Annotated in this window: 78 protein-coding genes and 2 pseudogenes (1 of these 80 running past the window's edge); 36 read left to right on the forward strand and 44 right to left on the reverse strand. The window is 61.9% G+C overall.

The genetic code is table 11. The features are described 5' to 3' along the window. The 8 genes and pseudogenes from araG to J1G33_RS20520 all read left to right on the forward strand — a co-directional run. Positions 1–322 (forward strand): annotated as a pseudogene (araG, locus tag J1G33_RS20485) (L-arabinose ABC transporter ATP-binding protein AraG); the annotation flags it as partial. 9 nt (positions 323–331) lie between these two features. Further along, entirely contained in the window at positions 332–1,300 is a 969-nt protein-coding gene (gene araH / locus J1G33_RS20490; protein ID WP_005787495.1) for an L-arabinose ABC transporter permease AraH, read from the forward strand. Positions 1,301–1,975: 675 nt separating this feature from the next. Beyond that, positions 1,976–2,896, forward strand: coding sequence for a substrate-binding domain-containing protein (locus J1G33_RS20495; protein WP_194440501.1), 921 nt, complete (start codon positions 1,976–1,978; stop codon positions 2,894–2,896). 62 nt (positions 2,897–2,958) lie between these two features. Further along, entirely contained in the window at positions 2,959–4,467 is a 1,509-nt protein-coding gene (locus J1G33_RS20500) for a sugar ABC transporter ATP-binding protein (RefSeq protein ID WP_032876453.1), read from the forward strand. Then, entirely contained in the window at positions 4,433–5,425 is a 993-nt protein-coding gene (locus tag J1G33_RS20505; protein WP_078821149.1) for a ribose ABC transporter permease, read from the forward strand. Before J1G33_RS20500 ends, J1G33_RS20505 begins: the two co-directional genes overlap by 35 nt. A 27-nt stretch (positions 5,426–5,452) precedes the next feature. Continuing rightward, positions 5,453–6,544, forward strand: coding sequence for an alcohol dehydrogenase catalytic domain-containing protein (locus J1G33_RS20510; RefSeq protein WP_122733367.1), 1,092 nt, complete (start codon positions 5,453–5,455; stop codon positions 6,542–6,544). Positions 6,545–6,548: 4 nt separating this feature from the next. Next, positions 6,549–8,081, forward strand: coding sequence for an FGGY-family carbohydrate kinase (locus tag J1G33_RS20515; RefSeq protein WP_148854169.1), 1,533 nt, complete (start codon positions 6,549–6,551; stop codon positions 8,079–8,081). Between the two features lie 138 nt (positions 8,082–8,219). Continuing rightward, complete coding sequence (locus tag J1G33_RS20520) at positions 8,220–8,945, forward strand: SDR family oxidoreductase (RefSeq protein WP_223018646.1); 726 nt, start codon at positions 8,220–8,222, stop codon at positions 8,943–8,945. Here J1G33_RS20520 and J1G33_RS20525 read toward each other — a convergent pair. The 14 genes from J1G33_RS20525 to J1G33_RS20590 all read right to left on the reverse strand — a co-directional run bounded on the left by J1G33_RS20525 (position 8,942) and on the right by J1G33_RS20590 (position 24,726). Continuing rightward, positions 8,942–9,946 carry a LacI family DNA-binding transcriptional regulator gene (locus tag J1G33_RS20525; RefSeq protein ID WP_223018647.1) on the reverse strand — a complete coding sequence of 335 codons (1,005 nt, stop codon included), beginning with the start codon at positions 9,944–9,946 and terminating at the stop codon, positions 8,942–8,944. The genes J1G33_RS20520 and J1G33_RS20525 overlap by 4 nt on opposite strands. Positions 9,947–10,004: 58 nt before the next feature. Next, positions 10,005–10,868, reverse strand: a complete 864-nt coding sequence (locus J1G33_RS20530) for a LysR family transcriptional regulator (RefSeq protein ID WP_005787511.1) — start codon at positions 10,866–10,868, stop codon at positions 10,005–10,007. Positions 10,869–10,959: 91 nt separating this feature from the next. Beyond that, entirely contained in the window at positions 10,960–12,363 is a 1,404-nt protein-coding gene (locus J1G33_RS20535; protein ID WP_148854171.1) for an amidase, read from the reverse strand. Continuing rightward, positions 12,360–13,628, reverse strand: a complete 1,269-nt coding sequence (locus J1G33_RS20540; protein ID WP_223018648.1) for a Zn-dependent hydrolase — start codon at positions 13,626–13,628, stop codon at positions 12,360–12,362. The genes J1G33_RS20535 and J1G33_RS20540 overlap by 4 nt, the downstream gene beginning before the upstream one ends. Positions 13,629–13,641: 13 nt before the next feature. Beyond that, positions 13,642–14,337 carry an ABC transporter ATP-binding protein gene (locus J1G33_RS20545; RefSeq protein ID WP_005787517.1) on the reverse strand — a complete coding sequence of 232 codons (696 nt, stop codon included), beginning with the start codon at positions 14,335–14,337 and terminating at the stop codon, positions 13,642–13,644. Further along, positions 14,337–15,086, reverse strand: a complete 750-nt coding sequence (locus J1G33_RS20550; RefSeq protein ID WP_223018649.1) for an ABC transporter ATP-binding protein — start codon at positions 15,084–15,086, stop codon at positions 14,337–14,339. Before J1G33_RS20550 ends, J1G33_RS20545 begins: the two co-directional genes overlap by 1 nt. Further along, entirely contained in the window at positions 15,083–16,093 is a 1,011-nt protein-coding gene (locus J1G33_RS20555) for a branched-chain amino acid ABC transporter permease (RefSeq protein WP_148854174.1), read from the reverse strand. The genes J1G33_RS20550 and J1G33_RS20555 overlap by 4 nt, the downstream gene beginning before the upstream one ends. A 1-nt stretch (position 16,094) precedes the next feature. Continuing rightward, on the reverse strand, positions 16,095–16,955 hold the full coding sequence (locus J1G33_RS20560; protein WP_032876425.1) for a branched-chain amino acid ABC transporter permease: 861 nt from the start codon (positions 16,953–16,955) through the stop codon (positions 16,095–16,097). A 57-nt stretch (positions 16,956–17,012) separates the two neighbouring features. Then, complete coding sequence (locus J1G33_RS20565; RefSeq protein ID WP_103735363.1) at positions 17,013–18,215, reverse strand: ABC transporter substrate-binding protein; 1,203 nt, start codon at positions 18,213–18,215, stop codon at positions 17,013–17,015. Positions 18,216–18,435: 220 nt separating this feature from the next. Beyond that, a complete protein-coding gene (locus J1G33_RS20570) occupies positions 18,436–19,203 on the reverse strand; it encodes an FCD domain-containing protein (protein WP_005787529.1) in 768 nt (255 codons plus the stop codon). A 108-nt stretch (positions 19,204–19,311) separates the two neighbouring features. Continuing rightward, a complete protein-coding gene (locus tag J1G33_RS20575) occupies positions 19,312–20,067 on the reverse strand; it encodes an alpha/beta hydrolase (protein WP_148854176.1) in 756 nt (251 codons plus the stop codon). 106 nt (positions 20,068–20,173) lie between these two features. Next, the gene (locus J1G33_RS20580) at positions 20,174–21,586 is read right to left on the reverse strand and encodes an efflux transporter outer membrane subunit (protein WP_223018650.1); all 1,413 of its coding nucleotides are present in this window, start codon (positions 21,584–21,586) and stop codon (positions 20,174–20,176) included. Continuing rightward, the gene (locus tag J1G33_RS20585; RefSeq protein WP_148854178.1) at positions 21,579–23,552 is read right to left on the reverse strand and encodes a MacB family efflux pump subunit; all 1,974 of its coding nucleotides are present in this window, start codon (positions 23,550–23,552) and stop codon (positions 21,579–21,581) included. The genes J1G33_RS20580 and J1G33_RS20585 overlap by 8 nt, the downstream gene beginning before the upstream one ends. Before the next feature lies 1 nt (position 23,553). After that, positions 23,554–24,726 (reverse strand): efflux RND transporter periplasmic adaptor subunit, encoded by a 1,173-nt coding sequence (locus J1G33_RS20590; RefSeq protein WP_032876409.1) that lies wholly within the window; start codon positions 24,724–24,726, stop codon positions 23,554–23,556. Between the two features lie 256 nt (positions 24,727–24,982). Here J1G33_RS20590 and J1G33_RS20595 point away from each other — a divergent pair, with 256 nt between their 5' ends. The 4 genes from J1G33_RS20595 (at position 24,983) to J1G33_RS20610 (ending at position 29,100) form a co-directional block, all read left to right on the forward strand. Continuing rightward, positions 24,983–25,465: a sigma-70 family RNA polymerase sigma factor gene (locus J1G33_RS20595; protein WP_005787538.1), complete on the forward strand. Its 483-nt coding sequence runs from the start codon at positions 24,983–24,985 to the stop codon at positions 25,463–25,465. Positions 25,466–25,584: 119 nt separating this feature from the next. Then, positions 25,585–26,922, forward strand: coding sequence for a SidA/IucD/PvdA family monooxygenase (locus tag J1G33_RS20600; RefSeq protein WP_223018651.1), 1,338 nt, complete (start codon positions 25,585–25,587; stop codon positions 26,920–26,922). Positions 26,923–27,001: 79 nt separating this feature from the next. Then, on the forward strand, positions 27,002–28,222 hold the full coding sequence (locus tag J1G33_RS20605; RefSeq protein ID WP_005787541.1) for a putative DNA modification/repair radical SAM protein: 1,221 nt from the start codon (positions 27,002–27,004) through the stop codon (positions 28,220–28,222). Beyond that, positions 28,219–29,100 carry a TIGR03915 family putative DNA repair protein gene (locus J1G33_RS20610; RefSeq protein ID WP_103735368.1) on the forward strand — a complete coding sequence of 294 codons (882 nt, stop codon included), beginning with the start codon at positions 28,219–28,221 and terminating at the stop codon, positions 29,098–29,100. The genes J1G33_RS20605 and J1G33_RS20610 overlap by 4 nt, the downstream gene beginning before the upstream one ends. Before the next feature lie 67 nt (positions 29,101–29,167). On the opposite strand, the gene J1G33_RS20615 is transcribed toward J1G33_RS20610, so the two are convergent. The 8 genes from J1G33_RS20615 to J1G33_RS20650 all read right to left on the reverse strand — a co-directional run bounded on the left by J1G33_RS20615 (position 29,168) and on the right by J1G33_RS20650 (position 35,838). Then, positions 29,168–29,665 (reverse strand): Lrp/AsnC family transcriptional regulator, encoded by a 498-nt coding sequence (locus tag J1G33_RS20615; RefSeq protein ID WP_005787545.1) that lies wholly within the window; start codon positions 29,663–29,665, stop codon positions 29,168–29,170. 4 nt (positions 29,666–29,669) lie between these two features. Next, a complete protein-coding gene (locus J1G33_RS20620) occupies positions 29,670–30,500 on the reverse strand; it encodes an ATP-binding cassette domain-containing protein (protein WP_032876400.1) in 831 nt (276 codons plus the stop codon). Positions 30,501–30,503: 3 nt separating this feature from the next. After that, positions 30,504–31,217: an ABC transporter permease gene (locus tag J1G33_RS20625; protein WP_078821072.1), complete on the reverse strand. Its 714-nt coding sequence runs from the start codon at positions 31,215–31,217 to the stop codon at positions 30,504–30,506. Then, positions 31,214–31,915 carry an ABC transporter permease gene (locus J1G33_RS20630; protein ID WP_032876394.1) on the reverse strand — a complete coding sequence of 234 codons (702 nt, stop codon included), beginning with the start codon at positions 31,913–31,915 and terminating at the stop codon, positions 31,214–31,216. The genes J1G33_RS20625 and J1G33_RS20630 overlap by 4 nt, the downstream gene beginning before the upstream one ends. 175 nt (positions 31,916–32,090) lie before the next feature. Next, the gene (locus J1G33_RS20635) at positions 32,091–32,870 is read right to left on the reverse strand and encodes an ABC transporter substrate-binding protein (protein ID WP_005787553.1); all 780 of its coding nucleotides are present in this window, start codon (positions 32,868–32,870) and stop codon (positions 32,091–32,093) included. A 226-nt stretch (positions 32,871–33,096) separates the two neighbouring features. Then, positions 33,097–34,143, reverse strand: a complete 1,047-nt coding sequence (locus J1G33_RS20640) for an ornithine cyclodeaminase (RefSeq protein WP_078821073.1) — start codon at positions 34,141–34,143, stop codon at positions 33,097–33,099. Positions 34,144–34,154: 11 nt separating this feature from the next. Then, a complete protein-coding gene (locus J1G33_RS20645; protein WP_078821074.1) occupies positions 34,155–35,081 on the reverse strand; it encodes an arginine deiminase-related protein in 927 nt (308 codons plus the stop codon). Between the two features lie 184 nt (positions 35,082–35,265). Then, entirely contained in the window at positions 35,266–35,838 is a 573-nt protein-coding gene (locus J1G33_RS20650) for a LuxR C-terminal-related transcriptional regulator (protein ID WP_005787559.1), read from the reverse strand. 130 nt (positions 35,839–35,968) lie between these two features. Between J1G33_RS20650 and J1G33_RS20655 the strand changes: the two genes are divergently transcribed. The 7 genes from J1G33_RS20655 (at position 35,969) to J1G33_RS20685 (ending at position 42,874) form a co-directional block, all read left to right on the forward strand. Continuing rightward, the gene (locus tag J1G33_RS20655; protein ID WP_078821075.1) at positions 35,969–37,147 is read left to right on the forward strand and encodes an acetyl-CoA acetyltransferase; all 1,179 of its coding nucleotides are present in this window, start codon (positions 35,969–35,971) and stop codon (positions 37,145–37,147) included. Positions 37,148–37,150: 3 nt separating this feature from the next. Continuing rightward, positions 37,151–38,680 carry an AMP-binding protein gene (locus J1G33_RS20660; RefSeq protein ID WP_223018652.1) on the forward strand — a complete coding sequence of 510 codons (1,530 nt, stop codon included), beginning with the start codon at positions 37,151–37,153 and terminating at the stop codon, positions 38,678–38,680. A 33-nt stretch (positions 38,681–38,713) separates the two neighbouring features. Beyond that, entirely contained in the window at positions 38,714–40,054 is a 1,341-nt protein-coding gene (locus J1G33_RS20665) for an MFS transporter (protein ID WP_223018653.1), read from the forward strand. 173 nt (positions 40,055–40,227) lie between these two features. After that, complete coding sequence (locus J1G33_RS20670) at positions 40,228–40,704, forward strand: YbjN domain-containing protein (protein ID WP_032876374.1); 477 nt, start codon at positions 40,228–40,230, stop codon at positions 40,702–40,704. 87 nt (positions 40,705–40,791) lie between these two features. Then, positions 40,792–41,346: a histidine phosphatase family protein gene (locus J1G33_RS20675; protein ID WP_223018654.1), complete on the forward strand. Its 555-nt coding sequence runs from the start codon at positions 40,792–40,794 to the stop codon at positions 41,344–41,346. A gap of 45 nt (positions 41,347–41,391) precedes the next feature. Then, complete coding sequence (cobF, locus tag J1G33_RS20680; protein ID WP_148854185.1) at positions 41,392–42,147, forward strand: precorrin-6A synthase (deacetylating); 756 nt, start codon at positions 41,392–41,394, stop codon at positions 42,145–42,147. A 10-nt stretch (positions 42,148–42,157) separates the two neighbouring features. After that, the gene (locus J1G33_RS20685) at positions 42,158–42,874 is read left to right on the forward strand and encodes an alpha/beta fold hydrolase (protein ID WP_005787572.1); all 717 of its coding nucleotides are present in this window, start codon (positions 42,158–42,160) and stop codon (positions 42,872–42,874) included. 28 nt (positions 42,875–42,902) lie between these two features. Here the strand turns inward: J1G33_RS20685 and J1G33_RS20690 are convergent, their stop codons facing one another. Together J1G33_RS20690 and J1G33_RS20695 are read right to left on the reverse strand one after the other, a co-directional pair. Further along, positions 42,903–43,457 carry a hypothetical protein gene (locus J1G33_RS20690; RefSeq protein ID WP_216091206.1) on the reverse strand — a complete coding sequence of 185 codons (555 nt, stop codon included), beginning with the start codon at positions 43,455–43,457 and terminating at the stop codon, positions 42,903–42,905. Positions 43,458–43,529: 72 nt separating this feature from the next. Next, positions 43,530–45,338 (reverse strand): monovalent cation:proton antiporter-2 (CPA2) family protein, encoded by a 1,809-nt coding sequence (locus J1G33_RS20695; RefSeq protein WP_078821080.1) that lies wholly within the window; start codon positions 45,336–45,338, stop codon positions 43,530–43,532. A gap of 329 nt (positions 45,339–45,667) precedes the next feature. On the opposite strand from J1G33_RS20695, the gene J1G33_RS20700 reads away from it, so the two are divergent. The 3 genes from J1G33_RS20700 to J1G33_RS20710 all read left to right on the forward strand — a co-directional run bounded on the left by J1G33_RS20700 (position 45,668) and on the right by J1G33_RS20710 (position 60,236). Continuing rightward, positions 45,668–57,058, forward strand: a complete 11,391-nt coding sequence (locus J1G33_RS20700; protein WP_223018655.1) for an autotransporter-associated beta strand repeat-containing protein — start codon at positions 45,668–45,670, stop codon at positions 57,056–57,058. Between the two features lie 260 nt (positions 57,059–57,318). Continuing rightward, positions 57,319–58,872: a DUF726 domain-containing protein gene (locus J1G33_RS20705; RefSeq protein ID WP_223018656.1), complete on the forward strand. Its 1,554-nt coding sequence runs from the start codon at positions 57,319–57,321 to the stop codon at positions 58,870–58,872. A gap of 41 nt (positions 58,873–58,913) precedes the next feature. Then, positions 58,914–60,236 carry an Nramp family divalent metal transporter gene (locus J1G33_RS20710; protein ID WP_078821083.1) on the forward strand — a complete coding sequence of 441 codons (1,323 nt, stop codon included), beginning with the start codon at positions 58,914–58,916 and terminating at the stop codon, positions 60,234–60,236. Positions 60,237–60,283: 47 nt separating this feature from the next. Here J1G33_RS20710 and J1G33_RS27960 read toward each other — a convergent pair. From J1G33_RS27960 to J1G33_RS20720, 3 genes and pseudogenes are all read right to left on the reverse strand, one after another. Continuing rightward, positions 60,284–60,382: pseudogene (locus J1G33_RS27960) on the reverse strand (PIN domain nuclease); the annotation flags it as partial. Further along, entirely contained in the window at positions 60,379–60,738 is a 360-nt protein-coding gene (locus tag J1G33_RS20715; RefSeq protein ID WP_248090394.1) for a type II toxin-antitoxin system prevent-host-death family antitoxin, read from the reverse strand. The gene J1G33_RS20715 and the pseudogene J1G33_RS27960, both read right to left, overlap by 4 nt. A gap of 140 nt (positions 60,739–60,878) precedes the next feature. Beyond that, the gene (locus tag J1G33_RS20720; protein ID WP_103735378.1) at positions 60,879–61,811 is read right to left on the reverse strand and encodes a LysR family transcriptional regulator; all 933 of its coding nucleotides are present in this window, start codon (positions 61,809–61,811) and stop codon (positions 60,879–60,881) included. 117 nt (positions 61,812–61,928) lie between these two features. On the opposite strand from J1G33_RS20720, the gene J1G33_RS20725 reads away from it, so the two are divergent. The 6 genes from J1G33_RS20725 (at position 61,929) to J1G33_RS20750 (ending at position 65,261) form a co-directional block, all read left to right on the forward strand. Beyond that, positions 61,929–62,417: a DMT family transporter gene (locus tag J1G33_RS20725; protein WP_078821085.1), complete on the forward strand. Its 489-nt coding sequence runs from the start codon at positions 61,929–61,931 to the stop codon at positions 62,415–62,417. A gap of 4 nt (positions 62,418–62,421) precedes the next feature. Beyond that, the gene (locus tag J1G33_RS20730) at positions 62,422–62,877 is read left to right on the forward strand and encodes a DMT family transporter (protein WP_032876352.1); all 456 of its coding nucleotides are present in this window, start codon (positions 62,422–62,424) and stop codon (positions 62,875–62,877) included. Positions 62,878–62,966: 89 nt separating this feature from the next. Next, positions 62,967–63,137 carry a metallothionein gene (locus J1G33_RS20735; RefSeq protein WP_032803483.1) on the forward strand — a complete coding sequence of 57 codons (171 nt, stop codon included), beginning with the start codon at positions 62,967–62,969 and terminating at the stop codon, positions 63,135–63,137. 116 nt (positions 63,138–63,253) lie between these two features. Then, positions 63,254–64,030: a helix-turn-helix transcriptional regulator gene (locus J1G33_RS20740; RefSeq protein WP_223018657.1), complete on the forward strand. Its 777-nt coding sequence runs from the start codon at positions 63,254–63,256 to the stop codon at positions 64,028–64,030. Positions 64,031–64,099: 69 nt separating this feature from the next. Continuing rightward, entirely contained in the window at positions 64,100–64,273 is a 174-nt protein-coding gene (locus J1G33_RS20745) for a DUF1427 family protein (protein ID WP_005787598.1), read from the forward strand. A gap of 28 nt (positions 64,274–64,301) precedes the next feature. Next, positions 64,302–65,261, forward strand: a complete 960-nt coding sequence (locus J1G33_RS20750) for a zinc-binding alcohol dehydrogenase family protein (protein WP_223018658.1) — start codon at positions 64,302–64,304, stop codon at positions 65,259–65,261. Positions 65,262–65,308: 47 nt separating this feature from the next. On the opposite strand, the gene J1G33_RS20755 is transcribed toward J1G33_RS20750, so the two are convergent. The 3 genes from J1G33_RS20755 to J1G33_RS20765 form a co-directional block, all read right to left on the reverse strand. Further along, on the reverse strand, positions 65,309–66,340 hold the full coding sequence (locus J1G33_RS20755) for a purine nucleoside permease (RefSeq protein ID WP_032876345.1): 1,032 nt from the start codon (positions 66,338–66,340) through the stop codon (positions 65,309–65,311). Between the two features lie 14 nt (positions 66,341–66,354). After that, positions 66,355–67,305 (reverse strand): nucleoside-specific channel-forming protein Tsx, encoded by a 951-nt coding sequence (locus J1G33_RS20760; RefSeq protein ID WP_005787604.1) that lies wholly within the window; start codon positions 67,303–67,305, stop codon positions 66,355–66,357. A 161-nt stretch (positions 67,306–67,466) separates the two neighbouring features. Beyond that, positions 67,467–68,396 carry an AraC family transcriptional regulator gene (locus tag J1G33_RS20765; RefSeq protein WP_103735381.1) on the reverse strand — a complete coding sequence of 310 codons (930 nt, stop codon included), beginning with the start codon at positions 68,394–68,396 and terminating at the stop codon, positions 67,467–67,469. A gap of 242 nt (positions 68,397–68,638) precedes the next feature. Here J1G33_RS20765 and J1G33_RS20770 point away from each other — a divergent pair, with 242 nt between their 5' ends. Continuing rightward, a complete protein-coding gene (locus J1G33_RS20770; protein WP_032876342.1) occupies positions 68,639–69,412 on the forward strand; it encodes an L-iditol 2-dehydrogenase in 774 nt (257 codons plus the stop codon). A gap of 127 nt (positions 69,413–69,539) precedes the next feature. Continuing rightward, complete coding sequence (locus J1G33_RS20775; protein ID WP_262416896.1) at positions 69,540–70,247, forward strand: nicotinamidase; 708 nt, start codon at positions 69,540–69,542, stop codon at positions 70,245–70,247. On the opposite strand, the gene J1G33_RS20780 is transcribed toward J1G33_RS20775, so the two are convergent. Genes J1G33_RS20780 through J1G33_RS20810 form a run of 7 tightly spaced genes read right to left on the reverse strand, consistent with a single transcriptional unit; the run spans position 70,192 to position 76,631 of the window. Beyond that, positions 70,192–71,223 carry an ABC transporter substrate-binding protein gene (locus tag J1G33_RS20780; RefSeq protein WP_032876340.1) on the reverse strand — a complete coding sequence of 344 codons (1,032 nt, stop codon included), beginning with the start codon at positions 71,221–71,223 and terminating at the stop codon, positions 70,192–70,194. The genes J1G33_RS20775 and J1G33_RS20780 overlap by 56 nt on opposite strands. 14 nt (positions 71,224–71,237) lie before the next feature. Next, positions 71,238–72,335, reverse strand: a complete 1,098-nt coding sequence (locus J1G33_RS20785; RefSeq protein WP_223018659.1) for an FAD-dependent oxidoreductase — start codon at positions 72,333–72,335, stop codon at positions 71,238–71,240. Beyond that, the gene (locus J1G33_RS20790) at positions 72,332–73,675 is read right to left on the reverse strand and encodes an NAD(P)/FAD-dependent oxidoreductase (RefSeq protein WP_223018660.1); all 1,344 of its coding nucleotides are present in this window, start codon (positions 73,673–73,675) and stop codon (positions 72,332–72,334) included. Before J1G33_RS20790 ends, J1G33_RS20785 begins: the two co-directional genes overlap by 4 nt. Next, positions 73,672–73,962 carry a (2Fe-2S)-binding protein gene (locus tag J1G33_RS20795; RefSeq protein ID WP_005787618.1) on the reverse strand — a complete coding sequence of 97 codons (291 nt, stop codon included), beginning with the start codon at positions 73,960–73,962 and terminating at the stop codon, positions 73,672–73,674. The genes J1G33_RS20790 and J1G33_RS20795 overlap by 4 nt, the downstream gene beginning before the upstream one ends. Beyond that, positions 73,962–74,756 (reverse strand): ABC transporter permease, encoded by a 795-nt coding sequence (locus J1G33_RS20800; protein ID WP_005787620.1) that lies wholly within the window; start codon positions 74,754–74,756, stop codon positions 73,962–73,964. The genes J1G33_RS20795 and J1G33_RS20800 overlap by 1 nt, the downstream gene beginning before the upstream one ends. A gap of 4 nt (positions 74,757–74,760) precedes the next feature. Further along, positions 74,761–75,606, reverse strand: a complete 846-nt coding sequence (locus tag J1G33_RS20805) for an ABC transporter permease (protein WP_032876335.1) — start codon at positions 75,604–75,606, stop codon at positions 74,761–74,763. Continuing rightward, on the reverse strand, positions 75,603–76,631 hold the full coding sequence (locus tag J1G33_RS20810) for an ABC transporter ATP-binding protein (RefSeq protein ID WP_078821097.1): 1,029 nt from the start codon (positions 76,629–76,631) through the stop codon (positions 75,603–75,605). The genes J1G33_RS20805 and J1G33_RS20810 overlap by 4 nt, the downstream gene beginning before the upstream one ends. Before the next feature lie 225 nt (positions 76,632–76,856). Between J1G33_RS20810 and J1G33_RS20815 the strand changes: the two genes are divergently transcribed. Both J1G33_RS20815 and J1G33_RS20820 read left to right on the forward strand, forming a co-directional pair. Continuing rightward, a complete protein-coding gene (locus J1G33_RS20815) occupies positions 76,857–77,705 on the forward strand; it encodes an IclR family transcriptional regulator (RefSeq protein WP_223018661.1) in 849 nt (282 codons plus the stop codon). An 84-nt stretch (positions 77,706–77,789) separates the two neighbouring features. Further along, entirely contained in the window at positions 77,790–79,145 is a 1,356-nt protein-coding gene (locus tag J1G33_RS20820; RefSeq protein ID WP_078821098.1) for an MATE family efflux transporter, read from the forward strand. Here J1G33_RS20820 and J1G33_RS20825 read toward each other — a convergent pair. After that, a complete protein-coding gene (locus J1G33_RS20825; protein ID WP_032876325.1) occupies positions 79,129–79,716 on the reverse strand; it encodes a TetR/AcrR family transcriptional regulator in 588 nt (195 codons plus the stop codon). The two genes, J1G33_RS20820 and J1G33_RS20825, sit on opposite strands and share 17 nt — an antisense overlap. Positions 79,717–79,847: 131 nt before the next feature. Between J1G33_RS20825 and J1G33_RS20830 the strand changes: the two genes are divergently transcribed. Then, positions 79,848–81,020, forward strand: coding sequence for an MFS transporter (locus J1G33_RS20830; RefSeq protein WP_032876322.1), 1,173 nt, complete (start codon positions 79,848–79,850; stop codon positions 81,018–81,020). A gap of 12 nt (positions 81,021–81,032) precedes the next feature. Here J1G33_RS20830 and J1G33_RS20835 read toward each other — a convergent pair whose 3' ends face one another. From J1G33_RS20835 to J1G33_RS20845, 3 genes are all read right to left on the reverse strand, one after another. Beyond that, positions 81,033–82,037 carry a family 2 encapsulin nanocompartment cargo protein terpene cyclase gene (locus tag J1G33_RS20835; RefSeq protein ID WP_103735388.1) on the reverse strand — a complete coding sequence of 335 codons (1,005 nt, stop codon included), beginning with the start codon at positions 82,035–82,037 and terminating at the stop codon, positions 81,033–81,035. A 227-nt stretch (positions 82,038–82,264) separates the two neighbouring features. Beyond that, entirely contained in the window at positions 82,265–82,624 is a 360-nt protein-coding gene (locus J1G33_RS20840; RefSeq protein WP_103735389.1) for a type II toxin-antitoxin system HicB family antitoxin, read from the reverse strand. Beyond that, positions 82,621–82,872 carry a type II toxin-antitoxin system HicA family toxin gene (locus J1G33_RS20845; RefSeq protein ID WP_032876316.1) on the reverse strand — a complete coding sequence of 84 codons (252 nt, stop codon included), beginning with the start codon at positions 82,870–82,872 and terminating at the stop codon, positions 82,621–82,623. The genes J1G33_RS20840 and J1G33_RS20845 overlap by 4 nt, the downstream gene beginning before the upstream one ends. Positions 82,873–83,082: 210 nt before the next feature. Between J1G33_RS20845 and J1G33_RS20850 the strand changes: the two genes are divergently transcribed. Beyond that, positions 83,083–97,128: a non-ribosomal peptide synthase/polyketide synthase gene (locus J1G33_RS20850; protein WP_223018662.1), complete on the forward strand. Its 14,046-nt coding sequence runs from the start codon at positions 83,083–83,085 to the stop codon at positions 97,126–97,128. Positions 97,129–97,131: 3 nt separating this feature from the next. Beyond that, positions 97,132–108,981 carry a non-ribosomal peptide synthetase gene (locus J1G33_RS20855; protein WP_223018663.1) on the forward strand — a complete coding sequence of 3,950 codons (11,850 nt, stop codon included), beginning with the start codon at positions 97,132–97,134 and terminating at the stop codon, positions 108,979–108,981. Between the two features lie 173 nt (positions 108,982–109,154). Here J1G33_RS20855 and J1G33_RS20860 read toward each other — a convergent pair whose 3' ends face one another. After that, a complete protein-coding gene (locus tag J1G33_RS20860) occupies positions 109,155–111,602 on the reverse strand; it encodes a TonB-dependent siderophore receptor (RefSeq protein WP_148854202.1) in 2,448 nt (815 codons plus the stop codon). A 118-nt stretch (positions 111,603–111,720) separates the two neighbouring features. Next, complete coding sequence (locus J1G33_RS20865) at positions 111,721–113,373, reverse strand: cyclic peptide export ABC transporter (RefSeq protein WP_223018664.1); 1,653 nt, start codon at positions 113,371–113,373, stop codon at positions 111,721–111,723. 202 nt (positions 113,374–113,575) lie between these two features. On the opposite strand from J1G33_RS20865, the gene J1G33_RS20870 reads away from it, so the two are divergent. Continuing rightward, positions 113,576–114,403 carry a N(5)-hydroxyornithine transformylase PvdF gene (locus J1G33_RS20870; protein ID WP_223018665.1) on the forward strand — a complete coding sequence of 276 codons (828 nt, stop codon included), beginning with the start codon at positions 113,576–113,578 and terminating at the stop codon, positions 114,401–114,403. A gap of 121 nt (positions 114,404–114,524) precedes the next feature. On the opposite strand, the gene J1G33_RS20875 is transcribed toward J1G33_RS20870, so the two are convergent. Beyond that, positions 114,525–115,343: the 3' portion of a formylglycine-generating enzyme family protein gene (locus J1G33_RS20875; protein WP_223018666.1), read on the reverse strand. Its footprint extends 54 nt past the window's final position; only the last 819 of its 873 coding nucleotides appear in the window; its start codon lies off the right edge, out of view; its stop codon occupies positions 114,525–114,527.

Genomic DNA, 115,343 nt, shown 5'->3' on the forward strand with positions numbered 1-115,343 from the left:
GATCCTGTACCTCTCCGGCGGCAACCAGCAGAAAGCCATTCTTGGCCGCTGGCTGTCGATGCCGATGAAGGTCCTGCTGCTGGACGAGCCCACCCGCGGTATCGACATCGGCGCCAAGTCGGAGATTTACCAGATCATCCATAACCTGGCGGCCAGCGGCATTGCGGTGATCGTGGTGTCCAGCGACCTGATGGAGGTGATGGGTATTTCCGACCGCATCCTGGTGCTGTGCGAAGGCGCCATGCGCGGCGAACAACTGCGCGAGCACGCGACTGAATCCAACCTGCTGCAGCTGGCCTTGCCGCGCGGCCTGGCGAACTGAGAGAAGACCATGACTATTCAAAACAACGCGCTGCCTTCGGCACGCAAACCCCTCGATATGCGCGCATTGCTCGACAACTGGGCGATGCTGTTGGCGGCGGTGGGCATCTTCGTGCTGTGCGCGCTGCTGATCGATAACTTCCTCTCGCCGCTGAATATGCGTGGGCTGGGCTTGGCGATATCCACGGTGGGCATTGCTGCGTGCACCATGCTGTTCTGCCTGGCGTCGGGGCACTTCGACTTGTCGGTGGGCTCGGTGATCGCTTGTGCCGGTGTGGTGGCGGCGATTGTGATGCGCGATACCGACAGCGTGATGCTGGGCATCGGCGCTGCATTGTTGATGGGCCTGATGGTGGGGCTGATCAACGGCATCGTGATCGCCAAGCTGCGCGTCAATGCCTTGATCACCACCCTGGCGACCATGCAGATCGTGCGCGGCCTGGCGTACATCTTCGCCGACGGCAAAGCGGTGGGTGTGTCTCAGGAACAGTTCTTTGTGTTCGGCAACGGCCAGTTGTTCGGTGTGCCGGTGCCGATCCTGATCACCATCGTGTGCTTTCTGTTTTTTGGTTGGCTGCTCAACTACACCACTTACGGGCGCAACACCATGGCTATCGGCGGCAACCCGGAAGCTGCGTTGTTGGCGGGGGTGAACGTTGATCGCACCAAGATATTGATCTTCGCCGTGCACGGCCTGATCGGTGCCCTGGCCGGGGTGATCCTGGCGTCACGCATGACCTCCGGCCAGCCGATGATCGGCCAGGGTTTCGAGCTGACAGTGATCTCTGCGTGCGTGCTGGGCGGCGTATCGCTGAGCGGCGGCATCGGCATGATCCGCCATGTAATTGCCGGGGTGCTGATCCTGGCGATCATCGAGAACGCGATGAACCTGAAGAACATCGACACGTTTTACCAGTACGTGATTCGCGGTTCGATCCTGCTTTTGGCCGTTGTTATCGACCGTATGAAACAACGTTGATTCAAGCCTTCGGGAGATCAAATTTGGAAGGGGCGGTGCGACGATTCGACTTGCTCGCGAAGGCGGCCTCAGGGCCGACCGGGGTGTTGGATCAGACTGAGTACATATCCGTTATTTGGGTAACGGCCGCTATGGGTTCCGCCCTTACGGCGGCTCACTTTTGAACAGCGCAAAAGTAAGCAAAACGCTCTTGCCCCACCACTCGGCACCTCGCTTAGGCTCGGTGTGCCCGTAATTCGCCAGTGATTTGGGGGGCCGCCGCCACGCGCCATCCATGGCGCGGGGCGGCTAAACCGGCATCCCTGCCGGTTTACCCCCCAAATCCCTGTCGAATTCCGGCCAGCGTGGTTTAACGGGGCGCCTGAGATCAAGATCAAAAGCAGATCAAGATCAAGATCGGCTCGCTTCGCATCGTAGTTACCTTCGGCTGCTACAACCTACAAAATTGTGTAGATACCTGTGCTCCCACATGTTCACCGAGCACGGCCCATCCAGACGGGTGGGTGGGTGCCAAGGCCGTTACGAAATCAAGCTTGCCCTTGCCTGAACAAATCCACTGCCACGCTTCAAGCGACCAACGGGGGCTTGCGTCACCTCTGTTTAATTGTTAGCTTCTGGCAAAATGTTAACGATAACATTTGCTCTAACAATAAAAACAAAACAGAGACTCACGCCATGAAAATGCTCCCAAAAACCCTGTGTTTACTGGCTGTCGGCATCACCTTCGGTACTCAAGCCTTTGCCGCCACACCGCCCGCGCCCATTCGTATCGGCGCCTCCTTCCAGGAAATCAACAACCCCTATTTCGTCACCATGAAAAACGCTCTGGAAGAAGCCGGCGCGACCATCGGTGCCAAGCTGATCATCACCGACGCCCGCCACGACGTGTCCAAGCAGGTCAGTGACGTCGAAGACATGCTGCAAAAAGGCATCGATATCCTGCTGATCAACCCTACCGATTCGGTCGGCGTGCAGTCCGCCGTCAAGTCGGCCCACGCCGCAGGTGTCGTGGTGGTGGCAGTGGATGCCCAGGCGGACGGCCCGCTGGATTCGTTCGTGGGCTCGAAGAACTTCGACGCGGGCTTCCAGGCGTGTGAATACCTGGCGAAGACCATCGGTGGCAAAGGCAATATCGCCATCCTCGACGGCATCGCCGTGGTGCCGATTCTCGAACGTGTGCGCGGTTGCAAAGAGGCGGTGGCCAAGCACCCGGACATCAAGATCGTCAGCATCCAGAACGGCAAGCAGGAGCGTGATCAGGCGCTGACCGTGACCGAAAACATGCTGCAGGCCCAGCCGACCCTCAAGGGTATTTTCAGCGTGAATGACAACGGCTCCCTCGGTGCGCTCTCGGCCATCGAAGCCAGCGGCATGGACGTGAAACTGGTGAGCGTCGACGGTGCGCCGGAAGCGATCAAGGCGATCCAGAAACCCGGCAGCCATTTCATCGCCACCTCGGCCCAGTACCCCCGCGACCAGATCCGCCTCGCCCTGGGCATTGCCCTGGCCAAAAAGTGGGGCTCTCAAGTCCCGGCCAGCGTGCCGGTGGACATCACCTTGATCGACCAGGCCAAGGCCAGGGACTTCAGCTGGTAAATCCCCAGGCCCCACGCAAACCGTGGGGCCCAGGTCTTCCTTCTGAGCGCGAGGTCGGCGGTATGAGCAGTCTTCTGAAGCTGGAAAACATCTGTAAGCGTTACCCGGGGGTACAGGCCCTCAAGTCCATCAACCTGCAAGTGGAGCGTGGCGAAATCCATGCCTTGCTGGGGGAAAATGGCGCGGGCAAATCCACCCTGATGAAGATCCTCGGCGGCGTCGAGCATCAGGACGAAGGGCAGATCCTCATCGACGGCCAGGCGCAGCAGTTCGCTACTTACCGCGATGCCATCGCCGCCGGTATCGGCATCGTGTTCCAGGAGTTCAGCCTGATTCCCTACCTCACGGCGGTGGAAAATATCTTCCTCGGCCATGAGTTGAGCAACCGCTTCGGCCTGTTGCGCAAACGTGAAATGACCGAGGCGGCGCAGGCGTTGTTTCAGCGTTTGGGGGTGAGTATCGACCTGTATTGCGCGGTCAAGCACCTGAGTGTGGCCGAGCAGCAGTTCGTCGAGATCGCCAAGGCCCTGGCCCTGGACGCACGCCTGCTGGTACTCGATGAACCCACCGCGACGCTGACGCCCAGCGAAGCCGAGCTGCTGTTCGAGATCATGCGTGAACTCAAGCGCCAGGGCGTGGCGGTGATTTTTATCTCGCATCACCTGGAAGAGATTTTCCAGGTCTGTGACCGCATCAGCGTGCTGCGCGACGGCGGCAATGTGGGCGTCACCGACGTGGCCGACAGCGATATCGACCGCCTGGTGGAGATGATGGTGGGGCGCCGCCTGGAGTGCAGTTTCCCGCCCAAGCCCACTTGCGAGCGCGGCCCGCTGTTGCTGGAGGTCAAAGACATCCAGCTGGTGCGCAATGGCCCACACAACAGCTTCCAACTGCACAAGGGCGAAATCCTGGGCTTTGCCGGGCTGGTGGGGTCGGGCCGTACCGAATTGGCCCTGGGCATGATGGGGGCGCTGCCGTCGGTGAGCAAAGAGGTGTGGCTGCGCGGCGAAAAAATCAGCCTTGACGACCCAGCCCAAGCCTTGGCGCACGGCATCGGCCTGCTGCCGGAAAGTCGCAAGAGCGAAGGGCTGATCACCGATTTCAGCATTCGCGAAAACATCTCCCTGAACAACCTGCCCAAATATCAGAACGCCTCGGGTTTGATCGACAAGGCCAAGGAGTGCGCCAGCGTCGAAGCTCTGATGCGCCAGCTGTCGATCAAGGCGCCCAGCGGCGAAAGTCGCGTGCTTAACCTCAGCGGCGGCAATCAGCAAAAAGTCGTGATCGCGCGCTGGATCAACCACCACTGCGAGGTGCTGGTGTTCGACGAGCCCACCCGCGGCATCGACGTCGGCGCCAAGGCGCAGATCTACGCGCTGATGCGCAGCCTCACCGAACAAGGCTACGCAATCATCATGATTTCCTCCGAATTGCCCGAAGTCATCGGCATGTGCGACCGCGTCGCCGTGTTCCACAAGGGCGCGATCGTCAAGGTCCTGGAAGCGTCCGCCGTCAATCCTCAAGAGGTCATGCGCCATGCAACAGGGGGCTCAAGTGAATACGTCCATTAACACCGCAAACACCGGCCGCTTGCGCCTGAATGTGGCACGGCTGCTGCGCTCACCGGCGTTCTATCCCTTCGTCGGGCTGGTGGTGGTGACCCTGGTGATGATCCTTGCCAGCGACACCTTCCTCACCGCCAGCAACCTTTCCAATATTGCTCGCCAGGTATCGATCAACGCGATCATCGCGGTGGGCATGACCTGCGTGATTCTTACCGGTGGCATCGACTTGTCGGTGGGGCCGGTGATGGCGTTATCCGGCACGCTCACGGCCGGTTTGATGGTGGCCGGCGTGCCGCCCGGCCTGGCGATTGGCGCCGGGTTGCTGGTAGGCGTGGCGTTCGGCATCGGCAACGGGCTGTTCGTGGCTTACCTGCACATGCCACCGATCATCGTCACGCTGGCGACCATGGGCATCGCCCGTGGGTTCGGGCTGATGTACACCGACGGCTACCCGATTTCCGGGCTGCCGGAGTGGTTCGCCTTTTTCGGGCGCGGCAGCGTGTTCGGTATGCAGGTGCCGATCCTGATCATGTTGCTCACTTACCTGGCCGCCTATGTGTTGCTGCAACACACGCGTATAGGCCGCTACATCTACGCCATCGGCGGCAATGAAGAAGCGGTGCGTTTGTCCGGGGTGCGTGCGGCGCGCTTCAAGCTGCTGGTGTACGGCATCAGTGGCCTGACCGCGGCGATAGCCGGGCTGGTGCTCACCTCGCGGCTGATGAGCGGCCAGCCCAATGCCGGTGTGTCGTTCGAGCTTGATGCGATTGCCGCCGTGGTACTCGGCGGTGCATCGATCGCCGGCGGGCGCGGGGTGATCGTCGGCACCTTGCTCGGCGCCATGCTGCTGGGCGTGTTGAACAACGGCTTGAACATGCTTGGCGTATCGCCTTACGTACAGAGCGTGATCAAGGGCGGGATCATTTTGCTGGCGATCTTTATCAGCCGTCAGCGCCATCGATAAATACCTCATCACACAGGACCCAACACCATGGACAAGCACACCCACATGCAAGCCGTCGTCTGCCACGGCCCGAAAGACTACCGCCTGGAACGCATCGGCAAACCCCAGGCCCGCGCCAATGAGTTAGTGATTCGCATCGCTGCCTGTGGTATCTGCGCCAGTGACTGCAAGTGCCACTCCGGCGCTGCGATGTTCTGGGGCGGTGACAACCCCTGGGTCAAGGCGCCGGTGGTGCCGGGGCATGAATTTTTCGGCTACGTGGTGGAGGCGGGCGAGGGCGCCGAGGAACACTTCGAGGTCAAGGTCGGTGACAAGGTCATCGCCGAACAGATCGTGCCGTGCGGCAAGTGCCGTTTCTGCAAGTCGGGCAAATACTGGATGTGCGAAGTGCACAACATTTTCGGCTTCCAGCGTGAAGTGGCCGAAGGCGGTATGGCCCAGTACATGCGTATTCCCAAGACTGCCATCGTGCACAAGATCCCTGAGGCGGTGTCCCTGGAAGACTCGGCCCTGGTGGAGCCCATGGCCTGCTCGATCCACACCGTGAACCGCGGCGACATCCAGCTCGATGACGTGGTGGTGATTGCCGGTGCGGGCACCCTTGGCCTGTGTATGGTCCAGGTCGCCGCGTTGAAAACCCCGAAAAAGCTGGTGGTGATCGACATGGTCGACGCGCGCCTGGAACTGGCCAAGCAATTCGGCGCCGATGTGGTGATCAATCCCGCCCGTGACAACGCCCGCGAGATCATCAATGGCCTCACCGACAACTATGGTTGCGATGTCTACATCGAGACCACGGGGGTACCGGCCGGCGTCACCCAGGGCCTGGACCTGATCCGCAAGCTTGGGCGGTTTGTGGAGTTCAGCGTGTTTGGCGCCGAGACCAGCGTGGACTGGTCGATCATCGGCGACCGCAAGGAACTCGACGTACGCGGCGCGCACCTGGGGCCGTATTGCTACCCGATTGCCATCGACCTGTTCGAGCGCGGCCTGGTCACCTCCAAAGGCATCGTCACTCATGATTTCCCACTGGACGACTTCGCCGAAGCCTTCGAACTGGCCAACTCGACCAAGTCGATCAAGGTGCTGTTGAAACCGGTGCTGCCCGCCCATGAGTAACAACATGAACTACGTCATGGGTGTCGACATCGGCACCCAGAGCACCAAGGCGCTGCTGGTGGATGCCCAAGGCACGATCATTGCCCAGCACAGCCAGGGCTATCGCGTGGATACCCCCAAAGTGCGCTGGGCCGAGCAATGGCCGCAGGTGTGGCTGGACGCTGTGCAAGCCTGCGTTGCCCAGTGCATGGCCAAGGCTGGCGTGCCGGCGGGGCAGGTCAAGGCGCTGTGCATCAGCAGCCTGTACGGCGGCTCGGGGATTGCCGTGGATGCGCAGATGACACCGTTGCACCCGTGCCTGATCTGGATGGACCGCCGCGCTGGCGAGCAGGTCGAGTGGGTGCGTGAGCATGTGGATCTGGAGCGGCTGTTCGCGGTCACCGGTAACTCGGTGGACAGCTACTACGGGTTCACCAAAATGCTCTGGCTCAAGCAGCATCAACCGCAAGTGTGGGCGAACACTCGCTACTTGCTGCCGCCCAACAGCTACATCAACTGGTGCCTGACCGGTGAGTTGGCGGTGGACCACAGCAGCGCCGGCAATATCGGCGGTATCTACGATGTGGCGGCGCGCAACTGGTCAGGCGAGATGCTGGATGCGCTGGGTATCGCGCGGTCGATGATGCCCGAGCGCTTGGTGTATTCCGGTGAGGTGGTGGGTGGTTTGCTCGCAGACTGGGCCACTCGCCTGGGCTTGCAGGCGGGCACGCCCATCCTGGCCGGTGGCGTTGACGCGGCCATGGCGACCCTGGCCGCAGGTGTCACCCAGCCGGGCAACCATGTGGCGATGATCGGCACCAGCATGTGCTGGGGCTACCTCAACCAGCAGGTGGATGCGCACCACGGCCTGGTCAGCATGCCGCATGTCTATAACGGCCACCGCGACCTGTACATCTTCGGCGGTGCGATCACCGCCGGAGCGTCGGTCAGCTGGTTTCGCGAGCAGTTCTGCCAGGCCGAAGAGCAGCAGGCCCAGACAACCGGGCAAGACAGCCTGGTGCTGCTGGAGCAGAGTGCCAGGAAGATCCCGGCGGGCAGTGAAGGTGTGGTGTTCCTGCCGTACCTGATGGGCGAGCGCAGCCCGGTATGGGACGACCGCGCCAGCGGCAGTTTTGTCGGGCTGAACCTGTATCACAGTCGCATTCACCTGTACCGCGCGGTGCTGGAGGGCGTGAGTTTTGCCCTGCGCCACAATATCGAAGCGGGCACCCAGGGCGCCCACTCCCTGGACCCGCGCCTGATCGTGGTGGGTGGGGCGAGCCATTCGGATTTGTGGATGCAGATTATCGCGGACGTCACCCGCTACCCCGTCTACACCATTGTCCAGGAAGTTGAAGCGGCCCTGGGCGCGGCGTTGCTGGCGGCGCATACGGTGGGGTTGGTCAGTGATGAGGCGATGGACACAGGCTGGGTGCAACTGGAGCAACGGGCGCAGCCCAAGCGCGAGAATGTCATGGCCTATGACCGGGCGTTTACCGAGTACCTGAAGCTGTATCCGGCCCTGAAACCGATCATGCACAACCTGCAAGCTACCTGACTCAACACGGTTAAAAATGTGGGAGGGGGCTTGCTCCCGATGGCGGTGTATCAGTCAGCTTATCTGTAGCTGACACACCGCCATCGGGAGCAAGCCCCCTCCCACAGTCAATCTTCATTGTTCTTGAGATTTTTATCTATGAACGCAGTCTTCAACTTCACCCACCAGCGCATCCTCGTCACCGGCGCCAGCAGTGGTATCGGTCGCGAAATCGCGCTCCAGCTGATCAACAGCGGCGCCGAAGTCTTTGCCCTTGGCCGCGACGCCCAAGCCTTGGCCGCACTGGGCTGCCACTCCCTGTGTGTGGACATGGCCGACAGCACTGCCCTCGATAAAGCGCTGCAAGACCTGCCGCCCCTGCACTGCCTGGTCAACTGCGCCGGCATCTCGCGCCTGGAGCCCGCCGCCGCGATCAGCGCCGAGGCTTTCGACCAGGTAATGAACGTTAACGCCCGTGCCGCCGCCCAGGTGGCCAGCCGTGTCGCGGCCAAGATGATCGCGGCAAACATTACCGGCAGTATCGTCAACGTCTCCAGCCAGGCGTCGTTGGTGGCGCTGGACGATCATCTCGGTTACTGCGCCTCCAAGGCCGCCATGGATGCGATCACCCGCGTGCAATGCGCCGAATGGGGCCGCTTTGGTATTCGGGTAAACAGCGTCAACCCCACGGTGACCTTGACGCCGATGGCAAGCATGGCCTGGTCCGACCCGGCCAAGCGCGACCCGGCGCTGGCGGCGATCCCCTTGGGGCGTTTTGCGCAACCGGCGGAAGTGGCGTTGCCGGTGCTGTTCCTGCTGAGCGACGCAGCCAGCATGATCAGTGGTGTGAGCTTGCCTATCGACGGCGGCTATACCAGCCGTTAGCCGTTTTCCAATTGCCCGGCGATGACGACCTTGTCCCGTGGCTTGTAAGGGTCTTCAAGCCGATCGAGCAGCAGGCGTACCGCGCTGCTGCCAGCCAGTGACGCGTCGTGGGCCACGCAGGCGATCGGCACGCCAAAGATATCGGCGAAGGGCAGGCGGTCGATGCCGCAGATGGTCAGGCTGTCATGGGAGATGTTGTGCATGCGCAGTGCGCGCAGGGCGCCGAGGGTGATCAACTGGTTAAAACCCATGATCGCGTCCGGCGCCGAATGTTCGGCGAGGTAGTCGAGGGTGTGCAGGTAGGATGGCATCAGCGTGTAGTCACCGGCCCGCACTTCAACGTGCACCTTGGGATGCTCGGCCAGCACTTCGCGCAAGCCTTTGAGGCGCTCCACGGTGATGCGCGAGTGCTCGGGGCCGGTCAGCACCAGCAGGCGCTTGAGGTGCGGCGTCTGGCGCAACAAGTAGTGCGCGGCCTGGATGCCGCTGTGGTAGTTGTCGAGCACCACGCGGCTGAACGGGCTGTCGTGGATCGTGCGATCCAGCAGCACCACAGGGGTCTTGCCGTTACCCAGGCGTTCCAGGTAGTCGGGCTGGTAGCTGGGCTCATCGGAGACCGGCGACAGGATGATCCCCGCCACGCGGTAACCCAGCAGCGTATCGACCGCCTTGCTTTCCAGTTCTTCCAGTTCGTCGGTGTCCACCAGCATGATGGTGTAGCCGTGTTGTTTCGCCTCGCGGGAAATGGCCTTGATCATCTCGCTGTAGAACGGGTTGTCCACCGAGGCGGTGATCACGCCGATGATCAGGCTTTCACTGCGCTTGAGCCCGCGCGCGAAGGCGTTGGGCACGTAGTCGAGTTCGCGTGCCACTTCGAGGATGCGCGCCAGGGTGGCGGGTTTTACCAGGTCAGGTTTGCTCAGCGCCCGGGACACGGTGATGGTGGTCATGCCGACCCGTTTGGCAATGTCGCTGATGGTGACGGACTTTTTCTTGTTCATCGGTAAGGCTGCGAGAGGACACATCAGCAGGCTAGCATGTGTGCAGGCCCAGTGTGATTCAAATCAGCGGGTCCCAGCGTTGCGACCAGTCACCTTCAGCCTTGACCACCTCGCGCAGCAACGCCAGCGCCTGCTGCAACACCGCCGAATCCCGCGCCCGCGAATACACCAGGTAAGTCGGGAAACTGAACTCCGGCGCCTTGGGCACGCGCTGCATCACGCCACTGTCCAGATAGCTTTGCACCACCCGCGTGCGGAAATACCCGGCGCCGCCGTTTTCCAGGATGTACTGCAGCGCCAATGGGCCCAGGTTGAAACTCACGGCGGCACGTGCGCGGTCGGGCAGGGCGGCGTCATGCTGCTGGCGGAAACCCTGGCCCCAGTCGATATACACATAGGGCTCGGGTTTGCTCGCCAATTGCACCAGGATCAGTTTTTCTTCCAGCACTTGCTCTACCTGCAAACCTGGCCAGTACTGCGGCTGGAACACCAGCGCGGCATCGAGCACGCCCAACTCCAGTTGACGCAACAGGTACTCGCCCTCGCGAATTTCGGTACGCAGTGCATGTCCGGGAATATGCTCGCGCAGCGCCTTGGCCCAACCGAGCATCAGCGGGTTGCACAGGCTGACCTCACCGCCGATATGCAGCACATTGCGATAGCCATCGGGTAACGGCAGGTCACGGCGCGCCGCTTCCCAGGTTTGCAGCAGCTGGTTGGCGTACACCACAAAGGCCTCGCCATCGGCGGTCAGGCGTGCACCGGCACGGTTGCGGATAAACAGCGTGCTGCCCAACTGGCTCTCCAGGTTCTTGACCCGGGCGGTGATGGCGGTCTGGGTGACGTGCAGTTTCTCCGCCGCTGCGGCGAGGCTGCCGCAGCGGGTGATTTCGAGGAAGGTGCGTGCCAGTTCGATGTCCATGAAGCCCCCCGGAAGAAGAATGGAGGGCATTGTAGTGGAATGCGGTAAAAACTGTGGGAGGGGGCATGCCTCCCACAGTTTCGATTGAATCTCAGCTCAGGGTTTCAGGTGCTTGCAAATGCTCGGTAGGGAAGGCTTTTGCATAGGCATGACACACCCTCAACACCTGCTCATCGGCAAACCGAGCAGCCACCACATGCAACCCCACCGGCAAACCATTGGCGGCCAACCCGCACGGCACCGACGCAGCCGGTTGCTGGGTGAGGTTGAAGGGGTAGCTGAACGGCGTCCATTCCATCCACTCGTTCATCCCCGAGCCGGGCGGTACGTTGTGCCCGGCTTCGAACGCGGTAATCGGCATCATCGGCGATACCAGCACGTCGTAGTGCTCATGGAACGCCGCCATGCGCGCAACCAGTGCGGCGCGCGCTTCCAGGGCGGCGTTGAAGTCGTCCAGGCTCAGACGCTCGCCCCGTTGCGCAATACGCAGCAGCCCCGGGTCCAGCAGTTGCTTTTGCGCGTCGCTCATGGAGCCAGTCAGGCGTGCAGCGCCGGCGGCCCACAGGGTGCTGAACACCTCAAGCGGGTCGCTGAAACCCGGGTCGATCTGCTCTACATGAGCGCCCAATTGCACCAGGCCTTCCACGGCCTGGGCGACGACCTTGGCGACTTGCGGGTCGACATCCACATAGCCGAACGTGGGGCTATAAGCCACGCGCAAGCCCTTCAGATCCGCCCCTGGGGTGAGCCAGGGCGTGGTCCTTGGCGCCCCGATCAGGCCATCGCGCACATCCATTTGTGCCACGGTCTGTAGCATCAGCACGCTGTCTTCCACGGTGCGGGTCATGGGCCCCAGGTGCGACAGGATGGTCATGGAGCTGGCCGGCCACTGCGGCACATAACCGAAGGTCGGCTTGATCCCGAACGTGCCGGTGAACGCACACGGGATGCGAATCGAACCGCCCGCATCGCTGCCCTGATGCAACACGCCGAGGTTCAACGCCGCCGCCGCCCCCGCGCCACCCGACGAGCCGCCCGCGGTGGTGCGTGTATCCCACGGGTTGCGGGTGATGCCGTACAGCGGGTTGTCGGTGACGCCTTTCCAGCCGAACTCCGGGGTGCTGGTCTTGCCCAGCAGCACAGCACCGGCCTTGCGCATGAAGTGCGAGAAGGGCGCGTCCACATTCCAGGGCCCCTCGGCGGATGAGGTGCGCGAGCCCTTGCGCGTGGGCATGCCGAGGGTCAGCGTGAGGTCTTTTATCGACGCTGGTACGCCATCCAGTGCGCCGCAAGGGGCACCTTTTAACCAACGTTGTTCCGAGGCCCGCGCCGCGCTCAATGCACCCTCAGGATCGACATGGCAGTAGGCGTTCACCACCGGGTTGTAGCGTTCGATGCGCAGCAACGCATCTTCGGTGACCTCTACCGGTGACAAGCTCTTGTCGCGATAATGCTTGAGCAGTTGCACCGCCGTCAGTTGGCCGATCTCACTCATGCTTGAACTCCCTGAGCCGCGTTGACCATGGCCCGCAGCAACACCGCGCAGCCAGCCGCCAGATCATCCGGCGCGGCGTTTTCGATTTCGTTATGGCTGATGCCGCCTTCGCACGGCACGAAGATCATCCCGGCGGGGCCCAGTTCGGCGACGAAGATCGCGTCATGCCCGGCGCCGCTGACGATGTCCATATGGCTCAAGCCCAAGGCTCTCGCGCCATCGCGCACGGCATTGACGCAGTCCGGGTGGAAGTCCAGCGGCGGGAAGTCGGCGGTGGGCGTCAGTTCAAAGGTCAAGCCGTGTCGGGCGGCCGTGGTTTCGATCACTGCGCGTACTTCATCGACCATGGCTTGCAGTTTGTCCCCATGCAGGTGACGCAAGTCGATGGTCATCTGCACCTGGCCGGGAATCACATTGCGCGAACCCGGGTGCAGGTTCAGGCAACCAACGGTGCCGCAGGCATGGGGCTGTTGTTGATGGGCGATACGGTTGACCGCGCTGACCACCTCGGCGGCGCCGACCAGGGCGTCCTTGCGCAGGTGCATCGGTGTGGGGCCGGCGTGGGCTTCGACGCCGGTGAGGGTCAGGTCGAACCATTTCTGGCCCAGGCAGCCCATGACCACGCCGATAGTGGTGGCCTGGTCTTCCAGTACCGGGCCTTGCTCTATATGGGCTTCGAAGTAGGCGCCGACCGGATGGCCCAGAACCGCACGGGAACCGGCATAGCCAATGCGCTGTAATTCGGCACCTACCGACAGGCCCTGGTCGTCGCGTTTGTCGAGGGTGTCCTGCAAGTCGAACTTCCCGGCAAACACCCCGGAACCCATCATGCACGGCGGGAAGCGCGAGCCTTCTTCGTTGGTCCACACCACCACTTCAATCGGCGCCTGGGTCTGGATCTGCAAGTCATTCAAGGTACGGATCACTTCCAGCCCGGCCATCACCCCGTAGCAGCCGTCGAACTTGCCGCCGGTGGGTTGGGTGTCGATGTGGCTGCCGGTCATCACCGGGGGCAGGGCGGGGTTGCGTCCGGCACGACGCGCAAAGATATTGCCGATGGCGTCGACAGTGACGCTGCACCCAGCCGCTTCGCACCACTGCACAAACAGGTCGCGGGCCTGGCGGTCCAGATCGGTGAGGGCCAGGCGACACACGCCACCCTTGGCCGTGGCGCCGAGTCGGGCCAGGTCCATCAGCGATTGCCACAGGCGGTCACGGTTGATCAGCGGGGCGTTGCTCGGGAGCGGTTGCGCAACACTATTCATCAGAGATCTCCAGTCAGGCACTCAAGGCCAGATAACGGTTCTTGATCGACGGGTCGGCACGGAAGTCAGCGGCGCTGCCTTCGTACACCACGCGGCCCTGTTCGAGTACGTAATGGCGGTCGGCGAGTTTGTCGCAGACCATCAGGTTCTGCTCCACCAGCAGCACCGGCAGGCCGTCGTCCTTGACCTTGCGCAGGATCTTCACCAGCTCGTCGACAATCACCGGGGCCAAGCCCTCGGTGGGTTCGTCGAGGATCAGCAGCTTGGGGTCGTTGAGCAGGGCGCGGGCGATGGCAAGCATTTGCTGTTCGCCGCCGGATAGCGCATGGCCGGCGTTTTTGCGCCGTTCCTTGAGGCGCGGGAACATGGCGTATACGTCGTCCAGTTGCCATCGGCTGCTTTTGCGCACGGCGATGCGCAGGTTTTCCTCGACGCTGAGCAGGCGGAAAATCCCGCGGTTCTCCGGCACCAGCGCTAAGCCCTGGCGTGCAATTTCAAAGATTTTCTGCCCCACCAGCGCCTGGCCATTGAAGTGAATCTGGCCCTGACGCGGGCAAATGATGCCGAGGATGCTGCGCAGGGTGGTGGTCTTGCCGGCGCCATTGCGACCCAGCAGGGTCACCAGTTCGCCAGGGTTGACGGTCAATGACACGCCCTCCAGCACATGGCTCTTGTCGTAGTAGGAATGGATATTCTCGACGATCAGCATCAGGCGGCCTCCCCAAGGTATGCAGTGCGCACACGTTCATCGGCACGCACGAACTCTGGCGTGCCTTCCACCAGGATCTGGCCGTGGCTCATCACCGTGATGCGTTGGCTGATGGACATGACGATGCTCATGTTGTGTTCGATCAACAGCACCGTGTGGTCGCGGCCCAGGTCGCTGATCAGTTGGGTCATGATCGGGATGTCGTCGATGCCCATGCCCGAGGTCGGCTCGTCGAGCATCAACAGTTTCGGTTTGGAGCAGATCGACATGCCCACTTCCAGCACCCGCTGCTGGCCGTGGGACAACTCGCCGGCGAGGGTGTCGGCGCGGGCGGTGAGTTGCAGGCGTTCCAGCACCTGGTCGGCCATCTCCAGGTGCTCGCGCTTGCTGTCCACTCGGCGCCAGAAGTTCAAGGCACGGGCGCCATCGCGGCCCTGGGCGGCCAGGCGCAGGTTTTCGCGCACGCTGAGGTTCTGGAACAGGCTGGTGAGCTGGAACGAACGCGCCATGCCCAGGCCGACGCGGGCATGGGCGGGCTTGCGCATCAGGTTGTTGCCGTCGAAATGGATCGCTCCGGCAGTGGCCTGGCGCTCACCTGTCAGGCAATGAAACAGGCTGGTCTTGCCAGCGCCATTGGGGCCGATAATGGTGTGGATAGTGCCGGCCTCGACCTTGAGGTTGACGCCATTGACCGCATGGAACGCGCCATAGGCCAGTTCCAGGTGTTGGGTTTCCAGCAGGATGCTCATAGCCCTTGCTCCTTGGCGACGACCGCGCTTTTGCGCGTGCCGCGCACCTTCTCGAACAGCGAGGCGAGGCCGCCCCACAAACCGCCGCGCATGAAGATCACCACCAGGATCAGGATCACCCCCAGCAGCATCAGCCAGCGCGGCCACAGGTCGGAGAGGAAATCCCCCAGCAGCACAATGGAGCCGGCGCCCAGCAATGAGCCGAACAACGAGCCAGTGCCGCCGACGATGGTCATGATCAGAATGTTCTCGGACATCGCCAGGTCAATATTGGACAGTGGCACAAAGTGCAGCAGCATGGCGTAGAGCGCCCCGGCAATCCCGGTGACCGCCCCGGACAGCACGAACACCAGGATCTTGAAGTGCCGCGTGTCGTAGCCGATGGCCGAGGCCCGGGTTTCGTTTTCACGGATCGCCATCAGCGTGCTGCCGAACGGCGAAGCGATCACCCGGCGAGCGCCGATAAAGATCAGCAGGAACAGCACCGCGACAAATCCATAGAAGGCACGGGCATCGGCCAAGGACAACAGCACGGTTTCACCCACACGGATTTCCGGGCGCGGCACGCTGAGCAGGCCGTTGTCGCCGCCGGTCCAGTCGCTCAGGGTGTAGGCGACGAAATAGGCCATCTGGCTGAACGCCAGCGTGAGCATCACGAAGTAAATGCCGGTGCGCCGAATCGCCAGGGCGCCCACCAGCAATGCCAGGAAACCGCCGGCGATGGCGGCACCCAGCAGTGCGGTGAACAACCCCAGTTGCAGGTGGATCATCAGCAACGCCGCGCAGTAGGCGCCGGCCCCGAAGAAGATGCCTTGGCCGAATGACAGCAAGCCGGTGTAGCCCAGCAACAGGTTGCAAGCCAGGGCGGCCATGGCAAAGATCAGGATCTCGGTGGCCAGGGTTGCCGAGGGCAGTATCAACGGCAGGCCGATCAGCACCGCCAATACCCACAGCAGCATCGCTTTGGATTGGGTTTTGGCAAACGGCAGGGGGTTTTTCTCGCTCATGTCAGGCTCTCCCGAACAGGCCGTAGGGGCGCACCAGAATCACCACGGCCATCGCGCCGTAGATCATCAGGCTCGCACCCTGGGGCCAGAGTGTGGTCATCAGGCTTTGCACGACGCCTACCAGCAAACCGCCGACCAGCGCGCCGCTGAACGAGCCCATGCCGCCGATCACCACCACCACGAACGCCACCCCGAGAATCTCCGGGCCGACAAAGGGCTGGGCGCCGCGCAACGGCGCGAACAACACCCCGGCGACACCGGCCAGGGCCACGCCGAGGGCGAAGGTCATGGAGAACAGGCGGAAAATATTGGTGCCCAGCAATGACACGGTTTCAGTGCTCTCACTGCCGGCGCGCACTAGGGCGCCGAAGCGCGTGCGTTCCAGCAGCAGCCACAGGCCCAGGCCGACGAGCCCGGAAAACACGATGAGAAACAGGCGGTAGTAGGGATAGACAAAATCCCCCACCACCAGCACGCCGCGCAGCAACTCCGGTACGGCGACACTTTTGCCCACCGGGCCCCAGATCATCACGCTGGCTTCCTGGATAATCAGCGCGATCCCCAGGGTTACCAGAATCTGGAACATGTGCGGCAAGTGGTAGATCCGCTGGATCAGCACACGCTCGATCACCCAGGCCAGCGCAGCCACCACCAGCGGCGCGACGAGCAGCGCCAGCCAGAAGCTGCCGGTGAGGCTCACGGCGGTGTAGCAGATGTAGGCGCCCAGCAGGAAAAACGCGCCGTGGGCGAAGTTGACGAAGTTGAGCAGGCCGAAAATGATCGTCAGCCCGACCGCGATCAGGAAGTAGATCATCCCCAGCCCAAGGCCGTTGAGAATCTGGAACAGGTACAAATTGAGCATGCAGGAACCCTCTGCAGGCGGCCGCTTGCGCGGCCCTGCGCGACAAAAAGTAAGCAGTCAGCCGAGCGTGCAGCCCGTCGCCTCGACCGGTGGGAACGATTGGCCGGCGCTGAGCACCTTGGCCAGGTCGTCCTTGTCGGCCATGTCGCCGCTGGCCTTGCCGACCAGCAAGTAGTAATCCTTGATCACCTGATGGTCGCCGGCGCGGATCGACTCCTTGCCGGTCGGGCCTTCATAGCTCAAGCCTTGCATGGCCTTGGCCACGGTTGCGCCGTCGAAGCTGGCGGTGGCGATGATGGTGTCGAGCATGACCTTGGTGCTGATGTAGTCGGCGGCCAGCGGGTAGGTGGGGTTGATGCCGTATTTGGCCTGGGTCAGCTTGACCAGTTCGCGGTTGAGTGGCGTATCGACCTGATGCCAGTACTGCGCGCCGAGGTACACACCTTCGAGCACATCGCTGCCCAGTTCCTGGAATTGATCAAGGCCGGCCGACCATACCAGCAGCACCTTCATGCGTTCCTTGATGCCGAAGTTCACCGCCTGGCGCAGGGTGTTGGACGACTGGCTGCCGAAGTTGAGCAGTACCAGCACGTCGGGCCGGGTGGAAATGGCGTTGGTCAGGTAGCCGGAGAATTCCTGCTCCTGCAGCGAGTGGTAGCTGTTGCCGACGTGTTCCAGGCCGTGCTCCTTCAGCACGTTCTTTGCGCCTTCGAGCAAGGCTTCGCCGAACACGTATTGCGGCGTGATGGTGTACCAGCGTTTGGCGTCCGGCAGCAGTTTGATCAGCGGCACCATGGTTTCGCGGATCGCGCCGTAGGTGGGCACTGACCAGCGGAAGGTCGCCTTGTTGCAATCCTTGCCGGTGACTTCATCGGCACCCACCGGGGTCATGAACACGCCGCCGACTTTATCGACTTCCTTGGCCACCGCCAGGGCGGAAGACGACAGTGTGCAGCCCTGGAAGAACCGTGCGCCGTCCTGCGCGATTGCCTCCTGCACCTTGCGCACCGCTTTGCCGGCGTTGCCTTCGGTGTCTATAACCTTGTAGGTGAGCGGGCGGCCGAGGATCTCGGCATGCTGTTGCACGGCCAGGCGCGAACCCATGTCGGCAAATTTGCCATAGCTGGCAAACGCGCCAGACATGGACTTGAGGCCGTAAAAGGTAAAGGGCTCGGCGGCGAAGGCCGAACGCACGCTCAGCGGCAAGCTGAGGGCGGCGGCTGCGGTGAGGCTGGCTTTCAATAACGTACGACGCTGCATGGGGTGACTCCCTGGTTTAGTTATTGGCAGGAGCGGCAAGGGCGATACGGTGGTGCAAGGGCCTGTGGGCAGGCTTGTTATTGGGTAACTCGGTTCAACAGATGGACACGGTCAAATGTGGGAGCTGGCTTGCCTGCGATGCGGGCGCCTCGGTGTTACAGGGCGACCGAGTCGATGCCATCGCAGGCAAGCCAGCTCCCACATGGATCGGGTTTTGTTCCTAACGGTGATCAAACTCCAGAAGGAAGTGCGGGCTGACCTGGCCTTCCAGCGCAGTCATATGGTGTTCGGCATCGCACATATGCTCATGCATCAAACTGCGCACGGCGCTTTCATCCCCGGCACGAAAGGCGATCAGCAGTTGCTTGTGATAGTCGAGGTTGGCCGCGTCGAACTGCTTGCGCTTGGGCTTGTAGGCTTTCTTCAGCACCACCAGGTCGCGCAGCAGGTCGTTGAGAAACTGCGCCATAAAACTCAGCAGCGGGTTGGGGCACGCCCGGGCCAGCAGGTTGTGGAACTCCAGTTCCGCCAGGCGCTGTTCGCGCTGGCCGGCTTCGCTGTCTTCGGGGGCGCTGCAAAAATCCACATTGGCTTGCAGGGCCTGATAGTCGTCTTCGCTCAAGCGCCCGAGCACCGATAGCGCCAGTTCCACTTCGATGACCTTGCGCAACTGATACACCTGCTCGCCATCCAGATGCTGGAAGTGCAGGTAGTTGCGCAAGGCGCGGCTGGCAGGTTCAGTGCCGGCCTGGTTCAGATAAGCCCCGCCACTGGGGCCGGTGCGCGTATTGACCAACCCTTCGACTTCCAATGCCTTGAGCGCTTCGCGTGCCGAGCCCTTGGAGCACTGGAAGCTTTCCATCAGCTCGCGTTCGGTGGGCAAGCGGTCGCCGGGCTTCAAGGCATCGGTGACGATGGAGCGCTTGACCGACTCGACAATCACATCGGACAGCTTCTGGCGTTTGCGGCGTAGCGGGCGAGTCAGCATGGGTTCGATTTATCGTATTAATGCGGATAAATAGCACTTAATAACGATTGCATCGGAGCGTCAACGCAGCGTGTCGTTTTCGATGGCAACAGGTCGCAAATGCGCCGGTTACTCCCAGGCACCAAGGTCAAGGCAGCGCGCGGAGGCTGGCGGCTGTTTGCCATAGGCGAGGAAATCCCCCAGCCAGCGGGTGACACAGCCGTCGGCGCCCGACTGCTTGGACTCCTTGAGCAATAACTGCTCGACGCCCACAGCGATAGGATCGCCCGGCGCCGCATTAATCAGCACCATGCGTGCGATGCGCTCGGGAAACAGCGTGCCGTAGCGGCTGCCAAGACGGGTCGCGGCGGCGCTGCCCAGGTAGTGCAGGCGCGCTTCGCCGAGCTGCCCGCGCACATATTCCATGTCCAGCGCCGCCTGCTCGACCGCGTTTGACTGGCGCAGGTCGCGGGTGCTCAGTTCGATCACGTCATAACGGTCCACCAGCGTGCGATAAGCGCGGGTGGCGAGCGACTCCCAGTGGCTGGCCAGGTGCAGCACGAAAGGCGCGTTGGCGGGCTGGGGCGGTTCGCCGGCCTGGATGAACACCACGCCCTCGCGGTTGAGCGGTTGCCTTGCGCCCACACGCGTCACGCTCAGGCGTATACGACCGCGCCCGGGAGCAGCGTGGTCCCGTGGCACACTGACCAGGCCGCATTGGGTGCGCCCGACCACCTCAGGGTCCAGGCGCGCAGTGGTAGTGAGGGGGCAATCCAACAGCCAGTCGATTGCAGTGGGCACGATCAAGGGCTCAGCGCGCACTGCGTTTGCTATAAGCCAGCAGCTTATGCAGACCAGGCTTTTTACAAGAACGCTGGGTGTCATCACGAGGTCCCGGGCAGCCGTATGTAACAGCTTTTTTACCAAGGACCTGGGGGTGGAGAATGTAAGGCTAAGAAACAGTTTGTGTAAGAAATGCCGATTTTGCTTATCAGCTATCGGTCTTCCATCCACCCCCTAATGCCTTGTACAGCGCGATACTGGCTTGCAGCCGCGACAGGCGCAGTTGCACGTTCAGGTCCTGGGCGGCATAGAGGGTGCGTTGGGTTTCCAGCACCGTAAGCAGGTCTTCGGCGCCGGCCTCGTAGCGGCTTTGCGCAATCTCAAAGGCCGTTTGCGCCTGCTGCAGTTCTTCGGTTTGCCATTGGCGTTGTTGATCCAGGCGAGTCAGGCTGCTGAGGGCTTTTTCCACATCGGCAAAGCCGTTGATGATCGCCCCGCGGTAGGTCTGCAGCAGTTCATCCTGGCGCGCACGGGCTTTATCGCGCTCGGCACTCAGCCGACCGTTGTTGAAGATCGGTGCGATCAGGCCCGAGGTCAGGGTGTAGAACGGGCTGCGCAGAACATCTTCAGCCTTGTACGCACCCGAGCCGAGGGTTGCGCCCAATGTCACCGTGGGCAGCATGGCCGCACGGGCCACTGTGACGTCGGCATTGGCCGCCGCCAGCTGTGCCTCGGCCTGGGCGATGTCAGGGCGGCGACGCAACAACTGGCTAGGCACACCGGGGCCGATATTCGGCCAGGTCAGTGCCTGGAACGGCTCGCTGCCCAGCGCCAGGGCCTGTACCGGCTGGCCGAGCAAGGCGGCGAGGGTGATGCGCGATTCTTCGGCCGATTGCTGGATCAGCGGCAGTTGCCGTTGCTGGCCGGCCACCAGGCTCTTCTGTTGTGCCAACTCCAGGGCCGTGGCGGAACCGGCGTCGTAGCGGGTTTGCACCAGGTCCAGCACATTGCGCGCATTGGCCAGGTTCAGCTCGGCGATCTGCAAGCGCTGGTGCGCGGCCAGGGTTTGCGCATAGCGGTCGGCGACATTGCTGAGCAAGGTCAACTCCACGTTGGCCTGATCGAACTCACTGGCGTGCAGGCTATGCACAGCGCTGTCTCGCGCAGCGGCGCGGCCACCCCAGAAGTCGATTTCGTAGCTGGCCGTGAGGTTGGCGTCATAGTTATTGACCGTCTTGTTGCTCTCGGTGGCATCCAGATCCGAGTTGCCGCTGCCGCGCAACAGTCTTTGACGGCTGGCGCTGAGGTTGAACTTCACCTCGGGCAGTAACGGTGCGCCGGCAATCACCGCTGTCGCCTGGGCCTGCCGCACCCGCGCCATGGCCGCAGCCACATCAAAGCTGTCACGGCGGGCCTGATCGATCAGGCGGTTAAGCACAGGGCTGCCAAACTGCGTCCACCAACGCTGGTTGGTGGCCTGGTCGGCGTCGCGCTCGGCATATTGCCAGACGGAGGGCGCGGCAATGCCGCTGTCGAGGGCAGGCGAGGTGCCGGCACAGGCATTGAGCAACAGGCACAGGCTGAGCGTCGACAGGTGCGGTGCGATGGATCGTTTATTCACTGGTCAATGCCTTAACCGGATCGAGCCGGGCAGCTTTACGGGCCGGCATAAAGCCGAATACGACGCCGGTGACCAGCGCACAGCCAAACGCGCCGAACACCGCCACCAGGGAAAACTGCACCGCTACTTCGGCCAGCACCAGCACGCCGCCCACCAGCAATGCCAGGGCGATTCCGAACAGACCGCCGACCACCGAGAGCATCACCGCCTCGGTGAGGAACTGGCGCAGGATGTCGCGCTGGCGCGCCCCGGTGGCCATGCGGATGCCGATTTCGCGGGTGCGTTCGCGCACGGTCATCAACATGATATTCATCACGCCGATACCGCCCACCAGCAGGGAAATCGCGGCAATCGAGCCGAGCATCAGCGACAGGGTGTTCTGGGTCCGCGCTTCGGCCTGGATCATCGCGGCGTCGTTCGTCAGGTGGAAGTCGCGTTTGCCGCCGTGCAGCGTTTGCATAAGCTGACTGATGGCTTGCTCGGCCTCTTGCACCTTGCGCGCATCGGCGGCGGCAATGGCAACATATTCGGGGTTATAGGTGCCGAACAGGCGCACGCTGGCGGCGGTATAGGGAATGGCGACACGGTCATCGCTGTCTTGCATGCCGGAGCTGGAGCCTTTTTCCGCCAACACGCCAATCACCTGGAAGGGCACGTTTTCGATCAGGATGTATTGGCCGATGGGGTCCAGCTGGCCTTTGAACAGCTTTTCGCGCACGCGATGACCGATCACCGCCACCGTGGCCCCGGCGCGCTCGTCGGCTTCGGTAAAGTAGCTACCTTCGGCCACAGGCCAGTTGAAGATGTCCGGGAAGTTGGTGTCGTTACCGCCCACATAGGCCATGTAGTCGACGTTGCCGAAGCGCACACCGGCGTAGGTGCCGTTCACCGGCATGATGCGTTTGACCTGGGGCAATGTAGCCAATGCGGCCACATCATTGAGGGTCACGATACCGGGTGGCGTGCGCGGGTTAGGCGAAAAGCCGCTCAGGTAGATGATGTTGGAGCCGAAGGCCGCCATCTGCGCCATGACCTGGCGCTTGCTGCCTTCGCCCACCGCCAACATCACCACCACCGACGCCACGCCGATGATGATCCCCAGCAGCGTCAGCGCGGTGCGGAAGCGGTTGATCCACATCACCCGCCACGCCGCCTGCACCGCGTCCAGCAGCTCGGCTTTCCAGGCACCATTGTGTTCGGCGCCGTCGGCCAGGCGCTGGCGCAGGTCCACGGCTTGCAATGCGTCGCTGCCGGCCGTGACGGGCACGTGGGGGGGGCTCAACGCCGAATCGCTGATGATCAGGCCGTCGCTGATCTCGATGATGCGGTTGGCGTGCGCCGCGACTTCGCGGTCGTGGGTAATCAGGATAACCACGTGGCCCTGGCTCGCTAATTCATCCAGCAGCACCATCACCTCGGCACCGCTGTGGCTGTCGAGGGCACCGGTGGGTTCGTCGGCAAGGATGATATGCCCGCCGTTCATCAACGCACGGGCAATCGAGACGCGCTGCTGCTGACCACCGGAGAGCTGGTGCGGGCGGTTGTTGGTGCGATCGGCCAGGCCCAGGCGGGTCAGCAGAGCCTTGGCGCGGGCATGGCGTTCGGCAGCGCCGATGCCGGCATAGATCGCCGGCATCTCGACGTTTTCCTGGGCCGAGCCGGACGGGATCAGGTGGTAGCCCTGGAACACGAAACCAAAGGCTTCGCGGCGCAGCCAGGCCAGTGCGTCGCTGTCCAGGTGCGCGACGTTTTCCCCGGCGAACAGGTAGTCGCCCACGGTGGGGCGGTCGAGGCAGCCGAGGATGTTCATCAGGGTGGATTTTCCGGAGCCCGAGGCGCCGACGATGGCAACGAATTCTCCTGCATGGATCGACAGGTCGATCCCGCGCAATACGTCGACCTGCGGGCTGTCGCCGCCGCCGTAGGATTTGCGGATGTTCTTGAGTTCGATCAGTGGCGTGGTCACATCAACCCCCGCTGCTGCTGGCGGGGCCGATCAACAGGTGATCGCCTTCGTCCAGGCCATCCAACACTTCAACTCGCAGGCGGTCACTGATACCCAGCTGTACTTCTCGCTTCTGGATGGCACCGTTTTTGGTCACGACCCGCGCGATCTGCTTGTCGGTGCCTTGGCTGCCGAGCAGCGCTGCGACCGGGATGGTGAGAGCGTCCTTGACCTGGCTGGCTACGAAAAACACCTGGGTGGTCATTTCGGCCATCAGTGCATTGTCAGTGTTGTCCACATCCAGCAGTACGGTGTACAGCACTACGCGGCCACTACCGGTTTTGCTCGTGCTACTGGGGCTGCCACTGCCCTGGCTGGTTTCATTCAGCGGCTTGGGCGGTATCGGCAGGATCTGGCGCACGGTGCTGCTCCAGCGCCGGTTGCCGCCGGCGAGGGTAGTGAAATAGGCGCTCATGCCCGGTTTGACGTGGCCGATATCGGCTTCGGACACTTCGGCCCATACGGTCATTGGTGACAATTTGGCGATGCGCAGGATCAACGGCGTTTGTTGTTGGGCGTTGAGGGTTTGGCCGACTCGCGCATCTACCGCCACCACGGTGCCGCTCATGGGCGCGTAAATCCGCGTATAGCCCAGTTCGGCCTCGTCACTGCGCAGGCTGGCCTGGGCTTGGCGGATCTGTGCCTGGAACATATCGACACGGGCTTGGGTGGCACTCAGTTCGGCTTTGGCGGTTTGCACATCTTCTTCGCGGGTGGCGTTGCCTGCAACCAAGCGTTGCTGGCGCTGGTATTTCTGGCGTGCGAGTTCGTGCTGGGCTTTCTGTTCCTGCAACTGCGCCTTGAGGTTTTCAATGGAATAGCGGCTGGCGTCGAGCTTGGCCTGTTGCGTGGCGGGATCGATTTCCACCAGCAGATCGCCTTCCTTGACTTGATCACCAGCCTCCACATGGATCTTGCGAATCTGTCCGGACGCCTGGGCACCCACGTCCACATAACGGCGCGGTTGCAGGGTGCCCAGTGACGTAACGCTATTTTCAATGTCGCCGCGGGTTACGGTGACCGTGGGTAGGCTGTCGCGGCCCGACGGCAGCACTTGCCAGGCAGCCACCACAAGGATGGGGAGCAGGCACGCCAGCACAAGCAGGGCGCGTCGGGCAGGTCGAGGGCGTTTCATGTCTTGGTTCCAGCCAGGAGGTGTTGACCGCAGGAGCGGGGAGTTGACAGTTATACGAGAAAAATGCTCGGGAATTTAGGTTGTTACACATGTGGTAACAGCTCGTGCGACGAAAAAAAATGCACCGTTGGTGCAAGACTCCTTTAAAAGTAGATGAGAATTACTATAAATTGCACGCACTCAAACTGCCATCATCGATGGGCTCGCTCCTACACGGGCTGGCATCGTTAGCACCACGGCCATGGGGCCAGGAGTCATGTTGGAAAACTACTATCGCGAGCTGGTGTGTTTCCTGAACGCCAAGCTGGGCAACCGTCAGGTGGCCGAAGATGTGGTGCATGACGCTTATGTACGGGTGCTGGAGCGTTCCAGCGACATCCCGATCGAACAGCCCCGCGCCTTCCTGTACCGCACGGCCTTGAACCTGGTGATCGACGGCCACCGGCGCAACGCCTTGCGTCAGTCCGAGCCTCTTGAGGTGCTGGACAGCGAAGAACGCTTCGCCCCCTGTTCACCCCACGCCAGTCATGACCACAACCAGCGCCTGGAGATGCTTGAGCGCGCCCTGGCCGAGTTGCCGGCGGCGTGTCGCGACAGTTTCCTGCTGCGCAAGCTCGAGGGCCTGTCCCATGTGCAAATCGCCGAGCGCCTGGGGATTTCCCGCAGCCTGGTGGAAAAACACATCGTCAACGCCATGAAGCATTGCCGGGTGCGTATGCGTGAGTGGGAAGCGCACTGATCGCCAGTTGGTTAAATTTTATTTCACTGTCCTCGTTTCCTATCAACACACGGCCTGTTGTTCAGGCCATGAAGGTATTCCCGCCCCACCGCCAAGGGGCTTATCCAGAGGACACTGGAATGACACAGGCAATTGCTTCGCCCGCGGTTCACGACCTGATCGGTATCGGCTTCGGCCCTTCGAACCTGGCGCTGGCCATCGCCCTGCAGGAGCGTGAAAAGGCCCAGGGCAAGCTGGACGTGCTGTTTCTCGACAAACAGGCCGACTACCGCTGGCACGGCAATACGCTGGTGACCCAAAGTGAGCTGCAGATCTCTTTCCTCAAGGACCTGGTGACCCTGCGCAACCCCACGAGCCCGTACTCCTTCGTCAATTACCTCAAGGCTCACGATCGCCTGGTGGACTTCATCAACCTGGGCACCTTCTACCCCTGCCGTATGGAGTACAACGACTACCTGCGCTGGGTGGCCGGGCAGTTCCAGGCCCAGGCCAACTACGGTGAGGAAGTGCTGGCCATCGAACCGATCCTGCATCAGCAGCAGGTGGAGGCCTTGCGCGTCATTTCCCGCGATGCCCAGGGCGAGCAGCATGTGCGTACCACCCGCTCGGTGGTGGTCAGCGCCGGCGGCACTGCGCGCATCCCCGAAGCGTTCAAGGCGCTCAAGGGTGACAGCCGCGTGTTCCATCATTCCCAGTATCTGGAGCGCATGGCGAGCCAGCCTTGCGTGGATGGCAAGGCCATGCGCATCGCGGTGATCGGCGGTGGCCAGAGCGCGGCCGAAGCCTTTATCGACCTCAATGACAGCTTCCCGTCGGTGCAGGTCGATATGATCCTGCGCGGCTCGGCGCTCAAGCCGGCCGATGACAGCCCGTTCGTCAACGAAGTGTTCTCGCCCGCGTTTACCGACCTGGTGTTCCAGCAAGTGGGGGCCGAACGCGAGCGTTTGGTCGCCGAGTACCAGAACACCAACTATTCGGTGGTGGACCTGGACCTGATCGAGCGCATCTACGGGATTTTCTACCGTCAGAAAGTTTCCGGCATCGCCCGCCAGGCGTTCCGCACCATGACCGTGGTGGAGAAGGCCACGCCCGGGCCGCTGGGTATCGAACTGGTATTGCGCAACAGCGCCACGGGCGAAACCAGCGTCAACCACTACGATGCCGTGATCCTCGCCACCGGCTATGAGCGCCAGATGCACCGCGAACTGTTGGCGCCGCTGCAAGCCTACATGGGCGACTTCGAAGTGGCCCGCGACTACCGCATCGTCACCGACGAGCGCTGCAAGGCGGGTATCTACATCCAGGGCTTCAGCCAGGCCAGCCATGGCTTGAGCGATACCTTGCTGTCGGTGCTGCCGATTCGGGCCGATGAGATTGCGGCGTCGTTGTATGAGAACGATCGAAACCGTGACAAGGGCCGTTCGGTGCAGGACCTGCTCCTGGCAACCGCCAGCTGATCTGCCCCTCCTACAGACGGCACTTGTGACAACGTGCGGCTATTGGTACTGTACAAAAAACCAGTATCGGTAGCCCGTCATGCAGTTGATCGAAAAACTCAGCATCCTCGCCGACGCCGCCAAGTACGACGCGTCGTGCGCCAGCAGCGGCGCGCCCAAGCGCAGCTCCGAGGGCAAGGCGGGGTTGGGTTCCACCGACGGCATGGGCATCTGCCACAGCTACACGCCCGATGGCCGTTGCGTGTCGCTGCTCAAGGTGTTGCTCACCAACTTCTGCCTCTACGACTGCCAGTATTGCGTCAACCGCCGTTCCAGCGACGTGCCCCGTGCGCGTTTCAGCCCGGAAGAGGTGGTCACCCTGACCCTGGATTTCTACAAGCGCAATTGCGTCAGCGGGCTGTTTCTCAGCTCCGGCATCATCCGTTCGTCGGACTACACCATGGAGCAATTGGTGCGGGTCGCCAAACTGCTGCGCGAAGAGCATGACTTTCGCGGCTATATCCACCTCAAGACCATTCCCGATGCGGATCCTGCATTGATTGCCGAGGCTGGTCGTTATGCCGATCGCCTGAGCGTGAATATCGAACTGCCCACCGAGGCCAGCCTGCAGACCCTGGCGCCGGAGAAGCAGATTGTGTCGATCAAGCAGGCGATGCAGACCATCTACACCGGCGAGCAGACGGTGTTCAACGAGCCTCGCGCCCCGCGTTTCGCCCCGGCCGGGCAGAGCACGCAGATGATCGTCGGCGCCGACGACACGGATGACAGCACCATCCTCCACGGTGCCGAGGCGTTGTATGGCAATTTCAAGCTGCGGCGCGTGTACTACTCGGCGTTCAGTCCCATCCCCAACAGCCCGAAAAGCGTGCCCCTGGCCGCGCCGCCGTTGATGCGCGAGCACCGCTTGTACCAGGCCGACTTCCTGCTGCGCAGCTACGGTTTCAGCGCCAGGGAGCTGTTTGCCGGCCCCGGCCACCTGGCCCTGGATATCGACCCCAAGCTGGCCTGGGCCCTGGAGCATCGCGAAGTATTCCCCCTGGACCTGAACCGCGCAGAGCCCACCCTGATTGCGCGCATCCCCGGTATTGGCCTGCGTACCACCCAACGCCTGGTGGACCTGCGCCGCGAGCGCAAGATCCGCTTCGAAGACCTGGCGCGCATGCGCTGCGTACTGGCCAAGGCCAAACCGTTCTTCATCACCAGTGACTACCACCCGCAACAGGCCGACAGCACCAGCGTGTTACTGCGCGAACAATTGCGCGACCGTCCGCAACCGCAACAGATGGGGTTGTGGGGATGATCAGCCTGGAATGCGACAACCTGTTCAGCACTTGGCGCGAACAGGCGCGCTGGCTGCTCAGCCATCAGGTCGACCCCAGCCAGGTGAGCTGGGGCGAGGCGCAAGCAGCTGACCTGTTCGCTACCGATGAGTCGATCCCGTCAGGGTTGGGGCCCTTCCAGGCACGGATTCCCAAGGCGCTGTTGGAGTTGCTGGAGTCTGCCGCCTGTTATCACGGTGATCAACGCTGGAGCCTGCTGTATGAAGTGCTGTGGCGGGTCAGCCACGGTGATCGCACCGCGATGCTGGCGGGGGACAAGCTGGGCAGCGAGTTGCAGCGACGCATCAAGCAAGTCAGCCGCGAGGCCCATCACCTGCATGCGTTTGTGCGCTTTATTGCCCTGCCGGCCGAGGCGGGGCCCGAACTTCCTGAATACGTGGCCTGGCATGAACCGGCCCACGACATTCTCAAAAGTGCCAGCCAGCACTTTGTCGGGCGCATGGGCCGCCATCGCTGGATGATCGCCACGCCACTGGACGGGGTGTATTACGATGGCGAGCAGTTGATTCATCAGCGCCGCTGCCCCGAGGCGTGGCAGCAACTGGCGCAGAATGTTGACGACCCCCACAGTGCGATGTGGCTGACCTACTACAGTCACATCTTCAACCCGGCGCGGCTGAATCCCAAGGTCATGGAAGGGCATTTGCCCAGTCGGTTCTGGAAAAATTTGCCGGAGGGCAAGTTGATCCCGGGGCTGATCAGCGAGGCGCGTACGGGCAAGCAGAAGGATGGGCAGGCGAAGCTGGTGGGGGCCAAGCCAGGCAAAAGAATTGCAAACCCGGTCAATGTGGGAGCTGGCTTGCCTGCGATAGCGGTCGACCAGTCAGATGTGGGGTGACTGATGCACCGCTATCGCAGGCAAGCCAGCTCCCACATTTGGTTTTCGCAGCCTGGGGGAGTGGGTATCAGGCCAGTTCGGTCGCAGTGTTCTTGACTACTGCCAACTCTGGATGCGCCACCAACTTATCAATGTGCAACTCATCATTGTTCAACCAGATCTCCGTCAGCACCCGGTAATGCTCCATATCCCGGCAGCGCATACGCAGGCTGTAGTCGAACGGCCCGCTGATCAACTGGCATTCGAACACCTGCGGGCAGGCTTTGACGCAGGCTTCGAAGGCCTTTTGCGCCGAGCGCCCGCTCTGGTTGGACAAGGCCACCAGCACCAGCAGCGACAGCCCTGGTGAGACCATCTGCACATCGATGATCGCCCCATACCCACGGATCACCCCGCGTCGCTCCAACTTGCGCACCCGCTCCAGGCATGGCCTGGGGGTCAGGTGCACCAGCGACGAGAGTTTTTCATAGGTGATGCGCCCCTGGTGCCTGAGCACATCGATGATCGCCTCGTCGATGCGATCCAGCGCAGGGGAGGAGTGGGGTCCGTTGGCCTTGGTATCCATGAGTTCACTTCAAACGGTTGGAAAGAAATTGCTGCAAGCGTTCGCTGTTGGGGTGGTCGAGGATCTCGGCGCCGCCGTGTTCCTCGACTCGGCCCTGATGCAGGAACAGCACTTGGCTTGACACCTGGCGGGCAAAGCCCATTTCGTGGGTGACCATCAGCATGGTACGGCCTTCCTCGGCCAACGTCTGTATGACTTTGAGTACTTCGCCTACAAGTTCCGGGTCGAGGGCTGAGGTCGGTTCGTCGAACAGGATAATCTCCGGCTCCATCGCCAATGCCCGCGCAATCGCCACGCGTTGCTGCTGGCCACCCGAGAGGAACGCCGGGTATTGATCCGCCACGCGACCTGGCAAGCCGACTTTGTCCAGGTACAGGCGCGCACGTTTTTCCGCCTCGGCGGCGCTCACATTCAGCACCCGGCGCGGGGCCATGGTGATGTTTTCCAGCACCGTCATGTGACTCCACAGGTTGAAGTGCTGGAACACCATGGCCAGGCGCGTGCGCAGGTTTTGCAGTTGTGCCTGGTGCGGCGCGCGGGTGCCGGCGCGGCCTTGTTGCATTTCGATGCTGATGCCGTCCAGGGTGATGACCCCGGCGTCCGGCTGTTCAAGAAAGTTGATGCAACGCAGCATGGTGCTTTTGCCCGAGCCGCTGGCGCCGATCAGGCTGATCACATCGCCTTGACGGGCATTGAGGGACACACCTTTGAGCACTTCGTGTTCGCCGTAGCGTTTGTGAATGCCTTCGACTTGAAGCTTGATGGCGGCAGTTGCAGTTTCGACAACCGGTACATCCACCGGATAAACGGCCAGGGCCTGCGCGGACTGATTCATGGGTTAGCCTCGGGTAGGAACAAGAAAACGCATCCAGCGACGTTCGGCCAGCCGAAACAGGCCCACCAGTGCAAAGGACAGCAGCATGTAGAGCAGGGCGGCGATACCAAACGCCTGAAAGGTCAGGAAGGTTTCGGCATTCGCATCGCGGGCGACCTTGAGGATGTCGGCAACGGTGGCGGTAAACGCCAGTGACGTGGCGTGCAGCATCAGGATCATTTCATTGCTGTAGGCCGGCAATGCGCGGCGCAATGCGGCGGGTACCACCACGAACAGATTCAGCCGCCAGCCGTGCAGGCCATAGGCGCGTGCCGCTTCGATTTCGCCGTGGGGAATATTGCGGATCGCCCCGGCGAAGATCTCCACGGTGTAGGCACAGGTGTTGAGCACAAACGCCAACAAGGTGCAGTTCAGCGCATTGCGGAAAAACTGGTTGAGCAGGGCGTTGTCCTGCACCACCTCCAGGCTGTACAGCCCGGTGTAGCAAATCAGCAACTGGATATACAGCGGCGTGCCGCGGAACAGGTAGGTGTAGACCTCCACCGGCCAGCGCAGCCAAACGTGCTGCGAAACCCGCGCCAGTGCCAGGGGGATCGACAGGCAAAAACCGAGCACCACCGAGATGATGAACAGCCACACGGTCATGGCGACGCCGGACAAGCCGCTGCCATCGCTGAACAGGTAGGCCAGGCCGTATTGCTGGAACAGTTCGATCATCGCGCCATCCCCTTGATGCCCAGGTTATAGCGCCGTTCGAGGCGCTTGAAGATGCGGTTGGAGAGGGTAGTGATCAGCAGGTACACCAGGCCCGCGAGGATCAGGAAGTAAAGTGGCTCGCTGGTGGACTTGCCGGCGTTTTGCGCGGCCTTGACCAGGTCTGACAGGCCGATGATCGACACCAGCGCCGTGGACTTGAGCAGCACCAGCCAGTTATTGCCCAGGCCCGGCAGGGCAAAACGCATCAGTTGTGGGAACAGCACCAGGTGGAAGCGCTGCCAGCGGCTCAGGCCATAAGCCGTCGCGGCTTCCAACTGGCCCACCGGTACGCTGAGGATCGCGCCACGGAAGTTCTCGGTGAAATACGCGCCGTAGATAAATCCCAGGGTGACCACCCCGGCGGTGAACGGGTCGATTTCAAAGTACTCCCAGCCGAACACTTCAGTCAGGTCGTTGAGCCACAGTTGCAGGCTATAGAAGATCAGCAGGATCAACACCAGGTCCGGCACGCTGCGGATCAGCGTGGTGTAGAGCGTGGCAGGTACGCGCAGCCATCTGGCGCTGGATAGCTTGGCGCCGGCGGCGACCAGGCCCAGGGTTAGGCTCAGGGCCAGGGCGAGGAAGGCCAGCTTGAGCGTCATCCAGGCACCCTGGGCCAGCATCGGGCCGTAGCCTTGCAGGTTGAGGAGTTCGTTCATGGGAAGATCTCTAAAAGGCACACACACCATCTTTGTGGGGAACCGATTTGTGTGGGAGGGGGGGCTTGCTCCCGATAGCGGTGGTTCAGTCAATATTTTCAATGACTGACCACTGCTATCGGGAGCAAGCCCCCCTCCCACAAAAGCTGCATCCACAGGGAGGTCGATGGCTTAGTTATTCGTTGTAGATATCTTGATCGCCGAAGTATTTCTTCTGGATCTGCGCGTAAGTGCCATCGGCCTGGACGGCGGCGATGCCTTTATTGATCAGCTCACGCAGTGCCTGGTCGTTCTTGCGCAGGCCCATGGCGATGTCCAGCGGCAGGGTCGGGTCCTTGAAGGCCGGGCCGGTCTTGAAGTCGGCGCCTTCGGGCTTGGACAGGAAGTTGAGCTGGGCTTCGAGTTTGTCGGTCAGGGTGGCGTCGAGGCGCCCGTTTTGCAGGTCGGCGTAGTTCTGCTCTTGAGACTGGTACGCCTTGATCTGCGCACCCAGCCTGGCCAGGTGCGCTCGGGCGTAGGCTTCCTGCAGCGAGCCTTGCAGCACGCCGACCTGCTTGCCCTTGAGCGATTCCGGGGTATCGCCGAAGTCGGCGCCTTTGCGCGTGATCACCGAGGTGGGGCTGAGGAACAGGCGATCGGTAAAGTCGATGACTTTTTCGCGAGCCGGGGTCACGGCCATGGAGGACATGATGGCGTCGAACTTGCGCGCACGCAGGGCCGGGATCATGCCGTCGAATTCATTGTGCACCCAGGTGCATTTCACTTCGAGCTTGGCGCAGATGGCGTTGCCCAGTTCAATATCGAAGCCTTGCAGGCTGCCGTCGGCGGCCACGGATTCGAAGGGTGGGTATTCGGGGAACACGCCAAAACGGATTTCTTTCCAGTCCTGGGCGTGGGCGGCGGTGGCGCACAGAGGCAACAGCAACGCAGCGAAGAGTGATCGCAGTGGAGTCATGTGGAGGTCCCTATATTTTGTAATTGATGTCAGGGCAGTGAATAACTGGGAGCAGAGAATGCTTCATGATGGTGCGTTTTTTGTGTCGTTTACCCCCTGCACAAAGCGCAAATTGCGCTGTTAAAACCGACAATGCAGCGCAATCGGCTGTTGCACCCGCCGAATCGGCTTTTAATCCAGCAAAGTCCGGCCCGCCCTCGACGCAAAGCGGCAGGCCAGAGCGGTCTCAGGCGCGCTTTTTGTGCTGTGCGACCGGCTGCCGGGCCAGGCGGGCAAACAGGTCTTTGGGGTCAGCCAGGTCGGGTACCAGTTCCAGCTCGCTGCCCACGTCCAACGCCTTGGCGACGTCCAGTACATAGCGCAGGGCCGAGTAGTCTTCGATGGCAAAACCCACCGAGTCGAACAGAGTGATCTGGCGCGCATTCTCGCGGCCGGGCTTCTGGCCGTTGATCACTTGCCACAACTCGGTCACCGGCGAATCCTCAGGCATGTGCTGGATCTCACCTTCGATGCGGCTTTGCGGTTCGTACTCCACGATCACCCGGGCACGTTCGACGATGCGCCGGTCCAGCTCGGTCTTGCCCGGGCAATCGCCACCCACGGCATTGAGGTGCATACCCGGTTCGATCATCTCGTCGGTGAGGATGGTTGCATAAGCCTTGTCGGCAGTGACGGTGGTGACGATATCCGCGCCTTTGACCGCGTCGGCCACGCTGTCAGCCAGGATCACCTTGATCGCCGGGAACGCCTTGAGGTTGGCGGCGAGTTTGGCGGTGGCCTTGGCGTCGATATCGAACAGGCGAATTTCGTTAATGCCAAGCATGGCGTGGAAGGCCAGGGCCTGGAATTCGCTTTGGCAGCCGTTGCCGATCAACGCCATGCTGCGGCTGTTGTCGCGCGCCAGGTAGCGGGCGACCAGGGCCGAGGTGGCAGCGGTGCGGATGGCGGTAGTCAGGGTCATTTCCGCCAGCAGCACGGGTTTGCCGGTATCCACATCGCCCAAGGCGCCAAAGGCCATCACGGTCAGCATACCGGCCAGGGTGTTTTTCGGGTGGCCGTTGACGTATTTGAACGCATACAGCGAGGCGTCCGAGACGGGCATCAACTCGATCACGCCATCCGGTGAATGGTTGGCCAGGCGTGCGCATTTCTCGAAGTCCTGCCAGCGCAGGTAGTCGGCACGGATGTACTCGGCCATCTCGGTGATGCAGGTTTGCAAACCTTTTTGCGAAACCAGGTAGCTGAGGTCGTTGACGTCGATATAACGGGTCATGGCAAGACTCCTTATTGAAATGAGGGGCGGATCGGCAGATGCACTTCGGCCAACATGCAACGGGCACTGCCGCCGCCGATGCGTTCGATGTTGTCGATATTCACCACCACTGGTCGCGTATGGCGCTCCACCTGCTGGCGCTGCGCCGGTTGCAACGCGCGCCAGGCGCTGGCAGACATCACCAGCAATGGCTGGCCGTCACGGTCGTGGACTTCGAGCATGTTGCCGGCGAAGGCCTCCAACTGGTCGAAGTCGAGGGCGAGGATGTCCTTGCCGGTGTCGCGCAGTGAGCGTTCCAGGGCCAGGCGCTCGCGCTCGTCGGGCAGGGCTTGCAGGCACACCACTGCGAGGTCGCGACCGACGCTCATCATCACGTTGCTGTGGTAGATCGGTGCGTGGTGGCGGTCCAGGGCGTGGAACACGCAGAGTTGGTAGTCCAGACGTTCGGCAAACTGGTGCAGCGCCGCGTGATGGGTGCGCCCGGAGTGGCAGGCGTAGCTGATGCGGTGCTGGCGGTCGAGCACCATGCTGCCGGTGCCTTCGAGGAAGATGTCCTGTTGTTCCAGGTGGCTGAGGTCGATGGTGGTGTTGATCGCAAAGCGCTGCTCCAGAACTTGCAGCACGCCCTTGTTGCGCTCCAGTCGTCGGTTCTGGCCTTGCATGGGGTAGAGCACCAGGCTGCCGTCGGCGTGGCTGCTCCACCAATTATTGGGAAAGATCGAGTCCGGGGTGTGAGGGGCCGGAGTGTCCTGCACCACCAGCACCTCCACGCCGTGGCTGCGCAGGGTGTCGACATAGCCGTCGAATTCTTTCAGCGCTTTGTGCTGTGCACTGAGCGGGTCCGGCGGCGGGCGTTGAAAACGGTTGTTGATCGCGGTATCCGGGTTGAAGGCAAAACGCGCCGGGCGAATCATCAGGACGGTGTTGGTGGTTTGCATGGGGGCACGGGTCCATGGGGGATCTTGTGACGCTATTTTGTGCCATAGGGTGGGAGGATCCCGGCTGAAACAGCGGGGCGGCTCAGCCGGGAAAGCTGAAAAGGTGGATAAGGCAGCTGAATCGGCTGCCGGATTGAAATGTGCTCAGATGTAGGGGGGCAACCTGCTCAATAGCCGTTACCTGTCACGCCACCATAATGATCTTCGATACCAGCTCCACCACGGTCTTGGCCTGCAATTTCTTCATCAACCGCGCCCGGTGCACTTCCACCGTGCGGTGGGAAATCGCCAGGCGCAGGGCGATTTCCTTGGACTTGAAACCATTGACGATGTGCATGGCGATTTCCCGCTCCCGCGGCGTGAGGTCGCCAGTGCCCTGATGCAGACGGTCCAGGCGTTCGAAGTGCCAGATCATCAGCTTGAACGGGTCTTTGGGGGTGAGGGTGTAGCCGTGGGACTTGGCCCAGAACACTTCGCCATTGTGGTGCTGCATGAAGCGCTCATCGGAATAAAAGCCGTTGTCGCTGTCGAGCAGCCAGTCATGGCTGCGCTTGCCGATGGCATGGTAGTCGGCCTGGGACGGGTAGATCAGAAGGGTCAACTGATTGACCAGTGCCTGGCGTGTATAGCCGAACAGCTTCAGGAAGGCATCGTTGCAGTCGAGTATTACCCGGTCGCTGGTGACGATCTGCGGGGCAGGGGACAGCTTGAACGCCAGGCGTTCGAGGTCGGGAAATTGCTGTGCAAGCGCGTTCATGGGGCATCCTGCCTCGTTGTTCAATGCCCTGGTGCGCTACTTACCCATGTAAGTAGTTACACGAATTGGCGCGGGACCCGGGGTGGGTCATTGTAAGTAAAGTCCGGATCAAGAACAGAAGAAATTGATTATGCCTGCTGATTGCGTCTCCATTGTTGCCGCTGGTCACTCCCGCTTTGGTCGCCTGGAAGGCACCACGCTGGAAGACCTGATCGTCCAGGTTACCCGTGAAGCCTTGAGTGACGCTGCGATTGATGCGTCGCAAATCGACGCGCTGTTCCTGGGGCATTTCAACTCTGGGCTGGTGCCCGACGGCTTTGCCGCCTCGTTGCTGTTGCAGGCCGACCCCGGGCTGCGTTTCAAACCTGCCACCCGCTGCGAAAACGCCTGCGCTTCGGGTTCGGCGGCGATCCAGGCGGGAGTCAATGCGATTCTCTCCGGCAGCGCCGAGTTGGTGCTGGTGGTGGGCGCCGAAAAGATGACTCACACCAGCACCGCCGCGGTCACCCAAGCCCTGGCCGGCGCCGGCTATCAGAACGACCCGGCCGAAGCCGGCCTGAGTTTCCCGCAATTGTTCGGCCGCGCCGCCCGCCAATACGCCGAGCGCTACCACTGTCCGCTGGGCTCGATGGCGGCCATCGCCACCAAAAACCACTCCAATGCCATGGCCAACCCGCTGGCGCAGATGCATCGGGAGATGAATTTCGAGCACTGCAACAACGTGTCCCAGAGCAACCCGTTCGTGGCCGACTCCCTGCGTCTGACGGACTGCTCGCTGATCAGCGACGGCGCCGCCGCGATTATTCTGGCGTCACCCAAACGTGCGCGGGCGTTTCGCCGCGAGGTGCAGATCCGGGCGATGACCCAAGTCAATGACACCTTGCCCATCGCCCAGCGCGACATCCTGGCCTTTGAAGGCCCGCAACGAGCGATCCATGCAGCGCTGCGCACAGCGAATGTGACCCTGGCAGACCTGAGTTTCGCCGAGGTGCACGACTGTTTCACCATTGCCGAGCTGCTGATCTACGAAGCCATGGGCCTGGCGCCCAAAGGCGAAGGGCATCGCGTGCTCGACAGCGGCGTGGTGCGTGCCGGCGGGCGCTTGCCGGTCAACCTTTCCGGCGGGCTCAAGGCCAAGGGGCATCCGGTCGGTGCAACGGGGGTGTCCATGCATGCCTTGGCGTTCCGGCAATTGACCGGGGAACCGATTGGCCTGGCGGTGCCCAACCCGGAGTTCGGCCTGGTGTTCAACATGGGCGGCATGGCGGTGGCCAACTACGCATCGGTCCTGCAGGCACGCCGGAGCTGAGCCATGAACATTGCCAACTGGCTGCACGACACCCAGCGTCGGGCCCCCCAACGCCCGGCGCTGTTCAACGGCACCACCCAAGTGGCCGACTACGCCACCTTCGCCGCCCACGTGCGCCAACGCGCCGCGCACCTGGTGGACCAGCACGGCCTGGTGCCGGGGGACGCGGTGGCGCTGCTGATGAAAAACAGCTGCGACTATCTGGAATTGCTCTATGCCATCTGGTGGATGGGCGCCGTGGCAGTGCCGATCAATGCCAAACTGCACCCCAGCGAAGCGGCGTGGATTGCCGATAACGCCGAGGCACGCTTGATCTTTACCGATGGCGGCCGGGTGTTTTCATCACGGGATTTGCCCCCGCGCTGCAAGGAGCTGGACGGCCACCTCTTACCTCTCAACACTGGCTGGCCGACCCTGGAGCAACCGGTGCCACGCCACGACCAGGACCTCGCCTGGCTGTTCTATACCTCCGGCACGACAGGGCGCTCCAAGGGTGTGATGCTGTCCCACGGCAACCTGGTCGCCATGTCGCTGTGCTACGCCACAGATGTCGATGCGGTCAGCGCCGACGATGCCGCGGTGTATGCCGCGCCGATGTCCCACGGTGCTGGCCTGTATAACTTTATCCATGTGCGTTGCGGTGCACGCCACGTGGTGCCGGCCTCCCATGGCTTCGACGCCGCCGAGCTGTTCGGGCTGGCCGAGCAGGTGGGCAATGTGTCGCTGTTTGCCGCGCCGACCATGGTCAAGCGCATGGTCGAGCAGGCACGGCGCCAGGATTATCACGGCGCTGGCATCAAGACCATCGTGTATGGCGGCGGCCCGATGTACCTGGCCGATCTGCGTGAAGCCGCCGACACCTTCGGGCCGCGCCTGGTGCAGATCTACGGTCAGGGCGAGAGCCCGATGACTATCAGCGTGTTGCCCCGTGCAGTGATTGCCGATCGCCAACGCCCCGACTGGGCCAGCCTGGCCGCTTCGGTGGGCCACGCGCAGTCCTGTGTGGAAATCCGTATTCTCGATACTGCGCACCAGCCTTTGCCCACCGGTGAGCGCGGCGAAATCGCGGTGCGTGGCGCCACCGTGATGCAAGGCTACTGGCGCAACCCGCAAGCCACTGGCCAAACCTTGGTGGACGGCTGGCTGCTGACCGGTGATATCGGCTATCTAGACGCAGCCGGCTATCTGACCCTGACGGATCGCTCCAAGGACGTGATCATCAGCGGCGGCAGCAACGTCTACCCGCGTGAAGTCGAGGAAGTGCTGGCCCAGCATCCGCAGGTGTTTGAGGTGTGCGTGGTGGGCGAGCCGGACGCTCAGTGGGGGGAGTCGGTGGTGGCGTTTGTGGTGACGCGCAGCGGCCAGCCCCTGGATGAGGGTGAACTCACCGCCTGGTTCCTGACGCGCATGGCCTCGTTCAAGAAACCGAAAAAATATGTATGGCGCAGCGACTTGCCCAAGAACAGCTACGGCAAGATTCTCAAGACCGACTTGCGGCAGTGGTTGAAAGCAGCGAGTATCGCCGCGCTTTGACATGGATCGATAATCAGACAAGGAGTCCCCACGATGGGCAATCCCGCACAAGACACTGTCCGCAAGCGCCGCCGAGCGTTTCTGGGCGCCACCTCGGGCCACTTGATCGAGTGGTACGACTACGGCGTCTATGGGTTTCTCGCGGTCTATATCGGCCAGGCGTTCTTCGTCTCCGATGACCCCACCACCAGCCTGCTGGCCAGCTTCGCCGCGTTTGCCCTGAGCTTTTTTATCCGCCCTCTGGGTGGGCTGTTCTTCGGCCCGCTGGCAGACAAGATCGGCCGGCGCAAAACCCTGATCATGGCGCTGGTGATGATGACCGGTTCCACGGTGATGCTGGGGTCGTTGCCGACCTACGCCAGCCTGGGCATCGCCGCGCCGATCCTGCTGATCCTGGTGCGCTGCGTGCAGGGCTTCTCGGCGGGCGGCGAAATCGGCACGGTCACCAGCTTTATCTCCGAATACGCAGGGCCCGGTCGCCGCGGCTTCGCCACCTGCTGGTTGATGGTCACCGCTGTGCTCGGCCTGTTGCTGGGCGGCGCGGTGGCCAATGGCATGACCTGGGTGCTGGGCGCCGAGGTCATGCAGGAATGGGCCTGGCGCGTACCGTTCCTGATCGCTGCGCCCCTGGGCTTTATCTCCATGTACATCCGCCTCAAGCTTGAAGACAGCCCCGAGTTTTTAGCCCTGCAACGCGCCGGGCAAACCTCGCGGGCGCCGCTGCGGGAGGTCTGGCAGTGGAAGCGCGCGATTGCCCTGGTGTTCTTTATCATCACCTTGCACAGCTCGATCTTCTACCTGGTGCTGACCTTCGCCTCGACCTACATGGCCAAATTCCTCAAGTTCGACAGCGGCACCACCTTGCTCTACGTGTTCGTTGCCAGTTTCTCGGCCGCCTTCGTTATGCCGTTTGGCGGGGCATTTACCGATAAATACGGGCGCAAGCCGTTCCTGATGGTGATCGGCACGCTGGCGACCCTGGCGATGTTCTGGCTGTTCAAGTCGGCACCCACCGCGACCCCGGCGTCGTTCTTCGCACCGTTGATGGCGGTGGCGATTCTGTTCGGGCTGTATGCGTCGTCGACCTACGCGTTGATGAGTGAGCTGCTGCCGACGCGGATTCGCTCCACCGGCATTGCAGTGGCATACAACGTGCCGGTGGCGGTGTTTGGCGGCAGTGCGCCGTTGATTTCCACCTGGTTGATCAAGGTGACCGGGGACATTACTTCGCCGTGGTACTTCTACGTGGCCACCGGGGTGGTGTCGCTGGTGGCATTGGTGGTGTTGCACAAGGAGGATTTTGTCGCCAGCGGTCATTCGGCGCTTGTGCCCGCCGATGTGGGAGGGGGCTTGCTCCCGAAGACGGCCTCATAGTCGACGCTTATCCAACTGATGCAGCACGATCCAAAAAAGGTGGCCAGCCGTTGTTGTGATGAGAATGGGTCATTTCCAATGAATTGACCCAAGGTTTTGGCGATGAGCTATACCTTAATCGGTTCGATGCTCGCACACCGCCTTAATCAATGATCAACAAGGAAGAGACCACTATGAGCGATGTTCAACTGATCACCAGCGTATCCATTCAAAGCCTCACCGAGCTGTTGCAGGAAGCCGGGTATCGGGTCAACCAGTCTGAGCAGAACGGCGTTGTGCAATTGCTCAGCGCCAGTCAGGGCATCGGTTTTGCCGTGCGCTTTGGCAACCCGGCGGCCGAGCAGGGCAGTTATGTGGACTTTACCTACAGCTGCGCCCTGCGGGTGCAGGGTGAATTGCCCGAGGGCCTGGCTCAGGTGTGGAATGCCTCGCGGCGCTTTGCGCGGTTGTCGGTGCAGGGTGAGTTTCTGTTGATGGAGATGGACGTGGTGGTGGCCGGTGTCGGCGCTTCGCATCTGCGTAGCCAGTTGGAACTGTGGGACCGCCTGTTGCAGGAATTTATCGTCTACCTGCGCGAATACAGCCAGCAAGCCGCGCAGTTGCAGGCCCAGGCCGCAGCCGCGCCGCTCAGTGAGAGTGCATCCGCCTGATTAAATGTGGGAGGGGGCAAGCCCCTCCCACAGGTACATCGTTCACACTGGGGGTGCAGTAACATACCGAAAACAGAGTGAAGTGCGATGCTCGCCACCCGTTTGACCCTGATCTGCCACGCCATCACCCCCCTGCAAAAACATGGGCGTTTTCCCGACGATGAGTCCGTCTCGATGGACTGGCAAAGTGCTGCTTGCTCCCTGGCCGGACGCTACAAAAAACAGCCACGCCTGCTCTGCGGCCCCGAAGCCAGGGCCCGCCAGACAGCCGGCTTGTTCGGCGCCCACGCCGAGGTTGAAGTGGCGTTGCGCGATGTTGATCTCGGTTTATGGAAAGGCCAGGACATCAGCCAACTCGATAGCCAGGAATTAAAGGCCTGGAGCGCCGACAGCACCCGCGCACCCCATGGCGGCGAGTCGGTGGATCAGCTCTGTGCGCGTGTGGGCCAATGGCTCGCATCGCTCGAAACCCACCCCGGCCATACAGTCGCCGTGACCCACCCGTTCGTGATTCGCGCCGCGATACTCTCCGTCATGCAGTTCCCGGTCTCGATGTTCTATCGGGTCGACGTCGAGCCCCTGTCGGCCACTGAGTTGCGCTTCAATGGCGTGTGGCGCCTGCGCCTGGAAACTCACGCCTGACGTGCAGATCATGGCAAAATCAACGCCCCGCACTGAGAGCACCCCATGAAACGCATCCTGATCATCGGCATTGGCGCCGGCAACCCTGACTACATCACGATGCAGGCCGTGAAGGCGCTGAACCGTACCGACGTGTTCTTCCTGATGGACAAGGGCCAGAGCAAGGACAAGCTGATCGACCTGCGCCGTGAGATCTGCCAGACCTACATCACCGAGCCCGGCTACCGTTTTGTCGAGGCCGATTGCCCTGAGCGCGTACGCGGTGAAATCGACTACACCACCGCCGTGCAGGACCTTAACCGCGATAAGCAGCACACCTTCGAGCGCATGATCAACGAAGAAATGGCTGACGGTGAAGTGGGGGCGTTCCTGGCCTGGGGGGATCCTGCGCTGTACGACAGCACGATCCGCATCCTGCAGGCGATTCTTGCCAGTGGCCGCTGTGTGTTCGAGTTTGAAGTGATCCCCGGTATCACCAGTGTGCAAGCGCTGGCGGCGCAGCATAAGGTGCCGCTCAACCGTATCGGCAAGTCCATCGAAATCACCACTGGGCGCCGGTTGGCGGCGGGGCAGGCGAGTGATGCCGATACCCTGGTAGTAATGCTCGACGCCGAAGATTCCTACCGCAGCGTGGCGAATCAGGACCTGGATATTTACTGGGGCGCCTACCTGGGCACGCCTGACGAAATCCTGATCAGCGGTAAAGTGGCCCACGTGGCAGAAGAGATTGAACGGGTACGCAAGGCGGCGCGCCTGGAAAACGGCTGGATCATGGACACCTATTTGTTGCGCAAACCCTGAGGTAAATCCGATGCTCAAACAGCTTGCCCTTGCATTGGCCCTGGTGGCCGGCGCCGTTCATGCCGACACCGGCTTGCACACCGACTTGCCGTTGTCCTACCTGGAACAAACCCAGAGCGATGCGCGCAACCAGCCGCTGGTGATCTTCCTGCATGGTTTTGGCAGCAACGAGGACGACCTGTTTGGTATCAAGGACGCGTTGCCATCCACCTGGACCTACCTGTCGGTGCGTGCGCCGCTGCCGGTGGAACCGCACGGTTATCGTTGGTTTACCAAGACTGATGAGCCTGAGTACAACGGCGAGACCGATGAACTGTTCAGCAGCGCCCGACTGATCAAGGACTTTGTGGTCAAGGCTACCGCCAAGTACCACACCCAAAGCGATCGGGTATTCCTGGTGGGGTTCAGCCAGGGCGCGATCATGTCTTACGAGGTGGCCTTGCGTGAACCCGAGTTGGTACGCGGTATCGCCGCGCTCAGTGGCAGCGTGCTACCGGTACTCAGGTCTGCGCTGAAGCCTGATGCGTCCATGGGCAAACTGGCGATTTTTATTGGCCATGGCACTTTGGACCAGGCGCTGCCCTTCAGCTCGGCCACGCAGGCAGATAAGGTGCTGGTGGGGTTGGGGCTCAAGCCGGAGTTTCATGAATACCCGGGGATGAATCACACGATCAGCGAAGCGGAAGTGCAGGACTTGAAAGCCTGGCTAGAGAAAAGCTTGAAGTGAAATGCAGTAAAAAATGTGGGAGGGGCGGTTACTTGCCGCCCGTAATCTGCTTCACCAATGCCGCATGCCCCTTCACATCATCGGCCCGGGAAATCGCCTGGATCACCAGCAGATGGTTGCCGGAACCACCCAGGAACGTGGAGTTCAAGGTCTTGCCGCCGCCCTGGGTAGCGCTGCTGTCAACCTGGCGCAGGCCCAGGCCCTTGTAAGTGAGTTTCTTCTCGCCCAGCTTCTTGAAGTCGGGCAGGGCGGCGCTCTGGTCCTTGACGAAATCGGCCACGGCACCATCAAGGAACTGCGGGTCGTTATCCTTGATGGTTGCCCCATCGTTGCGCACGGTTTCGGCGACGATCACCACACTTTTCGTTGTCGAGTTGGCATACAGCGTGCCCTGGGTATCAGCGGTGCCGTCCTCAGCCTTGCCGGAGGGCAGGGCGTCAGCGCTGTAGGCCTTGGGCAGGTTGAAGGTGAACTTGCCACCCAGGGTGGAGATTTTTTGCGTGGTTGGCTTGGCGGCAGCGAACACGCTGCCGGCGGTAAGCGCGAGGGCCAGCAGCACTGCGGTCTTGGTGAACGTGGCCATGTGGCGCTCCAGGGATGAACGAAATTGCGGCGTATTCTGTCAGAAAATTCGCAATTTCGTTCATTCTCCATGTCACACCTTGTCGGACTCTTCCTCAAGCCTGTCCATCTCAAACAAGCGCGCCAGTTCCGTACGGGCTTCCTGAGCGGTTTGCATGACTTTGGCTGCATCGTCGTACACTGCGTGTTGCGCGGCGAGCACTTGCTGGTCGTGGGTCTTGAAGCGGTTGATGCGCGCGTCGGCCTGAGCCTGGCTCAAGCCAAGGCCGACCAGGGTGCGGCGGCTCATTTCCAGGCTGGAGTAGAAGGTTTCGCGCACCGGTGAAGCGTCCAGGTCCACCAAGCGGTGTACGTGCTGGCGGTTACGGGCACGGGCGATGATCTTCATGTGCGGGTAGAGGCTGCGCACCAGAGCGGCGGTCTTGATGTTGATCTCCGGATCGTCCATGGCAATGACGAAGAATTCCGCCTGATCGACCTTGGCCGCGTGGAGAATTTCCGGGCGCTGGGGGTCACCGTAGAACACCGGCATACCGCCAAAACTGCGGGTCAGCTCGATGGTTTCCACGGAGGTGTCGAGGGCGATAAACGAAATGTTCTGCGCCCGCAGGATCCGCGCCACAATCTGGCCCATCCGCCCCATGCCGGCAATGACCACGCGGGGCGCGTCGCTTTCGATGGCGCGGTATTCCTCCGGCACTTCCACCGACTTGACCTTGGGTTTGAACAGCTTCGGACACACCAGCAGCAACAGCGGGGTCAAGGCCATGGACAGGGTGATGGTCAGCACCAGCACATCGTAAAGGTGTGGTTCGAACAGGCCTTGGTCGCGGCCGATCTTGAACACCACGAAGGCGAATTCACCCCCGGCTGCCAGTACCACGCCGAGGCGCAAGGCGCTTTCGCGATTGAGATCGCCGACCATGCGGCCAACGGCGTATAGCAGGGGCAGTTTCAACCCGATCAACAGCAGGGTCAGGCCGATCACCACCAGCGGCGTACTGAGCAGCAGGCTGAGGTTGGCGCCCATGCCCACGCTGATAAAGAACAGCCCCAGCAGCAGGCCCTTGAAGGGTTCGATCTGGGATTCCAGTTCGTGGCGGTATTCCGAATCTGCCAGCAGCAGGCCGGCGAGGAACGCCCCCAGGGCCATGGACACGCCCACCAGCTCCATCAGCCAGGCGGTGCCGATCACCACCAGCAGCGCGGTGGCGGTGGATACTTCGCGCAGACCGGTTTTGGCGACGATGCGAAACACCGGACGCAATAGGTAGCGCCCGCCGATGATCACCACGGCGATGCTGCCCAGTACCTGCAAGCCATGGCGCAGGCCCTCGGCTTCGGTGGTTGGGTGACTGCCACCGGCCAGCAAGGGTACGAGGGCGATCAGCGGGATGGCCGCGATGTCCTGAAACAGCAGGATGGCGAAAGCCAGACGCCCGTGGGGCTGGTTAAGCTCCTTGCGCTCGGCCAGGCTTTGCAGGCCAAACGCGGTGGAGGACAGCGCCAGGCCCAGGCCCAGCACGATGGCACTGTTCCATGGCTGGCCAAACAGCCACAGCGCCACCGCGCCCATGACCAACCCAGTGAGCAGCACCTGGGCCAGGCCGACACCGAACACGGCCTTGCGCATCACCCACAGGCGTTTGGGCGACAGCTCCAGGCCGATGATGAACAACAGCAGCACCACACCCAATTCAGAGAACTGCGCCACGCTTTGCGGGTTGCCGATCAGGCCGAGTACCGACGGGCCGATGATCACACCGGCAAACAGATAGCCCAGCACCGCGCCCAATTGCAGGCGCTTGGCCAGGGGCACGGTGAGCACGGCAGCGAGCAGGAACACTACGGCCGCTTGTAACAGGTTGCCTTCATGGGGCATTGCGAACTCCATTGTTTACTTGGATCAACGGCTAACTATTGCTGTGGCGAGGGAGATAGGGCGCTATTAGAACGCTTTTTCACATTTTGAAACTTGTATTTTTGTCGCGACAGTCAATGGATGTTGGTTGTTACCCCATTCGATCACGGGTTTTACGAAAGTATTAATACCATTTAATTCAATGACTTTTCCGTGGCTCTACTAACGTTTCGACAAACTGGATTGTTAGTCAACACGGTCAGGTATTTCGAATTCGATGCGTGTGGAAGGTTAAACCCGGGCTTTTTACGCATTCATGGACGAAACGCTTGCACCACAAGGAGTAGAACGTGGATAGAAGACTTGCGACTGCCGCTGTACCTCGTATTTCTGCGCTTTCTCTTGCTATCCGCCTGGGCGTGGCCGGTTTGGTCATGGGCTTGGCGAGCCCGGATGTGTTCGCTGCCTGTACCCCGGCAAGTCCTGCAGCCGGCGCGACGGTGACCTGTACGGGCGTGCCGTCATTGCCATTGTTCCTCAACACCTTCAGCAGCGCGGTCAACGACCTGACGGTCAACGTCAGCGCCGGAGCGCAACTCAATGCGACGCTGGGCGGCAAAGCGTTGACCCTGACGGGTAACAACGCGACGTTGAATAACTCCGGCACCATTGACCCGGCACTCCTGGGATTGGTTTCAGTGCTGAGCGGTGGCGTAGTGATCGGCAACACGGCAGCCAGCGCGTTGAACATCACCAACACCGCCACCGGCATCATGCGCGGTACCGGTGCGCTGCTCGGGCTCAACCTGGCCTCGCTCGATGGCATGGCCCTGAACGCCACCAACGGTGCAGGCGGCATCACCACCATCGTCAACAACGGCACCATCGGCTCTTCGTCCTTGCTCGGCCTGACCCTGTTCACTTCCGACACCCCAGTGGTGGCGGTGCAAGGCGGCGGGCAAGTCAACATGACCAACAACGGCACCCTGACCGGGCGCGTGGCGTTCGAAAGCTCCACCGCTGGTAACACTTTCCTCAACACCGGGACTATATCCGGCGGTGTGTCGATGGGGGCCGGTAGCACCAACACCTTCACCGCTGTCACCGGTTCAAGCGTAACGAACGGCGGCGGCATCGGCGCGAGCCTGGGCGGACTGCTCGGTGTGAACCTGACATTCGCGCCCACCGGCCAAGTGGATGGTGGCGCGCTGGGCAGCAACACCTTGATCTTGCAGAACACCACGGGTGTCGGCGGCGGTATCACGGGGACTGGCACAGCGTCGAGCGCCAACTATGTCAACTTCAACAACCTGACCATCAACAGCGGCACCTGGACCCTGCAAGGGCCTTTGGTCAGCGGCAGCACGACCCTCAATGGCGGCATTTCGCAGTTCAATAACAACACCACCTTCGGCACTGGTGTGTTGACCGTCAACGGCGGGACCATCGAGGCCACCGGCAATGGCTTGACCCTGTCCAATTTGCTGACCCTGGGCACTGGCGGCTTGACGGTGCAGGGTGCCTCGACCGGGCTGACCCTCAGCGGCGTGCTCTCGGGCGCGGGCGGCTTGACCAAGGCCGGTACCGGGCAACTGATCCTCAGCGGCGCCAATACTTACACAGGTGCGACGAACCTGGCCGGCGGTTCGGTGCAACTGGGCAATAACCTGGCCTTGAGCAGCAGCGCAGTGACGGTCAGTGCAGCCACCACCTTGCAGGCCCCCGGTACTGTCAGCCTGGGTAATGCGCTGACCCTGAACGGCAACCTGACCACCGACGTCGCCGGCGCGCTGACCTTGGGCGGTGCGATTTCCGGCGCCAGTGGGATCACCCACAGCGGTGCGGGCAGCCTGACTCTCAATGGCGTCAACAGCGGCTACAGCGGCACCACCAGCCTGGGCGCCGGCACACTGGTGCTGGGCAATAACACCGCATTGGGCAGCGGTGGCTTGAGTGTGACGGGTGCCGCAAACCTTGATGCTGGCGGTGCGTCGTTACTCACCAACAACGTGGCGCTGGGCGCCAACCTGACGCTGACCGGCACCAACCCGCTGACGTTGGGCGGGGTGATGTCCGGCGCCGGCAGCTTGATCAAAACCGGTGCGGGCCTGTTGACCTTGACCGGCAACAATACGCGCACCGGGATTACTGCGCTGAATGCCGGTGGGCTGGTGGTAGGTTCCGCTACCGCGTTGGGTTCCGGAGCATTAAATGCGGCGGCGGGCACGACCCTGGACGCCAGCACGGCCGTCACCTTGACCAATGCGGTCAACCTGGCGGGCAACCTGGGCATCGGCGGCACCGCCGATCTGACCCTGAGCGGTGGCATCAATGGTGCCGGTAGCCTGACCAAAGCCGGCGCGGCCAACCTGATTCTCAGTGGCGCCAATGGCTTCCTGGGTGGCACCACCTTGAATGCAGGCACACTGACCGTCGGCAGCAACTCGGCGCTAGGCCTTGGCGACCTGACTGTCGGCGGCGCGGCGACTCTGGACAGCAGCGCGGCGGTTGCGCTGAGCAATGGCATTGTCCTCAATGCCGGGCTGACCGTTGGCGGCACCAATGCGCTGACCCTGGGCAATACGATCAGCGGCGCGGGCCCGCTGATCAAGGACGGCCTGGCCAATCTGACCCTCAACGGCACCAACACCTTCAGCGGTGGCGCCACCCTCAATGCCGGTACCTTGACCCTGGGCACATCGGGCGCGCTGGGCAGCGGCGCCTTGACGGTCGGCGGCGCAGCCACCCTGGACAATAGCGCGGCCTTCGGGATCGGCAACGACATTGCACTGAATGCCGACTTGAGCCTCGCGGGCAATAACGACCTGGCGCTGAACGGCGTGATCAGCGGCGCGGGTGCGCTGATCAAAAATGGCCTGGCCGATCTGGCGCTGTCGGGCAGCAACACCTTCACTGGCGTCGTGGATATCCTGTCTGGCAGCGTCACGCTGTTGAGCGCCGATGCCCTGGCGGGCAGTTCCGGCGCCAACGTGGCAGCCGGTGCGGCGCTGAACCTGAATGTCGATTCCAGCCTGGCCGGCCTCAGCGGCACGGGCGACGTGGCGGTGGGCGGTGGTTTCAATCTCACCGTAGGCGGCCTGAGCACCAGCAGTACCTTTGACGGTAGCCTCAGTGGCGCGGGTGGCTTGATCAAGGTCGGCACCGGCACGCTGGACCTCACCGGGATCAACGGCATCAGTGGTAACACGGCAATCAACGCAGGCACCTTGAACCTCACCGGTTCCCTGGGCAGTGCGGTGGTTGACGTGAATAGTGGCGGCACGCTGACCGGCAGCGGTTCGCTGTTGGGTGCGGTGAATATCAACAACGGCGGGCACTTGGCCCTGGGTAGCGGCGCGACCTTATCCGCCGGCAGCTTGAACATGAGCGCCGGCGGCAATCTGGATGTGGCCCTCGGTGCACCTTCGCTGACTTCGTTGCTGAATGTCGGTGGCAATGTGAACCTGGCCGGTAATCTGAACGTCAGCGATGCCGGTGGTTTCGGTGCCGGTGTGTATCGGTTGATCAACTACACCGGCAGCCTGGCCGGCGCATTGAACGTCAACAGCGTGCCGTTGGGCTATGGCCTGGGTGACCTGTTGGTACAAACCTCGGTGGGCAACCAGGTCAATCTGGTGGTGTCGGCACCGAACATCCGTTTCTGGGACGGCAGCAACACCGTGCCCAACGGCAGTGTTGACGGTGGCAGCGGCACCTGGACGGCGGGCGGCACCAACTGGACCTCGTCCGACGGCATTCTCAACCAGACCTGGGGCGGCGGTTTTGCGGTGTTCCAGGGCGCGGCGGGTACCGTCAGCGTGGAGGGTGCGCAGACCCTTACTGGCATGCAATTCGTCACCGATGGCTACAATCTGGTCAATGGCACCGGGGGGCAATTGAGCACCGGCAGTGGCAACTTCGCGGTGCGTGTCGACCCGCTGGCAACCGCGACCATTGGCGTCGATATCACCGGGGCAGGTGCCCTGAATAAACTCGATACCGGCACACTGGTACTCGGTGGCGCCAACAGCTACACCGGTGGCACCTTGCTCAATGGCGGTACGTTGGTGGTCGGCAGTAACACCGCGCTGGGCACTGGCGCCCTGACCGCTGCGGCGGGCACCACGCTGGACAGCAATACCGCGGCAGCGCTTGGCAATGACGTCACCCTCAACGGCGACCTGAACCTGGCGGGCAGCAACGCGTTGGCGCTCAACGGCGTGATTGGCGGCACGGGCGGCTTGATCAAAAATGGCGCGGCCACTGTGACCCTGGGTGGCAGCAATACCTTCCTTGGCCCGGTGGCCTTGAATGCGGGTGGTCTGGTGCTGGCGGCCAATAGCGCGTTGGGCGCTGGCGTGCTCAATGCGGCAGGCGGTACAACCCTGGATGCAAGCACTGCGCTGAGCGTCAACAATGCAATCAACCTGGCGGGCAATCTGGGCATCGGCGGCACCGCCGACCTGGCCCTGACGGGGGCGATCAATGGCGCCGGCAGCCTGACTAAAGACGGCGCTGCCAACCTTACCCTGACGGGTGCCAATGCCTTTCTCGGCGGTACCACACTGAACGCCGGGACGCTGACCCTGGGCAATGCGGCGGCGCTGGGGCTGGGCAATCTGATCGTTGGTGGCGCCGCAACCCTGGATAACAATGCAGCCTTGACCATCGGTAACAATGCCGTCCTGAACGCGGCGCTGACCGTAGCCGGCAGCAATGACCTGACCTTGACTGGCCTGCTCAGTGGCACTGGCGAGCTGGTCAAGAACGGCGCCGCCGACCTGACGCTCAACGGCGTCAACACTTATCAAGGCGGTACCACCCTCAATGCGGGCACCTTGACCCTCGGTACGGCAGCGGCGCTGGGTACCGGCGCTTTGACGGTCGGCGGTGCGGCCACCTTGGCCAACAGCACACCGCTGGTGCTGGCCAACGCGGTCAACCTCAATGCAGGCCTGACAGTGGGCGGTCTCAATAACAACCTGACCCTTGCGGGTGTACTGGCAGGCAGTGGTGACCTGATCAAAACCGGCACGGCTGATTTGAGCCTGACTGGCAACAACACCTTCAACGGCTTGTTCGATGTGCAATCGGGCAGCCTTACCACCGTGGGCAATGGGGCATTGGGTGTCGGTGCCGGCGTCAATCTGGCGGGCGGTACCTCCCTGAACCTGGGCGGTACCGCCAGCCTGGGCGCGCTCACCGGCACAGGGCTGGCGACAGTCGGGGCGGGCAGCACATTGAGCGTTGGCGGTAATAACCTCGACAGCACGTTCGACGGCGTATTGGCCGGGCTCGGCAACTTTGCCAAGGACGGCACGGGCGCCCTGACCCTTGGTGGCCTCAGCGCGCTCACCGGCGATACGCTGGTCAATGGTGGCAGCCTGCTCGTCAACGGCTCATTGGCCAGCGCCAATGTGAGCGTGGGCAGCGGCGCAACCCTGGGCGGCACCGGTACCTTGCTGGGCAATGTGGTTATCGCCGATGGCGGCCACCTGGCGGTCAACTCGGGCGCTACCCTGACCACCGGCTCGTTGTTGCTCAATGCCAACTCCAACCTGGATGCCGGCCTTGGCGCGCCATCCACCGGCGGTACGGCACTGGTACAAGTCAACGGCAATCTGACCCTGGACGGTACGCTCAACGTGAGTGACATCGGCGGCTTCGGCACCGGTATCTATCGCCTGATCGACTACACCGGCGGCCTGACCAACAACGGCCTGCAACTAGGCAGCCTGCCGGTGAATATCCCAGCCGCTGATCTGGACCTGCAAACCGCCATCGGCAACCAGGTCAACCTGTTGGTCAACGGCAGTACCAACGTGCAGTTCTGGGACGGCAGTCAAGTCACCGGCAACGGTGCCATCGAAGGCGGCAGCGGCATCTGGAGCGCAGGCACCGGCAACTGGACCGGCGTCAACGGCGCATTCAATACAACCTGGGCGCCGAACAGCTTTGCGGTATTCCAGGGCACAGCGGGCACCGTCACCGTTGACGGCGCGCAAGCTATCACTGGGTTGCAGTTCGTCACGGATGGCTACAACCTGGCGGGTGGCACGGCGGGGGCCTTGACCCTGTTCAATGGCACCGGCGGCAACACCGCCGTGCGGGTCGACCCTGGCGTCACCGCGACCCTGGGCGTCACGCTCAATGGCGGCGGTACCCTGGCCAAGCTGGACACAGGCACCCTGGTACTCAACGGGGCCAACAGCTACACCGGTGGCACCGAGCTCAATGGCGGCACGCTGGTGGTCGGCAATGACAGTGCCCTGGGCAGTGGCGTGTTGACCACCGCCAATGGCACCACTTTGGACAGCAACGCTGCGGTCAACCTGGCCAACAATGTGAACGTCAACGGTACGTTGACTGTTGGCGGCAGCAACGCCTTGACCCTGGCCGGCACCGTGGCAGGCACCGGCAGCCTGATCAAAAATGGCATCGCCAACCTGACCCTCAGTGGTAACAACACCTACGCCGGGCCAACCGCACTCAACGCCGGCGCCTTGATCCTGGGCTCCAATAGCGCACTGGGCAGTGGCGCGTTGAACGCGGCAGCCGGTACCAGCCTCGACAGCAGCACCGCGGTGGCTTTGGCCAATACCCTGAACCTGGCCGGTAACCTGGACATTCTGGGAACTGCCGACCTGAGCTTGAACGGTGTGGTCAGTGGTGCCGGCGGCCTGACCAAAACCGGTGCGGGCAACCTGACCCTTAATGGCGCCAATGCCTACCTCGGTGGCACCCAACTGAACGCGGGGTCGTTGACCCTGGGCAATGCATCGGCCCTGGGCAGCGGTGCCCTGGCAGTCAATGGCGTCGCGACCCTGGATACCAGCGCTGCACTGGCCCTGGTCAATAACACCAGCCTGAATGCTGCGCTGACAGTCGGCGGCAGCAATGATCTGAGCCTTGATGGCGTAGTCGATGGCAGCGGTTCCCTGACCAAGGCGGGCGGCGCCAACCTGACGCTCAACGGCGCCAACAGCTACAGCGGTGGCACAACCCTCAATGCCGGTACGTTGACCTTGGGCAACGCTACGACTCTGGGTTCGGGCGCCTTGACCGTCGGCGGGGCGGCGACCCTGGCCAACAGCACGCCGCTGGTGCTGGCCAACGCGGTCAATCTTAATGGCGACCTGACCGTCGCAGGCAGCAATAACCTGACCCTGGCCGGGGTACTGGCCGGCAATGCGGCGCTGATCAAAAATGGCGCGGCGGACCTGTTGCTCACTGGCAATAACAGCTTCAGCGGCCCGCTGACTGTGGCCGGCGGCAGCGTGACTACGTTGGGTAACGGCGCACTGGGCAGCACTTCCGGCGTTACTGTCGGCAGCGGCGCCAGCCTCAACCTGGGCGGCAATGCCAGCCTCAACACGCTGGCCGGCAACGGCACGGTGCAGGTGGCGGGCGGTAGCACGCTGGCGGTGGGCGGCAGCAACCTGGACAACACCTTTGGCGGTTCGCTGGGCGGTACCGGCGGCCTGGATAAAAACGGCAGCGGTGCGCTCAACCTGAGCGGCACCAATGGCATCAGCGGCGCAGCCAACGTCAACGGTGGCACCTTGAATGTCACAGGCTCGCTGGCCAGTGCCACGGTGGCGGTCAACAACGGCGCGACCCTGACCGGCAGCGGTGCTCTTGGTGGTGCCGTGACTGTCGCCGACGGCGGCCATATCGGCCTGAACACCGGCAGCACGCTGTCGGTGGGCTCGCTGGTGCTGGGCGGCAACTCCAATCTGGATGTCGGTCTAGGCACCCCAGTTGTGGGCGGCGGCACCGGGCTGCTGAATGTCGGCGGCGACCTGACCCTGGACGGCAACCTCAACGTCACCGATATCGGCGGCTTTGGCAGCGGCGTCTATAACCTCATCAACTACGGCGGGGCGCTTACCGACAACGGGTTGACCCTCGGCATACTGCCGGGCAGCGTGGTGCCGGGCGATCTGCAAGTGCAGACCGCCATCAGCAACAAGGTCAACCTGCTGGTGACTGCACCCAACACTACTGTGCAGTTCTGGGATGGCAATAACCTGATCGGCAACGCTGCCATCGACGGTGGTAATGGTACCTGGAGCACCGGCAATACCAACTGGACCAATGTCGACGGCACCCTTAATCAGGGCTGGGGCAACAGCTTTGCAGTGTTCCAAGGGGCAGCGGGCACTGTGACGGTGGACGGCACGCAGAACATCACCGGCATGCAGTTTGTCACCGATGGCTATAACCTGGCCTCCGGCACGGCGGGTGTGCTTAACCTGGTCAATGGCGGCACCGGCAACACCGCGGTGCGCGTCGATCCGAACGTGACCGCCACCCTGGGCGTCACGCTCAATGGTGCCGGTACCCTGGCCAAGCTCGACAGCGGCACTCTGGTGCTCAACGGCGCCAATGGCTACACCGGCGGCACTGCGCTCAACGGCGGCACTCTGGTGGTCGGCAACAACAGTGCCCTGGGCACCGGCGTACTGACTGCCGCGGCGGGCACCACCCTGGACAGCAACGCGGCAGTGAGCCTGGCCAATGCAGCGGTACTCAACGGCGCCCTGGCGATTGGCGGCAGCAACGCGTTGACCCTCAATGGTGGCATCAGCGGCAGCGGCAGCCTGGTGAAAAACGGCGCTGCAACCTTGACCCTCAATGGCACCAACAGCTACAGCGGCGGCACCGGCCTCAACGCCGGTCAACTGGTGCTGGGCAACAACGCTGCACTGGGCAGCGGTGCCCTGACTGTCGGCGGCGCTGCGCAACTGGATGGTGGCACTGACTTGCAACTGGCCAATGCCGTCAATCTGGGCGGCCCGCTGACCCTGGCCGGCAGCCATGACCTGGCCCTCAACGGCGTCGTCAGCGGCACCGGCAGCCTGGTGAAAAACGGCAGTGGCGCCTTGCTGCTGGCGGGTGCCAACACCTACGGCGGCGGCACCACGCTCAACGGTGGCACCACCACCGGCAACACCAACAGCCTGCAAGGCGCCATCGCCAACAATGCGGCATTGACCTTTGAGCAAGCCACCGACGGCACCTACACCGGCAACCTCACCGGCACCGGCGTACTGAACAAAACCGGCACCGGCGCGTTGCTGCTGACCGGTAACAACAGCTTTACCGGCACTACCAACGTCAACACCGGCAGCCTGTTGGTCAACGGCACCTTGAACAGCGCTGCGGTGCAAGTTGCCGGCGGCGCGACCCTGGGTGGCAGCGGCACCTTGGGCGGTGCGGTGAGCATGGCGGACGGTTCGGTGCTCAAGGCGGGCTCGGCGTCCCCACTGTCGGTGGGCTCGCTGGCCTTGTCGTCGGGCACCACGCTGGACTTCGCCCTCGGCGCACCGGGTGCTTCGAGCACTGCGGTGAATGTCGCTGGCAACCTGACCCTGGACGGAACGCTCAACGTCAGTGATGCCGGCGGCTTCGGTCTGGGTGTGTATCAACTGTTCCGCTATGGCGGCAGCTTGGTCGATAACGGCCTTACCTTTGGCACCTTGCCCGTCGCCTTGGGCAACGTGAGCCTGCAAACCGCGCTGGCCAACCAGCTCAACCTGGTGGTGCAAAATGCCCCAGGGCAGATCCAGTTCTGGAACGGCGGCACCACCAACCCCGACGGCACCATCACCGGTGGCAGTGGCACCTGGGGCCCGGGCACCAACTGGACAGACCCCACCGGTACCCAAGGGCAGGCGTCCACCAACCAGTTCGCGGTATTTGGCGGGCAGGGCGGCACCGTGACGGTTGTCGGTAACCAAGGCTTTACCGGCCTGCAATTCCTTGACGCCGGTTACACCCTGACGGCCGGCGCTGGGGGCAGCTTGAGCCCGACCAATGCGGCGGATGGCAGCCTGGCTGCGGTGCGGGTCAACTCCGGCGTGACCGCCCAGATCGATGCACCGCTGGTAGGAACCGGTGGGATCAACAAGTTGGATTCCGGCACGTTGCTGCTGACCGGCGCCAATACCTACACCGGCGGCACTACGGTCAGTGGCGGTACGCTGGTGGGCAATACCACCAGCCTGCAAGGCAGCATCCTCGACAACGCCAGTCTGGTATTTGCCCAAAGCAGTAATGGCCAATTCAACGGCACCTTGAGCGGCACCGGTGCGGTGGTCAAGCAAGGCACCGGCGCGCTGTTGCTGACCGGCAACCAGCCGTTCAGCGGTACCGTAGCGGTGCAAGAGGGCGTGCTGCAGGTGGGTAATGCGGCCAACCCAGGTGCGGTGCTCGGTGGCCAGGTCACCGTGGCCAACGGTGCGGGCCTGACCGGCAACGGCAGTGTCGGTTCGCTGGTCAACAACGGCTCAGTGACGCCTGACGGCGGCAAGTTGACCGTGGCCGGCAACTTCACCAACGCCAGCACGGGCGCGCTGAACCTGGTGATTACCCCATCCACCACCGGCTCCCTGGCCGTGGGCGGCACTGCCAACCTGGGCGGCACCTTGAATGTGATCAATTTGGCACCGTATGCCGGCGCGACCACCTACACCCTGCTGACTGCGGGCGCGGTCAACGGCACCTTTGCCACCACCAACCTGGAGAACCTGGCGTTCCTGACTACCGCGTTGAACTACAGCCCAACCCAGGTGGCACTGGCGGTCAGCCGCAACAACGTCAGCTATGCCAGTGTGGCGGCTACCGCTAACCAGCGCGGCGTGGCGGCGGCCTTGGGCAGCGGCGCAGCCGTCGGTGGCGTGGCGGTGCAGAACGCGTTGCTCAATTCTGACGTGGCAGGAGCGCGTGCAGCCTTCGACAGCTTGTCTGGCGAGATTCATGCCAGCACCGCCAGCGCGATGCTCGAAGATTCGCGTTACGTACGTGACGCGGTCAACGAGCGTATGCGCCAACCCGGTTGCTACCGCGAGGACGACCCACGCAATGCCCTGGCGCCAAGCGAAAACCGTCTGACCAGTGCCGGTTGCCACGGCGAGATGGTCGGTTGGATGCGCGTACTCGGCACCTGGGGCCATATGGGCGGTGACAGCAACACCGCCAAGCTGGATCGCAATCTCAGCGGCTTCCTGCTGGGCACCGACAAGCAAGTGGACGACGCCTGGCGCGTCGGTGTGGCCGCCGGCTACACCCGCAGTGATCTGGATGCCAAGCGCCGTAATTCCAGCGCCGATGTGGACAGCTACCACTTGATGGCCTACACCGCCTACCAGCAGGAAGCCTTCGCCGCACGCATGGGCGTGGCGTACAGCTGGCATGACATCGAAAGCAAACGCAACGTGGCGGTCGGCGGTGAGGGCCAACGCCTGAAAGCCGACTACAAGGCACGCAGTGCGCAGGTGTTCGGTGAAGTCGGCTACACCATTCAAACCGCCAGCGTGGCCCTGGAACCGTTCGCCGGCCTGGCCTACGTCAACTACGACAGCGATACGATCAAGGAGAAAGGCGGTTCGGCAGCCCTGCGTGGCGATGCCGACCAGAATATTACCTACTCGACCTTGGGCGTACGCATCGGCCAGACCCTTACCTTGGGCAACGGCTCGAAAATCACCCCACGGGGCAGCATCGGCTGGCGCCATGCCTTCGGCGATACCAAGCCTGACGCCGACCTGAGCTTCATCAATGGCGGTGGCTCGTTCAGCACCCAGGGCGTGCCGATTGCCAAGGACAGCGCGGTGGTGGAGGCGGGCCTGGACTACCAGATCAGCCAGAACGGCAAGCTGGGCCTGGGCTATTCGGGTCAACTCTCGCGCAACGACAAGGACCACGCGGTGACGGTGAGTTTCTCCCTCGGTTTTTGATCAAGGCCGAGTTTTTTCAACCGCCCGAAAGGGCGGTTTTTTTTTGAAGTAATACTGGTTCCTGAATGCACAGAGTTTATTGCTCACCCGCCAGGCTGAAGAATGTACACACAATTTCTTCCGGAGCGCGGCTGGTGTGGCGTGCTCGACTCGGGTTATTCCCGTTGTCCTGAACGTGGCTAACGCCCGTCAGGATTCACCTTCCTTGCGGGCACTGTTTGTTACTATCGCCATCCCTTGCCAACAGGAGTCACCGGCCCATGCAACACCAGTGGGATGAAATGCACCGCACCCGCAAGCCCACATTCGTTCTATGTGGCGAGCCCCAGGGGGATGTGCTCAATCTCTATGTTCACGGTTATTCGGCCTTCTTCAACCGCCAGCAACTGGGCAATTTCAAGGCACAACTGGCGGGTATCGAAGGCTCGACCAACCTGATGCTGTTCTGGCCGGCGGGGCACTTTCTGGAAAACTTGTTCGCGCCGTTCAAGGATGTGATCGCTTCGATGCTTGGCGGTGGTGGCCTGGGCGCAGCGACGGTGGGCGTCGGTAGGGCGATTGCCTATTTTCTTGACCATTACAAAAGTGTCGAGGCGCGGGTCGATGAAGTGGCCAGGGCCTTGTTGCCTGAACTGGCCGGCTACCTGCACGACGAGGCGCTGCCGGTGCGGCGCATCAACCTGATCGGTCATTCCCTGGGCGCACGTATTCTGGTCAAGAGTCTGTTGGCCAGCCCCGATATCGCCCGCGAGCTGCCGTTGAATAACCTGTTGCTGATGGGCGGGGCGATCTGTACGTCAAGCCCTTGGGATGACGTGTCGGCGCCGCTCAAGGGCCGGCTGATCAACTGCCATTCCAGCAAGGACTGGGCGCTGGCCTTGAAGCCGGATAGCGAGCGCTGCATCGGCCGTTATGCGATTGACGTTACGCCTGCACTCAAGACCAAGGTCACCAATGTGCATCTGGCCAGCTTTGATCATGCCGCTTATTGGCCGCAATTGAAGACGGTGGTGCAGTACACCGACTTGTTGCAGGAGCGCCGTGGCCTGATCCGCGCCGACCTGCGCAGCAGCGAAGTGCGCTTTGCCGAAGAGGATGCCGAACTGTTCCCGGTGCTGGTGCAGGCGCGTCCTGAAGAGCTGAAGTTCCTCGCCGAGCTGATGGCGCAAAAGCGCAGTGCCTCGATCGACGCCAGTGTGCGTGAACCGCTGAAACTGGCCATCGAGTTGCAGCGCATGGGCGGTGACAGCTTCATGAACCTGGCCCGTGGTCACGGGGTGAGCTATCGCCAGATTGCCGAGGAGGTGGCGCAACGCCTGGGCATCAAGTTCGACGAGCCACTTCAAAGCGTGGCGCTGGCGGATATCGAAGCGCAGGTCGCTGAAAAACTGATCGAGCAGTACAAGGACAAACTCAGCCGCACCGACCGTCAGGCGTTCGACGCCGAACTCAAGGCCGCCGCGCAAAAAGAACAGGGGTTGTTCACCCGCTTCGACGTGGGTCGTTCGGCCACCACAGCCTTGAGCGGTACCGCGCTGGCCGGGCTGACCGGGTTTATCCTGCGTCGGGGTGCAGCCACGGCGATTCCGGTGGTGGGCCAGGCGCTGGCTGCGGCGATGTTGCTGGTCAGCGGCGTGCGAGCGTTTTCCGGCCCGGCGTATTCGATCACCACCTTGGCGGTATTGGTGGTCGGTGTGATTCGTCAGCGCATGGAGCGCGAGGCGCTGAACCAGGAGCTGGACCTGGTTGTGCAAGTGGTAGAGGCCTTTGATTTGCCGCGAGATACAGTGATGCGCACAGTCGCGTCCGACTGATAAGCTGCTGCCCAAGCCTAGTGTATTGTCTGGAATTGCGCGTGAAATTCAACCTGCCGAAAATCGCTACCGCTCCGTTCTGCCCGCCGGAAGTGGCCGGCTCTGTTGCCGTTGACCCCAAGGCGTCCTTTTTCAAACGCATGTTGATGTTCGCCGGCCCCGGCTTGTTGATCTCCATTGGCTACATGGACCCGGGCAATTGGGCGACCGCCATTGAAGCCGGTTCACGCTACGGCTACAGCCTGTTATTTGTGGTGCTGCTGGCCAGCCTTGCGGGGATGGCGGTGCAGTGCCTGTGCTCACGGCTGGGCATCGCCACCGGCAAGGACCTGGCGCAGCTGTGCCGCGAGCGTTACAGCAAGCGCTCCTCACGTACCCAGTGGCTGCTGGCGGAAATCTCCATCATCGCCACCGATCTTGCCGAAGTGCTCGGTTGCGCCCTGGCGTTTCACCTGCTGCTTGGCGTGTCGCTGACCACTGGCATTGTCATCACCGCCTTCGACACGCTGTTGATCCTGGCCCTGCAAAACCGCGGTTTCCGCCGCCTTGAAGCGATCATGCTGGCGCTGGTGGCGACCATCGGCGTGTGCTTCTTTATCGAACTGGTGCTGATCAAACCCTACTGGCCGGACGTGCTCAGCGGTTTCACGCCTTCACTGTCGGCGATCAGCGACGCGGCGCCGTTGTACCTGGCGATCGGCATCCTTGGCGCCACGGTCATGCCCCATAACCTCTACCTGCACACCTCCATCGTGCAGACGCGCCTGATCGGCAAGGACCTGGCGAGCAAGCAGGACGCGGTCAAGCTGGCGCGCATCGACACCATCGGTTCCCTGGCTCTGGCACTGTTGGTCAACGCAGCGATCCTGGTGCTGGCCGCTGCGGCGTTCTACAAGACGGGCCATACCGATGTGGTGGAAATCCAGGACGCCTATCATCTGCTCGACCCACTGGTAGGTGGCGCCTTCGCCAGCATCCTGTTCGGTATAGCGTTGCTGGCGTCTGGGCAGAGTTCGACCTTTACCGGCACCATTGCCGGGCAAGTGATCATGGAGGGCTACCTGAACCTGCGCATACCCTGCTGGCAACGCCGCCTGATCACTCGCGGACTGGCGTTGATCCCGGCGTTCCTTGGGGTATGGCTGATGGGCGACGATGCCATCGGCAAGCTGCTGATTCTCAGCCAGGTGGTACTCAGCCTGCAGTTGCCGTTCGCGCTGTATCCACTGATTCGCATGACCGGTGACAAGCAGTTGATGGGGCCGTTCGTCAATCGATTGCCCACGCGGCTGTTGGCGTGGTTCCTGTTCGCGGTGATCAGTGGGGCGAATGCGTGGTTGATTGGGCAGTGGTTGTTGGATTGATGATATAGGGCCGCTGGAATACAGGCCTACACCAACATTGCCAATGAGTCTGCGGCATTTTCAATCAGCTTGTGAGCTTTGCTGGATAGTCTGGGGTCATCGTTGAGCGCCCACAGCAGAATATGGGTATCCAGCAACAGTCTCACGAGTGGTTGCCCTCGAATGCATCCAGTAAATCGCTAGGTAGTGGCGCGTCGAAATCTTCAGGGATGACCAGCTTTCCCTTCATTGCGCCAATCCGCTGTCCGTTGGATTTACCCACGGGCACCAGCTGTGCCATTGCGCGCCCATGCTTGGCAATGGTGATGATTTTACCGGCGGCGGCATCGTCGACCAATTTGGACAGGTTGTTTTTTGCCTCACCCAGAGGAACGGTAATCATGTTGTCTTCCCCGTGTTTTGGCCAAATATAGCCAAAACTACGTGAGCTATCAAAGACGGCTCGACCACCGGCCAAAGCTGCTCGTTCCGCGCGTGATGGTTTGTAATACACGACATCCATGGCATATCTCCAAGAAAGAACAAACCAAAGTCTGCCCCAGCGATCGGTATCCAGAAATACTGGCGCGTAAAATCAGAACGGGCCTACTTTTCTTCCGAGGAATTTTCCCTCGGTGGCACCATTAGCAAGGGCGGCTTCACTTACCGATCCCAATACGGCACCGTACCAAAACACTCCACGAAATAGTCGATCACCGTACGCACTTTCAACGACAATCTCCGGCTGCCCGGCCACAGTGCGGCAATCTGCTGGGGCTCCAGGGTGGTCGCCACTTCATATTCAGTCAGCACAGCCTGCAAACTGCCGGCGCGCAGGCTTTCGCCAATCAGCCAGGACGGAAACACCACCAGGCCCAGGCCCTGTTCGGCGGCGTGGGTCAGGGTGTCGGCGTGGTTGCCGGTGATCGGGCCCTTGACGCTGTAGGAGGTCCAGTCACTTTGGCCGCGCCGGAAGAACCAGCGTTGCTGGCCCGTGATGCCTTTGTAGGCCAGGCAGTGGTGGTCGACCAGTTCGTCAGGGTGGCGCGGCGTGCCGTGTTGCGCCAGGTAGGCGGGGCTTGCGGCGATGCGAAAGCGCTGGGGCGCGAAGATGCGTGCCTGCATACCCGAATCATTGAGCACGCCAATGCGAAACAGCAGGTCGGTGCCGTCTTGCAGTGGGTCGACGAAGGTATCGGTTTGCTGGATATCCAGTTGCAGCTTCGGATAACGCCGGCACAGTTGCCCCAACCACGGTGAAAGGTGGCGCTGGCCGAATACCATCGGCGCATTGATACGCACCAGTCCGCTGGGCTCACTGTCTTGTTCCTGCAGGGCTTGGTTCGCCGTTTCCAGCTGCTCCAATACCAGCCGCGCGTGACGCCCCAGCAGGCGCCCGGCTTCGGTGGGGCTTACGGCGCGGGTGTGGCGGTACAGCAATTGCTGGCCGAGGGCCTGTTCCATCAGTTGAATCTGCCGCGAAATGGAGGAGGGTGCCAGGCTTTCTCGGCGGGCCACTTCGGAAAAACTGCCATGGTCGAGCACGGCGACGAACAGGCGCAGCGCCTTGAAACTCAGCTCATTCAAACCCTGCATCATCTCTCCTGGCTGTGCGTGTTGCGCAAAGGTGTTGTTTGCATGCTCCCATTTATCGCACAGGACGGCCACCGGATAATGCGCGCCATGTTTTCTTTGTTGATGCGCAGGTGATCCATGCAGGCACGTTCTATCGAAGGTGTGGCGCAGGCCAGACCTAACAAAAATTTTCTGCGGTTGCTGTTGTTGCCGTTGGTGATCCTGGCGGGCATGGGCCTGTCGGTGGAGGCTGGCCTGCTCGGGCCGTTGGGCGCGCAGGTCGGGCATTTGTGGGCGACCTTGAGCATCTTTGGCGTCGGCACCGCGATTCTCCTTCTACTGCTGCTGTTCAGCGGCCCGCAGAAGGGCCCGGCGTTCACCGAACTGCCGCGTTGGCAGTTGATTGGCGGGTTCCTGGGGCCGATGTACGTGGTGGTGTTGACGCTGGCTACGCCCCATATCGGTATCGCGATGACCATGATTGCGATTTTGTCGGGGCAGGTGGGCAAGAGTGTGTTGATCGACCACTTCGGCTGGTTCGGCACGGCGCGCAAGCGCGTCAATGGCGAGCGCTGGATTGCATTGGCGTTGATTGTGGCGGCGCTGGTTCTGATTGCACGAGGGTAAGACGATGAATCTGATTCTGTTATTGGTGGTGGTGATTGCGGCAGGGGCGGTGTTGAGTGTGCAGGCCGCGATCAATGGGCGTCTGGGCCAGACGGTAGGCGTATTGCGCAGCAGCCTGCTGACCTTTGCCGTCGGTGCGCTCACCACGGCGTTGTTGATATTTTTCTTCGAGCCGGCCCAGGCCGTCAGCCTGCTGGATGTGCCGAAATGGCAATTGACCGGCGCCTTGTTCGGCGTGGTGTACATGCTGGTGATGGTCGGCGCGGTGCCTGTGGTTGGCACGGCGGTCGCCACGGTGGCGGTGATTGTCGGGCAGTTGGGCATGGGCATGCTGATCGACAACTTTGGCTGGCTGGGCAACCCGGCGATCGAATTGTCGGGCAGCCGCATCGTGGCGATGCTGTGCCTGGCGCTGGCACTGGTGTTCATGTACCGCAGCAATACCCGGGCGGCCGACTGACGGCGCTGAACCTTGGCGCTCTGCGTGGAGTCACTGCTTAAGGTGTGGCGTTCGCTGCACCGGGACGACCATGAAGAAGGAGTCTGACCATGCCAGATAAAACCTGTGCTTGCCCACACTGCAAATGCGTACTGGGTGCCGATGCGATCATGAAGGACGGTAAAGGTTATTGCTGCCAGGGCTGTGCCGAGCACCATGCCCACGGTGAGCCTTGCGCCGCCGCGACCGGCTGTGAGTGCGCCAAGTCGGCCCGCACCTGACGTGATCTACCTGCAGGCTCGGACAACCCGGGCCTGCCGGGTGAGTAAAAACAGTTCGCTTGTCGGCGGCCAGTCTTTACCATGGTCGCCTTTCCCTTGATTGACATATACCCGCCATGGCCCTGGCCGCGCCCCCCGACCTCAGTGATCAAGCCGTCCCAGTGCAGCCCCTGGCACGCACGTACCCGCGTGGGTTGTATGTGGAACCCCATCGCCATGAATGGGGCCAGTTGCTCTATGCGATGAGCGGCGTGATGTGGGTCGAGACGCCCCGTGAAGCCCTGATAGTTGCGCCGCAGCGCGCCGTGTGGTTGCCGCCGGGAGTCGAACACGGCATCCGTGTTGTCTCCGACTTGCAGATGCGCAACATCTACCTGCGCCCGGCGTTGGCGGCGACGCTGGACAGCCAGGTGCAGGTCATCGAAGTAGGCCGGTTGTTGCGCGAATTGATCGTGACGTTGGTTGAACAAGGCGATCACGGCGATGCCGGCTACTACGAGGCGGTCGTCGGCCTGGCCCTGCTTGAGCTGCAACGCGCACGTCGCTCCCCAATTCGCATCGCCATGCCGGTGGCGACTGATCGTCGGCTAAGCAGTGTATGCCAGGCGGTCATGGCTGCGCCCTCCCTGGAAATCCCCTTCGAGCAGCACGCCGAGGCTGCGGGCGCCAGCGTGCGCACCCTGGCGCGACTGTTCCAGAACCACTTGGGCATGGGCTTTGCCGAGTGGCGGCGCCAGGTGCAGTTGGCGACGGCAGCCGCGGAGCTGGTCCAGGGCCGGTCGGTGAGCGGCATTGCTCGTGCCCTGGGGTATTCGCCCAGCAGTTTCAGCGACATGTTCCGCCGTGAACTGGGTGTATCGCCTTCGCAGTACGCGGGTTGGCCGAAATCCTGAAGCACTTGGCCGATGCCGACCTCAGGCGCGCTTTAAGCTGAGCCCATCAATCAACTGGGTCTAGCCTCCATGAACTATCTGATTTCCCTGGCCATCGGCCTGTTTGTCGGCGTGATCTACGGCGCGCTGGGCTTCCGTTCGCCCGCACCGCCGGCCATTGCTCTGGTGGGGCTGATGGGCATGCTGCTCGGCGAACAGTTGTGGCCCATGGGGCGGCAGTTGGTCAGCGGTTGGTTGTCCTGAGCCTTTTCTTCTTCGACGGATGCCTTTAATGAAAGCACTACAATTTAGCGCCAGTGGCGACCTCGCCGACCTGCGCCTGGTCGATGTTGCCACGCCCGTACCGTCTGCCGATGAAGTGCTGGTCCAGGTCAAAGCCGCCGGTCTGAACCCCAGCGATGTGAAAAACGTACTCGGCCGGTTTCCCTACACCACGCTGCCGCGCATTCCCGGGCGTGATTTTGCCGGGGTGGTGGTCGAAGGTCCGCCAGCCTTGCTCGGTCAGGAAGTCTGGGGCACCGGTCGCGACCTGGGTTTTTTTGCTGACGGCTCCCATGCCCAATACCTTCGGGTATTGGCCACAGGCGTGGTGCCCAAGCCCGGTCACTTGAGCTTCACCCAGGCCGCGAGCCTTGGCGTGCCGTATACCACGGCCTGGGACGCGCTGGAACGCAGTGGTGTGGGCAAGGGCACGCGGTTGCTGGTGATCGGCGCCAATGGTGCCGTTGGCAGCGCGGCGTTGGCACTGGCGAAGCTTCGTGGTGCGCAGGTGCTGGCAGCGGTGCGTCGCCCTGATCAGGTGGATGTCTTACAGGCGCAAGGCGTGGAGGCGATTGCCCTGGGCCAACCGCAGGAACTGGGCGTACAAGTGCACGCCGTGTTCAAGGGCGGCGCCGAGGTGATCTTCGATACCAGCGGTTTCTGGTTGCCCGCTGCAGTGGCGGGGTTGGCGCCTTTCGGCCGTATCGCAATCATTGCCGCGCCGGTTGACGGCCACGTGCAACTGCCGGCTCTGGCGCTGTATCGCAAGGGGGGGACGGTGGTAGGCGTCAATTCTTTGCTCTATAGCTGTGAGCAATGTGCGGTGATGTTAGGGGCGTTCGGGCGGTTCTTTGATGAGGGGTTGTTGCCGTTGCCCACCGGCCTGCGCGAAGTGGTGTTGGCTGATGGCGTTGAGTGTTATGAGCAAGTGAACAGCGGCAGCCCGGACAAATTCATCCTGCTGCCGTGACATCGCCTCAAATGTGGGAGGGGGTAAGCCCCTCCCACTTCAGATCTTTACTCGACCTCGGGTACGCCTTTTTCCCACGCCGACCACTGCTTCACAATCGCCTGCACCAGCGGGTTGCCCGTGCGGTACAGGTTTTCCAGTGCCGGTACAAAGCCGCCCTGGTCCGCATACTTGAGCAAGTTGTCGACCTCGCTGTAACCCGGATAAGGCCGATCAAAATCGGAGCCTGCGCGCACTACGGCCAGGCGCTGGATATCCACCAGACCTTCACGGCTGGCGCGTAGCAGGGCTTCATAAGTGGAGTTGTCCTCCTGCTGGGTGGTGCAGTATTCGCCTTTATTGTCGGTGAGCAACTTGGTCCAGACTTCGGCGCGTTCGCTCAGGCGGGTGCCGGAAAACCAGGTATTGCCCGCCAGCGTGTCGCAGCGCGTGACTTGCGGCGGCTGGTTGGCCGGGGCGTCGGGATAGTGCTTGCGCCAGGCGGCGGATTCTTTGCTCTCGGTCAGCTCCACCTTGTGCGACAAGGCAAACGCCTTGGCTTGCAGCTTGGGGTTGAGCTCGAATACTTCGGTCTTGTAGTCCAGCGGTGGCTTTTCGTTGGGCCCCTTGGTGTTGATGCCGATATAACCGGTCGGCCAGTCCTTGGGCGCATCCCGTGAATCCAGCTCCCACTGGGTGCCGAACTCCACCAGGTAATGGGCCCAGGCGGCGGTGCCGATGGTGCCGTGCTTGGGGCTGATACCGGCGATACCGGCAATCAGGAAATAGCTCTGGCGCAGGTCGAATTTGGGCGACAAGGCCAGGGCCAGGGTCGACGCAGCGGCGTTGGTCTGGCCCATGCCGGTTACCAGCAGGCACACGTCCTGGGTGTTGCAGCGAATCACTGGGTATTCGGCAGACAGCCCTGGCACGCGTACTTCCTGCTTGAGTTCCAGGCGGTCGATCCAGGTTTGCGCCTCGGGGGCGAACATGGTGATCAACATCACCTTGGGCTTGATCGGTGCGGGGTTATCCGCCAGCACTACGTGGGGCAGCAGAGCGAGGCCGACGGCCAGCGAGATACGAGTCAGTGCGTTCATGTACAGCTCCTTGATCAGAATTGGTAACCCACGCCGGCGTAGTAACCCCAGCCATCAGAGCGGGCGCGGAAGTTGCCTTCGCCGAAATTCAACTCGCTGCCGTCTTCCCAGTTGCCACCGTTGTGAAAGTAGCGACCCACCAGGGTAAAGCGCAGGTGGGTGAACGCGTACAGCAACACGTTGGTAGCCACCAGGGAATTGGCGGTGCGCGCCGGGTTGTCCTTGTGCAGGTCCGAGCCGAAGTCGTAGTTGGTAAAGCCGATATAGGTCAGCGAAGCACCGTTGTCGAACTTGCCGATCGGCACGATGTACTTCATCTGCGCGCGGTAGCCATCCCAGGAATATTCATTGCTGGCACCGTAGTTTTCCCACTGGTAGCGGCCATAAAAGTTGGCCGACAGGTTGACCCGCGAGTGGGTGTCGATATCGGTGCCCAGGCCGCTGTACAGGGTGTTGGCGCGGTTTTCCTTATGGCTGCCGTGATCGTAGATCCAGTCAAAGGCCACATACCACTCCTTGAACGGGCCGATCGCCAGGCTGCGCCCTGCGAGGTAGTCGATGGAGATCCGCGGTTCATGCTCCATGAACACCGGCGAGCCATGGTCCCATACACCTTTGTCATTACTGTTACCGATGGTGAGTATCTTCGGCACGTCGATATAGCCGTACAGCTCAAAGGGCCCCTTGCGCCCGAAGTACTCGTACTCCAGGTAGACGTCATCCTGCGGCTTGGGGCCGAAGCTGATGTCTTTGCTGCCGATCAGCGTCAGGTCCTGGTTGAACCACTCCGACAGGTAAACACCTTTTTTCGCCGGTGGGCTGGCCTCAGGGCTTAGGGTTTCGCCCTGGGCTGAATCATCGACGGGCTTTTGCTGCGCCAAAATGGGGCCACTGAGTACTCCCGTAACGGCGGCCAGTAGCAGGGAAACACCAAGGCAAGCACGAGGCTTAGAGGTGGGATGCATTGAAAGTCCTTATTCGTACGCGGTTTAACCCGATTCGTCGGGTAGGGCTGAACTTGGCTGCCAAGTTCGTTCCGCAAACGTTTGCACAGGCTGTACCAACTTGTGTCAATGGCTTGAACTGTTTGGAAAAAACGCGAATTAGCCGACGCTTTGGTCAGAAATCAGCGAGCGATCCTGGCTATGGGATTGAATACACGCAGTGCAGTCTGCCGCCGGTATTCGCTCGGCGTCTGGTGCATTTCGATGCGAAAGTGGCGGTTGAAATTGGACAGGTTGGCGTAGCCCACTTCAAAGCAGATATCCGCCACCGACATCTGGCTTTGCAACAACAACCGGCAGGCACGTTGCACGCGGAACTTGCGCATCAGGTCGATAAAACCGTGGCCGGTGTTGCGCTTGAAAAAACGCGAGAAGCCCGGCTCGCTCATCTCCAATTGCCGCGCAATGTCCGATAGGCGCACGTCGCCGGTCAGTTCGCGCATCAGGTAATCAAAGGCTTTGTTGATGCGATCGGCACTGCGCGCATCCAGGGTGGGTGCGTAGTACGGGCTGGCCAGGGTCTTGGCCTGTGTGGGCGAGGCGTTCTTCAGGGTGTCGAGCAGCTGCAGGAACAGGGTCAGGCGTTGCAGGCCATGGGCGCTGCCGATGGCCTCCATCAGCCGTGCCGCACTCGTTGCTGCTTCGCCGCTGAATTCAAGGCCGCATCGCGCCCGTTCAAACAACGGTTGTAGATCGCCGAGCTCAGGCAGGGTGGTGCGCAGGGCGAGGAGGGCGGCGCCGTCGAACTGCAGCACCACGTCGCGGCCGCTCAGGTATTCGCCCGGCGCCAGGTCGCCGATCCAGTCGTGGGGCAGGTCAGGACCGATCAACGCGACATGACCGGCGCTGAACGCACCAATATAGTCGCCCGCCACCAGCTTGCCGCTGCCCTGGCGGATCAGGTGAATCTCGAACTCGGGGTGGTGGTTCCAGCGCGCCAGCTCATAGGGATAGTCATGTTCGAACCAGCGAAAACCATGCTCCGGTTCGGGCAGGATCACTTCAAGCTCCGCAGGGCGGTGCTCTAACGGGCTGGCGCGGCTGATGGGCATGGTGCTGCCTCTTGTCGTTGTGCAATGGACTCAAAATACGCGCACCGGCAATCAGTGTGCTACCCCGGTTTTGCCTTGCACTGGTACTTTTTTGATCCTGGGCTTGAGGTTAAAAAAGTATCAGCCGCGCAGTCGCCAGTCGTTTGTGAGGGCCAGGCCGAGCTGCTGTAATCGAGGCACGCCCACAAAAACAACAGGTGCAATGTGCCGGCGACCCGAACTCATTTTTACAGGACACCGCGATGAAACGACTCGAAGGTAAAAGCGCGTTGATCACCGGATCGGCGCGGGGTATCGGCCGAGCATTCGCCCAGGCCTATATTGCTGAAGGCGCTACCGTTGCCATTGCCGACATCAACCTGCAACGCGCCCAGGCCACCGCCGCCGAATTGGGCCCCCAGGCTTACGCCGTGGCGATGGACGTCACCGATCAAGCTTGCATCGACGCCGCCATCGCCGCGGTCGTGGCCCATGCCGGCAAGCTGGATATCCTGATCAACAATGCTGCGCTGTTCGACCTGGCACCTATTATCGACATTACCCGCGACAGCTTTGAGCGGCTGTTCTCGATCAACGTCGCCGGCACCCTGTTCACCCTACAAGCCGCGGCGCGGCAGATGATCAGCCAAGGCCATGGCGGCAAGATCATCAATATGGCCAGCCAGGCCGGACGACGGGGTGAGCCGTTGGTAGCCGTCTATTGTGCGACCAAGGCCGCGGTGATCAGCCTGACGCAGTCGGCGGGGTTGAACCTGATCAAGCAGGGCATCAACGTCAATGCCATCGCCCCGGGCGTAGTGGACGGCGAGCACTGGGACGCCGTTGATGCGCTGTTTGCCAGGCATGAGGGGCTGGCACCTGGCGAGAAGAAAAAGCGGGTAGGGGATGAGGTACCGTTCGGGCGCATGGGCACGGCGCAAGATCTGACCGGAATGGCGATCTTCCTGGCGTCGAAGGAAGCCGACTATGTGGTGGCCCAGACCTACAACGTGGATGGCGGCAACTGGATGAACTGAAGCCATGCACCGTTAAAAACATGGGAGGGGCGGTGCGACGATTCGACTTGTACCTATGGCGGTGTTGCCAGCCATCTATAAAGTGACTGACACTCCGTCACCTGGGGCCTGCCACCGGAGAATCACCATGACCCTTGCGAAAACCGCCATCGCCTCATTCGACGTCGACGCGCAGAAAAGCTTCACGCCTTTGTGCCCCAACGAATTGCCGGTGGTCGGTGGCGACCGCATTGGCGCCGAACTCAACTACATGGCCAGTCTCGCCGGTCATCGCATCGGCAGCAAGGACGCCCACACCCCGCACGCCCCCTGGGTGGTTGCGCAGCACAGCGAGATGTTGCAACCCACTGGCCTTGCCCACGCCGATGTCACCTGGGTCAGCCACTGCGTGCCGGGTACCGAAGGCTTCACGTTGCTCGACGAACTGCCAGCGCCTTATGACTATGACTACTTCATCTGGAAGGGCGTCGAACCCGACCTGCACCCTTATGGCGCCTGCTACCACGACCTGCACGACAAACTGTCCACCGGCGTCATCGAGTACCTCAAGGCCCGAGGGGTGGTGCGTGTGATCGTCGGCGGCCTGGCTTTGGACTACTGCGTCAAGACCACTGCGTTGCAGTTGCTCAAGGCCGGATTGCAAGTGGTCCTGCACCTGCCGGCGTGCCGCAGCATCAGCGAGGAGGGGGGTGTACAGGCGGTCAATGAGTTGCTCAAGGCGGGTGCTGTCATCAGTAGCACCCGCGATGAACTGGCCGCGATTGCGCAGCGCTCAAGCCTCAACGCTCAATCGAGCGACTCCACCGCGCATTCCATTCCGGCCTCGCCTGGTTAACCTGGTCCCAGTCAATTGAAATCGCCGTCTGCAAGTAACCCTGCATGGCTTCCACCCGTGCCCGGGTCTTTTCGGTGGTGGGCGTCGTCGGGTTCGACGGGATCTGGTCGCCGTCCTCCAGCGCCGGCGCCTGGGCCTCGGCGGTCAGCAAGAACGCTGCGAGTTTCTGCGCCAGTTCCGGCTGGTCATTGCGGGCGATCACGCATTCGGCCACGTTGAGAACCACCGCGCCTTCCTTGGGCTGCGCATATTCCATGGGGATGCCCAACAGCTTCTGCGTGGCGACCTGGGTCGGCGTCAGGGGGAAGAGTGCGGCTTCGTCGGTTTGCACCATCTCGGAGATCTTCGCGGAGCTGGCGATGTATTCCAGTACGTTGGGGCCGACGCTCGTAGGCCAGGCTTTGAAGCCCGGTTCTACATTGGTTTCATCGCCACCCTGGATGCGGTTGAACATCAGGAAACCGTGCAGGCCAAAGGTGGAGGAGGCCAGGGACTGGAACACCACTTTGTCCTTGAAACGCGGGTCGGCCAGGTCCATCCACGAGGTGGGTGCGGACCAGCCCTTGTCCTTGAACATCTTGGCGTTGTAACCCAGGCCGGTGACGCCCAGTGTTACGGCCACGGCTTCGTCCTTGATTCTGGCCTTGGCCGGGATCTGCTCCAGGGTCGGGCTTGGCGCGAGCTTGTCGCACAGGCCCATGGAGATCGCGCGGTACATGATGCCGTCGTCGAGGAACATGACGTGCATCTGCGGGTTGGCCTTGTTGGCCTGGACCTTGGCAAGGATGTCCGAGGAGGTGCCGGGTACGATCACCACCTTGACGTTGTTGGCTTTCTCGAAGGCGGGCAGCACCTTGTCGGCGTACACCCGTTCCATGGTACCGCCGTTCATGCCCAGATACAGCGTGGGGGCGGCATGGGCGGTGCCGGTGAGCAAGGCGAGGGACAAGCAGGATAAAGCGATGCGTGAGTGCATGGATGTTTTTCCTCTCAGGCTTGGAAACGACGGATGGAAAACGCTTCGATGGGTTGGCGGCTGGCCCCTGCGCAGACAATCTCTGCCAGGGCTTCGCCGACTGCGGGGCCGAGCTGGAACCCGGCGCCGGCGAAGCCGAAACCGTGGAGCAGGCCAGGTTGGGTGCTGCTGGGGCCGATCACCGGTTCGTGATCGGGCAAGTAACCTTCGGTGCCGCTCCAGGTCCGGATCGCCTGGGCACCCTTGAGAAATGGATAGAGTTCGCTGGCATTGCGCAGAATTTCCAGCAGCGCGGCCTGACCTGGCCTGGCTTGCTGTGGGCCGAGGGCAAAGCCGCGACCGCCGCCGAGGATGCAGTTGCCCCTGGCGACTTGCCGCGCATAGATCCCTCCGCCCTCGACACCGGTACTGACAGTCATCACCACCGGCAGTGGTTCGGTGACCAGCATCGCCGGGTGCGCCGAGGTAATCGGTACCGGCTCGTCAAACTGTGCAGCGACACTGCCGGCCCAGGCACCGGCGCAGTTGAGCAGCCAGGGGGCTTGCAGATGCAAGCCATTGGCACAGTGCACCTGGAACTGTTGGCTGTTGTGCTCGATGCCGATCACTTCGGCTTGCTCGTACACCTCGGCGCCGTGGCGTAGGGCGGCACGGGCGAAGGCAGGGGCCACTAGTCGCGGGTTGGCATGTCCGTCTTCCGGGCACAAGGAGGCACCCACTGCCACGTCGCCCACCCAGGGGAAACGCCCGCGCAACTCAGTGCGATCCAACAGCTGCAAGCCCAGGTCGAAGCCACGGGTTTGTTCGGCATACGCATGCAGCGCAGCAAAATCTACCGGGCTGCGCGCCAGCTTCAAATGCCCGCAGCGCACGTACTCGCCACTAATGCCAATCAAGCCTGGCAAGTCGGCCCACAGTTGATGGGCGCGCTGGGACAACGGTAACTGATGCAAGGGCCGGCCCTGGCGGCGCACGCCGCCATAATTGACGCCGCTGGAGTGCGAGCCACAAAAATCCCGTTCCACCAGCGCCACCCGCTGGCCTTTTCGCGCGAGTGTCAAAGCTGCCGAAGCGCCGACGATGCCGCCGCCCAGGACGATGACGTCGATCATGGTTGCCCCTCCACGCCAAACGGCAGCGGCTTGATCGGCGCTTGGCCTCGCAGGCGTCCGACTTGTTCGATGCCACGCCCGCTGCGCTGGGCGACAATTTCCGCCGTCGCCAACCCGCACATCCGTCCCTGGCAGCGGCCCATGCCAATGCGGCAATGGGCTTTGACCCGATTTATTTCCCAGTGACCCTCATCCACTACTGCCCGCACTTCACCGACGCTGACCTCTTCGCAGCGGCACAGAATCAGTTCGTCGGGGGCTTGCACAGCCCATTGTTCGGGGAAAGGGAACGCGGTTTCCAGGCCCTGACGAAAGCCCTGGATCCTCGCCAACTGCTTCTGCAGCGTATCCTGGCGGTGCTGATCGACCGTAATGCCGGCATCCTCCAGCAGCGCCAACGCCGCACATTCGCCAGCCATCTGCGCCGCATCCGCGCCCATGATCCCTGCGCCATCGCCAGCCAGATACACCGCCTCGACGCTGCTGCGCCCAGCGCAGTCCCGCTGCGGCAACCAGGCGCGGTTGAGATTATTCCAGGCAAAGTCACAGCCGAGTAAATCCGCTAGTTGCGTTTCGCTGCGCAGGGCATGCGCGAAGGCCACCGCATCGCATTCCAGCGTCTGTTCGCCCCAGCGAATGCCGTGGACCCGTTGCTCTCCATCGATCTGCGACAGTGTTGCGCCCTGATGCACGGCAATCCCATGGGCCGTCAGCCAAGCACGGTAATACAAACCCTTTGCCAGGGTCGCCGGTTGCCTGAGCAGCGCCGGTAATGCGCGACATTGGGCACTGAACGGCGCACTGTCGAGCACGGCCAACACCTTGGCGCCCGCCTGGGCATATTGATAAGCGACGAGATAGAGCAGTGGTCCGGAACCACAAAACACTACGCGTTCGCCAATTGCGCAGCCCTGGTACTTCAAGGCGATTTGCGCCGCGCCCAGGCTGTAGACGCCCGGCAAGGTCCAGCCCGGCACCGGCAGGATGCGGTCGGTGGCGCCGGTGGCGACAATGATGCGCGAATACTCAACGCTGTCGATGCGACCGCTGGTGAGCAGGTCGAGACGGTTGTCCTCGGCGTTCCATACCAGGGTTTGCGGCCGGTAGTCGATCAACGGCGCAAGCTCGTCCATGATGCGATGCACGGTCTGCGCCTTGCTCGCTTCAAAGCCGTAGAGTTGTTTGGCCGAGCGCTGGAAGTTTGCCGGTTGGCGCCGATATATCTGCCCGCCGCCGCGCAGGTTCTCATCGATCAAGCAGGGTTTTATGCCGTGATCGAGCAGCGTACGTGCGGCAGCGATGCCCGCTGGGCCTGCGCCTACAATTGCCACGGGCTTCATGGCTGCCGTCCTGGATCGCGGCTGATCGCGTGACCTTCTTCGAGCAACGTCGAGCAGGCCCGTACGCGTCGCCCATCGGCAAGCCGCACCCAACAGTCCTGGCACGCACCCATCAGGCAAAAACCGGCGCGGCGTTCGGCGCTGAAATCGCTGCCGCGCAGATGGTCGGCGCAGGTCAGCATGGCAGTCAGCAAGGTATCGCCGAGCAGCCCGGTGGCCGGCTGCCCATCAAGGGTGAACGCCAGGGCTGGGCGCTGGGTTTCGGTCAGCCGCTTGAACAGCGCCATCAATGTTTCCCCACCAGTACACGGTCCAGGCCGTAGACCCGATCGAGCAGAATCATGGTCGCTGCGGTGAGTGCGATCACCAGCGCCGATACCGCCGCCATCATTGGATCGATGGACTCAGTGGCATACACGTACATGCGCACCGGCAGGGTTTGTGTGGCAGGTGAACTGACGAAGATTGACAGGGTCACCTCATCGAAACTGTTGATGAACGCCAGCAACCAACCACCGGCCACCCCAGGCAAAATCATCGGCAAGGTGATTTGCCGGAACAACGTAAAGCGCCCGGCTCCGAGGGATTCGGCGGCCTGCTCGGCACTGCGATCAATCCCGATCGCTGCCGCCAGCACCAGGCGCAGTACATAGGGAGTGATGATCACCACGTGCGCCAGCATCAGCCAGGTAAAGCTGCCATTAACGCCCATCAACGCAAACAGGCGCAGCATCGCCACGCCCAGCACCAGGTGCGGGATGATGATCGGCGACAGAAACAGTGCACTGAAAAAGTTACGCCCGGGGAACGTATAGCGACTGATCGCCAAAGCCGCCGGTACCGCGATCAAGGTCGCCAGGGACGCGGCGGTAAACGCCAGGATCAGGCTGTTATAGAAGGCCTGGATGAAGTCGGCGCGTTCGAATACGGCGCGAAACCAGCGCAGGGAAAAGCCCGATGTGGGCAGGCTCAAGGTGTTTTCCGGGGTGAACGCCACCAGGCACACCACCACCAGCGGCGCCATCATGAACAGCACCACCAAACCATGGAAACCGAGGGCCAAAGGACCGTTTCTGGACATGCGCTTAAACCCCCAGGGACTTTTTATAGCGGCCTTCGACCATTCGGTTCCAGCTCAGCATGATCAGTAGATTGACCAACAGCAGCACCACCGCGATAGTCGCGCCCATGGGCCAGTTGAGTTCCGAGAGGTATTGGTCATACACCACAGTGGCGACCATTTTCAGACGTCGCCCGCCCAGCAGCCCTGGGATTGCGAATGAACTGGCGGCCAGGCCGAACACGATCAAGGTGCCGGACAGCACACCGGGCATCACTTGCGGCAACACGATCTTGCGCATCACCGTGGCCTGGCTTGCGCCCAGCGACAGCGCCGCTTGTTCCGCCGAGGGGTCGAGCTTTTGCAGGGAGGTCCATACCGGAATGATCATGAACGGCAGCATCACGTGCACCAGCGCGATGATCACGGCGAACGGCGTATACAGCAGCTTCACCGGGCGCCCGCCGATGGCCTGGATCACTTGGTTGACCAGGCCATCGGCGCCGAGCAGCAAGCTCCAGCCAAACGCGCGTACCACCACGGAAATCAGAAGCGGTGTGAGGATCAGGATCAGGAAGACCGACCGCCACGGCGTACCCATGCGGCTGAGGATGTACGCCTCCGGTACACCGATCAGCACGCACAGCAACGTTACCAGCGCACTGATCCAGAAGGTGCGCCAGAAGATCTCGTAGAAATAGGCATCGCTCAACAATGCCAGGTAGTGGGCCAGGGTCCACTGATCGGCCTTTACACCCACCTGGTAATCGAACACGTTGAAGGACAGTACCAGCGTCAAGGCCAATGGCAAGATCAGTAACCCGCCAAACAGCACCAATGCCGGTAACGAGAGCAGGTAGCCGCGCCTCATGGGTGCACCTCATCGGCCGCCAGTACCCGCAGCAAATCCGCTTGCCATTGCAGGCCCACTGCCGCGCCGTTGCAAAGCGGTGCGCTGCCATCGTTGCCGCGCACCACGGTAATTTCGCCAAGGGGGGTATGGATGCGATACAGCCATTGGCTGCCGAAAAAGTAGCGGTCGAGCACCTGGCCTTGCACGCGGCCTGAACCTGCTTGTACCAATTGGATCTTTTCCGGACGCAGGCTCAGGGTCAGTTGGCCAGCGCCGCCCTGGTGACGCACTTGGGGGACACCGAGCGCGTCGTAGTCGCCGGCCAGCAGGTTGGCCTTGCCGACAAAGTCAGAGATGAAGCGCGTGCGCGGGTGTTCATAGAGTTTGTACGGCGCGTCGATCTGGGTCACGCGCCCGGCCTGCATCACGACCACGCGATCGCTGATGGAGAGCGCTTCGCCCTGGTCATGGGTGACCATTAAGGTGGTGATGCCCACCGCACATTGAATGCGGCGGATCTCGAACTGCATCTCTTCACGCAGGTTGGCGTCAAGGTTGGACAACGGTTCATCCAACAGCAGAACCGGTGGCTCGATCACCAATGCACGGGCCAGCGCGACGCGTTGGCGTTGGCCGCCGGAGAGTTCCCGAGGGTAGCGTTCGGCATGGGGGGCCAGACGCACCAGTTCGAGTACGGTCTTGACGAGGCTTGCGATCTTGGTGGCCGGTACCTTGCGCATCTTCAAGCCGAAGGCGACGTTGTCGCGCACGCTCATATGGGGAAACAGCGCATAACTTTGGAACACCACGCCCAGGCCACGACTGGCAGGCTTGGCGCGGGTGATGTCGCGACCATCGAGCAGGATCTGGCCGCTGCTCACCTCGACAAAGCCGGCGATCATTTGCAGGGTGGTGGTCTTGCCGCAGCCCGAAGGACCAAGCAGGGAAACGAATTCACCTTTTTCCACCGCGAGGTCGGTGGCAACTACTGCATCAACGGCGCCGTAGCGTTTACTCAAGGCGTTGAGTTGGAGAAATGCCATGTCTGCGTTCCACCTTTTATTCCGCCGCGCCGAAGCGCGCTTTTTTGTTTTGGGCAGATGCGAAAAGAGTGTTGCCGGTGCGTTGACGCTCGATCTTGAGTCGGCTGCCAGTTGTTGTTCGTTTCGCCCCTGTGGACGCAGATTAGAGCGAAGACTAGGATGGGCGGAAGATGGGATTTCATTCAGCGGACTACTATTTTAAGATTTATTCACTGAGCAGAATTTATGTTGATATCGAGTGATACAGATTCCATTCAGCGGAATAGTAGCGGCAAGGAAGTTGGTGCTGGTGGCGTATCCCGCGTGTTTGCCTTACTACGCGCTCTGGGTGAAGTGCCCGAGGGAGGTGAACGTGTCACCCAGCTCGCCCACCGAGTTGGCCTCTCCCAGCCCACCACTCACCGCTTGCTACGCAGCCTGATGGATGAAGGCATGGTCGAGCAGGATGCGCGCAGTAAACGCTATCGCCTGAGCCTGGAGTTCTTTGCGTTGGCGGCCAATGCCGGCAAGACTGGCAACCTGCGCGATCTGGTGCGCCCAAGCCTGTTGCGCCTGAGTGCATCTTTGGGAGATTCGCTGTTCCTGCTGGCTCGCAGCGGCTTCGACGCCATTTGCCTGGACCGCAGCGAAGGCCCGTACCCGATTCGTACCTTCACCGGTGATATCGGCGGGCGCGTAGCCCTGGGGGTAGGGCAGGGCAGCCTGGCAATTCTGGCCTTTCTGCCGCAGGAAGAGCGCGAGACGGTCATCCGCTACAACCTGCCACGGCTCAAGGATTTTCATTTGTATGACGAAGTGCTGCTGCGCTCCGAAGTTGAGAACGTTCGCAATTTGGGCTACGCGGCACGCAACACCGGGGTGCTGGAAGGTATGGCGGGGTTGGCAGTGCCGATCCTCAACCGCGAGGGGCATGCGGTCGCAGCGTTGAGTGTGGCGACCATCAGTGACCGCCTGGGGCCAAGCCGATTGCCGATGGTGGTGGAGTTGCTCAAGCGCGAAGCTGCAGCAATCGGGCCATGCATCAACCCGTTCGACCCTACGTTGCGCAGGCCGTCGCAGACGTTTGGTGGATGAGTGATCTTTGCTAAAACGCATTAGCATTGGATCCACTTACGGTATAACCCTGCGACGCTTTCGTTATTCGAGGTCCCATTTTTCATGCTGACCCCTTTGCAACGCCCGCTGTGGCAGATCTACCTGATCTTTCTGGCACCGATGGTGCTGTCCAATTTTCTGCAAAGCTTTTCCGGCACCCTCAACGGTATCTATGTCGGGCAAATGCTCGGCACCCAGGCTTTGGCGGCGGTGTCGGGGATGTTCCCCATCGTGTTTTTCTTTATCGCCCTGGTGATCGGCCTGGGGGCGGGCGCCTCAGTGTTGATCGGCCAGGCGTGGGGTGCCCAGGAGACGGGGCTGGTCAAGGTGATTACCGGCGCCACCCTGACGTTGGGCGCCCTGGTGGGCCTGATTGCCGCGGTGCTGGGCAGCCTGTTTGCGCGCCCGGCCTTGCAGGCATTGGGTACGCCGCTGGATGTGCTCGACGATGCGGTGGGCTATGCCCAGATGATGATGTTGATCATGCCGCTGTTGCTGGTGTTCATCCTCTATACCCAGTTGCTGCGTGGGGTGAGCGACACGATTTCGCCGTTGCTGGCGTTAATGGTTTCGACCCTGGTGGGCTTGCTGCTGACGCCAGCGCTGATTCGCGGCTGGATCGGCCTGCCGCCCCTTGGCATCCAGAGTGCGGTTTACGCAGGTTTGGTGGCTAACGCCTTGGCGATGCTGTTCCTGGTGCTGCGCCTGCGGCATAAAAACCATGTGATGGCACCGGATCGCGAGCTGCTCGCGGCTTTACGCCTGGACCGCGTCATCCTCGGTAAAGTGCTGCGCATCGGCCTGCCGACAGGCTTGCAGATGGTGGTGTTGTCGTTGTCGGAATTGGTCATCCTGGCCCTGGTCAATAGCCACGGCTCCCAGGCCACGGCGGCTTATGGCGCGGTGACGCAGATCGTCAACTACGTCCAGTTCCCGGCGCTGTCGATTGCCATCACCGCCTCGATCCTCGGTGCCCAGGCGATCGGCGCCGGGCGCCTGGAGCGCATCGGGCCGATCCTGCGCACGGGGTTGGTGATCAACCTGTGCCTGACCGGGGGCCTGATTGTGCTCGGTTATGGGTTGTCGCACTGGTTGCTGGGGCTGTTCATCACTGACGACAGCGCCCGGATCAGAGCCGAACACCTGCTGCACATCATGCTCTGGAGCATCCTGGTGTTCGGCTTCCAGGCGGTGATCGGCGGCATCATGCGCGCCAGCGGCGTGGTGCTGATGCCGGTAGCAATCTCGATTTTCTGCGTGCTTTGCGTGGAGCTGCCGATGGCTTATCTGTTCAACGCACACTTCGGGCTGGAGGGGGTGTGGATGGCGTTCCCGGTGACCTACCTGGCAATGCTGGTATTGCAGACCGCGTATTACCGGCTGGTATGGCGGCATAAGCAGATCAAGCGGTTGGTTTGAGGCTGAGTCCGCGCAGTAACACCTCCAGGCCCTGCAAGCCTTCCTCCAGCCGCGCGCTCGGGTGTGCATCCCGGGCGATCCACAACGCCGTGTTGACCAGGCTGCCGTTGATCAACTGCGCCAGTGCCTGGCTGGGTGCCGGCTCCACCCATCCGGCTTGCATCAGGGCCTCCAAGAGTTGGCGCAACGACTCAACGCAGTGGTGTTGTGAGCCGGTATCCCCCAGCACCGCTGGCGCATCCTGCAACACAATGCGCTGGATTTCCGGATCCTGGGCCATGCGCAGATAAGCTCGGCAGCGTTCGCAAAACCCGCTCCAGGGCTCTATGGCCTGCGCGCTGATGCGTTGCAAGTGCTCGTCCATCTCGCTGTCGAGCTGGGCGACTACGGCTGCCAGCAAGCCTTTTTTGTCACCAAAGTGATGGTACAACGCACCGCGCGTCAGCCCGGCTTGAGCGGTAAAGTCATCCATCGAGGTATGGGCATAGCCTTGGGTGGCGAATGCCCGGCGCGCACTTGCGATCAGGCGGGCGCGAGTCTCTTCGATCATTTCGGCACGGGCTCGGCTCATGGAAGTCTCATTGGTTGGTGATTGACATACGGTGCGTATGCGAAGCATGATCCCTCACATACGCACCGTATGTATTCTGCCCGCATCGTTTCAGATAGCAAGGCCGCGGCTTGAGCAAGAGGTTACGCAGGATGGCAAACCCTTACGCCGAATTATTCCAGGTCCCAGGCGCCCGAGCCTTTGTGCTCGCAGGCATGTTGGCGCGCATGCCAATCTCGATGACCGGTATCGGCCTGATCACCATGCTCGCCCAAGTCCATGGCGGTTATGGGCTGGCGGGGTCGGTGGCGGCGGTGTTTGCCCTGGCCACGGCGTTTTGTGCGCCGCAAGTGTCGCGTTGGGTGGACCGCTACGGCCAGGGCAAGGTCCTGCCGATAGCCGCACTGATCGGCGGCGGGGCGCTATTGATGTTGTTGCTGTGTACGCGTTTGCAGGCACCAAGCTGGACGCTGTTCCTGTTTGCTGCGCTGGCCGGCTGCATGCCCAATATGTCCGCCATGGTGCGTGCGCGCTGGACCGAGTTGTACCGCGGCCAGCCCAGGCTGCAAACCGCGTTTGCTCTGGAGTCGGTGCTGGATGAGGTGTGCTTTATTATCGGCCCACCCATTTCTGTGGGCCTGAGCGTAGTGCTGTTCCCCGAAGCCGGCCCTTTGGTGGCGGCATTGTTACTGGCGGTGGGCGTCACCACCTTTGTAATGCAGCGGCAAACCGAGCCACCCATACACGAGCACCACGGCGCGCATGGCCGCTGGCTGATCGCTTCCCCTGCGGTTTTGATCCTGATGACCTTGCTGCTGGCCATGGGCGTGATCGTCGGCGTGGTGGACGTGGTCAGTGTGGCGTTCGCCCAGCATCAGGGCCAGCCGGCGGCGGCGAGTATTGTGCTGTCGGTGTACGCCATCGGTTCGTGCCTGGCCGGGCTGGCTTTCGGTGCCCTCAAGCTCAAGGCGCCGTTGCCGCGTCAGTTCCTGTTCTGCGGTGTGGCCACGGCGTTGACTACCTTGCCCTTGTTGCTGGTGAGCAACATCCCCGGCCTGGCCGTCGCCATATTTATCTCCGGCCTGTTCTTTGCGCCCACCTTGATCGTGTCGATGGCCATGGTCGAGCAGATCGTTGCGCCCAGCCGTCTTACCGAAGGCATGACCTGGTTGATCACCGGGCTGAGCATCGGCGTTGCTATCGGCGCCGCCAGCTCTGGTTGGATGATCGATCATTTCGGCGCTGCCAGTGGGTTCCGGGTGGCGTTGGCGGCGGGGGCGGTGGTGTTGTTGGCCGCATGGTTGGGGTATCGGCGGTTGGGCTGAGTGCCGGCTTGTTCACACTTGATAGCGACCGCTGTGTCGATGCCACTCGTAATTGCCGCCCAGCCAGGCTTTTACCCCGCCGAGGAAGCGCTTGAGCGTGGGGGAGGCCTGTTTGAGCAGCCTTCTTTCCTTGGCTTCATATCTACGTATAAGCGTGTTGTGAAGATCGGCTGTCAACCACAAGGCTTGCTGTAATGAACAACCTTGTTCGTTTGCCAGCAGCAATGGCAGGTTGAAATCACCGATGCCAGGCTCTTGCTCTTTGGATGCGGAATACAAGTCATTGACGAGCATGGTCAAACTTGCAGCTAGGGCGATCACTTCGCGTACAGGCGCAGAAAAATAAGTATCGGCACCCAGTTCATAGCCGCCGACAATATCAATGAGGGCCATGCAAGGTAAAAAGCTGTTGACTTGACGATGTGCCAAATATTCCCAGACTTGAGGCAGGCTGTGTTCGATGCGCCATGAAGCTTCCGCATTCATGGTCACGAACATCGCAATGGTCTCCGACTGAACGCGAGCTTTCTGCGAGGGTGTCGCATAGCGATCCAGGTGGTTCATATATCCCCGCAATCCACGTAAAACCGGATCATCGTTGAGCGCACGTTTGAGCGCGAGGTCGTGGGATGGAATCAGATATGCCCTGTCCAGGGCGGCCAGGGCCAGTGACAAGCGTGCGCCCAGGAGCTTGGGGTTGGCGCCACTTCGCTCATCATCACAATAGTGATCGTCTACCGCGAACAGCGCCGCCATGCATTTTGCAGACAGTAGCAAGCGTTGAACGTCGTCGGTGTCGGCGTGACACAGCATTACGAAACGCCCGAAGTTCGAGGCCCTTACGTGATCCAACTGCCCCTCGAAAATACCGATTCGATTGATCCACGCCATTAACAGCGCATTGATACGGTTGCCGAGCGCTTCGTCCAGTCGTATCGGTAATGGACATTCAAGCGCAGGTATTTCCAGGCCGGTTGAGTTTTTTTGTGGGGGAGGCGGCGGGCTGATGTCGTTCATAGCAAGACTCCGGGTGTCTATGCCATTGGACGTTACTGCGGACCAAGGATCAGGAAGGGCGTTGATTTCAATTTAGAAGTCCGGGTGGAAAAACACAATGGACCCTTTAGTTCTGATTGGAGTCAACGACCTCTAATGCCCGAATAAGACCATTTGGGATGACTCGCGTCGTCACTTCGCCACACGCATCGAACGAGCCCTGTGGCGATGTTGCCTGACTGGCCAATTCAAACCGCCGCTAGACCGTCGTCGTGCTGTTGCAGAAACTCATTCAGCGCTTGGCGCGTAAGGTCGTTCAACGTCACCTTTTTACGCATTGCGGCCAGAGCGGCTGCCAGATGCAGTTCATGCCCAACGCGTACGTTGAACGAGCCCTTGCATGGCTTCTCAGGTGATTGCCCCAGGGTCTGGCAGGTAGCCAGATAATCGTCCACGGCTTCGCGAAAGGCTGCGTCCAGTTCTGCGACGGTTTTGCCTTCGTAGCTCACTAATGCCTTGATGAATAAAATCTTGCCGAACAGGCAGTTGTCTTCGAGGCTGGCCTCGATAGAGCCGATGTAGCCTTTATGTTTGAGCTGGTTGTTCACTGAATCAGTTCTCCTGATTTCAATTGTTCGATGATCTGGCGCCGAATGTAATGTTTCAGTTCGTTGCCCGGGTGAGGCTTGTGCAACGTGATCATTGCACTGGGGTCGCCGATATCGAACTTGACGCGGCTTCCAGCCCCTTCAATCAGTGTGTATCCGAGTCGGCGTAACAGCGTGACGAGCTCGGGCCAGGTAAATGCCATGTGCTCATTGAGCAATTTGGCGAGCAGCTTTTCATTTTTGGACACGGCGTTCCTTGCGTGTAACTAAATGTAGTTGCAAAAAGTGGTGTTCGTCAATGCTAGCTCGGGGGCGTGTGCCTTTCCCGGAATTGATGTAACCCTTGATGACAGCTCGCTCGATGCCACCCATCCCCCCGCTAATTTTTCCCTTCCCGGTTCGTTTTATAGGGACGACGTGCCTTTGTGCTTCCCGCCTATTGCCCCGGATTCGAAGAAATGAATGCTGAAGACTCCTTGAAACTTGCTCGCCGGTTTATCGGGCTGCCCCTGGAAAAACGCCAACTGTTCCTGCAAGCCCTGCAGAAAGAGGGCGTGGATTTTTCCAGGTTTCCGATACCGGCAGGGGTGGAGGTTGAGGATCGCCAGGCGCTTTCCTACGCGCAGCAGCGCATGTGGTTTCTCTGGCAATTGGACCCGGCCAGTGGCGCCTACAATTTGCCTGGCGCGGTGCGCTTGACCGGCGCGCTGAGCCTGCCTGCGATGGAGCAGGCGTTCGCCAGCCTGGTGGCGCGTCACGAAACCCTGCGCACCGTGTTCCAGCGACAGGCCGACGAGCGCTTGGCGCAGGTGGCGGTAGAACCGGCGGTGAATGTCGAGCAGTTGGACGTCAGCGCCTTGCCAGCCGCCGAGCGCGAGCAGGCCGTCAGCGACGCCGCTACCCGCCAGTCCCTGTTGCCGTTCGACCTGGAGCACGGCCCGCTGCTGCGTGTGCAACTGCTCAAACTCGCCGATCAAGAGCACGTGCTGCTGCTGACCCTGCATCACATCGTCTCTGATGGTTGGTCGATGAACGTGCTGATCGACGAGTTCATTCGTTGCTATGACGCCCATGAGCGCAACGAAGAACCGCAATTGCCGGCGCTGCCGATCCAGTACAGCGACTATGCCCTGTGGCAACGACGCTGGCTGGAAGCGGGGGAGCAGGCGCGCCAGTTGGAATACTGGCAGGCGCGCCTGGGCGACGAGCATCCGGTACTGGAACTGCCCACCGACCACCCACGCCCGGCGATGCCCAGCCATCAAGGCACGCGGTATAACTTCGCGATTGATCCGGCATTGGCGGTACAACTGCGCAGTTGCGCGCAAAAACACAACGTCACTTTGTTCATGCTGCTGCTGGGCGCGTTCAATGTGCTGCTGCATCGCTATACGGGCCAGGGTGATATCCGCGTCGGCGTGCCGATTGCCAATCGCAACCGCACTGAAGTCGAAGGGCTGATCGGTTTCTTCGTCAACACCCAGGTGTTGCGCACCGAACTGAGCGGGCAAACCCGCGTCACCGAGCTGTTGCAAGGCATCAAGGAACACGCGTTGGGTGCCCAGGCCCATCAGGAATTGCCCTTCGAGCGCCTGGTAGAAGCGCTGAAAATCGAGCGCAACCTGAGTCACACGCCGCTGTTCCAGGTGATGTACAACCACCAGCCGGTCGTCGCCGACATCGCTTCGGTCAGTACCGCGTCCGGCCTTGAGCTGGCCCTGGTGGAATGGCAAGGCCGCACCACGCAGTTCGACCTGACCCTGGACACCTATGAAAAATCCGGCACCCTGCACGCCGCGCTGACCTACGCCAATGACCTGTTTGACGCGCCGACCATCGACCGCATGGCCCGGCACTGGATCAGCCTGTTGCAGGCGATGGTGGTGGATGGCGAACAGCGTATCGGCGAATTGTCGATGCTTGATGCCCAAGAACAGCACCAGCTGGTTCACACCTGGAACCAGACTGCCGAGCCATACCCAACCGAACGCGCAATTCATCACCTGATCGAAGACCAGGTTCAGCGCACCCCGGATGCACCGGCACTGGTATTCGGTACAACCACCTTGACCTACGCCCAGCTCGACAGCCGGGCCAACCAGCTGGCCCACGCCTTGTGCGAGCAGGGCGTAGGCCCCGACGTGCTGGTGGGGATCTGTGTCGAGCGTTCCGTCGAAATGGTCATCGGCCTGCTGGCGATTCTCAAGGCCGGTGGCGCCTACGTGCCCCTCGACCCCGAGTATCCCCAGGAACGCCTGGCCTACATGATCGAAGACAGCGGCATTCGGTTGCTGCTCAGCCAGCAAAGCCTGCTGGCCGCGCTGCCGGCTGCCGGAATCCAGGTGATCGCTCTGGATCAGCCGGCGCTGTGGCTCGACGGCTACGGCCACACAGCGCCCGCCGTCGCTATTGATGCACTCAATCTCGCCTATGTGATCTACACCTCCGGCTCCACCGGCAAGCCCAAGGGCGCCGGCAACAGCCATCGAGCGCTGGTCAACCGCTTGAGCTGGATGCAGCAGGCGTACGGTCTGGATGCCGCGGATGCGGTGTTGCAGAAAACCCCGTTCAGCTTCGACGTGTCGGTGTGGGAATTCTTCTGGCCGCTGATGACCGGTGCGCGCCTGGTGGTTGCGGCGCCTGGGGAGCACCGTGAACCGGCGCGCCTGATCGAAACCATCGGCCGGCACGCCATCACCACGTTGCACTTCGTGCCGTCAATGTTGCAGGTGTTTATCCATGAGCCGGGCGTTCAAACGTGTGCGAGCCTCACGCGCATCGTGTGCAGTGGCGAAGCCTTGCCCCTGGATGCGCAACGGCAGGTGTTCGCCAGGCTGCCCGATGTGGCGCTGTACAACCTCTATGGCCCGACCGAAGCGGCCATTGACGTCACCCACTGGACCTGCATCGACGAAGGCGCCGACAGCGTACCCATCGGCCGCCCGATCGCCAACCTCGCCACCTATGTGCTCGACGCCCAACTCAACCCGGTGCCTGACGGTGTAGCTGGCGAGCTGTACCTGGGCGGTAGCGGCCTGGCGCGCAGTTATCATCGGCGCCCGGCGTTGACCGCCGAACGTTTTGTGCCAAGCCCGTTCGTGACGGGTGAGCGGCTGTATCGTACCGGTGACCGTGTGCGCCAGCGCGCCGATGGTGTGATCGAATACCTCGGCCGCCTCGATCACCAAGTCAAGTTGCGCGGCTTGCGTATCGAACTGGGCGAAATCGAAACCCGCCTGATGCAGCACCCGCAAGTGCGCGAAGCGGTGGTGTTGGTACAAGGTGGCAAACAATTGGTCGCGTACCTGGTGTGTGAAGGCGAGGAGCCGACCGACCTCAAGGCCTGGCTGCTCGACAGTCTGCCGGAATATATGGTGCCGACCCACTTCCTCACCCTGGCCAAGCTGCCGGTGACCGCCAACGGCAAGCTTGACCGCAAGGCATTGCCACTGCCGGATGCAGCGCTGCAACAGGCGTTTATCGCCCCACAAGGCGACCTGCAAACAGCCCTGGCGGCGATCTGGAGCGATGTGCTCGGCGTTGAACAGGTCGGCCAGGACGATAACTTCTTCGAGCTGGGTGGCGACTCGATCATTTCTATCCAGGTGGTCAGCCGCGCCCGCCGGGCCGGTATCCGACTCAGCCCCCGGGACCTGTTCCAGTACCAAAGCATCCGCAGCCTTTCGCGGGTGGCCAGCTTCGACCAAGTCAGCCTGATCGACCAGGGCCCGGTCAGTGGCGAGGTGATTCTGACCCCAGTGCAACAGCACTTTTTCGCCCAAGCGATCCCGGCACATCATCACTGGAACCAGTCGTTGCTGCTGACCCCGCGAGAGGCGTTGCAGCCCGCGCAGCTGGAAGCGGCCTTGAACCAGCTGATCCAGCATCACGACGTCTTGCGTCTGCGTTTTGTGCAGCAGGCGGATGGCTGGCATCAGAGCCATGCGGCGCCCCTCGCCGAGCCGCTGCTGTGGCAGTCTCACGCCAACATCGACGCCGAGTTGGCAGCGCTGTGTGATGAAGCCCAGCGCAGCCTCGACCTCGAACAAGGCCCGCTGATACGCGCCGCATTGGTGAGCATGGCCGATGGCAGCCAACGCTTGCTGCTGGTGATCCACCACCTGGTCGTCGATGGTGTGTCCTGGCGCATCCTGCTCGAAGACCTGCAACAGGCTTACCGCGAACAGTCGCTGCCGGCGAAAACCAGCGCGTACCAGCATTGGGCGCAGCAACTTCACGACCACGCGCAAACCCTCGACGAGCAACTGCCGTACTGGCAGGCGCAATCGGTCGACACCGATCTACCTTGCGACCACCCCGAGGGCGGCCTGCAAAACCGGCTGGGCACCAAACTGGAAACCCGCCTCGACGCCGAGCAGACCCGCCGGTTGCTGCAAGACGCACCGGCGGCCTATCGCACCCAGGTCAACGACCTGCTGCTGACGGCCCTGGCGCGGGTGATCAGCCGCTGGAGCGAACAACCCGCTGCGCTGATCCAGCTCGAAGGCCATGGCCGCGAAGACCTGTTCGACGACATCGACCTGAGCCGCACCGTCGGCTGGTTCACCAGCCTGTTCCCGGTGCGTCTGCGCGCCGAAGGCGAGTTGTCCGATGCGATCAAATCGGTCAAGGAGCAACTGCGCGCTGTGCCCGACAAGGGCCTGGGTTACGGTCTGCTGCGTTACCTGGGGTCGCCGCAGGCCCGCGAAAGCCTGGCGAACCTCGCCGCACCGCGCATTACGTTCAACTACCTGGGCCAGTTCGACCGTCAGTTCAATGAGTCGGCACTCTTCGTACCGGCCAGTGAAGGCAGCGGCCAAGCCCAGGATCCCGAGGCACCGCTGGCCAACTGGTTGACGGTGGAAGGGCAGGTGTATGGCGGTGAGTTGGCGCTGCAATGGGGCTTCAGTCGCGAGATGTTTGACGTGTCGAGCGTCCAGCGTCTGGCGGATGAATACACCGCTGAACTCAAGGCGTTGATCGAACATTGTTGTGCTGCTCCGGCAGGGCAGGTGACCCCGTCGGATTTTCCGTTGGCACGTCTTACTCAGCAGCAACTGGATGCATTGCCCGTGGCGGGGTCGGCCATTGCCGATCTTTACCCGCTGTCGCCGATGCAGCAGGGCATGTTGTTCCACACGTTGCTTGCGCCCGAGGCCCAGTCTTATATCAACCAGTTGCGCCTCGACATCGAAGGGCTCGACCTATTGGCCTTCGGGCGTGCCTGGCAGGCCGCGCTGGACCGCCATGACACCCTGCGCAGCAGCTTCCACTGGCTGGGCATGGACAGTGCTCACCAGTTGATCCAGCACCAGGTTGACCTGCAACTGCAAGTGATTGAAGACCCGTATGCCGACTTCGACGCCCTGGCCCAGGCTGAACGTGAGCGCGGTTTCGCACTGAATGCCGCGCCGCTGTTTCGCCTGACCCTGGTGCGCGGTGCGGGCGCGGCCTGGCACCTGATTTTTACCAGCCACCACATTCTCATGGATGGCTGGAGCAACGCGCAGTTGCTTGGCGAAGTCATTGCTCACTACGCAGGCCAGGCTGTGCCCGCACCACTGGGGCAATGGCGCGATTATCTGGGCTGGTTGCAACAGCAAGGCTCTGGCGAAGCGTTCTGGAAAGCCGCACTGGCAGCATTGCCGACGCCAACCTTGCTGTCCCAGGCACTGCGCAAGCCGGTGGACGGGATCGGCATGGCGGACCATCACGTGGCGCTGGACAGCGACGTTACCCGACGTCTCGGCGAGTTTGCGCGCCAGCACAAAGTGACCCTCAATACCGTGTTGCAAGGCGCCTGGAGCCTGCTGTTGCAGCGCTACACAGGCCAGGATTGCGTGGCCTTCGGCGCCACCGTGGCCGGGCGTTCTGCGCCACTGCCAGGGATCGAGCAGCAACTGGGCCTGTTCATCAATACCTTGCCGATCATCAGTGCAGCCTCGCCAGCCCAGTCGGTCGCAAGCTGGCTCGGCGAGTTGCAAGCGCTCAACCTCAGCCTGCGCGACCATGAGCATGTACCGCTCTACGATATCCAGGCTTGGGCCGGCCATCACGGCGCGCTGTTCGATACTTTGCTGGTGTTCGAAAACTTCCCGGTTGCCGAGGCGCTCAAGCAAGGCGCGCCGGCTGGCCTGACCTTCGGCCGCCTGCACAACCATGAACAAACGCACTACCCATTGACCCTGGGCATTGAGCTGGGGGCCAACCTGCGCCTGGAGTTCAGCTACGACCGTTCCCTGTTCAGCGAGCCGCAAGTCGCCCGCCTGAGCGCCAACCTTCAACACCTGCTGGCGCAATTGCTCGCAGATGCCCATGTACCCCTTGGTAACCTGCGCCTTCTCGACGCCACCGCACAGCAGAATATGCTCGCTCTCAGCCGGTCAGCTGCGGCTGCCCAGGATAACGAGCGCGTGCATCAACGCATCGCTGCCCAAGCCCAGGCCACCCCAGACGCCATGGCTGTACTGGCCGGTGGCGAAGGCTTGACGTACGCCGAGCTAAACCAGCGGGCCAATCGTCTGGCCCATCGCCTATTGGAGCTTGGTGTCGGTCCCGGACAACGGGTGGGCCTGGCTTCGCGTCGTGGCCCACAGTTGATTGTCAGCCTGTTGGCGGTACTCAAAAGTGGCGCGGCCTACGTACCGCTGGACCCGAAATACCCCGTCGAGCGCCTGGCCTACATGCTCGCCGACAGCCGACTCAACCTGCTGCTCAGCGAAGTGGGCTTGCTCGTGGATCTGCCATTGCCCCAAGGACTGGCACGTGTGGATTTCACCGCCTGCGGTGACGAGCTGGCCGGCTACCCGACGACCAACGTGCCCAACCCTGCCGCCGCTGCTGATCTGGCATATGTGATCTACACCTCGGGCTCCACCGGTCAGCCCAAAGGTGTGGCCATCGATCATGCCGCCCTCGGTCAATTCTGCGACAGTGCCACGCTGTACAGCCGCTTGAGTGCCGAGGATCGCGTCTTGCAGTTTGCGACCTTCAGTTTCGACGGTTTTGTCGAGCAGTGCTTCCCGCCCTTGTGTGTGGGTGCAGCGTTGATCATGCGCAGTGATGAGCTGTGGGACGCCGGGCAACTGGCGCGGGAGATCGTCGAGCAAGGCGTAACCCTGGCCGACTTGCCGGCGGCCTACTGGTATCTGTTGGCGCAGGAATGTGCAGTGCACTGCCGCTCCCTGGGCAAGCTGCGCCAGGTGCATGTGGGCGGTGAAGCCATGGCGGTGGAGGGTGTACGTGCCTGGCATGCCGCAGGGCTTGGTCATGTGCGCCTGGTCAATACCTACGGGCCGACCGAAGCCACGGTGGTGTCCAGCGTGCATGACTGCCAGTTGACCGATGCCAACGACGCGTACGGCGTACCGATTGGGCAGGCGATTGCGGGGCGTGCGCTGTATGTGCTCGACAGCGGTTTCGAACTGCTGAGCACCGACGGTGTGGGCGAGTTATGCATCGGCGCCGAGGCGGGCTTGGCCCAGTGCTACTTCGATCGCCCGGCGCTCACTGCCGAGCGCTTCTTGCCGGACCCATTTTCCGCCACGCCCGGTGCGCGGCTTTATCGCAGTGGCGACCTGGCCCGGTACAACGCGGCGGGGGCGCTGGAATACGTGGGGCGTATCGACCATCAGGTGAAGATTCGCGGCCTTCGTATCGAAATGGGCGAGATCGAAGCCAGCCTGCAAGCCTTGCCCGACGTGCGTGAAGCGGCAGTGATTGCCCAGCCGAGCGCGATCGGCATGCAGTTGGTGGCGTATGTGGTACCCGCCGACGATCAGCAGTTGGAAACGCAGGCACTGGCCACTCGCTTGCGTCAGGCGTTACCGGATTACATGGTGCCGGGACATTGGGTGGTACTCGATGCCTTGCCGCTTAACAACAATGGCAAGCTCGACCGCCGGGCGCTGCCGGCACCGGATCTGAGCCAGGCGTGCGCCGTGTACGTGGCACCTCAGAGCCCTTTGCAGGTGCAGTTGGCAGCGATCTGGCAAGCGGTGCTGCACGTGGAGCGGGTTGGCCTGGACGACCACTTCTTCGAGCGCGGCGGTCACTCGTTGCTGGCGACTCAAGTGATCTCACGGGTGCGTCACGACCTCAAGCTGGAAGTACCGTTGCGGGCCCTGTTCGAACAGCCGACGCTGGCAGCCTTCGCGGCGGCTTGCGCAGGCTTGACGGCCGATACGGCGCCAGCGCTCCAAGTACTTGGACGTGAGCAGCCGCTGGCGTTGTCCTTTGCTCAGGAGCGTCAATGGTTCCTGTGGCAATTGGACCCGGCCAGCGCGGCTTACCATGTACCGACTGCATTGCACGTGCGCGGTCAACTCGACAGTGCGGCACTTGCACGCGCCGTCCAGGCCCTGGTGCAGCGCCATGAACCGCTGCGTACTACGTTTGTGGAGGCGGGCGAGCACACCTTGCAAGTCGTCCACCCCAGTCTGACCGTGCCGATTGAGCAGCAAGCGATTGCCGCCGATGCCATCGAGCACGCCGTCAGCGAAGAAATCCAGCGCCCGTTCGACCTGCTTGACGGCCCATTGATGCGCGTCAAGTTGCTGGTCGTCGCGCCTGAGCACCACGTGCTGGTCATTACCCAGCACCACATCATCTCTGATGGCTGGTCGATGCAGGTCATGATCGACGAGTTGGTAGCGTTGTACCAAGGTGACGCGGACTTGCCGGCCTTGCCGATCCAGTACGCCGACTATGCCCGTTGGCAGCGTGATTGGATGGCGGCAGGGGAGCAACAACGCCAGCTCGATTACTGGTGCGCCCGTCTGGGTAACGACCATCCGCTGCTGGACTTGCCTCTGGACCATCCGCGCCCAGCGGTGCAGAGCTATCGCGGCGCACGCCGGCAGATCCATCTTGACCGCGTGATGCTGGCTGAGCTCAAAGCCTTGGCCGAACGCCAGGACGTGACCTTGTTCATGCTCCTGCTGGCCTCGTTCCAGACCTTGCTGCACCGCTACAGCGGCCAGTCGCAGGTTCGCGTCGGCGTGCCGATCGCCAACCGTAATCGTCTCGAAACCGAGCGGCTGATGGGCTTCTTCGTCAATACCCAAGTACTGCAGGCGCAGTTGCACGGGCAGATGCCTTTCGAGCAGTTGCTGGGCCAAGTCAAACGGCGCGCTTTGGAAGCCCAGGCCCATCAGGACCTGCCGTTCGAGCAACTTGTGCAGGTGTTGCAGCCGGAGCGCAGCCTGAGCCATAACCCGCTATTCCAGGTGATGTTCAATCATCAAAGCAGCCTGCGTTCGGGTTCAGTGCAACTGCCTGGCCTGGTGTTGCAGCCAATGGACTGGGCGGGTCACAGCACGCAGTTCGACCTGAACCTGGAAACCGAGGAATCGGCCGACGGCCTCTGGGCGTCCCTGACCTACGCCACCGACTTGTTTGACGCTGCAACCGTGGAACGTCTGGCCGAGCATTGGCAAAACCTGCTGCGCGCGGTCGTGCACGATGCCTCCCAGCCCCTGGATGAACTGGCGATGCTGAGCACGTCGCAATGGCAACAAATGGTGCACGACTGGAACCGCAGCGACACCCCATACCCACACGAACACTGCGTACACCAGCTGTTTGAGGCCCAGGCCGTGGCGCAACCCGACGCCATCGCGCTGCACTTCGACGAGGAGCGCCTGAGCTACGGTGAACTCAACCGCCGCGCCAATCGCCTGGCCCATCGTTTGATCGCCATGGGAGTCGGCCCGGACGTGCTGGTGGCAGTGCACGTGGAGCGCTCCCTGGACATGGTGGTCGGCTTGCTCGCGACTCTCAAGGCCGGTGGCGCCTATGTCCCACTCGACCCGCAATTCCCGGCAGAGCGCCTGGCGTTCATGCTCGAAGACAGCCGCGCCCGGGTGCTGCTGACCCAGGCGCACCTGCAAGGGCGCCTGGTGCAGCCGCAAGGCGTGCAGGTGCTGATGGTCGAGGATGTCGGCACGCAGGCATATAACCCGCAGGTTGGCGTTACACCGCAAAATCTGGCCTACGTCATCTACACCTCCGGCTCCACCGGCAAGCCTAAAGGGGTGATGGTAGGCCACCAGGCGCTGTGCAGCTTTACCAGCGGTATGGCCGGCACCTTGGATATTGGCCGGCAGACGCGGCTGTTGTCGCTGACGACCTTCTCGTTCGATATCTTCGCCCTGGAGCTGTACGTGCCGCTGAGTATGGGCGGCACAGTGCTACTGAGCGCCCAGGACATGGCCCTCGACCCTGAGGCGATTCTCGAACTGGCCCAGCGTCAGGCCGCGAGTGTGCTGCAGGCCACGCCATCGAGCTGGCGCATGTTGCTCGATAGCCCGCGCGCCCATTTACTGAGTGGCATAACCTGTCTGTGCGGTGGTGAAGCGCTGCCAGCCGACTTGGCCCAGCGCCTGCTCGAGCTGCAAGGTCCCGTATGGAACCTCTATGGCCCGACGGAAACCACCATCTGGTCAGCGGCTCATCGTCTGCACCAAGCGCAGCCTTTCGTTGGACGGCCCATTGCCAATACCGGGTTGTTTATCCTCAATCCAGGCCTCATGCCATGCCCGCAAGGCGCGTCTGGCGAGCTGCTGATCGGCGGTGTCGGCCTGGCGCGCGGTTACCACAGGCAGCCGGCGCTGACTGCCGAACGCTTCGTGCCCAACCCGTTTGGGGCGTCGGGCGAACGTCTGTACCGCACCGGCGACCTGGCACGCTATCGGGCCGACGGCGTGGTGGAGTACATCGGGCGCGTCGACCATCAGGTCAAGGTCCGTGGTTTCCGGATCGAGCTGGGTGAAGTCGAAGCCTGCCTGCGTGAGCACGACGGTGTACGCGAAGCTGTGGTGCTGGCCGATAACGACCGCCTGATCGCCTATCTGGTCAGCACCGCACCGCAGCCACAGCAGGTGTACAAAGCCGCGCTGCGCGAGCGCCTGCCGGATTACATGGTGCCTGCGCACTGGATGTTTCTCGATAGCCTGCCCTTGACCCCCAACGGCAAGCTCGACCGCAAGGCGTTGCCCAAGCCGGAGCTTGGCGATTCACTCAAAGGCCATATAGCACCGGTAACCCTGCGCGAGCAGCAGGTGGCGGCCATCTGGGCCGAAGTGCTGGAGGTGCCGCAGGTCGGCCTCGACGACCACTTCTTCGAGCTGGGTGGCCATTCATTGCTGGCTACGCGTGTGGTGTCGCGGGTTCGCCAGGCCCTGACACTGGAAGTTGCGCTCAAGACCTTGTTCGAACACCCGCTGCTGAGTGATTTCGTTCGGGCCTTGGGCGAGGAGGGCGCTACTGCGCCAGCGTTGCTCAAGGCCGACCGCACGCAGCCTTTGCCGCTGTCCTACGCTCAGGAGCGCCAATGGTTCCTCTGGCAACTGGACCCCACCAGCGCCGCGTACCACATCCCCAGCGCCTTGCGTTTGCAGGGGCCGCTGGACCTGAGTGCACTGCAACGCAGCTTCGACAGCCTGCTGGCGCGCCATGAAAGCTTGCGCACGCATTTTCAGCAACAGGCCACCGGTGCGTTGCAGGTCATTGAGGCCGTTGGCTGCGTCGATATCGACCGGGTCGATAGTGATTACGCTAGCCTCAAGGCGCGGGTCGCCGAAGTGGTCGCCCACCCGTTCGACCTGCTGCGCGGGCCACTGCTGCGGGTCAAGTTGCTGCGTCTGGCTGACGATGATCATGTGCTGGTGCTGGTGCAGCACCACATCGTCTCCGATGGTTGGTCGATGCAACTGATGGTTGAGGAGTTGGTGCAGTTGTATGCCGCCTTCAGCCAGGGTCAAACCCCAAGCCTGCCGATGCTGCCGATCCAGTACGCCGACTATGCCGTATGGCAACGCGACTGGATGGCCGCGGGCGAGCAGGCACGTCAATTGGCCTACTGGCGCGAGCATTTGGGCGGCGAGCAACCGGTGCTGGAGTTGCCGTTCGATCACCCGCGCCCGGCACAGCCAAGCCATCGCGGCGCCCGCTTGGGCATAGAGTTGGCCCCCGAGCTGCTGGACGGCTTGCGCAGCCTGGCACGCAGCGCGGGTGTGACGCTGCCGATGGTGCTGCTGGCGTCTTACCAGGCCTTGTTGCATCGCTACAGCGGCCAGGAGGACGTGCGCGTCGGCGTGCCGATTGCCAACCGCAACCGTCTCGAAACCGAGGGTTTGATTGGCTTCTTCGTCAACACCCAAGTGCTCAAGGCCGATATTCATGGCCAGATGAGCGTGGAGCAATTGCTGCGCCAGGTACGCCAGCGCTCTTTGGAGGCTCAGGCTCACCAGGACCTGCCCTTCGAGCAGTTGGTGCAGGCTTTGCAACCGGAGCGCAGCCTGAGCCTGAGCCCGTTGTTCCAAGTAGTGTTCAACCACCGTGTGAGTGGCGCCGATAGCCACCTGAGTCGCCTGACCGACCTGCACGTGGAGGTCCTGGATCTGGATGAGGGCGTGGCCCAGTTCGACCTGGCGCTGGATGTGGAAGAAAGCCCGACCGTGCTGCGCGCCTCCCTGAGTTACGCCACTGACCTGTTCGCTGTGGCGACCATCGAGCGCATGGCCGGGCATTGGCAGAACCTGTTGCGGGCAATGGTGGCCGACCAACAACAGGCTATCGGCCAATTGAAGCTGCTGGGCCAGGATGAGCAACAGCACATCCTTGAGCTGTGGAACCAGACCGACGCCGGTTTCTGCGCCGAGCGTCTTGTCCACGAGTTGGTAGCCGACCGTGCCCGGGAAACCCCGGATGCGGTGGCGGTTAAGTTCGATGCGCAAACCCTGAGCTACGCCGAACTGGATCGCCAGGCCAACCGTCTGGCTCATGCCCTGATTGCCCGTGGCGTCGGCCCGGAAGTGCGCGTGGCGATTGCCATGCCGCGCAGCGCCGAGATCATGGTGGCGTTCCTGGCGGTGATGAAAGCCGGTGGCGTGTATGTGCCGCTGGATATCGAGTACCCGCGTGATCGCTTGCTCTACATGATGCAGGACAGCCGTGCGCAACTGCTGCTGACCCATAGCCGTGCGTTGCAACAACTGCCGATCCCCGAGGGGCTCACCACCCTGGCGATCGATCGTAGCGAAGAATGGACCGGTTACAGTGATACGGCACTAGACGTGGCACCAGACGTGGCGCTGGATGGCGACAACCTCGCCTACGTGATCTACACCTCCGGTTCCACCGGCCTGCCCAAGGGCGTGGCGGTGTCTCACGGGCCGTTGGTGGCGCACATCATCGCCACCGGCGAGCGCTATGAAACCTCGCCGGCCGATTGCGAACTGCACTTTATGTCGTTCGCCTTCGACGGCTCCCACGAAGGCTGGATGCACCCGTTGATCAACGGCGCCAGCGTGTTGATCCGTGATGACAGCCTGTGGTTGCCGGAATACACCTATGAGCAGATGCACCGCCATAACGTGACCATGGCGGTCTTCCCGCCGGTGTACCTGCAACAGTTGGCTGAACATGCCGAGCGCGACGGCAACCCACCGGCGGTGCGGGTGTATTGCTTTGGCGGTGATGCCGTTGCTCAAGCCAGCTATGACCTGGCTTGGCGCGCGCTGAAACCCAAGTACCTGTTCAACGGCTATGGCCCGACCGAAACCGTGGTTACGCCGTTGCTGTGGAAAGCGCGCAAGGGCGACCCATGCGGTGCAGTCTACGCACCCATCGGCACCTTGCTCGGCAACCGCAGCGGTTACGTGCTGGATTCGCAACTCAATCTGCAACCCATCGGCGTGGCTGGTGAGTTGTACCTGGGCGGCGAGGGCGTGGCCCGGGGTTACCTGGAGCGCCCCGCACTGACTGCCGAGCGTTTCGTGCCGGACCCGTTCGGCAAACCGGGCAGCCGTGTGTACCGCAGCGGCGACCTGACCCGTGGGCGTCCGGATGGGGTGGTGGACTACCTGGGGCGTGTTGACCATCAGGTGAAGATCCGCGGTTTCCGTATCGAGTTGGGTGAAATCGAAGCGCGTTTGCGCGAGCAGGTCAGCGTCGGTGAAACTGTGGTGGTCGCCCAGGAGGGCCCGACCGGCAAGCAGTTGGTGGCCTATGTAGTACCGGCAGATGCCAGCCTGGCAGACCCCGCCGAGTTTCGCGATGCCCTGCGGCGAGCCTTGAAAGCCGACCTGCCGGACTACATGGTGCCCAGCCACTTCGTATTCCTGGCGCAAATGCCGCTGACCCCCAACGGCAAGCTCGACCGCAAGGGCTTGCCATTGCCGGATGCGAGCCAGATGCAGCAACAGTACGTGGCCCCGCAAACCGAGCTTGAACAACAGATCGCTGCGATCTGGGCCGACATCCTGCACCTGCCGCAAGTGGGCCTGAACGACAACTTCTTTGAAGTCGGCGGCCATTCCTTGCTGGCGATCCAGATCACCTCCCGGGTGCAAGCCGAATTGGGCCTTGACGTGCCGCTGATGGAACTGTTCCAGACCGATTCGCTGCGTGCCTACGTGCAGGCGGCAGCCACTTTCCGCGCCGGCAGCGTGGAGGATTTTGATGACCTGCGTGACTTTTTGAGCGAACTAGAGGCGATTTGAACCATGCTTTCCAACCCTAATATCGACTTGGTGTCGCGCTTTCTTCGCTTGCCTCTGGAGCAGCGCCAGCAGTTTTACCAGCGCCTGCAAAGCCGGGGCATGAGTTTCGCTCAACTGCCGATTGCCTCGATCCGCGAGGACGGCCAACATCTGCCGCTGTCCTACGCTCAAGAGCGCCAGTGGTTTCTTTGGCAACTGGATCCGGACAGCACCGCCTATCACATCCCCGGCGCCCTGCGTTTGCACGGGCACTTGGACCTGGCGGCATTGCAGCGCAGTTTCGACAGCCTGCTGGCCCGGCATGAGAGCTTGCGCACACAACTGGTCGAGGACGGCGAACGCCTCTGGCAAGCGGTGATGCCCCAGGCGCGGGTGCAGATCCACCAGGCGCGTATCGACGAGGCACAGTTGATGGCGCGGGTGGAAGCCGAAGTCGCACGGCCGTTCGATTTGCACCAGGCGCCGTTGTTGCGCGTGACGCTGCTGCAACTGGCCGAAGATGAACATGTGCTAGTGATGGTGCAGCACCACATCGTCTCCGATGGTTGGTCGATGCAAGTGATGGTCGAAGAGCTGGTGCAGTTCTACGCTGCTCATAGTCAGGGCCATGATTTGCAACTGCCTGAGCTGCCGATCCAGTACGCCGACTACGCCCTGTGGCAACGAGGCTGGATGGAGGCCGGAGAGCAGGCGCGCCAGCTGGCCTATTGGCAGGCCCTGCTGGGCGGCGAGCAGCCGGTGCTTGAGCTGCCGCTGGACCGCTCGCGTCCGGCGCAGCAAAGCCATCGCGGTGCAAGCGTGCAGGTGCATCTGCCACCGGCTCTGGTGGCCGGTCTCAAGCGCCTGGCGCAGCAGGAGGGTGTAACGGCGTTTATGCTGTTGCTGGCGTCGTTCCAAGCCCTGTTGTATCGCTACAGCGGGCAGTCGGACATTCGTATTGGCGTGCCGAATGCCAACCGAAACCGTGTCGAAACCGAGCGGCTGATCGGCTTCTTCGTCAATACACAGGTGCTCAAGGCTGACCTCGACGGGCAGATGAGCTTTGCCGAACTGCTGCAACAAACCAAGCGTCGCGCCCTGGAGGCCCAGGCCCATCAGGATCTGCCGTTCGAACAACTGGTGGTGGCGTTGCAGCCCGAACGCAGCTTGAGCCACAACCCATTGTTCCAGGTGATGTTCAACCACCAGACCGATGCCCAGGGCGGCCGCGAAGGCCAGCAGTTACCGGGCCTGCGTGTGGTGGAACTGGAGTGGGACAGCCCGACCACCCATTTCGATCTGAGCCTGGATACCCATGAATCCGCCGAGGGCCTCTGGGCTGCGCTGACCTATGCCACTGACTTGTTCGACGCCGCCACCGTCGAGCGCTTGGCGCAGCACTGGCAGCACGTGTTGCAGGCGGTGGTGAACGCACCGCGCAGCCGTCTCTGCGAGCTGCCGATGCTGAGTGCCGTGGAGCAACAGGTGATGCTCCAGGATTGGAATGCTCCGGCGTGTGCCACCACCCTGCACGCGGTGCACCGGCTGTTTGAAGCCCAGGCCGACCGGCAGCCGGGCCGCCAGGCCCTGGCCCTGAATGACCAGGCCCTCAGCTATGGCGAACTGAATCGCCAAGCCAACCGCCTGGCGCATTACCTGCTGGCCCAGGGCATCGGCGCTGATGGGCGGGTGGGGATCTGCGTCGAGCGCTCCTTTGCCATGGTGGTCAGCTTGCTGGCGGTGCTCAAGACGGGCGCAGCCTATGTGCCGTTGGACCCTGAGTACCCGCGCGAACGCCTGGTGCATATGCTTGAGGACAGCGGCGTCGGGCTGGTGTTGACTCAATCCCACCTGCGCGGGCGCCTGCCGTTGCCGGCTCATGTGTCGTCCGTGGATATTGATCTGGCCCCATTGGCGCAGTGCTCCGAGGACAATCTACCGACTGATGTCGAGCCCCAGAGCCTGGCGTACGTGATCTACACCTCCGGCTCCACCGGCAAGCCCAAGGGGGTTGCCATCAGCCATGCTGCCCTGAGTGAGTTCGTTGGCATCGCGGCGGATTACTCGCAACTGGTTGCCCAAGACCGGGTGTTGCAGTTTGCCACCCTGAACTTCGACGGTTTTGTCGAGCAGTTGTACCCGGCCCTGACCCTCGGTGCCACCGTAGTACTGCGCGGCCCGCAACTGTGGGACGGTGCCGAGCTGTATCGGCAGATCATCGCCCAGGGCATCACCTTGGCCGACTTGCCCACGGCCTACTGGAAGCTGTTCCTGCAAGACTGCCTGGCAGCGGGCCCGAGGTCTTATGGTGCCTTGCGCCAGATCCATATCGGCGGCGAAGCCATGCCGTTGGATGGCCCACTCCTGTGGCAGCGCGCAGGGCTTAGCCATGTGCGCTTGCTCAACACCTACGGGCCTACCGAGGCCACTGTGGTCTCCAGTGTGCTGGACTGCACCGACGCGAGCGCCGTCAGCGCCGCCGGTGCCAGCCCGATTGGCCGGGCGCTGCCAGGGCGTGGTCTGTATGTGCTGGACCGCGACCTGAACTTGCTGGCGCTGGGCGCAGTCGGTGAACTCTATATCGCCAGCGCCAGTGGCTTGGCCCGCGCTTATTTACAACGGCCGGGCCTGACTGCCGAACGTTTCGTCGCGGACCCGTTCGGCGCGGCAGGCGAGCGCCTGTACCGCACGGGCGACCTGGCGCGTTATCGCGCCGACGGCGTGGTGGAGTATGTCGGGCGGGTCGACCACCAGGTCAAGATCCGTGGTTTCCGCATTGAACTGGGTGAGATTGAAAGCGTACTGCTGGCTCAGGACAGTGTGCGTGAAGCCTTGTTGCTGGCGGCTGACAACCAACTGGTGGCCTACCTGGTGCCGGCGCAGACGCTGTCTGAAACCGAGCGCGCGGAGGCTGGCGAACAACTGATGCTGACCTTGCGTGAACACCTGCCGGACTACATGGTGCCAGCGCACCTGATCTTCCTCGACCACATGCCTTTGAACCCCAACGGCAAGCTGGACCGCCAGGCGCTGCCCAAACCCGAAGCCGCCGCCTTGCAACAGGACTGGCTGGCGCCGGTCACGCCGTTGCAGCAACAGGTGGCAGCGATCTGGGCGGATATCCTCGGCGCCGAGCACGTGGGCCTGAACCAGCACTTTTTCGAACTGGGCGGGCATTCGCTGTTGGCGATGCAGGTGGTATCACGGATTCGCCAGACCCTGAGCCTGGAAGTGCCGCTCAAGGCCGTGTTCGAACACCCACGCCTGGAGGCATTTGTCACCGCCTTGCAGGCCCAGGACAGCCCGATGCCGACGGCGCCACCTCTGCTGCCGGCGGGCCGCGAGCAGCCGTTGCCGTTGTCTTATGCCCAGGAGCGTCAATGGTTTTTGTGGCAACTGGAGCCCCAGAGTGCGGCGTATCACATCCCCAGTGCATTACGCTTGAAAGGGCAGTTGGATCCAGGCGCGCTTCAGCACAGTTTCGATAGCTTGCTGGCGCGCCATGAAAGCTTGCGCACCCATATTCGCCAGGATCACGACGGCGCGGTGCAAGTGATTGAACCGCAGGTGGCCTTGCCGATCACCCAGACTGATGTCGATGAGGCCCAGCTTCAGGCCCGGGTAGAAGCGTTGATTGCCCAGCCGTTCGACCTGCAGCAGGGCCCGTTGCTACGCGTGACGTTGCTGCGCCTGGCCGCCGACGAGCATGTGTTGGTGCTGGTGCAGCATCATATCGTCTCCGATGGTTGGTCAATGCAGTTGGTGGTCGAGGAGTTGGTGCAGTTGTATGCCGGTTACAGCCAAGGCCAGGATGTGCCGCTACCGGTGTTGCCGATCCAGTACGCCGATTATGCCGTATGGCAGCGTAACTGGATGGACGCCGGCGAGAAGCAACGTCAACTGGCCTACTGGCGTGAGCTGTTGGGCGGTGAGCAGAGCGTGCTGGAGTTGCCGTTCGACCACCAGCGCCCGGCGGTGCAGAGCCACCGTGGCGCGCGCCTGGCCTTCGAGCTGGCGCCCGAACTCACTCAGGGCCTCAAGGTGTTGGCGCAAGAGCAGGGCGTGACCCTGTTCATGTTGCTGCTGGCATCGTTCCAGACTTTGTTGCACCGCTACAGCGGCCAGGAAGAAATACGCGTCGGTGTGCCGATTGCCAACCGCAATCGCAGCGAGACCGAGCGGCTGATCGGCTTTTTCGTCAACACTCAGGTGCTCAAGGCGGATGTGCATGGGCAGATGAGTGTCGAGCAGTTGTTGCAGCACGTTCGGCAACGCGCGGTCGAGGCCCAGGCCCACCAGGACTTGCCGTTCGAACAACTGGTGGAAGCTCTGCAACCCGAGCGTAGCCTGAGTCACAACCCGTTGTTTCAGGTCATGTTCAACCACCAGACCGATGTCGGCCAGGTCCAGGTTCAGCGCCAATTGCCAGCGTTGCAGGTGGAAGGGCTGGAGTGGGAAAGCAAGACCGCTCATTTCGACCTGGACCTGGATATCCAGGAGTCCACCGAAGGCATATGGGCCACCCTGGGTTATGCCCAGGACCTGTTCGAAGCTGGCACTGTGCAACGCATGGCGCGCCACTGGCAGAACCTGCTGCAGGGGATGGTTGCCAACCCGCGGCAGCAGCTCAGTCAGTTGAGCTTGCTGGACGCGGCCGAACAACAACAGATCCTGCAACTCTGGAACCGCACGGATTCTGGCTTCTCGGCCGAGCGCTGGGTGCACGAATTGTTTGCCGATCGCGCCCGGGAAAACCCGACGGCGGTGGCGGTGAAGTTCGACGCACAAACCCTGAGCTACGGCGAACTGGATCGCCAGGCCAACCGTCTGGCTCATGCCCTGATTGCCCGTGGCGTCGGCCCGGAAGTGCGCGTGGCCATTGCCATGCCGCGCAGTGCCGAAATCATGGTGGCGTTCCTGGCGGTGATGAAAGCCGGTGGCGTGTATGTGCCGCTGGATATCGAGTACCCGCGTGATCGCTTGCTGTACATGATGCAAGACAGCCGCTCGAAATTGCTGCTGACTCATTCTGCAGTGCAGCAGCGGTTGCCGATCCCGGAGGGCCTGGAAGCCTTGGCGGTGGATCAGGTGCACGCCTGGTCAGGTTATAGCGAAACAGCACCGAATGTGGCGCTGGATGGCGACAACCTCGCCTACGTGATCTACACCTCCGGTTCCACCGGCCTGCCCAAGGGCGTGGCGGTGTCTCATGGGCCGTTGGTGGCGCACATTATCGCCACCGGCGAGCGCTATGAAACCTCGCCGGCCGATTGCGAACTGCACTTTATGTCGTTCGCCTTCGACGGCTCCCACGAAGGCTGGATGCACCCGTTGATCAACGGCGCCAGCGTGTTGATCCGTGATGACAGCCTGTGGTTGCCGGAATACACCTATGAGCAGATGCACCGCCATAACGTGACCATGGCGGTCTTCCCGCCGGTGTACCTGCAACAGTTGGCCGAACATGCCGAACGCGACGGCAACCCACCGGCGGTACGGGTGTATTGCTTTGGCGGTGATGCCGTTGCTCAAGCCAGCTATGACCTGGCTTGGCGCGCGCTGAAACCCAAGTACCTGTTCAACGGCTACGGCCCTACCGAAACCGTGGTTACGCCGTTGTTGTGGAAAGCGCGCAAGGGCGATCCATGCGGTGCAGTCTACGCACCCATCGGCACCTTGCTCGGCAACCGCAGCGGTTACGTCCTGGATTCGCAACTCAATCTGCAACCCATCGGCGTGGCAGGCGAGTTGTACCTGGGCGGCGAGGGCGTGGCCCGGGGTTACCTGGAGCGCCCGGCACTGACTGCCGAGCGTTTCGTGCCGGACCCATACGGCAAACCGGGCAGCCGTGTATACCGCAGCGGCGACCTGACCCGTGGGCGTCCGGATGGGGTGGTGGACTACCTGGGCCGTGTCGACCATCAGGTGAAGATCCGGGGTTTCCGTATCGAGTTGGGTGAAATCGAAGCGCGTTTGCGCGAGCAGGTCAGCGTCGGTGAAACCGTGGTGGTGGCTCAGGAGGGCCCGACCGGCAAGCAGTTGGTGGCCTATGTCGTGCCGCTGGACTCAACACTTCTGGACGACGCAGTCGCTCAATCAAACGGCCGCGAAACCTTGCGTCGCGCGTTGAAATCCCGCTTGCCGGACTACATGGTGCCGACGCACTTGATGTTCCTCGAACGTATGCCGCTGACCCCTAACGGCAAGCTCGATCGCAAGGGCTTGCCGCTGCCGGATGTGAGCCAGATGCAGCAGGTGTATGTGGCACCTCAGAGCGAGTTGGAGCACAAGATCGCCACCATCTGGGCCGACGTGCTGCGCCTGCCGCAAGTCGGCTTGCATGACAACTTCTTCGAACTGGGTGGCGACTCGATCATTTCGATCCAGGTGGTCAGCCGGGCTCGCCAGGCCGGGGTGCGCTTCACGCCCAAGGATCTGTTCCAGCATCAGACTGTGCAAAGCCTGGCGACCGTCGCCCGGGAAGGCGAGGGCACGGTGCAACTGGACCAGTCGGCCCTGACCGGCGAGTTGCTGCTGCTACCAGTGCAACAAGGCTTCTTTGCCGATGACATTCCCCAGCGTCACCACTGGAACCAGTCTGTGGTGCTGCAACCGCACCAGCCGTTGCAGGCGCCGCTGCTGGTGGCGGCACTGCAGGCGTTGATCGTGCATCACGATGCCTTGCGCAGCACTTTCGTCGAGGGGCCGCAAGGCTGGAGCGCAGCTTACCGCGGTCCCGATCAGCACCAGGCTGAACAGGTGTTGTGGCAAACCACCTTGAACAGCGTCGAGGAGCTGGACGCCCTGGGTGAAGAAGCCCAACGCAGCCTCGACCTGGCTGTGGGGCCGTTAGTGCGTGCTGTGTTGGCGCAGTTGGCCGATGGCTCCCAGCGTTTGTTGCTGGTGATCCATCACTTGGTGGTGGACGGTGTGTCGTGGCGCATCCTGCTTGAAGACCTGCAAAGCGCTTACCAGCAACTGGCGCAGGGCGCTCCTGTGGCGTTGCCGGCCAAGACCAGCGCCACCCGCGCCTGGGCCGCACGCTTGCAGACCTATGCCCGTAGCGCTGCGCTGCAACACCAACTGGCCTGGTGGCAGACGCAATTGCAAGGTAGCCCGGTCGGCTTGCCCGGCGCTGATCCACAGGCAAGCTTGAGCAATCAGCTGGCGCTGAGCGTGAGCACGCAGTTGGACGGCACGTATACGCGACGTTTGCTGCAAGACGCGCCGAGCGCCTACCGCACCCAGATCAACGACCTGCTGCTCACCGCCCTGGCGCGGGTGATCACACGCTGGAGCGGCGAGGCCTCGATGTTGATACGGCTGGAAGGCCACGGTCGTGAAGACCTGTTCGATGAGATCGACCTGACCCGCACGGTCGGTTGGTTTACCAGCCTTTACCCATTGCAACTGGTTCCCGCTGACTCCCTGGGTACTTCCCTGAAACACATCAAGGAGCAATTGCGCGCCGTGCCCGACAAGGGCCTGGGGTTTGGCGCATTGCGATACCTGGGCGATACCGAGGCGCAACTGGCGCTGGCGGCCTTGCCACGCCCACGTATTACCTTCAACTACCTGGGGCAGTTTGACGCCAGTTTTGACAATGGCGAACAGCCAGGGCTGTTCACACCGACCGGTGATGCCAGCGGTGCCGAGCAAAGCCAGCAGGCGCCTTTGGGCAACTGGCTGGAGATCAATGGCCAAGTCTTTGGCGGCGAGCTGAAATTGAACTGGAGCTTCAGCCAGGCGATGTTCGATGAAGCGACGGTGCAATGCCTGGCTGATGAATATGCAACTGAACTCAAGGCGCTGATCGACCACTGCTGTGAGTCGACGCACCAGGGCGTGACGCCGTCGGACTTCCCCCTGGCGCGGTTGTCCCAGGCACAGTTGGATGGCCTGGCGCTGAACGTGGCCGAGGTCGAAGACCTGTACCCGTTGTCACCGATGCAGCAAGGCATGTTGTTCCAATCGCTGTACGGCGAAGGCTCGGGTGACTACATCAACCAGATGCGCATTGATGTGCAGGGCCTGGACGCAGCGCGCTTCCACCAGGCATGGCAGGTGGCGGTGGAGCGTCATGAGATCCTGCGCAGCGGTGTTGTCTGGCAGGCGGAGCTTGAGCAGCCTTTGCAGGTGGTCTACAAGCAGGCGCACCTGCCGTTTGTGCAGTTGGATTGGCAAACGCGTGCAGACTGCAACCAGGCTCTTGATGACTTGGCCGAGTCGGCACGGGCCCAGGGCTTTGTGCTGGAGCAGGCGCCGTTGCTGAGCTTGACGGTGGTGCGCACGGGGGTATCGAGCTACCACCTGATCTACACCAATCACCATATCCTGATGGATGGCTGGAGTGGTTCGCAGCTGTTCGGTGAGGTGCTGCAACAGTATGCGGGTGAGGCGCTGCCCGCGCCGACCGGGCGTTATCGTGACTATATCGCCTGGCTGCAGGCGCAGGATAAAGCTGCCAGTCAAGCGTTCTGGAAAGACCAACTGGTCAACCTGCAAGAGCCTACGCGTCTGTCCCGTTCCGCACAGTCTGAGGCGGACGCGGTCCTGGCGGTCAATGGCGAACATCGCTTGAGCCTGGATGCCGCGCAAACCGAACAGCTTAGAACCTTTGCCCAGCGCCACAAGGTGACCCTCAATACCCTGGTGCAAGGCGCCTGGTTGTTGCTGTTGCATCACCACACCGGGCAAGCCACCGTAGCCTTCGGCGCCACGGTGGCAGGGCGTCCGGCGCAACTTCGCGGGATTGAACAGCAGGTCGGATTGTTCATTAACACGCTGCCCGTGGTGGCGACGCCGGATGCGCAGATGTCGGTCAGCCACTGGTTGCAGCAGCTCCAGCAGCAGAACGTTGGCTTGCGTGAGCAAGAACACACGCCGCTGTTCGAGATCCAGCGTTGGGCCGGGCTGGGCGGTGAAGCCCTGTTCGACAGTATCCTGGTGTTTGAAAATTATCCGGTGTCCGAGGCGCTGGAGCAGGGTGCACCGTCGGGGTTGCGGTTTGGTGCAGTGCACAGCCTGGAGCAGACCCACTATCCATTGACCGTGTTGTTGGCCCTCGGCGAGACACTGGGCCTGGAATTCAATTACGCCCGCCAGGTCTTCAGCACCGCGCATATCCAGCGCTTGGCCGAGCACTTCCAGCAGTTGCTGCTGGCCCTGGCCACCGATGGCAGTCAACGTCTTGGCGCGTTGCCGTCTCTGGCGCAGGCCGAGCGTCAGTTGGTGGTGCAGGATTGGAATGCCACGGCGGTGGACTACCCGCTCGATCAAGCAGTACACCGCTTGATCGAGGCTCAGGTATTGCGCACGCCGGATGCGCAAGCGTTGGTGTTTGACGGGCAAACCCTGAGTTACAGCGCGTTGAACGCCCGGGCCAACCGGCTGGCGCACCGCTTGATGGCGGCCGGAGTCGGCCCGGATGTGCTGGTGGGCCTGGCGCTGGAGCGCTCGGTGGAAATGGTGGTCGGCCTGTTGGCGGTGCTCAAGGCCGGTGGCGCCTATGTGCCGCTGGACCCGGAATACCCCGGTGACCGCCTGGCCTACATGCTGCAAGACAGTGGCGTACAACTGCTGTTGACCCAGACCCACCTGCTGGCGCAGCTGCCGGTTCCAGCGGGTGTGAACACTCTGGTGCTGGAGCAGGGCGATGCCTGGTTGGAGGCGTTCGGCAGCCACAACCCGGATATTACCGTGCATGGCGAAAACCTCGCCTACGTGATCTACACCTCCGGTTCCACCGGCCAACCCAAGGGCGCCGGCAACCGCCATAACGCACTGACCAACCGCCTGTGCTGGATGCAGCAGGCCTATGGTCTGGACGCCCGCGACAGCGTATTGCAGAAAACCCCGTTCAGCTTTGACGTGTCGGTGTGGGAGTTCTTCTGGCCGTTGATGACCGGCGCCCGCCTGGTGGTGGCGGCGCCGGGGGATCATCGTGACCCTGCCAGGCTGGTGAGCCTGATCAACTCGCAGCAGATCACCACGCTGCATTTCGTGCCGTCCATGCTGCAAGCGTTCTTGCAAGACGCGGCAGTTGCTTCGTGCCAGAGCCTGCAACGCATCGTCTGCAGCGGTGAGGCATTGCCCGCGGACGCCCAGCAACAGGTGTTCGCCAAGTTACCCCACGCCGGGTTGTACAACCTGTACGGTCCCACCGAAGCGGCTATCGATGTGACCCACTGGACTTGTGTCGAGGAAGGCCGCGATGCCGTGCCGATTGGCCGACCGATTGCCAACCTGGGTTGCTACGTGTTGGATGACAATCTGGAGCCGGCACCGGTGGGCGTGTTGGGTGAATTGTACTTGGGCGGCATTGGCTTGGCGCGGGGTTACCATCGCCGCGCGGCACTCACCGCTGAGCGTTTTGTGACTGACCCGTTCGGTAGCGGCACACGTCTGTATCGCACCGGCGACCTGGCGCGTTATCGCGACGATGGCGTGATCGAATATGCCGGGCGCATGGACCATCAGGTCAAACTGCGTGGCCTGCGTATCGAGTTGGGAGAAATCGAAGCGCGCCTGCTGGAGCTCGACAGTATCCGCGAAGCCGCAGTGCTGGCGGTGGACGGCACGCACCTGGTGGGTTACCTGGTGCTGCAACAGCCGCTTGAGGATTGGAAAGCGGCGGTGGTTGCGTACCTGGCCGCGCAGTTGCCGGACTACATGGTCCCAGCGCAGTGGGTGGTGCTGACGCAGATGCCGCTGAGCCCGAACGGCAAGTTGGACCGTAAGGCACTGCCCAAGCCTGAGGCTCAGAGCGCTGAGCAACACCAGGCACCTGTCACCGAGATCGAGCAGCAGATCGCGGCGATCTGGCGCGAGGTTCTGGAAGTGGAGCGTGTGGGGCTTCGCGACAATTTCTTCGAACTCGGCGGCCATTCGCTGCGGGTGCTGATGCTCAAGGAGCGGATTCGCAAGGTCAGCGGCGTGAACCTGTCCGTCAGCCAATTGATGCTTAACCCCACCGTGGCGGGGCAGGTCAAGTGCTTGCAGGGCGATAGCCGAGCGTCGTTGATCGTCAAGCTTAACCAGCAGACGCAAGGCACGCCGTTGTTCATGTTCCACCCAAGCTTCGGCTCGGTGCATTGCTACACCGCGATTGCTCTGGCCCTGCGTGAGCAGCGCCCGGTGTACGGGGTAATGTGTCGCGCATTGGCTGAAGACGGCGCCGCGGTGCCGCATTGGCAGGTGATGGTCGAGGATTACACCGCGCAATTGTTGGCGGCCCAACCCCATGGCGCGTTCCGCCTGGCCGGCTGGTCGTTGGGCGGTAATCTGGCCATGGAAGTGGCCTACGGCCTGGAGCAAGCCGGCCGCGAGGTTGAGTTTGTAGGCTGGATCGACGCTGCGCCGCCACAGTGGGTCAAACCCTACTGGGATGCTGTGGAGGTCGAGGACGACCTCGAAGTCTCAGCCAATGAGCGACGTGCCGCCTTGTTGGGGGTGATGTTCCCCGAATTTGCCGAGTCCATCCAGGGTGCCTGGCAGCAATGCCGGCGGGATACCGAGGATGAAGCGCAGCAATGGCTGGGGTTCGTGAGCTGGGCTGAACAGACCTTGGGCGAAGCATTTACTGCCGTCAAAGAGGAACTGCTGCGTGGCAATGAGGCGCAGATATCCTGGGACGTTGACCGGGCACTGAGTGAGCGCTTGCTGCAGGCTGACTTCAAGCCGATCAAGGCTCCCATCAGTTGCTGGTGGGCAGCCAAGAGCCGGGCAGGGCGATTCAAGGACGTGATTGAGCAGCAAATGGCGACGGTGATCAGCCAGGGGCGTATCGAGCGCTCGGTGATGATTGAGACTGATCATGACGGCATTATCGACAGCGCAGTGTTCATCAGCAGTTTGGCGGATGCGATGAGGTAAGCCGCCGCTTTACGAGAAGCCCGGATCCTGTATCCGGGTTTTTTGTGGGTGAGCGGCATAGTCTTTTTGGCTGATGCCGATCAATGAAGCAGCCACAGACTATTTTCGTACGAAAAAAAACGCCCGGTGAGCGTTCAACTCTCACCGGGCGTGCGGTCGATCAAGGGGTGCGATCAGAAGTCCCAGCGGGTGCTGACCATCACGTTGCGTGGCTCGCCGTAGGCGGCTGAGTCATAGAAGCCCACGTTGCTGTAGTAGGACTTGTCGAAGATATTGTTGAAGTTGACGGTGGCCGAAAGGTTCTTGGTGACCTGGTAGCGGGTCATCAAGTCCACCAACCAGTAGGATTCCTGAGTGATGTCCTGGTTGGTCTCGGTCACGCCGTTCCAGATTGAATTCCAGCCCTTCGTCTGCCAGCGCAGGCCACCACCGATGGTGAACTGGTCCAGGCTGCCCTTGAGTTTGTAGGTGGTGTTCAGGTTGACCTGGTGCTCGGGTTCGAAAGTGGAGATTTTCTTGTCTTTGTTATCGCGCACGATCTTATGGGTGTAGCCGCCCTGGAGTTGCCAGCCTGGGCTCAACTCACCGGAGATCTCCGCTTCGTAGCCTTTGGTGACTGCCTTGGATCCCTTGAATGCATACTGAAAGCCGTCTGGGGCTGGGGTCTGGTTGTTGTAGGCATCGTCCGGGATAGCCCGATTGGTCTCGTGAACTTCAAAATACGCAATGCTGGTGTTCAGGCGACCCTCAAAGAATTCGCCCTTCAGCCCCAGCTCGTAGTTTTGCCCTTCATCCGGTTCCAGCAGCGTTTTGTTCCGATCTTTATAGGTGCTTTCCTGAGGTTGGAAAATATCGGTGTAGCTGGCGTACACCGAGAAGTTGTCGTTGAGGTCGTAGATTACACCGGCATAAGGAATGAACCGGCCGGTTTCCTTGTAGGACGGGTTGTTGCCGGTGACGTGATAATTGGCCACGCGCCCACCCAGGATCACGTTCAGGTCGTCTATCACGTTAAAGCGTGCGGTCAGGTAGTAACCGGTTTGGCGAATGGTGTCATCGATGTGCTGTTGGGCCGGGCCGTAGATCGGTTTGGCGATATGGCCGTTCCAGTTATAGAAATCGACCTTGTTGCCTCCTGGCCATTCCGGCGACCAGTAGCCCTTGCCTTGCCAGCGCGAGGTGCCGATGGACCCCCCCACCACCAGTTCATGTTCGCGACCAAACAGGCTGAACGGCCCGGTGGCGTAGAGATCGGCCGACGTGCTCTTGGTTTCGCCGGTGTATTTCTGCCCGTTGATCTCGGCGGTGCCATCGGCTTTCGGCTGGATGAACTGAATCGAAGCCAGGTCCGCATGGTAGCCGTTGATCTTGTGGTCGAGCTGGAACTTGGTCACCCAGCCGTCACCCAGGTCATGCTCGAGCATGGCGAACGCGGTACGGGTGTTCTGCTCCCAGGAACTCCACGTGGTGCCGTTGTTGTACGAGCGCGGCATCTTGTTGATGCTGCCGTTGGAGTTGACCAGTGGGAAGGACCCGGACCAGCTCGACCCCTGCGGAATGTTGTCCTGGTAATCGAAGCCCACCGTCAGCATGGTGTCCGGGGAGAGGTCGAATTCGGTGATGCCGTAGTAGGTTTCGGTCTTGCGCGAGTAGTGGTCCATGAAGGACTTTTTGTCTTGATACGCCGCCACGGCACGCCCACGGACATTGCCGCTGTCGGTCAACGGGCCGCTCACATCCACTTCGCTGCGGTAGTTGTCCCAGGAACCCGCGCCCAGTTGGACGTGGCCCTTGAATTCCGAGGTTGGCTTCTTGCGGACCAGGTTGATGGTCGCGCCCAGGGAGCCGGCACCGTTGAGCAGGCCTGTTGAGCCCTTGAGGACCTCGACACGGTCGTAGATCGCCATGTCGCTCAGGGTGTTGCCTGCGGAGTAACCGACGTTACGCACGGTGGACGGAATACCGTCGTACTGGAAGCTGTTGACCGAGAAGCCACGGGAATAGTAGTTGGTACGGTCGGAGTCATAGGCTGAAACCGTGATACCCGGCGTGTGGCGCATCACATCATCAACGTTGTTGAGGCCGAAGTCTTCGATGTGCTGGCGCGTGATCACCGTGATCGACTGTGGGGTTTGCCGTGGCGTCAGGGTCAGGCGGGTAGCCGTGGCAACGGTGCCCGGCGTGTAGGAACCGGAGTCTTCGGTGATATTGCCCAGGTAGTTGGCTGTCACCTGGGTCGGGCTCAGTTCCATTGAACCGCCGCTGCTGGCGGCGGCAACGGTCAAGGTATTGCCATTGAGGCTATAGGTGGTCTGGCTGCCAGCCAGCAATGCGTCAATGGCTTGCTGCGGCTGCATCTTGCCCTTGACGGCGCGGCTGTTCTTGCCCTGTACATCGCCCGGGCTGTACAGCACTTGCACATTGGTCTGGCGGCCAAATTCCTGCAGTGCGCTCCCCAGCGACTGTGCAGGAATATTCAGCTCGATCTCCTGGGCTTGCACATAACCTGCAATTGGCATCGACACAGCCAGCGCCAGGGTACTCGGCAAGAGGTTGATGTTCAGGGCCCGGCGCATGGATAGCGCTTTGCTCAGGGGGCTGAGACCGAGTCGTGCTGGCATGGATGCTTTCTCTTCTGTGTTTTAAGTGGGCAATTATAAGTGTTTATTGAGGTTAGTTCTCATTACCACTAGTGAGACGTTCCTACTTCGCAAAACCGGAAAAAAATATTCCGATGCATCATGCAGGCTCCATTTCATGCACCACCTGGCCGGCGCGCAGACGCACCAATTGGTCGGCAATGTCGAAATAACGGTCGTCATGGCTGATCACGATGATGGTCTTGCCCAGGCGTTTGAGGTCCGGCAGTAGCTCGGTGTAGAAGATGCGGCGAAAGGCCGGGTCCTGGTCGGCGGCCCATTCGTCGAACACCAGTACCGGGCGCTCCTCCAGCCAGGCATTGACCAGGGCCAGGCGTTTGCGCTGGCCGGTGGACAGGTCGGTGGTGCTGAACACACCATCCTTGACGCTGACCTTGTGCGCGATTTCCAGGCGTTCCAGGTATTTGGTCGCGCTGTCCAGGGACTGGGCTGCGCTGCCTTGTACCAAATCGTCGAACAGGTAGTAGTCAGAAAACACCGTAGTGAACAACTGCCGATAATCGTCGCGTTCAGGGTCGGTCACCGCTGTGCCGTTGAGCACAATCTCGCCGGCCTGAGGCGGATACAGGCCCAGCAGCAGCTTGATCAAGGTGGTCTTGCCGCTACCGTTTTCGCCTACGATAAATACGATATCGCCTTTCTTGATGCTGAGGTTGATCGGCCCCAGATGGAACGGCTGGCTGCCTTCTACCGCTGGTGGGCTGTAGCTGACGCTGCGCAGTTCAAGGCTGTTGACCAGCGGCTTTGGCGCTTCACTGTCGTCCATCAACAAGTGGGGCTCTGGCGAAGAAAAACGCTCCGACAGTTCGCTGATGCGCCCAAAGGCAATCTTGGCCTTGCCCACGACCGGCAAGTAACCCAGCAGGTGCTCCAGCGGCCCCTTCATGTACAACAGCACCAGCACGAAGCCAGTAATCACCGTAGGGTCGGGGTTGGGGTTGTACGCCTGCATCGCCAAAGCCAGGCCGATGACCACGAAGAACAGCATCGAGCCGAAGGTCTTGGCCAGAATATAAATATTGACCGAGCGCACCTGGATGTCGCTGATGCGGTCAGCGGTTTCCTGGATGCGATGGGTGTTCATGCGAAACCGCCGCGGGCGGTGCATGCGCAATTCCTTCGCGCCGGAGGCAATCGCATTGTAATAGCGCTGCAATTCATCCTCGTGGCTGCGGGCCAGGTCGAAGCCCTGGATGCCTTTGCCGCCGGCAATGAACTGCACGGCGCTACCGACAATGATCGCGACCACCATCATCAGAAACATCGGCACCGACAGGTAAGCCAGGTAACCGAGGCAACCCAGGGTGACGGTGGCGGCGATGGCCAGGGGTGTGAAGGCAAAGGAAAAATCGCTGATGGTGTCCACGTCGTGGGTCAGCACTGGGATCAGGCGGTGGGAGCGATACTGCTCGATCTGCCCGATCGGAGCTGACAGCACCTTTTCACCCAGGTCCTTGCGCAGGGCGGCAATGATCCGTTGCCCGACATAGTTGGTGCCGATGTCGGAAATGATCGAACTGATAAGCGCCACCACGCACAAGGCGGCAAAGGTCAGGACCACGCCCTGTGTCATGCCGCCCTCGGAATGCAGAGCATTGTTGATGGTTGCCAGCAGCAGGGTGATGGCCAGGCCGCCGACCATGCCGAGGGCGACGGAGACCGTCACAATGGTGCGAAAGGGCCGGAGCAATGCGAGCAAACCTTTGAAGGCGCCGCGCTTGGGGTCGGTCATAAATACTTCCCGGGAAATGAAAAAGAGGGGGCTGGGCACACAGACCCTTACCCATGACAAACGAAGTGCCGGCGTGACTATTTAGCTCGCTGTGCCGGGCGGTGGCCGTGGGCGATAAATTGCCTGGGGCCTGGTTCGTTCTTGTTGTGTAGGCGCACGCGTATCGACGCTGTGCGTGGCCCTTTCAGCGAGAGCGAAACAAATGACGAAAAAGAACCTGGTGTATGTCTGGTCCCTGAGAAATGCCGCTGCCGACAAGGCCGGGCAGCCGGTGGCCTATAAGGACCACGAGCGCTACATGAAGTCGGTGCTGGAGTTTCTGGTGGGCTCGCTCAACGACACGCCGCTGGGCGAGGTCTACAACCTGGTGGGCGTGGTGTATGACGACGATGAGCAAAACCCGCGCGACCAGCAGTTGGTAGCGGACTATGGCTTCGCCTACAAGCCGGGCCGCCAGTGGTTGTACCCGGCGGATTTGCGCGTGCAGGGCAAGTTGGTCAATGACCTGCTGCTGAGCGTGCCATCCACCTATCGCCGGCTGCCACGGGGCAGCGCCGAACATATCGCCGGCAAGCAGGATTTCGAGCGGCGCCTGCATGACATCCTGGTGGAGTTGAAGGCCGACATCGTGGTGCTTGACGGTTTGCTGGTTATCCTCGATGAACTGGTGCGTCCGGGCGCGCCGTTTGCCCGTCGCATCATGAACATTCATCCGGGCATCACCCGCATCGAATCGCCTTACGAGCGCCGTGGGGCCTATGCCACCTGGAATGCGTTGTACGGTGCGCGTGGGCAAGCGGTTGTAGATTGGGCGACCAGGCAGACCCAGCCGTGCGAGCCGCTGTACCTGACCGGTGCATCGTTCCACTACGTGGATAACGGTATCGACTCCGGTGAAGTGTTCCACGACGTGCTCAAGACGGAGATTTCGCCCGAGGACACCATCCTCGAACTGCGCTGGAACAACTTCAATAACAGCCTGTTCCCGGCGCTGCACGAGGGCTTGGAGCTGTTGGCCAAACAAGGCTGAGCACAATCTTGCTGATGCATGGGATCTAAATGTGGGAGGGGGCTTGCTCCCGATGAGGGCATGTCAGTCAATGCATGGGTGACTGACACACCGCTATCGGGAGCAAGCCCCCTCCCACAATTTAGAGCTCGCGCACGACCCGAAACCCAATCCAGTCCCCGCGCGTCTGCGGATAGATGTTGTTGCGGTTGCCCGAACGTGAAAACACCGGCGCCTCGCCCCAGTCATTGCCGCGAATCTGATAAGCCTCACAGTTCGGCTCCACCCACGCACTGCCATCAGTCGGTGCGCCGACGTAGTTCGGGTGCTCGCAATCGGCTACCCGCTCATACACATTGCCGTGCATGTCATACATCCCGAACGCATTCGGCGGGTAGCTGCCGACCGGCGACGAATAGCTATAGCCGTCCGCCGGGCCGTAGGTGTTGGCGTGCCTGGCGATGCTGTAGCCCTTGCCCTCGTCGAACGGAAAGGGGAACGGTCCGGTGGTACCGGCGCGCGCGGCGTATTCACGCTGGGCTTCGCTGACCATGTGGTACGTGTGTCCGGTCTTCTTCGACAACCAATTCACGTATTGCTTGATGTCGTCCATGTCCATGCATACTGCCGGCTGGCGTGGGCCCTGGGGGTAGCGTGGCTTGCTGGCGATACATTCGCGGCCGGGGCGGTCGTCGCCGTTGGCGATCTTCACGCCGGTCTGGCGCACGTAACTGTCCCATTCGCCGGCGGTGATGTGGAAACGGCTCATGGCGAACGGCTTGGCGAAGGTCACTTCATGCATCGGGCCTTCATCGGGCTCGCGCCCCACTTCATCGTCCGGGGTGCCCATGGTGAAGGTGCCGGCGGGCAGCACCACCATCTCGGGGCAGTCCTTGCAGTCCTTGAAGACCTTGCCCGGCTGCGGGGCGGCAGCATGGGCCAGGTTGGGCAGCAGGGCCCC

Origin of the sequence: Pseudomonas sp. P867 (assembly GCF_019891455.1) — a bacterium.
GTDB classification, from domain to species: domain Bacteria; phylum Pseudomonadota; class Gammaproteobacteria; order Pseudomonadales; family Pseudomonadaceae; genus Aquipseudomonas; species Aquipseudomonas synxantha_A.

Coding starts and splice junctions, on each gene's coding strand:
- araH (WP_005787495.1), top strand. CDS start 332: ATGACTATTCAAAACAACGCGCTGCCTTCGGCACGCAAACCCCTCGAT.
- J1G33_RS20495 (WP_194440501.1), top strand. CDS start 1,976: ATGAAAATGCTCCCAAAAACCCTGTGTTTACTGGCTGTCGGCATCACC.
- J1G33_RS20500 (WP_032876453.1), top strand. CDS start 2,959: ATGAGCAGTCTTCTGAAGCTGGAAAACATCTGTAAGCGTTACCCGGGG.
- J1G33_RS20505 (WP_078821149.1), top strand. CDS start 4,433: ATGCAACAGGGGGCTCAAGTGAATACGTCCATTAACACCGCAAACACC.
- J1G33_RS20510 (WP_122733367.1), top strand. CDS start 5,453: ATGGACAAGCACACCCACATGCAAGCCGTCGTCTGCCACGGCCCGAAA.
- J1G33_RS20515 (WP_148854169.1), top strand. CDS start 6,549: ATGAACTACGTCATGGGTGTCGACATCGGCACCCAGAGCACCAAGGCG.
- J1G33_RS20520 (WP_223018646.1), top strand. CDS start 8,220: ATGAACGCAGTCTTCAACTTCACCCACCAGCGCATCCTCGTCACCGGC.
- J1G33_RS20525 (WP_223018647.1), bottom strand. CDS start 9,946: ATGAACAAGAAAAAGTCCGTCACCATCAGCGACATTGCCAAACGGGTC.
- J1G33_RS20530 (WP_005787511.1), bottom strand. CDS start 10,868: ATGGACATCGAACTGGCACGCACCTTCCTCGAAATCACCCGCTGCGGC.
- J1G33_RS20535 (WP_148854171.1), bottom strand. CDS start 12,363: ATGAGTGAGATCGGCCAACTGACGGCGGTGCAACTGCTCAAGCATTAT.
- J1G33_RS20540 (WP_223018648.1), bottom strand. CDS start 13,628: ATGAATAGTGTTGCGCAACCGCTCCCGAGCAACGCCCCGCTGATCAAC.
- J1G33_RS20545 (WP_005787517.1), bottom strand. CDS start 14,337: ATGCTGATCGTCGAGAATATCCATTCCTACTACGACAAGAGCCATGTG.
- J1G33_RS20550 (WP_223018649.1), bottom strand. CDS start 15,086: ATGAGCATCCTGCTGGAAACCCAACACCTGGAACTGGCCTATGGCGCG.
- J1G33_RS20555 (WP_148854174.1), bottom strand. CDS start 16,093: ATGAGCGAGAAAAACCCCCTGCCGTTTGCCAAAACCCAATCCAAAGCG.
- J1G33_RS20560 (WP_032876425.1), bottom strand. CDS start 16,955: ATGCTCAATTTGTACCTGTTCCAGATTCTCAACGGCCTTGGGCTGGGG.
- J1G33_RS20565 (WP_103735363.1), bottom strand. CDS start 18,215: ATGCAGCGTCGTACGTTATTGAAAGCCAGCCTCACCGCAGCCGCCGCC.
- J1G33_RS20570 (WP_005787529.1), bottom strand. CDS start 19,203: ATGCTGACTCGCCCGCTACGCCGCAAACGCCAGAAGCTGTCCGATGTG.
- J1G33_RS20575 (WP_148854176.1), bottom strand. CDS start 20,067: ATGACACCCAGCGTTCTTGTAAAAAGCCTGGTCTGCATAAGCTGCTGG.
- J1G33_RS20590 (WP_032876409.1), bottom strand. CDS start 24,726: ATGAAACGCCCTCGACCTGCCCGACGCGCCCTGCTTGTGCTGGCGTGC.
- J1G33_RS20595 (WP_005787538.1), top strand. CDS start 24,983: ATGTTGGAAAACTACTATCGCGAGCTGGTGTGTTTCCTGAACGCCAAG.
- J1G33_RS20600 (WP_223018651.1), top strand. CDS start 25,585: ATGACACAGGCAATTGCTTCGCCCGCGGTTCACGACCTGATCGGTATC.
- J1G33_RS20605 (WP_005787541.1), top strand. CDS start 27,002: ATGCAGTTGATCGAAAAACTCAGCATCCTCGCCGACGCCGCCAAGTAC.
- J1G33_RS20610 (WP_103735368.1), top strand. CDS start 28,219: ATGATCAGCCTGGAATGCGACAACCTGTTCAGCACTTGGCGCGAACAG.
- J1G33_RS20615 (WP_005787545.1), bottom strand. CDS start 29,665: ATGGATACCAAGGCCAACGGACCCCACTCCTCCCCTGCGCTGGATCGC.
- J1G33_RS20620 (WP_032876400.1), bottom strand. CDS start 30,500: ATGAATCAGTCCGCGCAGGCCCTGGCCGTTTATCCGGTGGATGTACCG.
- J1G33_RS20625 (WP_078821072.1), bottom strand. CDS start 31,217: ATGATCGAACTGTTCCAGCAATACGGCCTGGCCTACCTGTTCAGCGAT.
- J1G33_RS20630 (WP_032876394.1), bottom strand. CDS start 31,915: ATGAACGAACTCCTCAACCTGCAAGGCTACGGCCCGATGCTGGCCCAG.
- J1G33_RS20635 (WP_005787553.1), bottom strand. CDS start 32,870: ATGACTCCACTGCGATCACTCTTCGCTGCGTTGCTGTTGCCTCTGTGC.
- J1G33_RS20640 (WP_078821073.1), bottom strand. CDS start 34,143: ATGACCCGTTATATCGACGTCAACGACCTCAGCTACCTGGTTTCGCAA.
- J1G33_RS20645 (WP_078821074.1), bottom strand. CDS start 35,081: ATGCAAACCACCAACACCGTCCTGATGATTCGCCCGGCGCGTTTTGCC.
- J1G33_RS20650 (WP_005787559.1), bottom strand. CDS start 35,838: ATGAACGCGCTTGCACAGCAATTTCCCGACCTCGAACGCCTGGCGTTC.
- J1G33_RS20655 (WP_078821075.1), top strand. CDS start 35,969: ATGCCTGCTGATTGCGTCTCCATTGTTGCCGCTGGTCACTCCCGCTTT.
- J1G33_RS20660 (WP_223018652.1), top strand. CDS start 37,151: ATGAACATTGCCAACTGGCTGCACGACACCCAGCGTCGGGCCCCCCAA.
- J1G33_RS20665 (WP_223018653.1), top strand. CDS start 38,714: ATGGGCAATCCCGCACAAGACACTGTCCGCAAGCGCCGCCGAGCGTTT.
- J1G33_RS20670 (WP_032876374.1), top strand. CDS start 40,228: ATGAGCGATGTTCAACTGATCACCAGCGTATCCATTCAAAGCCTCACC.
- J1G33_RS20675 (WP_223018654.1), top strand. CDS start 40,792: ATGCTCGCCACCCGTTTGACCCTGATCTGCCACGCCATCACCCCCCTG.
- cobF (WP_148854185.1), top strand. CDS start 41,392: ATGAAACGCATCCTGATCATCGGCATTGGCGCCGGCAACCCTGACTAC.
- J1G33_RS20685 (WP_005787572.1), top strand. CDS start 42,158: ATGCTCAAACAGCTTGCCCTTGCATTGGCCCTGGTGGCCGGCGCCGTT.
- J1G33_RS20690 (WP_216091206.1), bottom strand. CDS start 43,457: ATGGCCACGTTCACCAAGACCGCAGTGCTGCTGGCCCTCGCGCTTACC.
- J1G33_RS20695 (WP_078821080.1), bottom strand. CDS start 45,338: ATGCCCCATGAAGGCAACCTGTTACAAGCGGCCGTAGTGTTCCTGCTC.
- J1G33_RS20705 (WP_223018656.1), top strand. CDS start 57,319: ATGCAACACCAGTGGGATGAAATGCACCGCACCCGCAAGCCCACATTC.
- J1G33_RS20715 (WP_248090394.1), bottom strand. CDS start 60,738: ATGGATGTCGTGTATTACAAACCATCACGCGCGGAACGAGCAGCTTTG.
- J1G33_RS20720 (WP_103735378.1), bottom strand. CDS start 61,811: ATGCAGGGTTTGAATGAGCTGAGTTTCAAGGCGCTGCGCCTGTTCGTC.
- J1G33_RS20725 (WP_078821085.1), top strand. CDS start 61,929: ATGCAGGCACGTTCTATCGAAGGTGTGGCGCAGGCCAGACCTAACAAA.
- J1G33_RS20730 (WP_032876352.1), top strand. CDS start 62,422: ATGAATCTGATTCTGTTATTGGTGGTGGTGATTGCGGCAGGGGCGGTG.
- J1G33_RS20735 (WP_032803483.1), top strand. CDS start 62,967: ATGCCAGATAAAACCTGTGCTTGCCCACACTGCAAATGCGTACTGGGT.
- J1G33_RS20740 (WP_223018657.1), top strand. CDS start 63,254: ATGGCCCTGGCCGCGCCCCCCGACCTCAGTGATCAAGCCGTCCCAGTG.
- J1G33_RS20745 (WP_005787598.1), top strand. CDS start 64,100: ATGAACTATCTGATTTCCCTGGCCATCGGCCTGTTTGTCGGCGTGATC.
- J1G33_RS20750 (WP_223018658.1), top strand. CDS start 64,302: ATGAAAGCACTACAATTTAGCGCCAGTGGCGACCTCGCCGACCTGCGC.
- J1G33_RS20755 (WP_032876345.1), bottom strand. CDS start 66,340: ATGAACGCACTGACTCGTATCTCGCTGGCCGTCGGCCTCGCTCTGCTG.
- J1G33_RS20760 (WP_005787604.1), bottom strand. CDS start 67,305: ATGCATCCCACCTCTAAGCCTCGTGCTTGCCTTGGTGTTTCCCTGCTA.
- J1G33_RS20765 (WP_103735381.1), bottom strand. CDS start 68,396: ATGCCCATCAGCCGCGCCAGCCCGTTAGAGCACCGCCCTGCGGAGCTT.
- J1G33_RS20770 (WP_032876342.1), top strand. CDS start 68,639: ATGAAACGACTCGAAGGTAAAAGCGCGTTGATCACCGGATCGGCGCGG.
- J1G33_RS20775 (WP_262416896.1), top strand. CDS start 69,540: ATGACCCTTGCGAAAACCGCCATCGCCTCATTCGACGTCGACGCGCAG.
- J1G33_RS20780 (WP_032876340.1), bottom strand. CDS start 71,223: ATGCACTCACGCATCGCTTTATCCTGCTTGTCCCTCGCCTTGCTCACC.
- J1G33_RS20785 (WP_223018659.1), bottom strand. CDS start 72,335: ATGATCGACGTCATCGTCCTGGGCGGCGGCATCGTCGGCGCTTCGGCA.
- J1G33_RS20790 (WP_223018660.1), bottom strand. CDS start 73,675: ATGAAGCCCGTGGCAATTGTAGGCGCAGGCCCAGCGGGCATCGCTGCC.
- J1G33_RS20795 (WP_005787618.1), bottom strand. CDS start 73,962: ATGGCGCTGTTCAAGCGGCTGACCGAAACCCAGCGCCCAGCCCTGGCG.
- J1G33_RS20800 (WP_005787620.1), bottom strand. CDS start 74,756: ATGTCCAGAAACGGTCCTTTGGCCCTCGGTTTCCATGGTTTGGTGGTG.
- J1G33_RS20805 (WP_032876335.1), bottom strand. CDS start 75,606: ATGAGGCGCGGCTACCTGCTCTCGTTACCGGCATTGGTGCTGTTTGGC.
- J1G33_RS20810 (WP_078821097.1), bottom strand. CDS start 76,631: ATGGCATTTCTCCAACTCAACGCCTTGAGTAAACGCTACGGCGCCGTT.
- J1G33_RS20815 (WP_223018661.1), top strand. CDS start 76,857: ATGTTGATATCGAGTGATACAGATTCCATTCAGCGGAATAGTAGCGGC.
- J1G33_RS20820 (WP_078821098.1), top strand. CDS start 77,790: ATGCTGACCCCTTTGCAACGCCCGCTGTGGCAGATCTACCTGATCTTT.
- J1G33_RS20825 (WP_032876325.1), bottom strand. CDS start 79,716: ATGAGCCGAGCCCGTGCCGAAATGATCGAAGAGACTCGCGCCCGCCTG.
- J1G33_RS20830 (WP_032876322.1), top strand. CDS start 79,848: ATGGCAAACCCTTACGCCGAATTATTCCAGGTCCCAGGCGCCCGAGCC.
- J1G33_RS20835 (WP_103735388.1), bottom strand. CDS start 82,037: ATGAACGACATCAGCCCGCCGCCTCCCCCACAAAAAAACTCAACCGGC.
- J1G33_RS20850 (WP_223018662.1), top strand. CDS start 83,083: ATGAATGCTGAAGACTCCTTGAAACTTGCTCGCCGGTTTATCGGGCTG.
- J1G33_RS20855 (WP_223018663.1), top strand. CDS start 97,132: ATGCTTTCCAACCCTAATATCGACTTGGTGTCGCGCTTTCTTCGCTTG.
- J1G33_RS20860 (WP_148854202.1), bottom strand. CDS start 111,602: ATGCCAGCACGACTCGGTCTCAGCCCCCTGAGCAAAGCGCTATCCATG.
- J1G33_RS20865 (WP_223018664.1), bottom strand. CDS start 113,373: ATGACCGACCCCAAGCGCGGCGCCTTCAAAGGTTTGCTCGCATTGCTC.
- J1G33_RS20870 (WP_223018665.1), top strand. CDS start 113,576: ATGACGAAAAAGAACCTGGTGTATGTCTGGTCCCTGAGAAATGCCGCT.